Raw genomic sequence first — 114,978 nt, 5'->3', positions numbered from 1 at the left:
GTCGAGGACGACGGCGGGCTGTGGACGACCTCGGGCACCGTGCCGGTGCTCGACGACGTCGCCCGGGACGCGTTCGTCGAGACCGTGGCGGCCGAGGCCGGGCGGGTGGCGGCCCTCATGGCCGGCGACCTGCCGCACACGCTGGTCGAGCACGCGGAGGACGCCGGTGTCGAGCTGCTGCCCTACGGCGGCGAGCTCGGCGCGACATGCACCTGCGAGGGCTGGACCGACCCGTGCGTGCACGCGCTGGCGGTGCTCACCCAGCTCGGGTGGCTGGTCGACGGCGACCCGTTCGTGCTGCTGCAGCTGCGCGGGCTGCCCCGCGAGGACCTGCTCGCGCGGCTGCACACCCGCGCCGGCCCGACCGACGACGATCCGGTCGCCACCGACGACGACACGGCGTACGACGCGGCCCTGCGCGCCGCGCGGGCGCTGGACCTGCTCGCGGACGGCCAGCCGATCGACCACCTGCTCTGAGCGATCCGAGCCGGTCAGAAGTCGTAGGAGCCGCAGGCCCGGTCCCGCACCGCCCGCCACGACGCCTCGTCGACCGGGCTGCCCGGCTCGATGTCGTGGAAGTCCTGCAGCGGCGCCATCCGCGCGACCGTCGCCTCGTCGTAGCGGCCGGTGACGCGCTCCTCCGGGAAGCGCGCCGGGTCGATGTCGACGAGCATCCCCTGCAGCGCGCGGACCCAGATGCCGAGCTCCTGGTCGACCGGCATCCCCAGGCGCAGCTCGGGCATGTCGGCGGTCGGCAGCACGCAGACGCAGCGCACCAGGTCCGTGGTCCCGGCGGTCAGCACGGTGAGGACGTCGCCCTTGTGCGCGCTGGTCATCCGGTCGGCGCAGGGCTCGACGAGGTCGTCGTGCGGGCCGAGGTACGCCGCCCAGGTCGGCGTCGCGCGGTCCTCGTCCTGGGCCCAGCGGGTGTCGCAGGAGTCGGCGGTGCGGAGGTAGCGGACCGCGTCGCCGTGGTCGGCCACCGCCCCCCGCAGCGCGGTGGGCGTGTCACCGGTCGCGACGACGAGGACGGCCTGGCCGGTGCAGCCGAGGTCGACGTGCTCGACGCCGAGCCGGAGCGGGTCGTCGGCCACCCGGGTCTGCCCGCGGTCCGGGTCGTCACCACCGTCGAGCAGCCCGGCCGCCACCCCGCCGCCGGTCCCCAGGACCGCGGCGAGCACCAAGACGACGAGCCGGCTGCGCACGAGCCGAGACTAGGGCCGGGGCACGCCCAGCGCGGCCAGCGCCATGTCGACCAGCAGCGCGTGCATCGGCTCGTCGGGCAGCAGCCCGCTGTGCGGGGTGGAGTTGAGCAGCCCGAACGTCGCGTGCGCCATCGCCCGCGCGCGGTCCAGCACCAGCCCGGCGTGCACCAGCCGCAGCTGCTCGGCCCACAGGTCGACGTACTCCCGCTGCAGCGTGCGGACCCGCTCGCGGGCCGCCGCCGGCAGCGACTCCCAGTCGCGGTCCTGCACCACGATGAGCGAGCGCTGACCCAGCGCGAACGACGCGTGCCAGTCGACCAGCGCCGCCAGCGCCGCCGCCGGGCCGTCCGCCTCGGCCACCCGCCGCCGCCCGACCGCGAGCAGCTCCTCGCTGATCGAGACCAGCATCTCGGCGAGCATCGCGTCCTTGGACGGGAAGTGCTTGTAGAGCGCCGGCCCGCTGATCCCGCACGCCGCCCCCAGGTCGGCCACCGACACCCCGTGGAACCCTCGCGCCGCGAACAGCTGCGCCGCCGTCACGAGGATCTGCGCGCGCCGGGTCACGGCCGTCAGGTTAGCGGTTGTTAACCGGGTGCAGGCGTACCGCGGCGTCAGCATCCCAAGTGAACCTGGGAAACCGACGCTTCTCGGCCATTGCCATGGCAGGGAACCTCCAGCATCCCAAGTCAACTTGGGATGCTCGCACTTCCCTGCCTTTCCTACGCCCGAGCGAGGCCTCAGTCGACCAGGAACGCCCGCAGCCGGTCGTGGTAGCCGGGCGGCTCGAGGAGGAACGAGTCGTGCCCCCAGGGCGAGGGCAGCTCGAGGCAGTCGACGTCGACGCCGCAGGCGACGAGCTCGCGGGCCATCCGCTCGGACTGGCCGGTGTCGAAGCGCCAGTCGGAGTCGAAGGAGGTGACCTGGAAGCGGGTGGCGGTGGCGCGGAGCCGGTCGGCGGTCCAGGGGTCGGCGAAGGGGTCGAAGTAGTCGAGCAACCGGGTCAGGTAGAGGTAGGACAGCGCGTCGAAGCGGTCGAGGAACACCTCGCCCTGGTGCTGCAGGTAGTGCTCGACCTCGAAGTCGGGCCCCATCCGCCAGTCGTCACCGGTGCCGGTGCGGCGGTGGCCGAACTTCGCCTCGAGCGAGGCCGCGGAGACGTAGGTGATGTGGGCCATCATCCGCGCGACCTTCTGGCCGAGCCGCGGCTGGACGCCCTTCTCGGCGTACCGCCCGTCGTGGAAGTCCGGGTCGCTCATGATCGCCTCGCGCGCCACGGAGGAGAACGCGATGTTCTCGGGCGTCAGCCGCGAGGAGGCGGCGACGACGACGGCGCGGTCGATCTCGTCGGGAGCGTCGATGACCCACTGGAGCACCTGCATCCCGCCGAGCGACCCGCCGACGGCGGCGTGCAGCCGGGACACCCCCAGGGAGCGCAGCAGCCGCCGGTGCACGGCGACCAGGTCGCTCATGTGCAGCATCGGGAAGTCCAGGCCGTACGCCGCGCCGGTGGCGGGGTCCGTCGAGAGCGGCCCGGTGGTTCCCGAGCAACCGCCGAGCAGGTTGGCCGAGACGACGAAGAACCGGTCGGTGTCGACCGGCTTGCCCGGGCCGATCAGGTTGTCCCACCAGCCGCGCTTCTTGGCGCCGAGGTGGAGCCCCGCGGCGTGGGCGTCGCCGGTGAGCGCGTGGCAGACGAACACCGCGTTGTCGCGGGCGGGGGAGAGCTCGCCGTACGTCTCGTAGGCGACCTCGACGTGGTCGAGCCGGCCGCCGCCACGCAGGACCAGCGGGTCGTCCTCGGTGAAGAGGACGACCCGCTGCGTCTCGACGTACCCGAGCGGACCGCTCATGGGTTGGTGCTCGAGGGCGTCACTTGGTGGCGGTCAGCGCCTGCTCGAGGTCGGCGATGATGTCGTCCACGTGCTCGATGCCGATCGAGAGCCGCACCATGTCCTCGGGGACACCGGCCGCCTCGAGCTCCTCGGGCGTGAGCTGGGAGTGCGTGGTCGTGGCGTTGTGGATCGCCAGCGACTTCGCGTCGCCGATGTTCGCGAGGTGGCTGAACAGCTGCAGCGACTCGATGAACGTCCGACCACCGTCGCGGCCGGCCTTGAGGCCGAAGCTGACGAGGCCGCCGTACCCCTTGCCGGTGAAGGTGCGGTCCGCGACCTCCTTGTACGCGCTCGACTCCAGGCCGGGGTAGCTCACCCACGACACGGCGTCGTGGCCCTCGAGGTACTTCGCGACCGCCAGCGCGTTCTCGCTGTGCCGCTCCATCCGCAGGTGCAGCGTCTCGAGGCCCTGGAGGAAGAGCCAGGAGTTCATCGGCGTAATGGCGGCGCCCGTGTTGCGGAGCAGGACGGTGCGGGCGCGGATGATGTACGCCGCCGGGCCGGCGGCCTCGGTCCACACCGCGCCGTGGTAGGCCGGGTCGGGCTTGGTCAGGCCGGGGAAGCGGTCGGAGTGCGCGGCCCAGTCGAACTTCCCGGAGTCGACGATCACGCCGCCGATCGACGTGCCGTGGCCGCCGATGTACTTGGTCGCGGCGTGCACGACGACGTCGGCGCCCTGCTCGATCGCGCGCACGAGGTACGGCGACGGCGTGGTGTTGTCGATGACCAGCGGGAGGCCCTGGGCGTGCGCGGCCTCGGACCAGGCGGGGATGTCGATGACGTTGATCCGCGGGTTGCCCACGGTCTCGCCGAAGACCATCTTGGTCTTCTCGTCGACGTGCTGGGCCAGCTCCTCGGGCTTCTCGGGGTCGACGAAGCGGACCTCGATGCCGAACTGCGGCAGCGTGTGGGCGAACAGCGCGTAGGTGCCGCCGTAGAGCGTGGAGAGAGCGACGATGTTGTCGCCGGCGTAGCAGAGGTTGAGCACGGCGTACGTCGTGGCGGCCGAGCCGCTCGCGGTCGCCAGGGCGCCGACGCCGCCCTCGAGCTGGTTGATCCGGTCCTCGAACACCGACTGGGTCGGGTTCATGATCCGCGTGTAGATGTTGCCGGGCTCGGCCAGCGCGAAGAGGTTCGCGGCGTGCTCGGTGTCGTTGAAGACGTACGACGTCGTCTGGTAGATCGGGACCGCCCGCGCGTTGGTGGCGGGGTCGGCCTGCTCCTGGCCGGCGTGGACGGCGAGGGTCTCGGGGCTGTGCGACACGTGTTCCTCCTGGTGGGGTGGGCGCGGTCAGCGTGAAGTCATGTGGGTCACTGGACCGTGACGGTCCGCGGGGCGGACGCGCCCGTCGCTCGACGCTACCGGTTAACGATCGCTAACCTGCCCGGGTGACCCAGGACCTGAGATCGCTCGTCGAGGACCTGCGCGAGCGCCTCGCCGTCGCCCGGCTCGGCGGCTCGGCGGCGGCCCGCGAGAAGCACACCGCCCGCGGCAAGATGCTCGTCCGCGATCGCGTCGACCGGCTGCTCGACCCGGGCAGCGCGTTCCTCGAGCTGAGCCCGCTCGCGGCGACGGGGATGTACGGCGCTCCCGGCGAGACGCCGGTGCCGTCGGCCGGCATCGTCACCGGCATCGGTCGGATCAGCGGCCGCGAGTGCGTGGTCGTCGCCAACGACGCGACCGTCAAGGGCGGCACGTACTACCCGGTCACCGTCAAGAAGCACCTGCGCGCCCAGCAGGTCGCGGCGGACAACTCCCTCCCGTGCGTCTACCTCGTCGACTCCGGCGGCGCGTTCCTGCCGCTGCAGGACGAGGTCTTCCCCGACCGCGAGCACTTCGGCCGGATCTTCTTCAACCAGGCCAACCTGTCGGCCCGAGGCATCCCGCAGGTCGCCTCGGTCATGGGCTCCTGCACCGCCGGCGGCGCCTACGTCCCGGCGATGTCGGACGAGACCGTCATCGTCAAGGAGCAGGGCACGATCTTCCTCGGCGGTCCGCCGCTGGTGAAGGCCGCCACCGGTGAGGTCGTGACCGCCGAGGAGCTCGGCGGCGGCGACGTCCACGCGCGCACCTCCGGCGTCGTCGACCACCTCGCCGAGGACGACGCCCACGCGCTCGCGATCGTGCGGTCGATCGTCTCCACGTTCGAGCGGCCGCCGCACCGGGCCACCGGGTCCACGCCCTGGGAGGTCCGCGAGGTCGAGGAGCCGGCCGAGGACCCGGAGACGTTGTACGACGTGGTCCCCGCCGACACGCGCACGCCGTACGACGTGCGCGAGGTCATCCGCCGCGTCGTCGACGGCAGCCGGTTCCAGGAGTTCAAGAAGCTCTACGGCGAGACGCTGGTGACCGGGTTCGCGCACATCTGGGGCCATCCGGTCGGGATCGTCGCGAACAACGGGATCCTGTTCAGCGAGTCGGCGCTCAAGGGCGCGCACTTCATCGAGCTGTGCAACCAGCGCGGGATCCCGCTGGTCTTCCTGCAGAACATCTCGGGCTTCATGGTCGGCCGGGAGTACGAGAACAAGGGCATCGCGCGCGACGGCGCCAAGCTGGTCACCGCGGTCGCCTGCTCGGTGGTCCCGAAGTTCACCGTCGTCATCGGCGGCTCCTTCGGGGCCGGCAACTACGGCATGTGCGGGCGCGCCTACGACCCGCGCTTCCTGTGGATGTGGCCCAACGCCCGGATCTCGGTGATGGGCGGCGAACAGGCCGCCTCGGTGCTGGCCACGGTCGCCGGGAGGCCCGAGGACGAGGACCTCAAGGCCCCGATCCGCGAGCAGTACGAGACCCAGGGCTCGCCCTACTACGCCACCGCCCGGCTCTGGGACGACGGCGTCATCGACCCGGCCGACACCCGCCGCGTGCTCGGCATGGGCCTCGCGGCCGCCGCCCACGCCCCGATCCCCGCGCCGTCCTACGGCGTCTTCCGAATGTGAGCCGGACGATGCGGACCCCGCTGCCCTTCCGAACCCTCCTGGTCGCCAACCGGGGCGAGATCGCGCTGCGCGTCTTCCGGACGGCCGCCCGCCTCGGCGTCCGCACCGTGGCGATCCACACGGATCTCGACGCGACCGCGCCGCACGTGCGCGCGGCCGACGACGCGGTCCGGGTGGGCAGCTACCTCGACGTCGACGAGGTGGTCGCAGCCGCGGTGGCGGTCGGTGCCGACGCGGTCCACCCCGGCTACGGCTTCCTGTCGGAGCGGTCGGCCTTCGCGTCCGCGCTGGAGGCGGCCGGGGTCACGCTGGTCGGCCCGTCCGCGCAGGTCATGGAGCAGATGGGCCGCAAGGACCTCGCGCGCGACGTCGCGGTGGCCGCCGGCGTGCCCGTCGTGCCGTCGTACGCCCTCGACGACGACCCGGCCACGTTCGCCTATCCGGTGCTGGTCAAGGCCGCGGCCGGTGGCGGCGGCAAGGGCATGCGCGTGGTCCGCTCGGCCGCGGAGCTGCCCGAGGCCCGGGCGGCGGCGGCACGTGAGGCGGCGAGCGCCTTCGGCGACGACACGCTGCTGGTCGAGAAGTACGTCGAGCGCGGCCGCCACCTCGAGGTGCAGGTCGTCGGTGACGCCCACGGCACGGTGCTGGCCTTCGGGGAGCGGGACTGCTCGACCCAGCGCCGCCACCAGAAGGTCCTCGAGGAGGCGCCTGCGCCCACGATCGACGAGGCCACCCGCGCCGAGATCGCCCGCGCGGCGGTGGCGCTCGCGTCGCGGGTCGGCTACGTCGGTGCCGGCACGGTCGAGCTCCTCCTCGACGACGCGACCGGCGAGTTCTACTTCCTGGAGATGAACACCCGGCTCCAGGTCGAGCACCCCGTCACCGAGCTCGTGCACGGTGTGGACCTGGTCGAGCTCCAGCTGCACGTCGCGAGCGGCGGCCGCCTCGACGGGCCCATCGACGGCCACGGCCCGTCCACGCCGTCCGGCCACGCCATCGAGGCCCGGGTGTACGCCGAGGACGCGTTCGGCGGGTTCCTGCCACAGGCCGGGCGGGCCGACCTCGTCCGGTGGCCGAGCGGTCCGGGCATCCGGGTCGACCACGCGCTGGAGAGCGGCCAGGTCGTGTCCACCTCCTACGACCCGATGCTCGGCAAGGTCATCGCCCACGGTCCCGACCGCGAGTCCGCGCGGCAGGCGCTGCTGCGCGCGCTCGAGGGCACCGCGGTCACCGGGCTGACCACCAACACCGGTTTCCTCCGCGCGCTGGTGGCGAGCGACGAGTTCCGCGACGCGGCGATCGACACCGCCTGGCTGGACCGTCACGAGCTCGCCCCGCCCACCGCCGACGAGGCGCGGCTCTTCGCGGCCTGGACCTCGGCGTACGCCGTGTCCCCGGCTGCCGGCGCCGGCGGGGACAGGGCGTCGCACCCGTTCCAGGCCGACGGCTGGCGCCTCGCCGGGCCGTCCGCACCCGTCGTCGTCGAGCTCGACCGCCCCGTGACCGTCGAGCACGCCCGGCTCGGCGTGCCCGGCACCGTCGACGACGTGCGCGTGACCGCCGTGGCCGTGGACGAGCTCCGTCCCGGGCACGAGGTCGTGCTGGAGGTCGACGGCCGGCGCCGCCGCGCGGTCGTCGACGTCCGAGCCCACACCGTCGAGGTGGTGCTCGACGGCCAGCGCCACGTCTTCACCCGGCCCGACGTCACCGCGGACTCCGGACCCGCCGCCGGCGACGGCTCCGTCGTGGCGCCGATGCCCGGCACGGTGCTCGACGTCCGCGTCGCCGAGGGGCAGCAGGTCACGGCCGGGGAGCTGCTCGGGGTGATGGAGGCGATGAAGATGGAGTTCGCGCTCACGGCGCCGTACGACGGCGTGGTCACCGCCGTGGACGCGGTGGCGGGCAAGCAGGTGGCGCTGGGGGCGCGCCTGTTCGAGGTGACGGGTACCGACCAGGCATGACGACCGCTCCCGCACCGACGCTCCCGACCAGCGTCACCGTCTACGAGGTCGGCCCCCGCGACGGCCTGCAGAACGAGGCCGGCCAGGTGCCGACCGAGGTCAAGGCCGCGTTCGTCGAGCGGCTGCTGGCCGCCGGACTCCCGATCGTGGAGGCGACGAGCTTCGTCCACCCCAGGTGGGTGCCGCAGCTCGCCGATGCCGCGGAGATGCTGGCGCTGCTCGAGGAGCGGATCGGCGACCGCGCGCGCGACCTGCCGGTGCTCGTCCCCAACGACCGCGGTCTCGACCGCGCGCTGGAGCTCGGCTGCCGGCACGTCGCGGTCTTCGGCTCCGCGACCGAGACCTTCGCGCAGCGCAACCTCAACCGCTCCTACGACGAGCAGTTCGCGATGTTCGAGCCGACCGTCCGGCGCGCACGGGACGCCGGGATGCAGGTCCGCGCCTACCTCTCGATGTGCTTCGGCGACCCGTGGGAGGGCGCCGTCCCGGTCGAGCAGGTCGTGGCCGCCGGCCGCCGGCTGCTCGACCTCGGCGCGAGCGCGCTCAGCCTCGGCGACACGATCGGCGTCGGCACGGCCGGCCAGGTGGGCGAGCTGGTCGCCGCCTTCGGCGAGGCCGGGATCGGGCCGGAGCGGCTCGCGATGCACTTCCACGACACCTACGGCCAGGCGCTGGCCAACACCTACGCCGCCCTGCAGGCGGGCATCACGACGTTCGACGCCAGCGCCGGCGGGCTGGGCGGCTGCCCGTACGCGAAGAGCGCCACCGGCAACCTCGCGACCGAGGACCTGCTGTGGATGCTGCGCGGGCTGGGCATCTCGACGGGTGCCGACCTGGACGCCGTCGTCGCCACCAGCGCCTGGATGGCGCGGCAGCTCGGGCGGCCCAGTCCGTCGGCGGTCGTCCGCGCCCTGGCAGGATCCGGGTCGTGACCACCCGCCGCGTCTTCCTCCACGTCGGGGCGCCCAAGACGGGCACGACGTACGTCCAGGACCGGCTGACCCGCAACGCCCGGTCGCTCGCGCGGCACGGCGTGCACGTGCCGACCGGGTCGCCGCTGGTGACCCCGGCGCTCTTCCACTTCCGGGCGGCGCTGGACCTGCTCGGCCAGGACTGGGGCGGCGCGCCCGGCCACGCCGAGGGTGCCTGGGACGCCCTCGTGCGCAAGGTCCACAAGCTGTCGGGGACGGTCGTGGTCAGCCACGAGATCCTCGCCCCGGCGACGCCCGCCCAGATCGCCCGCGCCAAGCGCGACCTCGGCGGCGAGGGCGTCGAGCTGCACGTCGTCTACAGCGCCCGCGACCTCGCGCGGCAGGTGCCGGCGGCGTGGCAGGAGAGCATCAAGCAGGGCCGCAAGTGGAGCTACCGGCGCTACCTCGCCCGCACCCGCGAGGGCCGGCCGTGGTTCTCCCGCGCCTTCGACCTGCCGACCGTGCTCGACCGCTGGGGCGCGGACCTGCCGCCCGAGCACGTCCACCTGGTCACCGTGCCCCCGCGCCGCGTCGTCGCGCAGCGCAGCGACGAGCTGTGGCTGCGCTTCTGCACGGCGCTCGGCATCGACCCGGGCTGGGCGCCGCGCGACAGCGACCGCGCCAACCAGTCGCTCGGCATCGTCGAGACCCAGGTCGTGCGCCGGCTGAACCGCCGGATGGACCGCGCCACCCGCCGCGAGGCGTCCTACGACGAGCTGATCCGGGAGATGCTCGCCCAGGAGGCGCTCGTCGGGCGACGGTCGACGCCGGTGCTGCTGCCGCCGGACATGTACCCCTGGGCCGAGGAGCAGGCCGAGCGCTGGATCTCCTGGGTGCGCGGGTCCGGCATCCACGTCGTCGGCGATCTCGAGGAGCTCCGCCCGGGGACCCCGCCCGAGGAGTGGCGCGATCCCGACCGCGTCCCGCCCAAGCAGCAGGTCAACGTCGCGCTCGACGCGCTCGCGGCGATGACCCGCGAGGCCGCGCGCCGCGACGACCCCGATCAGGCGCTCTGGCGCCGCGCGCGCACGCACCTCGAGCGGCTGCGCAAGCCGTGACCTCGGCCGGGACGCCGGGCGGGACATCGGGCGAGCGGCGGGCCTGGGGCTGGGTCACCTCGCTCCGCAAGGGCGGCACCACGCCCTGGGCCGCGTGGACCGGCGAGGCCGAGGCCCGCGGCCGGGTCCTGCCCGGAGCCCAGCAGCTCGAGCTGCTGCGGCGGCTCAACGAGGCGGGCCGTCCCGAGCCTCAGCTGGTACGCCGCGTGCTGGAGGCGAGCGCGCCCGGCCGGGGCCGCCCCGACCTGGAGCTCGTGGGGGCCGTCGACCCCGGCCCGTTCGGCCCGCGTCCGGTCGACCCGGCCGACCTGCCCGACGACGAGCTGGTCCGCGTGGCCACCTCGGTCCTCGCCGAGGACCTCGCCGCCACCGCGCTGCCCGACCACGCCGACCCAGCCCGCCGCGGGCCCGGCCGGCCGCCCTGGCGCCGCCGGTTCCGCCTGGTGGGCGACCCGTGGCTCGCCGACGCGGCCCGACACGCGCTCGCCGAGCGGGGGCGCCACCCGGGCGGGCGCGGCGCCACCGTGCTCGTCCTCGCCGACGACCTCGCCACGATGCTCACCGACGCCTGGCGCTCCCGCGTCCTCGGCGAGGGCGCGCCGCCCTGGCGCGACTGGCTCGACGACGCCGTCTCCCGCGACCGGGTGCCGCCCCGGGTCGACGTGCTCCGCGCGCTGCGCACCTGGTCCGACCGGGTCGGCTGCGACCGGGTCCGGCTCGTGCTGGACCCCGCCGCGCTGCCCCGGCTGGCCGGCACCCGGCGGCCGCTGCCCCCGGCCCCGGCCCTCCCCGCCGATGGTGCCGAGCTGGCGCGACGGACCGCCCCGGTGCTCGGCCTGCTCGCGCTGCCCGAGCGGCGCGCCCGGCTGCTCCGCGAGGCGCTCCTGCCCCGGCTGGTCGCCGCCGGCGGCCCGCCCCTCGGCGTACCTGCGGAGCTGGAGGGGTGGGTCCACGACCGCGCGGAGTGGGTCCGACGCGAGGTGCTCGCCGCTGGCTACCCTGTCGTCGGCGACGTCGACCGGCTGCTGCCACGGGTCCGCGAGGGCGCCCGGGAGCCCTCGGACGCCGGCGTGCTCGACCTCGCCGTCCGCCTGCTGCTGGCGGGCGCGAGCCAGGACCACCAGAGGGGGAGCGAGGACCGATGAGCGCCAAGGTGCTCCTCCACGTCGGCACCCCGAAGACCGGCACGTCGTACGTCCAGGACGTGCTCTTCCGCAACCAGCGGCTGCTCGCCGAGCACGGCATCCTCTACCCGGCCGACCGCTTCGACGCCCACTTCCTCGCCGCCCTCGACCTGATGCGGCTGCCGTGGGGCGGGCTGGAGACCGAGGCCGTCGGCGCCTGGGACCGGCTCGCCGAGCGCGTCCGCGAGCACCGCGGGACGGCGATCGTCAGCCACGAGATCCTGGCCACCGCGTCCCGCTCGCAGGTCGGCCGTGCGCTCGAGTCGCTCGGCCACGGGTCCGGCACCGAGGTGCACCTGGTGCTGTCCGTGCGCGACCTGGTCCGCCAGATCCCGGCGGAGTGGCAGGAGAACGTCAAGCACCGGAGCACGCTCAGCTACGCGGCGTTCCTCGAGCAGGTCCGCGACCCCGCACGGGAGAGCCGGATCGCCACGTGGTTCTGGGGCGTGCAGGAGATCCCCGACATCCTCGACCGGTGGGGCCACGACCTGCCGCCGGAGCGGGTGCACCTGGTGACCGTGCCGCCGCCGGGCGGGGCGCCCGAGCTGCTGTGGCAGCGGTTCAGCCGGGTCTTCGGCCTCGGCGACGTCGACCTCGACCTCCACGCCGAGCGGGCCAACCCCTCCCTCGGCGTGCCGGAGACGGCCCTGCTGCGGCGGGTCAACCGGGCCGCCAACAAGGTCGTCGAGCCCGCGCACTACCGCCCGCTGGTCCGCGAGCTGCTCGCCCACCAGACGCTCTCGCGGCGCATCCGGTCGCCGCGGCTCGCGCTGCCGCCGGCGGTCCACCCCTGGGCCCAGCAGCTGGCGGCCGCCTGGTCCGAGGAGGTCGCCCGACGCGGGTACGACGTCGTCGGCGACCTCGCCGACCTGGCCGGCGCCCCGCCGCTCTCGCGGTGGTCCGACCCCGACCGGCCGGCCGAGAAGCAGGTCGCCGGCGCCGCGGTCGACGCGATCAAGGCGCTGCTGCTGGAGAACGTCCGGCTGCGCGAGGAGGAGGCCCGCCTGCACGGCGAGCTGGACGAGGCGCGCCGGGCGCTCGACCGGTCCTACCTGCGGCCGTCGTACCGGCTGCGCGAGAAGCTCGTCCGCCGGCTCCAGGGCGGCCGGGCCGGGCGCGGCGCGCTCGCGGTCTACCGCCGGTTGCGGGGCAGGAGCTCGCGGTCGGCGTAGCGGCCGACCCGCCAGGTCGCGTAGCCATCAGCACCCATGCCGACCAGCCCGCCGACCACCGGCACCCGCCGGCCGACGGTCGTCGCGATCCGCTTGCCGGCGACCTTGGTGATCAGCTCGGTGGCCACCTCGGCGGACACGATCGCGTCGAGGTCGGGGTCGTGGGCCGGCGCGGTGGCCAGCGCCATCGGGGGAGCGGGGAGCTTGCGCTGCTTGACCAGCTCGTCGACCTTGTCCTCCCCGAGCAGGGTCACCAGCACCGCGTTGCGCACCCGCGGGTCGTCGAGGTCGTAGCCGCGCAGGTGCGCGATGCCCGCGATCATCCGGCACTGGATGAGCGCCTGGCCGGTGATGTTGGCCGGGATCGTCAGCGCCGCGGTCACCATGCCGCCGACGTTGGTGGTGAAGCCGCTGGCGCCGGAGTAGCGCACGTGGTTCTCGATCACCTCGTGCACGGCCTTCTCGACGTCGCCCTTCTGCTCGGCGAGCTGCTTGTCCGCGGCCGCGGCGGCGGGCGGGAGCGGGCCCACGCCCTGGATCGCGCGCTGCAGCGCTTCGCGGACGAACGACGTCGTCAGCCCCGGCGCGAGCTGCGCGAACTTCGGGGCGAGCTGACGCCCCAGGTGGCCGGTGACGGTGCCAGCGATGCCGCGCTTGCCGCTCATGGCCCCATCGTAGGGAGCGGTCGCTAACGTCGGCCCGTGCCCGACCCCCAGCCCGACGAGCCGCCGGAGCCCGTGGAGCCGCCGCCGTCGGCGTGGGCCTTCGGCGACCCCACCGCGTACGACGCGCTCGACGACCTGGTCGCGATCGGCGCCGACCTCGAGCCCGGCACGCTGCTGGCCGCCTACCGCCACGGGCTCTTCCCGATGCCGTCGGGCACGCCCGGCGACCCGATGTACTGGTTCAGCCCGGTCCGCCGCGGCGTGCTGCCGCTCGACGGGCTCGTGGTCTCGCGGTCGCTGCGGCGCTCGTGCCGGGACCACGAGGTCCGAGTCGACACGGCGTTCGCCGACGTGCTCTCCGCCTGCGGCGACCCGAGCCGGCCGCAGGGCTGGATCGACGACGACGTCCGCGCGGCGTACCTCCGCCTCCACGAGCTGGGCTGGGCGCACTCGGTCGAGACCTGGCGCGACGGGGAGCTGGTGGGCGGGTTGTACGGCGTGGCGATCGGCGGGTTGTTTGCGGGGGAGTCGATGTTCCACCGGGCGCGGGACGCCTCGAAGGTCGCGCTCGTCGGTCTGGTCGACCGGCTGCGCGACGAGCACGCCGCCGACCGGTTGCTCGACGTGCAGTGGTCGACGCCCCACCTGGCCTCCCTCGGCGTGGTGGAGGTGCCGCGGGCGACGTACCTCGCCCGGCTGCGGCGGGCGCTGCCGCTGCCCCGACCCGCCCGGCTGGTCCGGACCCCGGCGGAGGTGCGGGAGTGAACCGTGCCAGTCTGGGCAGGGTGAGCCGGCGTGGACGGCCGCCCCGGACCGCCGCCGCACCCGTTCCCGAACCGTGAGGACCCCGATGACCCAGCCGCTGACCCGCACGCGCACCCTGCGCCGCGCCGTCGCCACCACGTCGCTCCTGCTGCTCGCCCCCTTCGCCGCCGCGTGCGGGGGCGGGGACGACGACGAGGCCGGCTCGGCGCCGCAGGACGCCTCGTCGGAGGACTTTTGCGAGGCCTACACGAGCATCTTCGACTCGCTGCTCGCCGCGCCCACCGACTCCGGCCAGGGCGAGCAGGAGGAGGCCGCGGTCGACGCGCTCAAGAAGTGGAGCGAGCGGATGCGCGACGTCGGCACGCCCGAGGACCTGCCCGAGGACGCCCGCAAGGGCTTCGAGCTCGTCCTCGACGAGGCCTCCGACATCGATGACGTCAGCGACCTCGACGACCTCGAGGACTCCCAGGACTACTCCGACGCCGAGCAGGAGCAGGCCCAGGCGCTGAACACCTGGATCACCGAGAACTGTGCCGACTCCATGCCCGGGCTGCCCTCGGGCGACCCGAGCGCGGACCCCTCTGATGCGCTGCCCTCGGAGCCCAGCAGCACCGAGACGACCGAGTAGCCGCTCGGTCGGGGGGTCAGACGACCTGGGGCGGCTGGCCGGTCTCGCTGACCATCGGCCGGCCGGCCGCCTGCCAGTCGAGCATCCCGCCGTCGAGGTTGACCACGTCGAACCCCTGCTGCGCCAGGTAGCCCACCGCCTGCGCCGAGCGCCCGCCGACCTTGCACACCACCAGCGTCTGCCCCGTCGGCAGGTCGGCCAGCCGCTGCGGCAGGTCCATCAGCGGCACGTGCACCGCGCCCTCGATGTGGCCGTGCTGCCACTCGACCGGCTCGCGGACGTCGAGCACCGCTAGCCCCTCCGGGAGCGGGTCCGGCACGCCGTCGATGGTCACCGTCGGGATTCCGTTCATGGGTCCAGTGTGGCGACTACTTGAGCAGCTTCGACATCCGCCGGTCGGCGAGCGGCTTGCCGCCGGTCTGGCAGGCGGGGCAGTACTGCAGGCTCGAGTCGGCGAAGGACACCTCGCGGACGGTGTCGCCGCAGACCGGGCACGGCTGGCCGGTGCGGCCGTGGACGGCGAGGTGCGACTTCTTCTCGCCCTTCAGCTCGCTCGCCGCGAGGCCGCGCGAGCGGTCGACCGCGTCGCCGATGGTGGTGCGCAACGCGGCGTACAGGCTCTGCAGCTCCTCGCCCTCGATCGAGCTCGCCGGCTTGTACGGCGACATCCGCGCCGCGTGCAGGATCTCGTCGGAGTAGGCGTTGCCGATCCCCGCGATCGTGCCCTGGTGGCGCAGCACGCCCTTGATCTGCTTGCGCCCCTCGCGCTGGAGGATCTCGCCGAGCCGCTCGGCGGTGAAGTCGTCGGTCAGCGGGTCGGGGCCGAGGGTGGCGATGCCGGGCACGTCGTGGGGGTCGCGCACGACGTACATCGCCAGGCTCTTGCGCGTGCCCGCCTCGGTGACGTCGAGCCCGGAGCCGTCGTCGAGCACGATCCGCACCGCCAGCGTCGACTTGTTGCTGGGCTTCGGCGGGATCGTCGGCACCTCGTCGCGCCACCGCACCCAGCCGGCGCGGGCCAGGTGCAGCACCAGGTGGGTGCCGGAGCAGTCGAGGTCGAGGAACTTGCCGTGCCGCGTCACGTCGTCGACCAGCGTGCCCTCGAGCGCCGACAGCGGCGGGTCGAAGGTCTTCAGCGCACTGAACGCCGCGATGTGCACCTTGACGATCGCGCGTCCGTCGAGCCGGCCCTTGAGGTCGAGGGCCAGCGCTTCCACCTCGGGCAGCTCGGGCACGTCGCGAGCCTAGCCATCCCCGTCCAGCAGCGGGTCCGGCTCAGGCGTCGTACTTCTCGCGGTGCTCCTGGCGGAGCCGGCGGTACGTCGCGTCGCCGGCCGCCGCGTCCCACGCGGCCTTGAACACCGCCGCAGCCTGCGCCTTGACCTGCGCCTTCTCGCCCTCCTGCCGGTTGGCGTACCGGCGGGCGCGGGTGTAGCCCATCTGGAGGTACTTGCGCGCCAGGTCCGCCCCGACGAAGTCGCCGTCCGCGAGGTAGCCCCGGAACCGCTCGGTGATCGCCGCGCTCGACCGCTCCGCCTTCTCCACCGTCGCGAACTCCCACAGCGGCAGCAGCTCGGACTTGTAGGGCTCGACGTGGAACACGCCCTGCTCGCCGCGACCCACGGCGTACAGCTCCGGGTGCTCGCGCAGGTCGAGCGAGGCGTAGTCGAGGGAGTAGTCGAAGCCGCGCACGACGTCGCGGTACCCCTTGGCCCGACCCCGTGACAGGGACCACTCCTCGGGGGCACCATGGGTCGATGACCGCCGCGCGCCCGCTCCCGGTCTCGGGCTCCATCCACCTCGACGCCCGAGGTGGCGACCGCGCGCTGCGGGTCTCGTGGCACCACGAGTCCGGCCTGGTCGTGCTGTCGCTGTGGCACGGCAACGTCTGCTCCGGGTCCTTCCGGCTCCCCGTCGACGAGGTCCCCGCTCTCGTCGAGGCGCTGCGCACCGGTCTCGACCAGCAGTACGACGTCGCCCTCGGCCGCCGGCTCGACTCCGCCGGCTGACGCGTCTGCACCCGCCCGCGGCGCCGCTGTCGCTGTCGCTGTCGACACGCGTCTAGCGGATCCCCTAGACATCGGGATATCGCCGATACCGTCGAGCCATGGACCCGATCCGCAACCCGTACGCGCCGGGCGCCGGCCAGCGCCCGCCGGAGCTGGCGGGGCGCGACCGCGAGCTGGAGCAGTTCGACATCACCCTGGAGCGGGTGGCGGCGGGGCGGCCGGAGCGGAGCATGGTGCTCTCCGGTCTCCGCGGCGTCGGGAAGACCGTGCTGCTCAACGCGCTGCGCAGCCAGGCGGTGAAGCGGGCGTGGGGGACCGGCAAGATCGAGGCGCGGCCCGACCGCAGCATCCGGGTGCCGGTGGCGCAGGCGGTCCACGCCGCGGTGCGGGAGGTCGCCCACCGCCACCGCGACCCCGACCGCGTCGATCAGGTGGCCGGCGTGCTCAAGGCGTACGCGCTGCGCACGACCCTCGCCGACCGCAAGGGCCTCGGCTGGGTGCCTCCGCTCGACGTGCCGGCCACCAAGGGCCGCGCGGACTCCGGCGACCTGGAGCTGGACCTGCTCGAGCTGTTCACCGACGTCGCGAGCCTGGCCGGCGACCTCGGCGTCGGGATCGCGGTCTTCGTCGACGAGATGCAGGACATCGAGGCCGGCGAGCTGGCCGCGCTGTGCGGTGCGTGCCACGAGATCAGCCAGCAGGGCGCGCCGCTGGTCGTGGTCGGTGCGGGCCTGCCGCACCTGCCGGTGGCGCTGGCGGCGTCGCGGTCCTACTCCGAGCGCCTCTTCCGCTACGTCTCCGTCGACCGGCTGCCGCGCGAGATGGCCGACCGGGCCTGGCGGGTGCCGGCGGCCGACGAAGGCGTGGAGTTCGAGCAGGAGGCGCTCGACGAGCTCTACCGCCTCACCGACGGCTACCCCTACTTCGTGCAGGCCTACGGCAAGGTCGTCTGGGACGCCGCGGTCGGCTCGCCGATCGGTGTCGACGACGTCGCCGAGGCCGCGCCGCTGGCCGAGGCGGAGCTGGCGATCGGCTTCTTCGGGGCGCGCTACGAGCGGGCGACGCCGGCCGAGCGCGACTACATGACCGCGATGGCCGACCTGGGGGCGGACGGCGCCACGGGCGACGGCCCGGTGGCCACCGCCGAGGTGGCCCGCCACCTCGACCGCAAGCCGCAGTCGCTCTCCCCGGCGCGCGACGGGCTGATCAAGAAGGGCCTGGTCTACTCCGGCGAGCGGGGCTCGGTCGCGTTCACCGTGCCCCACTTCGGCCGCTTCCTGCGCGCCCGCTGAGCCGGTGGGGGACGATGGACCGGTGCGTCCCGACCCCGTCCCGGCGAGCCGTCCGCAGGTCGTCGCCCACCGCGGCGCCAGCGAGGAGCGGGCCGAGCACACGCTCGGGGCGTACGTCGCCGCGCTGGACGCCGGCGCCGACGCACTCGAGTGCGACGTCCGGCTGACCGCAGACGGCCACCTGGTCTGCGTGCACGACCGCAACGTCAAGCGGACCGCCACCCGTCGCGGCGTGGTCTCGACGATGGAGCTCGCCGAGCTGGCCGAGCTCGACTTCGCCTCCTGGAAGAACCCCTGGGCCGACCTCGACGACGAGGCGCCGGAGCGCGACGAGGAGCACGACCGCGTGCTCACGCTGCGCAAGCTGTGCGAGGTCGCCGCCGACTACGACCGCCGCATCGAGGTGGCGATCGAGACCAAGCACCCGACGCGGTACAGCGGGTTGGTGGAGAAGCGGGTCGTCGAGCTGCTGCGCGACTTCGGCTGGGACCGGGCCGGCACGCCCGCCCGGGTGATGAGCTTCAGCTTCACCGCGCTGCAGCGGGTCGAGCGCCTCGCGCCGGAGGTGCCCCTGGTGATGCTGATGGAGCGCGCGCAGTACTGGCCGGCGCTGCGCCGGGTCATCGGCAAGGACTGGCTGGTCGGTCCGGGCGTCGAGGAGCTCGCCGACCACCGGTGGCTCGGCCCGCGCATCACCCGCGCCGGGCACGACATGCACGTGTGGACGGTCAACAGCCGCGACCACCTCGACCTGTGCCTGGAGCTGGGCGTCAAGGCGGTCATCACCGACCGCCCGGCGTACGTCCTCGACCAGCTCGGCGCCTGACTTCTCGGTACACCTAGTCTTCGCCCATGGCGAAGAAGTCCCGCACCAAGTCCCGTACGACGGCCGGCGCCGCTCCCGCCGAGGGCGCGGTCGGCCCGCGCCAGCCCTGCCCGTGCGGCTCGGGCAAGCGCTACAAGGCGTGCCACGGCGCGCCGGGCGGCGCGGTCGCGGCGTACGTCGCCCGCCCCTTCGAGGGCCTGCCCTCGGAGTGCGACATCGTCGCGATGCGCGAGCTCGTGCCCGCCGCGACCGCGCCGCTGACGCTCAAGGACGACCCGGAGCGGACCGTGCTGCTCGCCTCGCTGCTGCCGATGGCGGCCCCCGCGATGGCGCGCGAGAGCGGCCAGACCTGGCTCGGCCTCCAGGTCCAGCACGCCTTCGGCGACCCGTCGCGCGACCTCGCCGCGGCGCTCCAGGCCGCCCTCGCGGCCGACGAGCCGGGCATCGTCAGCATGGTGGAGCCGCCCGTCGAGGGCCCGCGCCTGCAGGACCTGGTGACGGGCGACAAGCTCGACGTCACCGTGCACGAGGGCTTCGAGTTCTGGATCGCCGACCTCGAGGACACCACCGGGATGGAGGCCGCCCTCGAGCAGGCCAACGGCGCCGCGACCCCGACGGCCCGCCTGACCGGCGTCGAGGCGGCGTACTGGACCAACGTCGGCACCAAGGAGCACCTGCGCTGGGTGATGCCCGAGCCCGAGGACGAGCTGCTCACCGCGCTCGCGCGGCTGCACGTCGCAGGCCGCGACGTGCTGGTGCCGGACTCGCGCTTCGTCGGGATGTTCCGCGCGCACGGCCTGCTCGCCCCGGTCTGGGACCTGCCGCTCGGCACGGGCGCGGAGGCACTGGAGGAGCCGGCAGACCGGTTCGCCCAGGACCTCGCCGAGGCGCTGGCCGATACCTCCGACCTCACCTCCGAGGAGCGCTCCGCCCGGTCCGGCCTCGCCGGCCGTCAGGTGACGATCCGCTGACCGATGGCGAGAGGGGCACGGTCCGTGCCCCTCTCGCCAGCACGCCTCACCCCGCCGCTCGGCGCAGCACCCACGGCTGGAGCCGCGAGTAGCCCTTGACCGACGTGCGCCGCACCCGGCGGAAGCGGTACGGCCGGTCGTCGGTGCCCGGGCGCGGGTCGCCGACGCCGTCGTCCTCGTCGGCCTCGGTCCCGGCCTCGTCGTCGGTGCGGCCGGAGAGCGCCTCGTAGGCTCCGCGATCGACCAGCACCGTGCCCGGCCGGGCGACCGAGGTCAGCCGCGCCGCGATGTTGACCGTCGGGCCGAACACGTCGCCGAGCCGGCTGACCACCTCGCCGTACGCCATGCCGGCGCGCACCTGCGGGAACGGGTCGTCCTCGTCCGCCCCGCGCTCGACCATCGCCAGCGCCGCCGCCGCCGCGGCGGCCGGGTCGTCGGCGACCAGCAGGACCTCGTCGCCGATGTTCTTGATGACGCGTCCGCCGTGCTCGACGGCGATGTCGGTGCAGACCGACTCGAAGCCCTCGAGCCAGCCGACCAGGCCGGCCTCGTCGAGGGACTTGCTGCGCGAGGTGTAGCCGACGATGTCGACGAAGACGACGGCCAGCGGGGCGGCGGGCGATCCGGGGGTGTCGACCGCCAGCAGCCGTCCGGCGGCGCTGACCAGGTGGCGGCGCCACACGTAGGCCTGCAGCGCCTCCACCCGGGGGAGCACCTCCTCGGCCAGCTCAGCGACCCGGGCCACCGGGTCGCCCACGCCCTCCTCGAGCGCGACGTCGGCCAGCAGCGTGGTCTGCCACTCGGCCAGCCGGGCGAAGCTGCGGCCCCACGTGCGCACCAGCGCGGCCTGCCGGTCCTCGGTGAGGACGCCGAGCTCGACCAGCTCGACGGCCTGCCGCAGCGACGCGACGTCGAGCGGGGTGAACGCGACGTCGTCGTGGTCGGCCTGGGGGAACCCCAGCCACCGCCACAGCTCCTCGGCGACCTCCTCGTCGACGCCGGACTGCTCCAGCACCTGGTCGCGGGTGAGGCTAGGCGTCCCCTCGAGGAGGAACCGCTCGACCGCGTCGACGGCGCCGGTCAGGTCGAGCCGGTCGCCCCCGGCGCCGTCGGCCACGGCTAGCGGGACTGGACCACGGCGTTCAACGCCTCGCGGAACGACGGCATCTCGTCGCACAGCTTCTCGACGGCCTCGGCCGTGAGGTGGATGAGGTCCAGCGGGGTCAGCGCGACGATCGAGGCGGTGCGCAGCGAGTGCCCGACGATGGCCTTCTCGCCCATGATGTCGCCCGGCCCGAGCTGCGCGATCTCCTCCTTGCCCCGACGGACCGACACGCGCCCCTCGAGCAGGATGTACGCCTTGTCGGCAGGGGTCCGCTCCGAGATCGGCGACCAGCCCTCGGGCAGGTGCACCCGGGTGCCGGCGGCACTGATCCGGGCGACCTCCTGCGGGGTGAAGCTCTCGAAGAACGAGACGCTCATGTGCGTTCCTTCCTCACCGCGAACGGTGCGACGGCGGGTCCCCTCCCGACGCCGATCCTCGCAGACCGCCCCTGACCTGGAAAGGAGACAGCCGACACACCCCCCGCAGGCGCGAGCGGGAACGCGACCTCAGGCAGGCAGCGGGTCGCGCGCGACCGGGCAGCTCATGCAGCGCGGGCCGCCGCGTCCGGAGCCCAGCTCGGAGCCGGCGATCCGCACGACCTCGATGCCGGCCGCCTCGAGGCGGTCGTTGGTCTCGACGTTGCGCTCGTAGGCCACCGCCACCCGCGGGGCGAGCGCGAGGGTGTTGTTGCCGTCGTCCCACTGCTCGCGCTCGGCGGTCACGGGGTCCAGGCCGGTGTCGATCTGGTGGAGCGCGTCGATGCCCATCGCCCGCGCGGCCGCCACCAGGAACGGTTCGGCGCGAGCCACCTCGAGCACCTGCGCGCCGGCGTCGTCGGCCGGCTCGGCCAGCGTGACGGCGTACGCCGTGAGGGAGTCGGCGATGTTGGGGTACATCACGATCTTGTCGACGTCGACCATCGTGCAGACCGTGTCGAGGTGCATGGTGGCCCGCTCCTGGGCGATGGGCACCGCGAGCACCGTGTGGGCCAGGTCGGCGTGGAAGACCTGCCGGGCGAGCCGCTCGACGCCCGCGGGCGTCGTCCGCTCGCCGACGCCGACCGCGATCACGCCAGGTGCGAGCAGCAGCACGTCGCCGCCCTCGACGTGCTCGTTGTGCCAGCCGTGCAGGCGACGCGTCCCGCGGAAGCGCGGGTGCTCGGTGTAGATGAGCTCGGTCAGCTGGGTCTCGCGCTTCCGGGCCGGCATCGACAGCGACGTGATCGCGACCCGGTCGCGGACCCAGACGCTCGAGTCGCGGGTGAACAGCAGGTTCGGCAGCGGGTCGACGAGGAAGTCGTCGCGGGCGAGCAGCGAGGTCACCAGGCCGAAGCCGCCGCGGACCTCGTCGTTGCGGATGCCGGCGGTGAGGTACTCCGTCAGCTCCGCCGGCGAGGCGTCGCGCAGGAACCCGGCGAGGTAGCCGCGCATCGTGTCGCCGAGGTGCAGCCCGGTCAGCGCCGAGGTGATCGCGTGGTTCCGTGCCGACTCCTGCTCGAGGGTCTCGGTCAGCAGCTCGGTCAGGTAGAGCACCTCGACGTCGCGGCCGCGCAGCGCCTCCGCGAAGGCGTCGTGCTCCTCCTGGGCGCGGGCCACCCACGGGATGCCGTCGAAGAGCAGCTTGTCGTTGTTGCGCGGGGTCAGCCGCTTGAGCTCCGGGCCCGGGCGGTGCAGCACGACCGTCCGCAGGCGACCGACCTCGCTGTCCGCCCCGTGCGGGACGGCGTTCCGGGCAGCGTCGGTGCTCGCGGGCTCGCTCATGGCCGGAACTGTAGGCCGCTCAGCGCACGAGCTCCCAGATCAGGAACGCCTCCAGCACCAGGCAGACCGCGGCGCCGGCGTAGAAGAGCACGTGCATCGGCACCCACCGCATGAGTGCGCGCCCGACGACCACCGCGAGGCCACTGACCGCGAGCAGCGCGCCGAGGGCACCGAGGAAGACCTCGAGCGGCGCCTCGTAGCGAGCCACCAGCGAGATCGTCAGCAGCTGGCTCAGGTCGCCCCACTCGGCGGCGAGCAGCACCAGGAACGACGCCAGCACCGCGCGCCAGCCGGTCGCCGGCCTGGCCTTCTCGGCGAACTCGTCGCCCTCGTCGGCGGCGGCCTCCCGCTGGTGCGCCCGCGCCTCGCGCAGCAGCACGAACGCGCCGACGAGGAACAGCACGGCGGCGGCGATCTTCACCACCTCCTCGGGCAGGAACGACGCCGCGTGGCCCAGCAGCACGGCGATCGTCGTCTGCACCGCGAAGGCCAGCCCGACCCCCAGCCACACCAGCAGCGGGCGGTACCGCGTCGAGAGGACGAGCGTGGCCAGGAACGTCTTGTCCGGCAGCTCGACCACGAAGATGGTGCCGAAGGCGATCGCCGCGACGGCGAGATCCATGGAGTGCAGCTTTCAGTAGCGGAAGGGGTCGGCGGGGTAGACGCCGAGGACCTTGACGTCGGTGGTGAAGAACGCCAGCTCCTCGAGCGCCCGGGCCAGGCCCGGGTCGTCGGGGTGGCCGTCGACCTCGCAGAGGAACTGGGTCGCGGTGAACTCCCCGCCGACCATGTAGCTCTCCAGCTTGGTCATGTTCACGCCGTTGGTGGCGAACCCGCCGAGCGCCTTGTAGAGCGCGGCCGGCAGGTTGCGGACGTTGAAGATAAAGCTGGTGACGACCGGCCGGTCACCGCGCTCGGCGTGGAACGGCTCGGGGGACAGCACCACGAACCGGGTGGTGTTGTGGTCCTCGTCCTCGACGTCCTCGGCCAGCACCTCGAGGCCGTAGATGTCGGCGGCCAGCGGCGGCGAGATCGCCGCCTGCGTCGGGTCGCCCGCCTCGGCGACCTCGCGGGCGGCGCCGGCGGTGTCGCCGGAGATCACCGGGGTCAGCCCGTGCTCGCGGATGACGCGCCGGCACTGGCCGAGCGCGTGCACGTGGCTGTGGACGGTGCGGATCGAGTCCAGCGAGGCGCCGGGGACGCCCATCAGGTGGAAGCGGATCCGCAGGAAGTGCTCGCCGATGATGTGCAGCCCCGAGCCGGGCAGGAAGTGGTGGATGTCGGCCACCCGCCCGGCGATGGAGTTGTCGATCGGGATCATCGCCAGGTCCGCGCTGGGTTCTGTTCCTGGGGCGGCCGCGACGGCGGCGAAGACGTCCTCGAACGACGCGCACGGCACGGCCTCCCAGTCCGGGTAGTGCTGGGCGCACACGATGTGCGAGTTGGCTCCGGGTTCGCCCTGGTAGGCGATGCGGCGGGCGTCGGGCACGGCCGCAGTCTAGGGTCGGCGCCGTGGACGTCCTCGCGGTGCTCTCCCTGCTGGTCGCCCTGGTGGCGGTCATGTTCGCGGTGCTCGCGCTGCGGCGCACCGCCTCGGCCCCGCGCTCCGTGCCGGTCGACGCCCTCCCCGAGGACGTGCACGGCCTGCGCCAGGAGGTCGCCGCGCTGCGGGCCGAGACCCGCGACGCGCTCCGCCACCTCGCGGTCGTGCGCTACGACGCGTTCGGCGACATGGGCGGGCACCTCTCGTGGTCGCTCGCGCTGCTCGACGACGGCGGGAACGGTGTCGTGCTCACCTCGATCCACGGGCGCAGCGACTCGCGCACCTACGCCAAGAACGTCGCCGGCTGGACCTGCGAGCAGCAGCTCTCCCCCGAGGAGGAGGAGGCGATCGGGGCGGCCCGCCCCACCGCTGGTTGAGCTTGAGGCCAGAGCAGCGACCGCGGTGATCAACCAGCGGTCGGGGTGGTGACGGGCTCCACGACGTAGTCCGCGAGGTCCACGTCGCGGGTGAGGGTCCAGTAGTCGATGATCCGCCAGGGAAGGACGGAGACGACGCGGCCATCGGCGTTGCGGTACCAGTTGTCCATCGCCGGGTGGGTCCAGACCATCTGGGCGTGGGCATCGTCGACGCGACGGTTGTAGTCCTCGCAGACGCCCGCGCGGCACTCCAGCGCCCCGGCGCCCTCGCGCACCATCGCCGCGAGCGCGGCCATGATGTAGCGCACCTGGCACTCCAGGATCGTGATGTAGCTGCCGCCGTGGCCGAGCGCGGTGTTGGGCCCGGTCATCACGAAGAAGTTGGGGAACTCCGGGATCGTGATGCCGAGGTAGGCCCGGGCGTCGTGGTCGCCCCACACGTCGCGGGTGCTGCGGCCGGTCCGGCCGACGACGTCCATCGGGTAGAGCATCCGGTCCGCGTGGAAGCCGGTCGCGAGCACGACGACGTCGTACTCCCGCTCGACGCCGGCGGAGTCCACCAGCCCGGTCGGGGTCACCGCGGTGACCGACTCGGTGACCAGCTCGACGTGCGGCTGGCGCAGCATCCGGAACCACCCGTTGTCGAGCAGCATCCGCTTGCCGAAGGGCGGGTAGTCCGGGAGCGACTTGGCGACGAGGTCCTCGCGGTCGCCGAGCTCGGCGCGCAAGTAGCGCTCGTAGAAGCCGCGGTGGCCGTGGTTGGCGGCGTTGATCGAGGCGCGCTCCTCGGGCCACTCGGGGTCCACCTGCAGGGTCGGGTGGACCTTGTCGTTGAAGATCCAGGAGAGGCGGGCGCGGTACCAGCCGCGGTAGTACGGCACGTGCGACATCACCCAGTGCACGTCGTCGCCGACAGGCTCGAAGTAGAGATCGTTGGGCGCGACCCACTGTGGCGAGCGCTGGAAGACGCTCAGCGAGCCGACGGTGTCGACGATTGCGGGGCCGACCTGCATCGCGCTGGCGCCGGTGCCGACGATCGCCACGCGCTTGCCGGCGAGCCCGGAGACGGGGAGGTCCTCGGGCCACTCCGCGGTGTGGAAGAGCGGCCCCTCGAAGGAGTCGATCCCGGGCAGGGCGGGCACCTTCGGGCGGTTGAGCAGGCCGACGGCGCTGATGAGCACCGGCGCGGCGAGCTCGGTCTCGGTGCCGTCCGCGGCGCGGGCGCGGACCCGCCAGCGCTGGGCGGAGGCGTCGTACGACGCGTGCGTGACCTCGGTGCGAAAGCGGATCCGCTCGCGCAGCCCGTGGGCGTCGGCGAACGCGTCGAGGTAGGCCTGCACCTCGTCGCGCTTGCCGAAGTGGGTGGACCAGTCGTGGTCGAAGAAGGAGTACGAGTAGAGGTAGCTGGGGGTGTCGACGCCGGCGCCGGGGTAGCGGTTCTCGTACCACCCGCCGCCCACGCCGTCGTTCTTCTCCAGCACCACGTGCGGGACACCGGCCTCGGCCAGGCGGACGGAGGCGAGCATGCCGGCGATGCCGGCGCCGACGACGATCGCCTCGAGGCCGTGCCCGGCGCGAAGGGGCGCAACGGCGGGAGTCGGGGTGCCGCGGACGATCTCGGCCATCATCGGCGCGAACTCGTGGGGCACCTCCTCGCCAGCGGTGAAGTCCAGCAGCTGCACCACGTCGTCGTCGGACGGCGCCGGCAGCGCGGGCGCGCGCCCGGCCCAGTGCTCGCGGACCGCCTCGGCCACCGCAGCGCGGATCTCGGCCTGCACGTCGTCGGGCAGCCCACCGCTGCGGTTGTCGTCCATGCCGCGCGGGCGGGTGGGCCGGTAGTGGTCGGTCAGCCACCGCTGGTCCCCGGTGAGCTGGACGAGCACCGCGAGGAGCGTCGGCACGTTCGCCGCCTCGAGGGCGGTCTCGAGACGGTCGGCGTCCGCCGGACGGTGGGTAGTCGGCTCCGCAGTCTGGGTCACGCCGTAAAACTAACAGCCGGTAGTCCGTGCTGCCAAGGAGTGTCTCGAGGACGTCTCGCGTGGCGGCGGTGCGGGCTCCCGGTTCGTAACAGTCGCGTTCGCAAAAGTTGGCGGCACGGGGTTGACGTCTAACTGGCAGCCGTTAGTCTCTGCGACAGCGATCACACTAACGGTGGTCAGTCAGTGAGAGGAAGATCCATGGAGCTCAGCGAGGCGATGCGGTCCACCGGGACCTGCCGGTACTACACCGACGAGCAGGTGCCGGACGAGGTGCTCTACCGCGCCTTCGACGACGCCCGCTTCGGTCCGCAGGGCGGCAACCGCCAGCCCGTGCGCTGGATCGTCGTGCAGGACCCGGCGAAGAAGCAGGCGCTGGCCGACCTGTACCTGCCGTACTGGGAGGGCTACTACGCCGCGATCGTCGAGGGCACGAAGGCCGTCGGCGCCGTCCCGAAGACGGTCGAGAGCGCCAACCACTTCGCCCACCACCTCGCGGAGGTGCCGACCCTCGTCGTCGTCTGCGCCGAGCTCGAGGGCCTCCACCCCACCGACCACGAGCTGGGGCGCCTCAGCGTCGTCGGCGGGGCGTCGATCTACCCGACCGTGCAGAACCTCACGCTCGCGCTGCGCCAGGAGGGTGTGGCCTCCGCGCTGACCACCCTGCTGTGCGCCGAGGAGCCGAAGGTCAAGGAGCTGCTCGGCATCCCGGACGAGTTCCTCACCGCGGCGCTGCTGGGCGTCGGCTACCCCGCGAAGGGCTTCCCGAAGAAGCTCACCCGCACCCCCGTCGAGGAGATCGCCTTCCGCGACCACTTCTCGACCCCGATGTACGCCTGAGCCCCACTCGCGAGCACCGCGACGACCCGTGACCACCACGAACGAGGCCACACGATGACTGAGCTGACCGACATCCAACGCTCCCCGCTCGGGCGCGCCACCTTGGGCGACCAGCTGCGCCGCCACGGCCGGACGCTGCGCGACAAGCCGGCGGTCGTCGCCCACGACGCCGACGGCGGCCGCGCGGTGACGACGTACGCCGAGCTCGACGCCCGCGCCAACCGCTTCGCGCACGCGCTCCTCGGCCTCGGCGTCACCCGGGGCGACCGGGTCGCGGTGATGGCCCGCAACCGGGTGGAGACGCTGGTGGCCTACTACGGCGCGCTGAAGGTCGGCGCGGCGTACTCCGGCGTCAGCCCGCTCTTCGGTGCCCGCGAGGTGGGCCAGCAGCTGGCCCACCTCGAGCCGGCCGCGGTCGTGGTCGCCGACGAGTTCGTCCCGGTCGTCGACGCCGCGCTCGAGGGCGGCCCGGCCACCCAGCGGGTCGTCCTCGGCGAGGAGTCCGGCAGCGGCAAGACGACGTGGCGCTCCTTCGACGCGCTGTGCGCGGAGTCGCCGGACACCGAGCCGGACGGCGAGGTCGACGAGCACGACCTCGCCCAGGTCGTCTACACCTCGGGCACGGAGGCCGCGCCGAAGGGCGTGATGATCCCGCACCGCAACTACCTGGTCTCCACGACGCCGGCCTACACCTGGGGACTGCGGTGCCTGCCCGACGACGTGTGGCTCTACGTCATGCCGTTCCACACGATCGCGGGCATCGGCTCGGCCACGTCGCTGCTCACCCTCGGCGCGACGCTGGTGCTGCCGGCGACGGTCGAGGCCGGCTCCGCCCTGCGGCTCATCCGCGACGAGGGCATCTCGGTGATCGCCCAGACCCCGACGTTCTTCATCTCCCTGGCCAACCACGCCGACTTCGGCCCGGAGACGGTGGGCACGGTCGAGCGCTGCCTGACGTACGGCGGGCAGGTCTCCCCGCACGCGATCAACGCGTGGGCGGAGGCGGCGCCGAGCGCGATCTGGGGCACCTACTGGGGCCAGTCCGAGCTCACCCAGCTCGGCTCGGTCGGGTGGTTCAAGCGGCTGGAGGACATCCCCGACCAGGATCCGACGTGGATCGGCAAGCCGGTCGGCCACCTCGAGGTGCGCGTCGTCGACCCGCTGGGCAACGACGCCGACACCGGCGAGATGTGGTGCCGCAGCCCCTCGGTGATGGCCGGCTACTTTCGCGACCCCGAGCGCACCGCACAGGTGCTCGCCGACGGCTGGGTGCACACCGGCGACATCGTGCGCCGCGACGCCGAGGGCAACCTCTTCTTCCTCGACCGCAGCAAGGACATGATCAAGTCCGGCGGGCTCAACGTCTCCTCCCAGGAGGTCGAGCGCGTCCTGCAGGCCCACCCCGACGTCGAGCGGGCCGCGGTCGTCGGCCTGCCCGACGACTACTGGTCGGAGGTCGTGACCGCGTTCGTCGTGCTCCGCGCAGGGTCGACCACCGCCGGTGAGGACCTCCGGCAGCACTGCCGTGGTGAGATGGCGTCCTACAAGGTGCCGAAGGCCGTGCACGTCATGTCGGAGCTGCCGACCGACCCGCAGGGCAAGCTGCTCAAGCGCGAGCTGCGGCGCACGCACGGGGAAGGGGCGCAGTAGTCCTGGCAGAGCGATCGGTGCGCGCCTCGGCGCCGGAGCAGTCGGACGGGGAGACCCCCGCACCCGTCGTACGGCCGGCGACCCTCCGTCGCCGGGAGGAGATCGTCGTCGCGGCCGCGGGCTGCTTCGCCGAGCAGGGCTACCACAGCGTCGGGATGCGGGAGATCGCCGAGGCGGTCGGCATCAGGGGCGCGAGCCTCTACAACCACTTTGGCTCCAAGGAGGAGATCCTCCACGCGATCGCGCTGCGGATGACGCGGGACTGGGACGAGCGGCACCTGCCGGTCCTCGAGACCGAGGGTCCGCCTGACCATCGGCTCGCCGCGCTGGTGCGCGCGCACGTGCTCAGCCTCGCCGAGCACCGGGTCGAGCACCTGGTCAGCCTGCGTGAGCTCGGTGCGTTGACGCCCGAGCACCGCGCGGAGGTCGTGGACTACCGCCGCTACTACCAGCGGCGGGTCCGCGACGTCATCGCCGCCGGCGTCCGCACCGGCGTCCTGCAGGTCGAGGACCCCACCCGCGCCGCCATCGCCGTCCTCGACATGCTCAACGGCATCGTGTGGTGGCTGCGCGAGGACCACGACGTCGAGGCGCTCGCCGAGGCGTACGTCGGGTTCGCGGTCGACGGCGTGCTCGGCCGCCGCCCCGGCGCAGGCCGGGCCGGCGCGGGGGCGGACGCGTGAACGCCCCGCTCGCCGGGATCCGCGTCGTCGAGCTGGCCGGCCTCGGGCCGGTGCCCCACGCCTGCATGGTGCTCGCCGACCTGGGCGCCGACGTCGTACAGGTCCGTCGGACCAGCCAGCCCGGGCCCGACGGCGTGGCCGATGCCGACGCCGGCATGTGGCGTGGCCGCCGGCTCGTCGAGGCCGACCTCAAGGACGCCGCCGACCTCTCGCTCGTCCGCGACCTCGTGGACCGGGCCGACGTGCTCGTCGAGGGCTACCGGCCCGGCACGACCGAGCGGCTCGGTCTCGGGCCGGAGGACTGCCTGGCCCGCAACCCGCGTCTGGTCTACGCCCGGATGACCGGCTGGGGGCAGGACGGCCCGCTCGCCCGGGCCGCCGGCCACGACATCAACTACCTCGCCACGACCGGCCTGCTGGGGCTGATGGGCCCCGCCGACGGCCCGCCCTTGCCGCCGCTCAGCCTGGTCGCCGACTTCGGCGGCGGGTCGATGCTGCTCGTCGCCGGCGTGCTGGCCGCGCTGCTGGAGCGGTCCACCTCCGGTCGGGGGCAGGTCGTCGACGCCGCGATGGTCGACGGCGCCAACCTGCTCGGGCAGCTCCAGTGGTCCTGGCTCGCGGCCGGTCGCAGCAGCGGGGACCGCGCGAGCGACCTGCTCAACGGCAGCGCGCCCTGCTACACGACGTACACCTGCGCGGACGGGCGTCACGTCGCTGTCGGCGCTCTCGAGGAACCGTTCTGGCGAACGCTGCTGGAGCTGCTCGAGCTCGACCCCGCGCACGTGGGCGACCGCTGGGACGCGACCCGGTGGCCGCGGCAACGCGCGCTGCTCGGCGGGCGGTTCGTCACCCGGGCCCGCGACGAGTGGGCGGCCGTCTTCGACGGCACCGACGCCTGCGTCACTCCCGTGCTCGACCACGCCGAGGCGCCCCAGCACCCGCACGCCGTGGCGCGCGGGGCGTACGTCGAGGTCGGCGGTCACCTCCAGGCCGCCCCCGCCCCGCGGTTCTCCCGCAGCCCCATCCGCCATCCCGCCGCCGCCTCCGTCGTCCCCGGCGACGACGTCCGCACCGACTGGTCCTGAGGCTCCCGCCCCCGGGTGGGTCAGCGAGGCACGCGCACGAGCAGCCGCCCGTGGATGCACTCCATCTGCAGCTCGCGGCCGGGGCCGATCGAGTCGCCGTCGAGCTGGCGGGGGGTGTCCTTCTCGGCGCGGACCACCACGGTGGCGCCGGTCTTGCGGTCGACGAGCTCGTCGGTGTGCGGCCGCTTGAGCATGACCCGCCAGGCGAGCGGGATCCAGGCGAGGAAGTTCCGCGGGTGCAGGATCACCACGTCGAGCGTGCCGTCGTCGATCGCGGCGTCGGGCAGCAGCGGCATGCCGGCCTGGAGGAAGCCGACGTTGCCGACGACGACGGTCCGCGCCCGGTGCTTGGTGAACTCCCCGCCGTCGACGGAGATCTCGACCTTGACCGCCGGGAACATCAGCGACTTGAGTCCGGAGACGACGTACGCGACCCAGCCGACCTTCTTCTTCAGGTCCTCGTTGACGCCCTCCATGATCGCGGCGTCGAAGCCCATGCCGGCCATCACCATGAAGTGGGTGTCGCGCTCGACCCCGTCGCCCGAGACCTTGACCAGGTCGATCGCGCGGTCCTGGCCGTTGAGGCCAACGTCGATGGCTGAGCGCAGGTAGAGCGGGATGCCGAGGTTGCGGGCGAGCAGGTTGCCGGTGCCGGCGGGGATGATCCCGACAGGGATGCCGGTGCCGGCCAGCTCGGCGCAGACCTCGCGCACGGTGCCGTCGCCGCCGCAGACGAGCACGAGGTCGGACCCGTCGACCGAGGCCCGCTCGGCCATGCCGGTGCCCGGGTCCTCGATGGTCGTGTAGTGCCAGGTCGGCTCGGACCAGCCGGCCTCGAGGGCCATGGTCGTGACGGTCGCGCGGAACGCGTCGAGGTCCTCGACCTTGATCGGGTTGACGATCACCGCGAGCCGGTGCGCGGAGGTGAAGACCTCCGGCAGCGGCTCGGAGCGGACCGCGATGCTCCGCGGCAGCGGGTTGAGCACCGCGAGCACCAGCAGCACGACCCCGGCGCCGAGCAGCACGCCGCCGACCACGTCGGAGGGGAAGTGTCGCCCCAGGAGCACGCGGTCCAGGCAGACGAGCACCACGAGCAGCCCGATGCCGGCGTACGCCGTGCGCCGTGCGCTCGAGCGGCGCACGAGCATCGCGACCACCACCACCAGGACGCCGCCGAACGCCGCGATCGAGGAAGCGTGTCCCGACGGGAACGACTTGGTGCTCAGCAGCGCCTCGCTGAGCTGCCACTCGGGCCGCTCGCGGCCGACCCAGAGCTTGATCCCGGTGGTGGCGAGCGAGGTGAGGACCATGACCGCGACGACGTACGCCGCCGCGCGGACGTGGTTCTTGAGGAAGAGCCCCGCGGCCAGCACGACCGTCAGCACGGTCATGCCGACCGTCGCGAAGGCGACCTCCACCCACCGCAGCGGGCCGCCGAGCCAGCCGGCGTCGACCGCCCAGTCCTGGGCCGGGTCGCCGCGGCCGTCGAAGGTGGCCAGCGGTCCCCAGCCCTGCACCACGCCCACGCCGAGGAGCGCGAGGAGGACGAGGCAGACGGCGGCCCAGCTCAGCGGGGCGACGCGGGGGCGGTCCAGCACCTCGACAGTATGACGGCCGGTCGGCGAGCGCCCGGAACTCGCGGTGAGGAGCGCGCAGAGCCCCGGATAGCCTTGCCGACATGATCGACCCCCGCATCCTCCGTGACGACCCCGACCGCGTGCGCGCCGCCCAGGCCAAGCGGGGCCTGTCCGACGAGGTGGTCGACCGCGCGCTGTCCGCCGACGCCGCCCGCCGGGCCGCGATCGCGACGTTCGAGTCGCGGCGCGCCGAGCAGAAGCAGCTCGGCAAGCAGGTGGCGAAGGCGCAGGGCGACGAGAAGGCCGAGCTGCTGGCGCGGACCAAGGCGCTCGCCGCCGAGGTTAAGGAGGCCGACGCGTCCCGCGAGGCCGCGGAGGAGGAGTGGCAGGCGGCGCTGATGTCGCTGCCGAACCTCGCCGCGCCGGAGGCCCCCGAGGGCGGCGAGGACGACTTCGTCGTGCTCGAGGAGGTCGGCACGCCGCGCGACTTCGCCGCGGAGGGCTTCGAGCCGCGCGACCACGTCGAGCTGGGCCGGATGCTCGGCGCGATCGACCTCGAGCGAGGCGCGAAGGTGTCCGGCTCGCGCTTCTACTTCCTGACCGGTGTGGGCGCCCAGCTGGAGCTGGCACTGGTCAACCTCGCGATGGAGCAGGCCCGGGAGGCCGGTTTCACCCAGGTCGTCGCGCCCTCGCTGGTCCGCCCGCGGGCGATGGAGGGCACCGGCTTCCTCGGGCAGGCCGCCGACGACGTCTACCGGATCGAGGGCGAGGACCTCTACCTGGTGGGCACCTCCGAGGTGCCGATGGCGGCGTACCACTCCGACGAGATCCTTGACGGTGCGTCGCTGCCGCTGCGGTACGCCGCGTTCAGCCCGTGCTTCCGCAAGGAGGCCGGCTCGCACGGCAAGGACACCAAGGGCATCATCCGCGTCCACTGGTTCGACAAGGTCGAGATGTTCGTCTACTCGACGCTGGAGGAGTCCTACGCCGAGCACGAGCGGCTGCTGGGCTGGGAGAAGCAGTTCCTCGACAAGCTGGAGCTGGCCTACCGCGTCATCGACGTGGCAACCGGCGACCTCGGGCTCTCGGCGATCCGCAAGTTCGACTGCGAGGCGTGGATCCCGACGCAGGGGAAGTACCGCGAGCTCACCTCGACCTCCAACTGCACCGAGTTCCAGTCGCGCCGGCTCGACATCCGCGTCCGCGAGGGCGGCGAGGTGAGGCCGGCGGCGACCCTCAACGGCACGCTCACCGCGATCCCGCGCACGATCGTCGCGATCCTCGAGACCCACCAGCAGGCCGACGGGTCCGTCCGGGTGCCGAAGGCGCTGCAGCCCTACCTGGGTGGCCGCGAGGTCCTCGAGCCGGTGCAGCCGTGAGCTGGGTCCCGAAGGTCGTCGCGCTCGACATCGACGGCACGCTGCTGAAGTGGGTCGAGGGCGCGGGATCCACCCACGAGGAGGTCTCGCCGGCGGTGTACGACGCCGTGCGCCGCGCCCGCGAGGCCGGCGCGCACGTGGTGCTCGCCTCGGGCCGGTCGCCGCACGGCATGACCGGCGTCGCGGACCTGCTCGACCTGCACCCGGGTGAGCCGACCGACGGCTCGCGCGCGGACGACCAGCTCTGGGTCGTGGCGTCGAACGGCGCGGTGGTCTTCCGCTACCCGCCGCTGGAGGTCGTCCACGAGGAGCTGTTCGACGCCGGGCCGGCGGTCAAGGCGGTCCTCGAGCGGCACCCGAACGCGCTGGTGGCCGTCGAGGAGCGCGGCGTCGGCTACCGCGTCACCTCGCACTTCCCCGAGGGCGAGCTGTCCGGCGACATGATCGTGACCGAGCTGGACGAGCTGGTGGCCGGGCCGGTCAGCCGCGTGATCATCCGCGACCCCGAAGCGACCGCTGACGAGTTCGTCGCGCTGGCCGAGGAGCTGGGCCTGCACGGCACCAACTACATCGTCGGCTGGACCGCCTGGCTCGACATCGCGCCGATCGGCGTCTCGAAGGCCTCCGGCCTCGAGCGGGTCTGCGCCGAGCTGGGTTGCACCGCGGCTGACGTGCTGGCGATCGGCGACGGCCGCAACGACATCGAGATGCTCGAGTGGGCCGGCCGCGGCGTCGCGATGGGCCAGGCGATCCAGCTCGTGCGCGACGTCGCCGACGACGTCACGGCCGACGTCTACGAGGACGGGGCGGCGCAGGAGATCTCGCGCTGGTTCCCGGAGCGCTGAGCGTGGTCCCGCCGCTGCCGGCGGTCATCGCCTCCGAGCGGCTCCGGCTGCCGCTGTGGACGGCCGAGGACGTCGCCGACATCCGCGCCGGACGTCGCCGTCCCGGCTGGCACCCGGACTTCCCGCGCCGCGACGACGCGGACGCCGCGACCCTGTGGGTCGAGAGCGACACCTGGGGCCCGCGGTCGATCGTCCGGGGCACGACGGTGCTCGGCTCGATCGGCTTCTTCGGGCCGCCGGACGGCGATCCGCTCGAGGCGCAGGTCGGCTACGGCCTGGTGCCCGAGGCGCGGGGATGGGGCTTCGCGACCGAGGCGCTGCGCGCCGTGCTCACGGCCACCGACGGCGTGGGGGTCGCGGTCCGCGCGGCCGTCGCGCCTGACAACCGCGCGAGCATCCGGGTGCTGGCCAAGGCCGGCTTCACCGGCCTGCGCGGCTCCGACGAGGACGGCAACCTCGTGATGGCGAGGCCGCTGCCGTGAGCCTCCCGAAGCTGGTCGCCACCGACCTCGACGGCACCCTCGTCCGCTCCGACGGCACGGTCTCCGACTACACCGCGGACGTCCTGGCCAAGGTCGAGGCGCTCGGCGTCCCGGTCGTCTTCGTCACCGGCCGCCCGCTGCGCTGGGCCGAGGACGTCTTCGAGCACGTCGGCCAGCACGGGCTGGCGATCATCTCCAACGGGGCGCTCGTCTGGGACGTCGCCGGCAGCCGCGTCCACCTCGAGCGGCCGATCCCCACCCGGCTCGCGCTGGAGGTCTGCCGCGACCTGCGCGCGGCCGTGCCCGGCACGGCGTACGCCGTGGAGGACCTCGACGGTATCGGGCTCGAGCCGGCCTTCGTGGAGCGCTACCCGATGCCCGACGGCGCGCGCCGGGCGCCGGTCGAGGACCTGCTCGCGCGGCCGCCGCTCAAGCTGCTGGTGCGGCACGAGGAGCTGGGGCCGCAGGACTTCTGGGACCGGGCCGAGGAGGTCAACGCCGGGCGGCTGACCTTCACCTGGTCCTCCTCGACGACCCTGCTCGAGGTGAGCGGACCCGGCGTCACCAAGGCCTCCACGCTCGAGCTGCTGGCCCGCGACCTCGGCGTCGAGGCGCCGGACGTCATCGCCTTCGGCGACATGCCCAACGACCTCCCCATGCTGACCTGGGCCGGCACGGCGTACGCCATGGCCGACGCGCACCCCACCGTCACCGCCGCCGCGGCCCACGTCGCGCCCGGCCACGACGAGGACGGCGTCGCCCGCGTCCTGGCTGGTGTCTTCGGGCTCTGATCTGTTCTGATGCTCCCCGTGCCAGGCCTCCGACGAACGCTCGTGACCGCTGCGGTCCTGGGCACGTACGTCGTCGCGCCGGTCGTCCTCGCGCCGACCGCGGCCGTCGCCGCACCTCCCGGCTGCCCGACCATCACGGTCCAGGACGCCACCCGGCAGGCCGACGGCGTCTTCCGCGGCACCGTCGAGGACGTGCGGCCCGTGACGGGGACCAGCGCCCCGGGCTCGCCGGACCGCTACGAGCACCAGGTCACGGTCGGCCGCGTCTGGAAGGGCGGCCTCTCCACGCAGCGGGTCCTCGTCCGCACCGAGGCCGGGTCGCGGCCGAGCGAGCAACCGGGGGAGCAGCCCGGCCCCCGGGCCTGCCCGGACGGCCTCGGGCAGCTCGAGACCGGCGAGGAGTACCTGTTCTTCGTCGACCGCCGCGCCTCCGGCTGGCTCGCCGAGCCCACCAGCCGCACCGCGCCGCTCGACGACCGCCTGCTCGGCCAGGTCACGCGGCTGCTCGGTTCCGGCCGCGCGCCGGTGCCCGTGGCGCCCGAGACCGCGCAGTTCACCCGCGTCGCGGACGGCGAGCCGGCCTCCCTCACCCGCACCGCCGCTCCGGGGCTGGCCATGGTCATCGTCGGCCTGCTCGGCCTCGCCGTCGTCCGCGGCCTCGGCCGCCGCTGATCCAGTCGCGCCGGCGCCCGGCCTCGGGCCCCGACATCTCAGGGGAGTCCTGCACATACCAGGGGAGATCTGCCCCGATATGTGCAGGAGTCACCGGTTAACCGGTGACCCCTGCAGCCGCCCAGCTTTCGCCGCAGAGCGCCGGTGAGGAGCGGCTAGAGGTACATGCCCCCGGAGTCGCCGGGGGTCGGACCGGGGTCCTGCCGCGGCTGCTGGCCCATCGGGGGCATGCCGCCCTGGGCGCCGGGGACGGCGCCGGGCGGGAGCGCGCGGCGAATCTGCTCGAGCTGGGCGCGGGCGGAGATCTGCTGGGCGTAGATCGCGGTCTGGATGCCGTGGAAGAGCCCCTCGAGCCAGCCGACGAGCTGCGCCTGCGCGATCCGGAGCTCGCCCTCCGACGGGGTGACGTCCTCGGTGAAGGGCAGCGCGAGCCGGCCCAGCTCCTCGACCAGCTCGGGCGCGAGGCCAGCCTCGAGCTCCTTGATCGAGGAGGCGTGGATCTCCTTGAGGCGGTTGCGGCTCGCCTCGTCGAGCGGGGCGGCCTTCACCTCCTCGAGGAGCTGACGGATCATCCCGCCGATGCGCATCACCTTGGCCGGCTGCTCGACCAGGTCGGTCACCGAGCGCTGCGTCTCGTCGTCGTCACCCTCGGCGTCTCCTGCGCCCTCGGCCTGCTGCTGCAGCGCCGACGCGGGCACCGACCCCATCGGCTGCCCGTCGGGGCCGATGACGACGATGTGCTGCTCCTGCTCCTCCGGACCGGTCATGCACCAGAACATATCCACCCCGTCGCAACCTCAGAGGGTGAGGACGACCTTCCCGCTGTGCTCGCCGGAGGTCATCAGCTCGTGGGCGCGCACGACGTCCTCGAGCGGCATCGTGTCGTGCACGACGACCCGGACGGAGCCGTCCGCGAGCAGCGGCCAGACGTGCTCGACGACCGAGGCGCAGATGGCGGACTTGCCCTCGACCGGGCGGGCGCGCAGCGAGGTCGCGATGACCGCCCCGCGCTTGCCGAGCAGCTTCGCGATGTCGAGCTCGGCCTTGGTGCCGCCCTGCATGCCGATGATCACCAGCCGGCCCTCGGGCGCGAGGGCGTCGACGTTGCGGGCGAGGTACTTCGCACCCATGTTGTCCAGCACCACGTCGGCGCCGACGCCGTCGGTCGCGGCCCGGACGGCCTCGACGAAGTCCTCGTCGCGATAGCTGATCGCCACGTCCGCGCCGAGCTCCCGGCAGTACGCCAGCTTCTCGGCCGTGCCGCTGGTCGTCAGCACCCGGGCGCCGGTCGCCTTGGCGAGCTGGATCGCGAACGTCCCGATGCCGCCGGCCCCGCCGTGCACCAGCAGCGTCTCGTCGGGCCGCAGGCCGGCGACCATGAACAGGTTCGACCACACGGTGCAGGCGACCTCCGGCACCGCCGCCGCCGTGACCAGGTCGAGCCCGTCGGGGACCGGCATCACCTGGCCGGCGGGGACGACGACGCGGGACGCGTAGCCGCCGCCGGCGAGCAGCGCGCAGACCTCGTCGCCGACCGACCACTGGTCGACGCCCTCGCCGACCGCCGCCACCGTGCCGCTGCACTCCAGGCCGATGACCTCCGAGGCGCCCTTCGGGGGTGGGTAGAACCCCTGCCGCTGCAGCAGGTCCGCCCGGTTGACCGCGGTCGCCGCGACCGCGATCGCGACCTCCCCGGGGCCCGGCTCGACGTCGGGCACCTCCTGCACGCTGAGGACCTCCGGCCCACCGGCCCCGTCGGCGATCACGGCTCGCATGCGCCCCACCCTAGGAGGGCCGGGCCGGGGTCAGTCGAGCGTGTCGCCGCTGTGGTCGACGCCGCGGTCGTCCGGGACGGGGTCGTCGACGTCGTCGGGGTCCGGCGCGTCCGCCGGCTTGTCCCACGCCTCCGCGAGCCGCTGGGCCCGCGCGGCCAGCCGCTCGACCTCCTCCGCGTTCGCGCCGGCCGCGCCGGCGGCGTACCCCAGGAGGTACGACGTCACGGGCGCCGCGGGCCGCTCCACCGCGTGCGCCACGACGCGCGCCAGGTCGAGGACGAGCCCCTCGTCCATCTCGTCCTCGACGCCGAGGACGTCGCTGAGCTCGTCGATCCAGTCGTGGAGGTTCACGCCTCCCACGATGACCGAGGCCCGACGCGACCCGCAAGGATCGCCGGCCCGATCCGGTCCGGTCACAGGTCGCGCAGGTCCGCCCAGGTGTCCAGGTCGCGGTGCTCGCGCCCCTCGGCGACGACCGCGGCGAGGTCGAGCGGGGCGAGCAGCCGGTGCAGGGCGGCGCCGTGCTGCTGCTCGTGGTCGGGGCGCACGGCGTCGAGCCGGGCCAGGTCGAGCACCATCGCCAGCTGCCGACGGCCGTCGGGGTCGTGCAGGGCCGCCCCGTCGCGACCGGCGGCGGCCTCGTGCAGCCGGCGGATCGTCCACGGCGTGACGTGCGGCATGTCGACGGCCAGCACCGCGAGCGTCGGCGTACGCCGCAGCAGCGCGTCGCGCCCGGTCAGCAGCGCCGCCACCGGTCCGCCGTGACGCGGGTCCTCGCGCACGAACGTCACCGGTCGCTCGGTCGGGACCGGGTCGCCGACCACGACGACCTCGGCGGCGTCGAGGACCGCGTCGAGCGCGTGCGCGAGCAGGGTCCGGCCACCGACCTCGACCGAGGCCTTGTCGACCCCGCCGAGCCGCGCGGCGCGGCCGCCGGCCAGCACGACCGCGCAGAAGCTCTCGAGCACCCGCCCATCCTCCCGCACCCGTCCCCGCGCCCGTGCCCCCGCACGGCCGGGACAGTGGCACGCTGGGCCTCGTGCAGTCCTCCCTGCGTGTGGCCCTCGTCCAGGAGGCCTCGGGCCTCGACCCCGCCGCCAACCGCGCCCGCCTCGACGCGCTCGTGCCCGACGGCGCGGACCTCGTCGTGCTGCCCGAGGCGTTCGCCCGTGACTTCGGCGAGGCCGGCTCCGACGTGAGCGGCTACGCCGAGCCCGTCGACGGCCCCTTCGCCACCGAGCTCGAGCGGGTCGCGGCCGCGCGCGGCACGACCGCCGTGGCCGGGATGTTCGAGGCCGGCCCGGACACCGCGCGGCCCTACAACACGCTCGTGGTCCGCGGCGGTGCGCACGCGGCGTACCGCAAGGTGCACCTCTACGACTCCTTCGGCTACCGCGAGTCCGACCGGCTCACCGCCGGCGACCCCGAGCCGCTGGTCGTGGAGGTCGCCGGGACCCGGGTCGGGCTGATGACCTGCTACGACCTGCGCTTCCCCGAGCTGGCCCGGCTGCTGGTCGACCGCGGCGCCGAGGTGCTGGTGGTCCCCGCCGCGTGGGTCGCGGGCGAGCGCAAGGTGGACCACTGGCGCACGCTCGTGCGGGCGCGCGCGATCGAGAACACCGTCTTCGTCGTCGCCTGTGGCCAGCCCGGCCCGCGCTACAGCGGTCACTCGCTGGTCGTCGACCCGCTCGGCGACGTGCTGGCGGAGGCCGGCGACGACGCGGCGGTGCTGACCGCGGAGCTGTGCCCCGAGGCGCTCGAGCAGGCCCGCCGCACCAACCCCTCCCTGGCCAACCGGCGTCTGTAACGTTGCGCGCCGTGTCCCGCACCGCCCCCCGCCGCCGCGCCGACCCGCCGCCGCGTCCGGAGCGGCGGCCCGAGCGCCGGTCCGAGCGCCGGCCCGAGCGGCGACCGCGGGACGAGGCCGGGACCGCCCCGCGGCTGCGGCTGCCGGACCCCGGCGGGCGCACGAAGGTCTCGATCGCCTGGGGCGTCGTGGTGCTGGCGCTCGGCGCGCTGGTCGCCGGCATCGTCCCGGTCGGGCCCGGCTGGCTCCCCGGTGTCGGCGCAGTCGCGGTCGCGACGACGTACACCTGGGCGCTCGCCGCCCGCACCGGCGGCCGCCCCCAGGTCTTCGCGGCCCTTGCCCTCCTGCTCGGCGTCCTGGCGCTCGCGCTCGACGACGATGCGCTGCGCACGGGCGCCGCGGTGCTGACCTGCGTGGGCAGCGCGGTGCTGGGGGTGATGGCTACGGTGCCGGCCCGGCGGTTCGGCGAGGCGGCGCGCGAGTGCGGGCTCGCGCTCGTCATCGCAGCGGTCGGTGCCCTGGCGACCGTCGGCTTCGAGCCGCGCGTCGCCGTCGTGCGGTTCGAGTACGTCACGCTCGGGCTCGCCCTGCTCGCCGCCTTCCTCCTCGTCCACCGGCTCGGCGCCGGCCTCCACGGCCTCGGCCGTCGCGGGCTCGTCGCCGTGCTCGTCGGCACCGCCCTGCTCGCGGTGACGCTGGCGTACGCCGAGCTGCTGCGCCGCTACGGCACCGCCGGCCTGGTCACCTCACTGCTCGACGCCGTGCGGTGGAGCCGGGACACCCTCGGCGCGTTCCCCCGGCCGATCGAGGCCGTCCTCGGCGTGCCCGCCCTGGTGTGGGGCTGCCACATGCGCGCCCGCCGCCGCCAGGGCTGGTGGGTCTGCGCCTTCGGCGTCTGCGCGACGGCGCCGGTCGCCAACAGCCTGGCCAACCCGTCGATCTCGCTGCTGGAGTGCGCGCTGTCGGTGCTGTACGGCGCGGCCGTCGGCCTGCTCCTGGGGTACGCCGTCATCCGCGCCGACCTCGCGCTGACCGGCCCGCGCGGCCGCCGGTCGCGGCGGGCCGAGGAGGCCGCGGCCGGGCGTCCGGAGCCGCGCCGCGCAGAGGCCCTGCTGTAGCGGACCGTCCGGGACGCTAGTGGACGAGCTCGACCAGCACGTCGCCCTCCTGGACGACGTCGCCCGGCGCGACCTTGACCGCGCGGACCGTCCCGGCGAGCTCGACGACGACGGGGATCTCCATCTTCATCGACTCCAGGAGGGCGACGGTGTCCCCGGGGGCGACGGGCGCGCCCGGCTCCACGGTCACCGCCACGACGTTGGCGACCATCTCTGCGACGACCTCGCTGACCTGCTCCCGGGGCATGCTCGCGACGCTAGCCGTTACCGCGGGGTACCCCGCCATCCCGCAGGCGGGCCGCTGAGCAGAGGGGGCGGGATTCGAACCCGCGGTAGGTCTCCCTACGACCGCTTTCAAGGCGGTTCCGATCGGCCACTCCGGCACCCCTCCGAGCCGGCCGGCGCTCGCGCCCCGGCTGACGGGAGGAGTCTAGGAGACGGCCGCTCCGCATCGCCCAGCCCGACCGGAGCGCCGACCCGTCCCCGGACCTCCGGCGGGGCTGGGGGAGAATCGACGCATGTCCGACGCAGCACCTGGCCCCGCCGACCACCGCTTCGCCCGGGCGGTCGTGGTCCGTTCCGCCGGGGTCGCGACCGTCGCGCTGGCCGTGCTCGTGCTTGTCGCCACCGTCGCCGCGGCCACGTCCGACCTGCCGGCCGGCGTGGTCGTCGTGCTGGCGGGACTCGGGGTGCTCGCGGTGCTAGCCCTCACCTGGTGGTTGCGGACCGTTTCCGTGGTCCACCTCGACGACGAGGGCTACCGCGTCCGCGGGGTGCGCGGCGTCGGCACCGGGCAGGCCCGCTGGAGCGAGGTCCAGGAGGCCGCGACGGCGTCCCCGCGCGGCATCCGCTGCGTGGTGCTGCGCCTGGTCGACGGCCGCACCACCACCATCCCCGTCGACGTCCTCGCGGTCGGCGGCGACGAGCTGGTCCGCGAGCTGCAGGTGCGCCTGCGCCGCGGCGAGGGTCTCCGCCCGCTCTGACCGCTCTGACCCACCTGACCGCCGCCGGCCGCGCCGCGCGCGGCGGCCCTGATTGGCCGCACCGGTGCGGCGCCTTGTAGCCTGTGCGCGCTGTCGAGGAGGCGTCGCCTAGTCCGGTCTATGGCGCCCGCCTGCTAAGCGGGTTTGGGGCTACAACCCCATCGAGGGTTCAAATCCCTCCGCCTCCGCCAGCCCGGCCCCCGTGCGGATCTCCGCACGGGGGCCGCTTGCACGTTCGTGCAATGCAACTTTCTGAGCCATCCATCCTGGCCTGACCACGGTCGTCGCAGGTCAGACTAGGAGTCCGGCGTCGGCACGGACGCGGGGGCACGGACACGACACAGCACGACCGACTCAGAGGTGGGACTCATGAACATCGCTCGCAAGGTGGGCATCACGATCGCAGCCGCTGCCGTCAGCGTCGGCCTCCTGGGCATCTCGGCCCCGGCCGCGCACGCGGACACCAGCTGGGGCTACCGGATCGCTCCGTCCTCGGGCAGGTAGCCCACACCAGACCGCTCGGGTCCCGCTGCCCCCTCCCCCCGGTGGCAGCACCGGTCGCCCAGCCCCCCACGACAGGCGGCCCCCGAGCCGCTCGAGGCCAGCGACGTCCCCCACGTCGCTGGCCTCGAGCGTCTTCACTCCTCGCCGGAGATCCCCTGCTGCCCGATCGTGTAGCCGAGCTGGAAGCGGGTCTCGGCCTCGAACTCGTTCTTCAGGTCGGCCACGTAACCGGCGTACGTCCGTGGGCTGACGCCGAGCCGCTTGGCCGAGACCGGGTCGGGGTGCCCCTCGATGAGCATTCGCAGCGTCATCGCCCGCTGCTCGGCGGCGATGTCCTTGAGCATCGTGGCGCTGCGGCTGGTGAACGGCCGGCCCCGCTCCCAGGAGCGCTCGAAGACGTCGACGAGGTACGCCACGACGGACGGCTCGCGCACGGCGAGCGCCACGCTGAGGTCGTCGCCGCTGGGGATGACGGCGACCTGGCGGTCGATGACGATCATCCGGTTGAAGAACTCGTCGAGCGTCCGGACCTCCGCGCCGCGGGCGGTCACTGCGGCGACGTACTCGCGGGTGGCGCTGCTGCGCCGCGCGCTGTGCTGGTAGAGCGTGCGGATCCGGGCCCCGCGCTCGAGCAGGGCGGTGTCGCGCTGGACGACGTCGGCCAATGCGAGGCTGCGGCCGGTCTGCGGCTGCGCGGTGAGCGCCTCCTCCTGGCACTCCGCGACGAGCGTGGCCAGGAAGGGCTCGATGGCCTCGGCGCGCAGGTAGGTGAACGGGCCGGCCTCGGCGGCCTGCGGCGTACGTCGCCAGGCCTGCCCGAGCGCGGACAGGGACGTCGACCAGGCGGCCGACTCCTCGAGCAGCCGGGCGCCCTCGCGGCCCAGCGGCGACACGACGCGGGAGGTCGCACCGGCGGGGTCCTCGGGCAGCCAGCGGCCGGTCTCGGCGTCGAGGCGCACCAGCCCGAGGTCCAGCAGCAGGTCGAGGGCGCGGCGCACGGCGTCCTCGCCGGTCCGGGGATCGTCGGCGGCCAGGCCGGACTCCGCCAGCAGGTCCTCGTAGAGCGGGGCGGCCACCTGCTCGAAGAGCCGCCGGTCGTGCAGGTCGTGCTCGGCCACGGACCTCCCCTTGCTTCGCTCTGCCCGGCCCCCGAGACCGGGCCCATGCTCCCACACACGCCGAAGGCCCCGTCCAGGTGAGGACGGGGCCTTCGGGCTGCTCCACGTTGTTCCGGGCCGCCGCCCGGGCGGGTCAGACGCCGAGACGCGCCTTCAGGCCGTCGAGCTCGGTCCAGAGGACGGCCGGCAGGTCGTCGCCGAACTTCTCGAACCACTCCTGGATCTGGGGGATCTCGGCCTTCCACTCCTCCGGGTCGACCGCGAGCGCGGCGCGCAGCGCCTCCTCGGACATGTCGAGCCCGTCGACGTCGAGCGCGCCCGGCGCGGGCACGTGGCCGATCGCGGTCTCCTCGGCGGCCGCCTGGCCGTCGATGCGCTCGACGACCCACTTCAGCACGCGGCTGTTCTCGCCGAAGCCCGGCCACAGGAAGCCGCCCTCGTCGTCGCGGCGGAACCAGTTGACGTAGAAGATCTTCGGCAGCTTCGCCGCGTCGTTGTCCTTGCCGACGGTGATCCAGTGGTTGAAGTAGTCACCGGCGTTGTAGCCGATGAACGGCAGCATCGCCATCGGGTCGCGACGCACGACGCCGACCGCGCCGACCGCGGCGGCGGTGGTCTCCGAGGAGAGCGTCGCGCCGAGGAAGGTGCCGTGGGTCCAGTCGCGGGCCTCGAAGACCAGCGGGACGGTCGTCTTGCGGCGGCCGCCGAAGAGGATCGCGTCGATCGGGACTCCGCGCGGGTCGTCGTACTCATCCGCGAGGATGTCGCACTGCTTGATCGGCGTGCAGTAGCGGCTGTTCGGGTGGCTGGAGAGCTCCTCGGACTCCGGGGTCCACGGCTCGCCCTTCCAGGACGTCGCCTTGGCCGGCGGGTTCTCCAGGCCCTCCCACCAGACGTCGCCGTCCTCGGTGAGCGCGACGTTGGTGAAGACCGAGTTGCCCTTCTCGATGGTCTTCATCGCGTTCGGGTTGGTGTGGTAGTTCGTGCCCGGCGCGACGCCGAAGAAGCCGTACTCGGGGTTGACTGCCCACAGCCGGCCGTCCTCGCCGACCCGCATCCAGGCGATGTCGTCGCCGAGGGTCTCGACCTTCCAGCCGGGGATGGTCGGCTCGAGCATGGCGAGGTTGGTCTTGCCGCAGGCGCTGGGGAAGGCCGCGGCGATGTACTTCACGACGCCCTCGGGGCTGGTGAGCTTCAGGATCAGCATGTGCTCGGCGAGCCAGCCCTCGTCGCGGGCCATGACGCTCGCGATGCGCAGGGCGTAGCACTTCTTGCCGAGCAGCGCGTTGCCGCCGTACCCGGAGCCGAAGGACCAGATCGCGCGCTCCTCGGGGAACTGCACGATGTACTTGGTCTCGTTGCACGGCCAGGCGACGTCGCTCTCGCCCTCGGCGAGCGGGTGGCCGACGGAGTGGACGGCCTCGACGAAGTCGGCGTCGAGCTCCTCCATCCTGCGCAGCACGTTGGTGCCCATGCGGGCCATGACGCGCATCGAGGCGGTGACGTACGCCGAGTCGGTGATCTCGATCCCGAACATCGGGCGCTCGGACTCGAGGTGGCCCATGACGAAGGGGATGACGTACATGGTGCGGCCCCTCATGCAGCCCTCGTAGAGGCCGTTCATGAGGGACTTCATGTCGTCGGGCGCCATCCAGTTGTTGGTGGGCCCGGCGTCCTTCTCGTCGACGGAGCAGATGTAGGTGCGGTCCTCGACGCGCGCGACGTCGATCGGGTCGGAGGCGGCGTAGAAGGAGTTCGGCTTGAGCTGCGGGTTGAGCCGCGTGAAGGTGCCCGTGGACTCGAGCGCTCGGGTCAGCTCGTCCCACTCCTGGTCGTCACCGGTGCACCAGTGGATGCTGTCTGGCTGCATGATGGCGGCCCACTTCTCGACGAAGTCGGCGATGCCTCGGTGGGTGGTCGGTGCCTGCGTCTCGGCGGTCATGCCTGAAGTTCCGTTCCCTCTCGCGCATTCGCGGTGGTCGCCTCGGGTCGTCCTCGGCGCCGCCGGCCGTCGAGCGTATCGACGGTGTGTCGTGGAGCTGATGTGGATCGCGCGGCCTCGTTGTCGGCGACTTTTGTGAGTGGTCCGGTGGGCGGCAGAATGGCGCCGCGACCCCCGGGTCCGCCGAATGTACCCCCGCCCTCCGGGGGCGGGTATTGGATCGTTCAACGCTTCGTGGGCCAGGTCACACCGCGGCTTCCCGGCGGCTGTCGGCGCAGGGTGGGTACCCGCGAGGCATGAGGTCCGAGGTCCTGCACCAGGCCGAGGTGCTAGTGGTCCTGGTCGCCCTGCTGGGCACCGTCGTCGCAGCCCTGTCGACGAGGCTGCGCCAGCTGCCGGTCTCGGAGCCGCTGCTCGCGCTGGCACTGGGCGTGCTGGCCGGCCCGGTCGCCGCGGACTGGCTCGACGTGCCCACCCTCACCGACGGGGGTGGCCGGGCGCTCCACGAGGTGTCGTCGGTGCTGCTGGCGCTCTCGGTGATGGCGGTCGCCCTCCGCTTCCCGTTCGACCGGGGTCGCCGCGAGTGGCGGCCGTTGGTGCTGCTCCTCGCGGTGGTGATGCCGCTGATGGCCCTCGCCACCGGGGTCCTCGCCTGGGCGGTCCTCGGGACGTCGGTCGCGGCCGCGGCGGTCCTCGGTGCCGCGCTGTGCCCCACGGACCCGGTGCTGGCCTCCAGCGTGGTCACCGGCGACCCCGCGGAGCGGGACCTGCCGCGGCGTACCCGCCTGCTCCTGTCGTGGGAGTCGGGCGCCAACGACGGACTCGCGCTGCCGCTGGTCGTGGTGGCGCTGTCGTTCCTGACGCTGCTCACGCCGGGCGCCGCGACCGAGGAGGTCGTCCGCGGGGTGGTCGGCGGGGTGGTGCTCGGTGTCGTGGCCGGGGAGGTCGCCTCACGCGCGATCAACGCGGGCGAGGAGCACGGTGCGACCAAGGAGGCGCCGATCGTCGTCTTCACACTCGTCCTCGCGGTCGGGGTGCTCGCGGCGGCGCGCCAGCTCGAGGTGGGAGGCGTGCTCGCCGTCTTCGTGACCGGGCTGGTGCTCAACGCCCGCACGCCGGGGGACGACCGGGTCCGTGCCCTCACCTTCGACGAGGCGCTGAACCGGTTCGCGGTGCTGCCGCTCTTCGTGCTGCTGGGTGCGGCGCTGCCGTGGGCCGACTGGCGGGCGCTGGGGTGGCCGCTCCTCGTCCTCGTCGTGGCCGTCCTGCTGTTGCGCCGACCACCGTGGCTGCTGCTCCTGCGGCGACCGCTCGACCTGCCGAGGTCCGACGCCCTCTTCCTCGGCTGGTTCGGCCCGGTCGGCGTCTCGGCGGTCTTCTACCTGACCGAGGCGTCCGCCCGCGGCGCCGGCACCGACGTCGTCGCGGCCGGCGCTGCCGTCGTCGCGGCGAGCACTCTCCTGCACGGCCTCACCGCCACCCCCGGCCGCCGCCTGTACGCCGCGCGAACGGCCTCGACGCCCGACTGATTTCGGCTTCGCCGCCCCGTCGGCTAAGGTCTTTCCTTGTCCGCCGCGAGGTGGACGGGCGCCTGTAGCTCAACGGATAGAGCATCTGACTACGGATCAGAAGGTTTGGGGTTCGAATCCCTACAGGCGCGCAAGGTGTGTGAGTTGGAGGAAACGCCCCTGACCTGCGGAAACGCGAGTCGGGGGCGTTTTCCATGCCGCGGGGGCACGTCGGGCGGTACACACAAGAGCCGGTCACAGATACACACGGTGCGGAACTGGTGCATCCGCGTCGTCATCAAGGGGGGCGGGTCCTCCGCCAGACGTGTGCGGCGTAGCGCCCGGGCGAAGCGCGCTCGGACGCCGGCGATACCTTGAGTAGCCGCGCCGCGCCGGGTGGTGGCGCAAAGCCGGACGCGACTCGAGTCGGTGCCTGCGACCGACCCACCTTTCGATCACGGCCTGCTGGGGATGTGGTCGGCAGGCGGCGAGCACGCTTGGCCGATCAACTGTCGTCAGTCCCGAACTGACCACCACGCTGTCGATACTGACTGACTCCGTCGACGACCTGCCGAGGCGAGCGACCATGGACTGGCGGCGTTCCCTTGCGCGTCACACTGCGATTGATCCGCGCCGTCCAAGGCGGAGTATGAGGCCCCCTGCCGACGCGACTACACGAGCAACGCCAGGTCGCTTATGCGACGACACTCGCCGCGAGGCGCAGTGATCGAGCGCGGCCTCCGCTCGGCAGTTGGGCGGGTGCAAGCACGGCCAGCACCTGCCCGCAGTGGGACGAGCGGGGCCGCCCGCACTAGTTCTGCTCCGGGCCTCGTGCGGAGTCGGCAGGCACGGCTGCTCTGGCTGCGGTAGTTCGTCAGGTGCCGTAACGGGCGCCGAACCAGCGTCGCCGTGCCACGGCGGCGTGAAGTCGTCCAGGGTCTAGGCCTCGAACAGGGCACGCACGCGGGAGGAAAGCGTCATCTCTGCGAGTCGAGCCGCGCTCCCGTGATCCTCAACGGGCTCGGTTCGCAGGACCGCTACGCCTCCAAAACGGACCTCCCCGTGCCACCGCTCAGGACGGACCTCGTCGCAGACCGAGACGACCTGGAAGCTCACGGGTCGAGGCGGACCCTGAGATACCACAGCGCCCGGCACGACCTCGACCTGCCCGATCCATTTACGGCTCTCGCTGAACATGAGCCGAACCGTACCTTCGGCCACGCCAGCGATCGGCCAGCTCACAGTGGCGATTACGACGGACGGCGTCGACACGCGCACGCTGAGTTCGATCACGAGCCGGACACACTGGCCTCACTCGAACCAGCCGTCGGGCAGCCGGCACTGACCGGTGCGGGACGGACTGCGTACGCCGGCCGACCGGACCACACCAGTCGCGATCGGCCGCGTTCAAGCTCGCCTGTCGTCGCCACACGTCGAGCTCGAGCCGTGGTCGACGCATGCAAGGCTACGACGCCAGCACGACCCCGCTCACGGCGACGGCTGCGACCCAGTCGACGGCAACGCAGAACGGCGGCCACCACCGGGTCCCATTGACGAAGTGGGTGCGGTGCTGCCACAGGTCCTTGCAGCCATGGGCGACCAGGCCGCCGACCAAGAACCAAGTGGCGCCGGCGAGGTCGGAGAGCGCGGCTGCTGCAAGGACCACGAAGGCGAGCGCGACGGCCGACTCGACCGCGACCACCTTGGCGCGGCCGTCCGCGACCGCGAAGCCGACGTAGATCGAGGCGATCACCGCCAGCATCACGGCGTACACCGTGTTGCTGGGCAGCCACCAGAACAGCAGTGGGAACACGGGAGTCGCGGCACCGACCAAGACCCCCAGCGCACCGCGGCCCCGGTCCGAGAGGCGCTGTGCCCCGACAGGGAAGTCGACCACTGCAGGGCTGAGTCGTCGTTGTCGGGCCTTCTCATGCCGCGGATCGTGTCATGCGGTCCCGATGCCACCCGGGCCGAAGGTGAACGGCCAGCACCAAGAGCGGAACCAGGACCTGGGTCGCAAGGGCCGCTGCCTGGGCGGCAGCGTCTACCGGCTCGTACGGTGCGAGATGCGTGAGGTGGTAGCCGAGGTGCGGGAAACCATAGACGAGCCAGCAGCCGGCTGCCAGCGGCGCCAGACCCGAAGCGCGCAGACCGACCGCGGCCATGGTGAGGAGGGCAAGGCTGAGGTTCAAGCCGCCGATATCGCGGATGAGGTGCTCGTTGTAGGGCCCGTCGAGGGAGACCCAGAACCGCCGGACGCCCGGGAAGTCGTCGTAGAACGACCTCGGCGCTAGCTGCGCCCAGAGGCCGACGGTGACCGCTGAACCGGCCAGGTAGAGCAGCCCGGCCGCAACGGCGCGGCTCAGCGGCCGGCTCGGCGGCCGCTCAACCGCAGCCGGGCCGGCGCCGACGTCGGTAGCCGACCTCCTCATGCCCGGACACCTCCGAGCCGCTCGTCGGCGAGCCATTCGTCGAAGGTCTGCGTGCCGTACCGCGCGCCGGTGCCGGGCAGCAGTCCGCCGGTGGCCATGGCGCGGCCGCCTTCGCCGGGCAGTCGCACGCCGATGATCGGACGGCGCCGCCCGTGCCGCGCCGAGACCTTCCGGGCGAGGTCGACCAACTGGTGCTTCTCGGGTCCGGCGAGTTCATCGGCCAGACCGCGGGGCTCGGCGAGTGCGGTGGTCACGAGCTCGGCGGCGACCTCGGCGGCGGCGACCGGGCGGATGAGCTGACGCGGCAGGAACGCGACGGGGCCCGGGACGCGGTCGAGCAGCTGGCCGGCGAACTCGTGGAACTGGGTCGCTCGGAGCACGGTCGCCGGGACGGCCCCGTCGAGGGCGAGCCGCTCCTGCCGCAGCTTGCCCTCGTAGTAGCCGAACCGCACCCGATCGACGCCCACGATCGACAGCACGACGTGGTGCCGGACCCCGGCGTCGCGGGCCCGCGCAAGGAGGTTCGTGGTCGCGGTCTCAAAGAACCCGACCGACGCCCGCCGGCCGGTGGTGACGATGTTGCTGACGTCGATGACCGCCTCCACGCCCTCGAGCGCCTCCGCAAGACCGGTGCCCGTGAGCAGGTCGACTCCCCGAGCACGCGCCAGGACGACCGGGACGTGACCTCTCTTCGACAGCCCTCCCACCACGTGACTTCCGACCAGGCCAGTGCCCCCGGCTACCGCAACTCGCATGACGCCTCTTTCAAGTGGTGCTTCGGTGTGCCCAAAAGACACCGGTGGTCGGAGTGGTGTGACAGGTATCGAACCTGACTGGTCCACCTAGAAGTCCCTGTCGGTGACCACCCGCACTGGTCTGGGAACGCCAGCAGGGCTGGCGCAACGTGGCTACCCCGCGTCTCGGGCTCACGAGTCATCTGTGCGCGAGGCGCTGCGAGCCATTCTCGGCATGGATGACCCCCAGTACGAGGGCGCTGGGCCGACTCCATCGACCGCGGCGGGGAGCAGGCCGAGATGACCTGAAGAAAGTCGAAACTGAGCGAGCGGATGCGCCTGCGGGAGGACGAGATCGCTGCTGTCCCCCACTGGCTCACCGACATCAACGTCAGCGAGTACTAGGTCAGGGCGACCGACCGCTACGTCAGGGTCGTGGGCCGGTTAGGGGCCACCCCGGGGACAGGCGGCAGACACGCTGAAGCGAAGCCAGGGCGCTGTGGCCTGGAACACCACAATGTTGAACCAGGGGTGCCGGCGCTGTCGAAGACGGCGCACCAGGTGGTGCGCGGGACCGGGTACACAATGAAGCTCGTTCCCGGTGACTTCAAGGACTATCGGCGGCCGAGTTCAGACGTATGCACTGTGGCGCGTGATGCACGAGCTCCCGAGCAGCCGACGACCTAGCCCGGCCGGCCCGTCGCGCGACTGCTGGCCGGCGGGCCCGGGCAACACGCGACGCGGTCCGAGCGACTCAGCCCGAGCGGGGACGCTCGGGCCGGGCACGAGTCGCAGTGCCTTTACTGGAATCTCCGCTGCTACGGATGTCCGAATTGGACCCGAAGCGTCCGGAATGGACTCGAAGACACCCCGACCCAACTCCGCACTGAGTGCGACCGGCGTGGCCGCCGGATCGCGGTGCATGGGCTGGTGCGCCGAGACCTAGACGAGGGACTCGACCGTTCGGGGACGACCGGTAGCCATCAGTCAGTTATCCCGCTCCGTCGTGCGTTTGCTCGACTGGGTCGGAAGTCCTACGCCCAAGAGGATGATGATCAGCCCGAGCACCAGCCCAGAGGTAACAGGTTCGCTCAGCCACAGCACGCCCAACCCTGCTCCCGCCAGGGGCACGAGGAAGGTTACCGTCGATGCAGCGAACGGTCCTGCGGTCCGAATGATCCAGAAGTACAGAAGGTAACCGCCCGCTGTGGCGCCTACGCCGACGATCAGAACTGCTAGCACGGTCTCCCTAGTGACGGGGGCCGAGGGCCGTGAAAGCCCGATTGTGACGATGGTGACTGGAATCATCATCACCGTGGCTGCGACCAGTTGGCCCAGCGCCACCGTCAGCGGCGCTTCCTCAGGAAACGCCCGACGGGCGTACACGCCACCCAGTGCGTACAGCACGGCTGCGGCGAGCGACGCGGCTGTTGACATCAGGCCGCGTCCGTCCAGGCCGACTGGCGCACCACCGAGGAGGACGACGACTCCTGCGACGCCCAGCGCGACACCAAGAGCGTGCCGCCAAGAGATGCGGTGCCCGAGCCAGATCGCCGCCACCACTACCGTGAACAGCGGGGTCGTGGCATTGAGGATGGCAGCCATGGAGGCATTGAGGCCGACGATGGCTACCGCAACCAGCGTAAGCGGCCCGGCGACGTTGAGCGCGGCCAACACGAGGAAGGCCGCGAAGCGACGACCGACTATCTGCCACATCCTCCGACTGGTCAACGTCAGCAGGGTAAGGACCATCGCCCCCACGGCAAGCCGGGCGTGCGTGACACCCACCGGCCCGAGCGCAGGGGCCGCCGTCTTGATCAGCGGGAACGAACCGCCCCACAAGCTGCCAAGCAGTAGCAACGCGCCCAGCACCTTCCACCTCGGTACTGCTTCAGGCTCGTTCGGGGCGTTCGGCACAGGTGATGGGGCTTCGCTTCGACCTTCAACCGATGCAGACACGGTGCCCCACTTCACGACACGAAAAATCTGTCGTTCCCTCGGACACCGAGCTTGGCGAGTCGTCGCGGCTCACCCCGGCAGTGTGGTCACTTACCGCGGTTCGAGAAAGCAAACTGTCGAGCTCGTCGGGCGAGCCGCCGTATTCGAAGACGCGATCTCCAAGTCGCGAGTCCTTCCCGGGAGGTTCACTGCCTTCCTCCGGGTCACGTCTTCCCAGTCCTGCCATGAGCCCACTCCCGGACTCGTGCGCGTCGCCGAACCCATGCGGGTTCGAGGTCGCCACCGAAGTGGTGTCGAGACGGTTCACCCGAGACTCTCCTTCGTTTGTCGGGTGTTTCGTTAGACCCGCCAGTTCGGGCGCAACGGGAAGCCGCTTGCCCCCCGGTCGTCGTTGCGGGTCGCGAGCACCTGGTGCAACTCGATTTCGTCTCGTTCGAACGCGATGCGTGAGCCAGCCATGTAGACCCCCCAAACCCGGGACGTGCCCACGCCGACTTCGGCGACACACTCCTCCCAATTCGTTGCGAGGTTCCGACTCCAAGCGGCCAGCGTCCGGGCATAGTGTGGGCGCAGGTTCTCGGTGTGTTGCACCTCGAGACCGGCGTCCTGAGCCGCGCCGACGACGGTCCCGGACCCGGCCAGTTCGCCGTCGGGAAAGACGTAGCGGTCGATGAACGCACCCGTCCGCGTGGGCCGGTTGTGGCTGCGGGTAATGCAGTGGTTCAGCAGACGGCCTCCCGGCACGAGCTTGTCGCGCAAGAACGAGAAGTACGTCGGATAGTTCCGCACGCCCACGTGTTCCATCATCCCGATCGAACTGACAGCGTCGAAGTCGCTGTCCATCACGGTCCGATAGTCGAGGTGTCGGACCTCGGCCAGGTCGCTGAGGCCGTCGCGGTCAAGTGCCTCCTTCGCCCAGTGCGCCTGCTCCAAGGAAAGGGTGACGCCGAGGGCACGTACCCCGTACTCGGTCGCCGCGTGGCGCACCAACCCTCCCCATCCGCATCCGACGTCGAGGAGACGCTGCCCCGGCCGGAGGTCCAACTTGCGGCAAATCAGGTCGAACTTCTCGGTTTGGGCTTCCTCCAGTGACTTGCTGTCGTCCGCGAAGACGGCACACGTGTAGGCCATCGAAGGACCGAGTACAAGCTCATAGAAGCGGTTGGAAACGTCGTAGTGATGCTGGATCGCGCCTGCGTCTCGCGACATCGACGCTCGCAGCCCTTCCACGGCTCGACGCCAGCGAGGCAACTGCTCCTGGGGAGGGGGCGGGGGCGGCTTGAGGTGAGAAACGCCGAGTGCGCGCACGATGCGAGCAGCCTCGACGACGCCCGGGCGCCGGAACTCGAGGTTGCTCATCAGCAGCGACATGACGGCGTAGGGGTCGCCCGGATGCGCCCCGGTGAGCGTGAGGTCGCCGGACACGTAGGCTCGAGCGAACCCCAGATCTCCGGGAGCGGTCATGAGGTAGGCCAGACCGCGCCCGTTGCGTAGGTGCAGGCCGTAGTGGGCGTTGCGGGGTCCTGCAGCGCTTCCGTCGTAGGCCGTGAGACGCACCGGTAAGTCTGCCGTCATGAGGGACTCGATGATGCTGCAGATTGAAGTGTCTTCCTGGGCGTCCACTTGAGCCTCACCGTCTTGGCGTAAAGATTTGTCAGCCTGTTGTCGGGGTCATATCGACGCTCTACGGCGTCAAGCGAGCCCGTTGTAGAGCGAGTCGAAGGTGGCTCGGTCGTCGAAGCCGTCGAGCCACCGGAACTTGTCCGCCGAGGTTGTGCGCGACCCATCGCTAACGCCAGCCACCCCTGCTCTGGGCGCTTGCTGCCACCACTCCGGGTGTCCGAGATGCGACCTGCCGCGCATACCCCAGTGGGGTACGTTCCGTTGCGAACACTATTCCCCCCTGGGGTATGACACAAGTCCTTACCCCATCGACGGTGGAGGGCCTACGGAGATCGCGACTGCTGCTCCATGAGGCGGCGGAGGTCCCGCAATTTCCGCGGGGTCGTACCCATCGCAGACGCGGAGGCGTCGTGCGCGCGTAGAACAGGAAGAGTGCGTAGGCGGGGGCCGGGTCACCGTCGCGACTCACGCGGTCGGATGGTCGGTCACTGTCCGGTAACCGTGACGGCCCGTGAGCGCGAGAAGCTGGAGGCAGCTGATGCCACCGCGTGTCGGCCCTACCGTTCGACTACCGGTGGTTCGGGTAGCCCCGTCAGTCGTCGAGTCTCCGCGCGCGCACCACGGAAGCCACGTGGGCAGCGCGAGCAACGCCAGTCAGCTGGGCATACGCGGGTCCGCGCTCGCCCTCACTGTCACCGAACACCCCGAGCGGGGGAAGTGACGTCGGCGACAGTTGCGTGCAGGACGCGAATGAGGTCGTCGGCGTCGATGAGGGCGCTGACGTTGTACGCGCCCGCGCCGATGAAGACGGGACCGTCGACGGTGGTGTCGACGATGGCCGGCAATGGGCGCAGTGAACCGAACGGGGTGATGGTGCCGCGCACGAACCCGGTGACGCCGTAGGCGGTGCCTGCGTCTGGCATGGACATGCGCGCTACGCCGAGGTGGGCGCGGAGTTTGGGCCAGGAGATCTCTCGGCCGCCAGGTACAAGGATGAACAGGTAGTCGTCGTCGCCGCGTCGTACGACAAGGGTCTTCAGGATCTGGCTGAGAGTGGCGCCACGCGCCTCGGCTGCCTCCTCGAGGGAGGGTACGGGGCCGTGTCGGACAATGCGGTAGTCGAGACCGGCCGCGTCGAGTGCGGTGATGGCCCGGTCTTCGTTCACGGTGTCATCGGCTCCGGTGCTGGGCTTGTTCACCTACGGGGTTCCTGTCTGGGATCTGGTGGCGGCTCGGAGTGCCTGGGGGGTGCGGGTCCGGTGGGTTCTTCGCGGACTGGAGCAGGCGTCCGCCCAGGTCGGACCTCAGCGGCCGCGGGCCGTCCTCTTCGATGATCGGCGGCCGGTGGTGTACTGGTCTGCCGGTTGTCACGCGAGGGTCAGACGACTTGTCCGCAGCTGCACTGGCACACCATGAGGGTTCCTTCCGCGCTGCGGCTTTCGATTGCAACGCCCGATGCGGCGGCCGGCGCCCGAGGTACGGGTGCGGTCGTAGAGGCAGCAGCAGCACTCGTGCGCCCAGCCATGGCTTCGGTGTCGAGTGCGGATGTAGGTGCGGGCTCGGTGATGGACCTGCTTACGGGTTCGGGCGCGCGCTCGGAGGTGGACGGGGAGGTGGTCTCGGGCGGCCACAGGAATCGAGCGGCGACGGCACCGATGACGGCACCAGCGAGCAGGGTGACCCAGGTCGGCGTCAGTCCGGCGCTCGTTCCCATCCAACCGGCGATGGGGTATGTGATCAGCCAGGCCATGTGCGAGAGGGAGAACTGGGCGGCGAACGCCTGCGGAAGCGAATCGGGTGGGACGGAGCGCCGGATGACGCGCCCGGTCGGGGTGACAACCATCGCCATGCCAGCTCCCAGAAGCACCCATACGACGGCGGTGAGTGCGTACGAGGCCGTCTCGGTGGCCACCAGGGCGACGGCGGCAATCACCCCGAGCGCAATGAGTCCGGCGCCGGCATTCATGACCGTGCGTTCAGGGGTGCGGTCGAGGAGCCGCGGGAGCGCGAGCGCAGCCAGCAGGGTGCCGCCACCGGAGGCGGCGAGCATCCAAGCAACTTCGGAGGCGCTGCCGCCAAGAACATCTCGGACGTAGTTGACGGTGTTGACGACCACGATGGCGCCACCGGTGGCGACCACGAGGTTGAACGCCATCAGCCCGCGCAAGCGGGGTGTCACGACGAACAACTTCATTCCCGACGACACACGCTTGAGTACGTTCGTCTGCGCCCCGGGACGGGCGTTGGGGATGGTCGTGGACAGCACGAGGACGGCAGAGGCGAAGAACCCGACCGAAGTGCCGAGGAAGAGCCGGTCGAACGATATGAACGCGAGGGCGACGGCCGCGAGGACGGGGCTGAGCAAGCTCTCCATGGTGTAAGCGACCTGGGAGGCCGACAGCGCTCGTGTGTAGTCGTTCTCGTTGGTGACGATGTCGGGGATGACGGCCTGAAAGGTCGGGGTGAACGCGGCCGAGGCGGCTTGAAGCAGCGCGATCAACACGTAGATGTGCCAGACCTCGCTCACGAACGGCAGGGCAAGCACGACGACTGCGCGGATGGCGTCGAGGACGGCGAGGAACGCACGTCGGGGTAGTCGGTCGACGAAGGCGGCGGCGAGGGGTGCGATGACGACGTACAACACCATCTTGATGGTCAAAGCGGTGCCGAGGACGGCGGCGGCGTTGGGGCCGGCTAACTCGTAGGCGAGAAGACCGAGAGCGACCGTAGCGAGACCCGTGCCGAAGAGGGCGATGACTTGGGCGGTGAAGAGTCGACGGTAGTCGCGGATGGCGAACACGCTCATGGTTGGGCGTCCTTGGAGTGGTGGGTTGCCGTGAAGAGATCGCTGAGCTGAGTCCTTTCTCAAACCGCCGTCTCAGGTGCGCCGCTCAGTCGGTCGAACGCCCGTCATTCAGCGTCTGGGGTCGCGCTGGCTCGAGAAGTGGCAGTGGCAGAGTTTGGAACGAACTAGGCGGGCGATGGCGTCCGAGGCTTCCTTCAGCTTCGCCTCGGCTACGTCTGCGCCCTGCATGGCCGCGTCGATGACGCAGTGGCGCAGGTGGTCGTCAAGCAGGCCGAGGGCGACGCCCTCTAGGGCTCTAGTGAGAGCGCTGACCTGCGTGAGGATGTCGACGCAGTACTGCTCCTCCTCGACCATGCGTTGAATGCCGCGGGCCTGACCCTCAATTCTCCGGAGGCGTGCGAGGTAGCGGGCTTTGTCCGAGATGTAGCCCTGCTTGTCGTCACATGCGGCGCCAGCGACAGCGGCGGTGCCTGTGGTGCTCGGAGTGCTCGTCATGGCGATGAATGTCCTTCACAAGACGCGTGCGGGGTCCAGGTCCGCATGAGGCATACCCGCGGGGGGTACCGGTGGAACAGTCTACCCCTGAGGGGTATTCCGACAAGCGCCCGATCCCGGCCGAGTTCAACGGCCGAACCGCCGCCAGGCCAGTGTGCGCGGCGCTTCACCACTCGGCCCATGAGCGCGCGACCGTGCTTCGGCGACTCCAGCCGACCGGCCACGAACGTTCCCAGGCCGGCCTTGCGCACCGGCTCTGCCGCCCTCGCCGGCGAAGCTCGTAGCGCTGGGGTGGCGGCCTGGAGTGGGGACCGGTCAGCCCTGGAGGCAGTGCTGCTGCGGCAACGGCGCGTGGCCGCGCAGCAGGCTGCGGTTGCCGCGAGCGAGCCGGCCGGTTTGTGATTCTTGCTCCCGCGGCAAGGACTGGCGGCTGGGCTGTGATCGATCCTGGACACGACAGGTCCCGGGTGTGTGGTGTGATGGTGAAACAATGTGTTGCCAGATACGGTTATCGGGATACGGTTTGTTTCATCAGTGAGGAGTGAGACCGTGGAGACCTTGAGAGCGAAGGACGCTCCGCAGCAGGGCTTGTCGCGCGCCACGTTGCACCGACGCACACAGGACGGCGAGTACGAGCGGATCGCCAGGGGTCTCTACCGGAGCGCGTCCGCGGCGCCGGCCGACCACGACCTGATCGAGGCAGCGGCAAGGCGTCCCGACGCCGTCTTGTGTCTGACCTCGGCGCTCGCTCACTACGAACTCATCGACGACATCCCTGACGCTCACGACTTGGCGATTCCGCGGACCAGCCGTCCGCCTGCGACACAGGGAGCCATCCGGTGGCACCGTTTCGACCCTGAGACCTTCGATCTTGGGCGTGAGGACTACCAGATCGCAGGGACCGACATGGTCATCGGCATTTACACCCCTGAGCGGTGCATCGCTGACGCCTTCCGGCTCCGTGGCGCCATCGGGTACGAGACGGGGAGAGACGCTCTGCGCGCCTGGCTTGCCGGCGGTGGGCAGCCGGCCAAGTTGGCTCGTCTCGCTCGGCAGCTGCCTAGGGCGACGACACCGCTGATGCGTGCACTAGACATGCTCACATGAACGCCATCCAGCAGGCCGCGGCCAACGACCCTCGCGCTGCGGGGGTCTTCCGTGAACTTCAGTCGGCCGCGAAGGCTGCTACCCGCGACGGAGGCCGCCCGGTCGGTACGCAGGAGTACCTGGTTCGGCATGCGCTGGAGTCGTTCCTCGACCGCCTGAGCCAGACTCCGCACGGCGATGACTTCGTCCTGAAGGGCGGCATCTTGTTGGCCGCGTACGGGATCCGACGTCCCACGAAGGACGTCGACGCCGAGGCAATCTCCACGGAGTTGTCGGCAGCGAACTTGACGCGCGTGGTGACCGACGTCGCCGCGGTGCAAGCGGCCGATGGTGTCGCCTTCGACCTCGAGAGCATCACTGTCGATGAGATCCGGGAGGACGCTGAGTACACCGGCCTTCGCCTGAAGGTGGTCACGTACGTCGCGACCGCGAAGGTGGTGGTGGCGTGGGATGTCTCTGCCGGCGACCCGATCGTGCCCGAGGCCCGCATGCTCAAGGTTCCCAGGATTCTGGGGAGCCCTGTGGAGCTGTACGGGTACGCGCCGGAGACCATCGTCGCGGAGAAGGGCGTCACCATCCTGCAGCGCGGCACGACCAGCACGAGGTGGCGCGACTACGTGGACATCGTCCAGGTGGCCCGGCAATACGACCTGGACCATGACAGGCTGGTCGAGTCGGTACGGGCGGTGGCGAAGTTCCGCGGCGTCGACCTGGAACCCGCTGCCCCGTTGGTGGTGGGATACGGCGATCTCAGTCAGGCGAAATGGCAGGCGTGGCGGAGCAAGGCGGGGGTCGAGGCGATGTCCGAGACGTCGTTGGACGACCAAATGCGTGAGGTCTGTGTCGTGATTGACCCCGTGTTCTTGGCCGCGGCCGGCACCTGAGTCAGGATGGCCGGGTCGGCGTCCTGCTGCCGGTCAGCGGCGGTGCAAGACGCCGGGGATGATGTCGAAGAGCCGTACATCGGTTCGTGGCCGAGGCAGCCTGCGAGACGCCGGCTGGTGTGTAGGCGCGCGGTCGCGGGCCGCAACTCGTCTGCGACGGTGACCGCGTTCCTCTGGACTCTGGCGACGGAGCCGAGCTGGACGGGAGTGTCGCGACTGGACGCGATGACACTCTCCGGCGGACTCCGTAGTTGCCCGACATCGGCGCTCGTGAAGGACCCTCCGGCCGCTGATATAGCAATCTTGAGCGCTCATAGCACGCTATAGCACCGTGTCGGGAGGCGCGGAAACGAGGAAGAGCATTCGGGAGCCCGTCGTCAACCCGGCTCTTTCACCGCTGCTCAGCAACCACTAACTGTCCACGGTAGCGACGGGTAGCGGGTGCGTGGTAGACGGTGTGCGCCAGTCGGAGTCCGTCGGCGCGCTGTCTCTCGCGCCGGGGCGCCGGACTGCAGCGACGAACAGGAGAATGATGTCCGACCACCCCGCACGACGCGCCAGCATGAGAATGGTCAGCGCCGGGCTGAGTGCCGGGCTCACGATCGGCCTGCTCGCCGCCGCGATGCCTGCGGCCTCGGCTGATGCTGACCTTGCCGCAGGTGACGCGAAGAAGGATGCCCACCCGGCGCTCGACATCACCCGCGTCGAGGTGTTCCACAGCCGACAAGCAGTCAAGGTCCTCGTGCGGGTTCGTGACTACGCCGGTATGGACTCGGGAGCGAAGGTTGCGACCGCGCTCGGCGTTCACTTCGACACAAGAGGAAACGGCAAGCCCGAGCACCTCATCAAGATCGACGGTATGCATATCGCGGCCGGCTCGACCAGCGACTGGAACAGGATGCGGCCCAACGGCATCGACCCCTGGGGCGACTGGACGGACTGCTACCCCGACGGGTGGGACAAGCCCCTCATCCGCTCCAAGCCCCAGAAGGACAAAGTCGTGTTCCTCGCGCCCCGTACCTGCCTCGGTGACCCCAACTCTGTGCGGGTAGCGGTTCAGTCCTACAAGCCTTACCGGTCCAAGACGAAGGCCGACTGGGCCCGAGGCGTTCGGAGATACATCGGGTCCGTCGAACTGATCTGAACTGACCTGAGCCGCCCCTTTCCTTGCGCCGCTTAGGCCCAGGGTGGACCCGAGGAGGTCCGGTTGTGACCCTGCCGTACGAAGGGGCGGGCAGCCGTTGGGCCGGCTGCTCGTCCCGACCCGCCTCGCGGTCGTGTCCGACCCAACTGGTCCTCAGTCGCTGGACGGGCTGCCGGTGACGCGGGCGACTCGAGGTCCGGCCGTGCGGGCCGGCCGGACCTCGAGTCATCGGCACCTTTTCCTGCGCTGGTGGCGGGCGTCGAGGTCGGGCGGCGGTCAAAGGAGGAAGGAGACCCAGTAGTCCCAGAACCGGTGGGCGACAAGCGCCAGCACGAGGGTGCAGACGGCGGTGAGGAGGACACCGTGGTTGGCGAGCACGACCCGCCCGGGGACGCAGTCACGAGCCCAGGCACCGAGGTGTCCGCGATCGACGTTCGTCAAGGTGACGTACCAGAACAGCGGCACGGTGACGGCCCACACGACCATGCAGTACGGGCACAGCGCGCCGATGCGGTACAGCGACTGGAAGACCAACCAGCCGACGAGCACGACCGCAAAGGTGACACCGGCCTGTAGCCCCAGCCAGTACCACCGTGCGAGCCTGGCCCCGGCGAGCAGCGCGGCTCCCGTGGCAGCAACGACCGGGAAAGCCGCCAGGCCCATTAGCGGGTTGGGGAACCCGAAGAGCTCGGCCTGGTCGGTGCGCATGATCGAGCCGCAGTTCAAGACCGGGTTGATGCTGCATGTCGGAAGGTAGTTCTCATCGGCCAGGAGCGCTAGCTTCTCGACGGTCAGCACGAACGCCGCCAATGCGCCGAGGGTGCCGCCGAGCAGGAGCAGCCACGGCAGCGTCCTCGCGAACTGCGCTGGTGCAGGGGCGGCGGGCAGGCCACGGGTCGAGATCGGGACGTCAGAGCGGACGGCCGCCTGGTCGGGTTCCCGGCGGGGTCCGCGCGTCGCCCGCGGCATGGGTGGAGGCATCGTCAGTCCGCGAGTGCTGCGTCGAGTGCATCGGCGAAGTCGCCGTAGATGCGGGGTTCGAGTCGTTTGCCGTCGATGAAGAACGTCGGTGTGCCTTGCACTCCGAGTGCGATGCCGTCTTCAACGTCCTTCGCGACCCGCTCTGACGTGGCCCGGGAGGCATACGCTGCGTCCCACGCGGCCATGTCGAGGTTCAGGTCCTCGGCGAAGGAGCGGAACAGGTCATCGAGCGGGACCCGCTGCCCGCCCCATTGCTCCTGGGTCTCGTACATCCGCTGGTACATCGCCTCGAACGCTCCCTGCCGGGCCGAGGCCTCCACCGCGCGAGCCGCGCGGTCGGCATTGAAGTGGCCGGGCATCGGGAAGTAGCGCGCCACGAACGTGACTCGACCCTCGTACTCGGCGCGCAGCTCTTCGACGAAGGGGTACGCGGACCGGCACGCCTCGCACTCGAAGTCGAGGAACTCCACGAACGTCACCGAGTCTCCGACGGCTTCGACCGCGTCCGCTGGTTCTGCTTCTTCACGTGGTGAGCTCGGGGTCGCGCCGGCAGGCGTGCCGAGGATGTGGCTGTCGGAGCGGACCAAGCGTGACTCGCCGGTGGTGGTCAGGTTGCCGTCGTCGGTGACGTTACCGTCGGTGGAGTTGTCGCTGCGCAGCGCCGCGGCGGTCAGGAGTGTGACGACGAGGATGGCGAACGCGCCGGCCAGGGTCAGGGAGAGCTTGAGTTGTTTCGTCATGAGGTGGGGTCCTTGCTCGCGCGCCGGTAGGCGCAGATCATGGGTGAAGAAGCAGCAGCTGCACCGGCTGGACGGCCGGCATGCGTCCCCGGATCGCGTGACGCGTACCGGCGCGCAGGGTGGTGCGCGGGGTGGGTCATCAGATGGCCACGTAGAACGAGGCGGACCAGGACCGGAGTGAGCTGACCCACAGGTCCCAGTAACCGGTGATGAGCAGGACGCCGACCGCGATCATCATCAGGCCGCCGGCGCGAGTCACCCAGCGTTGGTGGCGCCGGACGAACCCGATGACACCGAGCATCCGACGGAACGCGAGGCCGGCGACGATGAACGGCATCCCGAGTCCCAGGGCGTACGCCAGCGACAGCAGAGCCCCGCGGCCGGCGGTTGCCTGGTTGAGGGAGAGCGACATGACGGCGGTCAGGGTGGGTCCGATGCAGGGGGTCCAGCCCAGCCCGAACAGAGCGCCGAGCATGGGAGCTGCGGCGAGCCCGACAGCGGGGACTTTGTGAACGCGTACGTCGCGCTGCAGCCACGGCAACATGCCAAGGAAGGCGAGTCCGACCAGCACGGTGACGGAGCCAAGGGCGATGTTGATGGTGCTCGCGTGCTCGACCAGCAGGGATCCGAGCTGGCCGAACAGCGCCCCGAACGCGACGAACACCGCCGCGAAGCCGGAGACGAACAGCAACCCGCCGAGTGCCATTCGTCCCCGGCGGGCGTGCTCAAGATCCGCGCCGGAGAGCCCGGTCGCGTAGGCGACGTAGCCGGGTAGGAGCGGCACGACGCATGGGGAGAAGAAGGAAACCAGCCCGGCGATCGTGGCGATTGGGACGGCTAGGAGCAGGGCGCCGTCGAAGGCGGTCGCCTGGAACCAGTCGCCGACGCTCAGCGGCGCCGACCCGCTGGCCATGATGCCAATCGTCCTGGTGGTCATGAGCTTCGCTCCGCATCTGGCCGGCCGCCCGCCTGGACCTCGTCGACGACACCGACCAGGGTGGCCTTCGTGGTCTCACCGATGATGCTGGCCGCGACCCGGCCCTGGTCGTCGATGACGACGGTCGACGGGATCGCATTTGCGGGCAGCGTGTCACTGAACGCGAGAAGGACCTCGCCTTCGTCGACGATCGACGGGTAGGCGATGCCGAACTCCCGGACGAACGCCTCCGCGGCCGCGATACTGGGATCGCGGACGTTGATGCCGAGGAACGCAACGGCGTTCTCGCCGTTGTCGGGAAGCTCGGCGTCGGCTTCGACGAGGTCGTCCGCCTCGGCTCGGCACGGTCCGCACCACGAGCCCCAGACGTTGATCACGACGGTCTTGCCGGCGCCGTACTCGGCGAGCGCCAGTGCCTGGCCGTCGAGGGTACGCCCGGCCAAGTCCGGCACGGGTTCGCGTTCGGCGACGGGCAGGACGGTGACGATGCCGTCGCCTGAGATGAAGCCCTTCTCGCCAGTTCCCTCGGTCTGGGTGCAACCGGCGAGCACGAGTCCAGCGAAAACGGCGACGGCGGCGACGAACGTGCCTTCGGTTCTAGATCGCGTGCGGAAGGGTGCCGACGCGGCGGTGATGGCGGGGGTGGGTGTCGAAGGGTGGCAAGGATCGAGCTTGAACGGGCGCATGCGGCTCTCTTGAGTCGTCGGACTGGGACCCACTGGCGTACGTGTCCACGTGCCAGGTCCTCGCCTTCGGCCCGGATCGGGCCGCAGAGCGCGCCTACGTTTGGCCGGGCCGAGCTCAACAGGGTCGTTGCGAGCGGGCCCAGTACGCACGAGCGGGTCAGGATGACGGTGCGATGGGTGCGCTGCTCAGCAGCGGAAGACGCACAGGGACGCAGAGGTCGGCCCGGCGGGAACCCGGACGGAGGCCCCAAGTTCGGCAACGATCGCCGACAGCGCTGCGAACTGGCGGCGCGTCAGGCGCCACCAGCGCCGCCAGAAGGTCACCCCCACCAGCAGCGCCGCGAAGGCGGCGGCAAGAACTGCCAAGCACAACCCGGCCAGCCCGTTGTCGGGACCGTCGCTGCCGGCGACGGACGACAGGTCGACCGCGGCGGCCAGCAGAGCTCCGAGTGCTTGCGCCGCCTCCTCAGACGTTCCCTGCGCCACCCCATGAGCCGTCGCGGCCGGGGCGATGGCGGGCGCAGGAAGATCGAAGCTCGATGCAAGGACAGCCGCCAGCGCGGAAGCTACCGCCGGCGCGTCCGGGTCCCCATCGACATGACCAGCACTCGACCCGATAACGGGCGACGTCGTAATCAAAGCCGCAGGCGAGGCGCAGTGCCCCACCCCGAGCGCGTGGTCGGAGAGTCCGTGCATGGCGAGCAGCCCGGCAAGCGCCGCGACGAGGACGAGGCCCCGGCCGGCCAAGGCGAAGGTCCATGGCCGCCGGCGAGCGGGGCTCACGGCGGGTGTCATCGCCGTGCAGTGTACCGAGCGGTCACTGCAAGCATTCGCGGTACCTGCTGCTCACATCGCTTCCGCGCGAACCCCGCAACCCGTCAGCGGGAGGAGCCTTGCGGGTCCCTCCCGGACAGCGCCCCTGGGGCGACCAAGCTGCGCCGGTTGATGTCAATCCGGGAGCAAGTGCTGTGACGCCGTCGGTCTGAGGTCGGGATGGTGATTGCGCTGGTCACGAACGAACGCACGGTGTGCGTCATGACAACGACGTCGACGACGAGCAGTCAGCGCGAGTGAGAGTGACGCCCCTGTCCAGCGGTCGGGCGTGAGCTGCCGGAAATCCGACCCTGGTCCCGACACCTCACGGCAGGCCCCCAATCAAGTGTCGAGATGTGCCTTCGTTGCCGAGCCCGACGTCGTCGCCCGGCATGCGATGTGACGGCGCCGTCCATGACGCGCACCACGTATGGAGCCGCAGCCGGCTCAACCCGCAACTTGGTCCAACTAGACCCGGGCAGCGCAATCGCGTCGAGCGGCTCTTGGCTCATGCCGTCCCGTACCTCGACGACGGCCACGGGGACGTCGATCGGAACCGGGTCGGCGTAGACCGTAGAGACCACCGGTACGCCAGCAAGCGTGGCGAGTTCTCGTGCCAACTCCATGCGTCCGGAAGACCAAGTGCCCTCGACGACCAACGATCCCTCGCTCAGCAGCGACACGAGGGTCGCGACCTCGCCAGAAGTGACGGGCAGTCCCGCGGAGGCCAGAACTTCGACGGTTCGATTGAGGGCAGCAGCTGGCAGCATGTCCCCAGTGTCGGAACGAAGGGGATCACTTGAGTAAGTACGCCGACGTCGAAGCTCTGTTGCGTGACCTCGAGACGGCGTTGTCCGAGATGGTCAGCAGAGACCCCCGACTCGTGGGTCTGGCCGAGGACGTGCGCGCCGAGATCCGGCAACTGGAGAACAACCTCGCAGGGGCCACGGATGCGCCGCTGTCCCGCTACGACGTCGCCTTGACCGAATCGGCGTTGGAGGGGCTCCGCCCACTCTTGGGAGAGATTCAACTCGCTGTCGTGCCGCCGGACCGGACCGGAGTAGGAGCGGACCAGTCCTACGATTTACTGCGAAGGTTTCGCCCACACATCCGCAACCTTCTCGAAGTCCTTCGCCGCTGAGCTGGCATGCACGACGGATGAACCGTCGTAGCCGTGCCACTGCGCCACGCGCTGACGGCACGACTTCGGTAGCGAACCGAAGGACCTCCGCGACGCCCGCACGTGTCTTTCGAGGCGGTCGAAGGCGAGGCGATCAACCGGCGCGACGTCCCGGATCGGATCGGCAGCGCCTTGCTGATAGCCATCCTGACGATGAGTACGCGCCGGGTAGCAACCCGCATGGATCCCCGCCCGGCGCAGTCCTTGCGCCGCCAGGCCCGGGGGCGTGCCGGTGAGCGGGCTAGCGCCTCGTTCACCGGGCAGCGGAGTCCGGGCAGGGCTCGAAACCGCTCAGAACCGGCTGTGGCGTCGTCGCACCGCGGCGGTGGCTAGCATGCGAGACACCGTCTCGCGGTCCGTCCCCGACATCGCGCATGTCACGAGGGAACGGATTGCACCTGCTCGATGGACCGACCGGTGCTGCGCGAGTTGCAAGGGCGAGCGCGGCGGATATTCGGCGCGCGGCGTTGCCCCCGATTGTCTCGCTGTAGTCCTCGTCGGGTCCGTCTACGTGCGGAGCACAGACGCCGCTCGGTCAGTCAGAGCCAGGTTGGGCGGCACCGAGCGCGTCCTCGATAGCCGCGAGCACCTCGCGGACCGTGCCGAGTTTCTTGTGGGCATCCAGGTACTCCTCGTAGGACTGCTTCGCGTCCTTGATGAGCTTGTCGTACTTGACGACTCGTGCGTTGATCGCCGCCAGTTGCTGCCGCGACGCTTCGCGTCCGCCTTCGTGTTTCCAGTCGGACAGATCCTCGCCGACGAGGCAGACGGTCTGTAGTTCGACGTCGGTGCCTTCGGTGTCCTTGAGGAACCCCAAGATGGGGTAGCGGTACTTGTTGATCTGTTCGATCAGGGCAGCCGTCGAGACCTTCCGGTTCGACCGCTTCAGTTCGACGACGACATGGTTGGTGCCCGAGACGCGGTACTTGATGTCGAACCTGTCCTTGGGCACACCCTGCTTCTGAATCAACTTGGATACGGCCTGTTCCATGACTGGGACGGTCGCCTTGTCCCAGCCGGGGTCCAGCAGCCAGAGGTGCTCGAAGATGTACTTCTGCAGCACCGCTTCCTTGTTGTCGCCTGCCACGAGAGTCTCGAACTTGTCGATGACCTGCAGGCGCCCCTTGACGAGGTCGTAGTAGATCCGATGGGAGTCGTGTCGGCCGAGGCTCGCGTCCTCGGAAAGGCCTACTACAAACAGATTGACGTACTCATCGCTCAGCGGGCCCGCGGTCCAGAGTTGATGGTCTCCACGAAGCGCCTCGGTTCGTCGCTGGCCAACAACGCCTTGAACCGGGTCGAGGAGTCTTACGGCGACGCGCACAACCTGCGTGGACGTCACCCACTCGCCGCGATCGGATACGTCTTGGTCATCCGCAAACAAGCGATGGACAAGTCGCCCCGGTCGGCTGATCGGCTCCTAGACCTCGTGACGAAACTGGGATCGGACCCGGCGGGGTACGACGCCTCGGCGGTGGTCGTGGTCGACTGGGACGAGGAGCGAGGGCGCAACGGTGACTGCCGCCTACGACTCGAGAAGGAAACCGCCGGGGAACTGGCCGTCGGCCCATTCCTCGGCCGCCTGGTGAAGGCCGTGTTGGATCGCACCCCGATCGAGGCTCACGCCCGAGCACGCGAGCTCTACGCCCACGCCTCGGCCGGAGGCCGAGGCCGCTGCGACGACGACCGGGCCACGGTCCGGTCGGTACGCGAGTAAGCCACCCTCAGGCGCTGCGGTCCAGGAGGCCGAGGAGGTCCCAGCGCCGGGGCGGATCGGGGATGCGGCGTGTCCGCTGGCGCCACCACCAGGACGAACAGGACGGAAAGAGCGCACGGTCCGCCGGACTGAAGACTGCGCTGCCGAATCCTAGCGGTCACGAACCTCGTCGACGATGCCGACGAGTGTACTCCGACTGACTTCGCCCAACACTCGGGCGGCAACCAACCCTTCCTCGTCGACGACCACCGTAGTAGGCACCGACTGGACCGGCAAGGTGCCCGCGAACGCGAGCAGGGTGTCACCGTCGTTGACGATGCTCGGATACGGGATGGAGAACTCGCGCGCGAAAGCTCGCGCGTTCTCGACGCTGCTTTCGCGCAGGTTCACGCCGAGGAACCGGACGTCGTCCTCTGCGAGGTCTGCCGCGGCATCCGCCAATGCCGGCGCCTCGGCCCGGCAGGGTCCGCACCACGATCCCCACACGTTGACGACGACGATCTTGCCCGCAAAGTCGGACAGTGCCAGTTCATCGCCGTCCAAGGTATCTCCAGAGAGCTCACCAGGACGCTCGCGGTCCTCCTTCGGCAACACCTGCACCACGCCGTCGCCGGCAATGAAGCCCTTGTCGCCGGTCCCAGACACCGTTCCGAAGCCCCCGCACGCCGTGAGGGTGACAGAAGTCAGAAGCAATAGGGCTGCTTGAAGTGCCCGAGGACGCATGCGCGGAGTCTAACCATCACCCCCCTCCGCCGGCTGGCCCTCCGCTGCCAAGGGACTATTCGAAGTCAGAGTCGACGGGCTCTTTCCCGCCGAGTAAAGACGTGGTACTAACTACGGGTCTAGTCACCTGCCCAATCTCGGAGGGAAACTCTTGAGGCATCTACTGCGTGTTTCTGTTTTGGTCGTGGCGCTGATCGCCGGCGTACTCCTCGTTCCCCCGGCGGGGGCCGCTCCCCAGGGATTCGACTTCTCCGTCGTCGGCCCAAACGGAGGCGGGGGCCGCGCCTACGGGAACGTGGACTTCACCGGAAAGCGATCGTTCACGTTCGATCTCCGCGTCGTCGACCAGTGCAACAGCGCCGGGAACGGTGACGGTCTCGAAGTGGAGGTCTACTTCGCGATGACGACTCCCAGCAACGCCACGCGCGTGACGGAAATCAAGGGTTGGGACCGCAGCGGATGCGGCGACGGGATCCCAGGTCCGTTCAGCGGCACGGTGAGCCGCGACCACGACATCAAGGACCTGCGGGTCGTAATCCAGCTGGTTCATCCGAGCGGGGCCGCGGCTGGGTACTCGACGCCGTCCGGGTTCAAGAACAACCCGTTCGTCTGATCCTCCCCACCGAGAGCTGCCGACGGACTCTGCGCCGGTCAGCCGCCGGCTGTGCCGGGGTAGGGCACGTGCCCTACCCCGGCACGGTTCCAGTTGCAGAACGTCGGCTTCGCGACTCACAGCGATGGACCTCGCACACGGAGCCGGCACCTTGCGAGCGGAGGTCAGACGGACCGCGGCCGGGATCGGGTCCAGCGGAGCGACAACTCCCGCGGTCGCCGCAAACCAGCGGTGGTGACCCCGCGGCAGCGACGTGTCAGCGCTCCGTCTGGCCGGCATGCCGAAGAACTCGTCGGCAGATGCGCACACCGGCGTACTCGGCGCCGAGGAGGCGAAACCGGACGCGTGTTGCCCGTGACACGGTTTCGACGAGGCCGGGCTGGTCTCGGGTGCCCGAGTGCTCCGACATGCGACGCTGCCCGGCGGTCGAAGGAACGCCGCCGATCCGCCGCCTGTGAACGCTCCGCCGGATGCGCCAAGGCTGCGCGTTCGCGGCGCACCGGGCTGATGGTTCGACGGCTCTTCCTGCTGCCGCGTCGTCGTCCCGTCGTACGGGGCTCGCGACTGACCGCTCGACAGGCACCCATTGAGCGCATTCCCGGGGCAGCGGGACCCCGACCGGGGTGTACCCGGTGCTAGCGCCCCAAGCATGGAGGGGCTCGTTGCGGCCGGCCCGGGGGCGCTTGCACCTCCAAGAGCCGGATCCGCTGACCCCGGCGCCTTCGCTCAAGCAGCGTATGCGTTCGAATTCTCAATCTCGCACTATGTCCGCGAGTGCTGCAGAGTCACTACGCGGCAAGCGCTGCCTGAAACGAAAAGTCTGACCGGACTCCCGCTCCGTTCTCGCTCCACACTGTGCGCCGGAATCTGCGGGATCAATCGGTGGCGTGGACAAGGGATGCAGAAGCCTAAAACGGTAGGGCCTAAAGACGGGTGATGAAGAGTGGTCTAGCTCACGCGCCCCAGCCGCTCGTGTAGGTGACAGCGTGCCGCCTACAACGTCTCGTGGAGGTATTCGAAGTGAAGATGCGTGCATTGACCCCGTTCGCTCTCGTGTCCGTACTGGCTGTGCCGAGCGTCGTCGGCCTTTCCGTCCAAGGCCCCGCGTCGTCGGCTCCGAAAGCGGCGGCCGCAGGGTGCCAGTGGCAGGTGATTGAACACGCCGACGGCAGTGTCTCTGTTGCGCGTGGTAACGGAAAGGCCACTCGTCTGGAGCAGAAGTCGACCGACCGAGCCCGTCCCACGTTCGTGGGCGAAGCCGACACTCAGCCGGTCAGCGTGACGTTGTGGAAGGGAACTCCGCGCGCCGAAGTGGACGCAGTCGTCGAGGCGGGCGCAGCTCAGCAGGACGAGCTACTGGCCGCCAGCCTCGCCGGCGCGAAGGAAGGTGCCACCGACCATCGCGCCTCGCAAACCTTCACTACCGACGACAATGTTCCGGTGGGCCCGCTCGAGACGGTTGCGTACCGAGTAGAGGTCGGCGAGTCGGTGGAGACCGGCACTCCCGAACGGGCCTCGCAGGTCAAGATGAACAGGGGCCGCGTCGCCAAGGACTGTGTGCGCACGGCATCCGGTGCACCCCGCGGTGCCACCACCATCGACAGCGCCACCGGACGCGTAGTCATCGCGTCTGTGGACGACAACGACGGCGAGAACGGCCTCGTCGCGAAGCCGACGTACCCGAGCACCACCACGGTCGTCCGGTACCGGACGTTCATCCCAGCCGCCAAGACCCCGCCTACGCCGTGCGGAACCTTCTCCGGAGACAACCGGACGTTCAGCAGCCACTACGACCGTAGGAACAGGACAAGGGCGAGCATCTTCTTCAACTGGCCGACCCGCACGATGGACGCCACTCGACGAGTGGGCGCAACAAAGAAGTTGAACTCAAGCGGCGCTGTCATCGAGTCGAAGACGGCAAGCGTGGCCGGAATCAACATCCACACGCCCACCATGGGAGGGACCTTCGGTCGGGTCTCAATCACCCACTCCGTTGGCAACCCGCTGTGCAGCGTGGCGGGCGCTATCGCCTACAACGTCGTTGTGGAAGCATGGAGCGACGGCAGTGCGCGAATCGCCGGCACGCGCGTGGAGGTCCCAAACCACGAGGCTTACGTGTACCCCACCAGTGGAACCTACGGAAAGACGATCTTCACTCGCTCGTCGAACTCGTTCATCTGCCTGAGTGTCAACTGTGGACAGGAGAGCCTGTGGGAGACCTATCCGTAGATTCGTCTTCGGTCCAGATCGCTTGCGTCTTCGGTGTGACCGGACTGGGGTGTCTCGCGGCTGTTCTGGTCGTCATCCGTGACTTGGACGCGTCTCCGCTGCTCGTCGGCCTTGCCCTCGGATACGTCGCATTGGTGACGATCGCCCTTGCCGCGCGCGGTGTTTCGAAGGTTCCCAGAACCCTGGCCGCCTCCTGGGTCGTAGCCGTTGCTCTCATGGCGGTATATCTCGAGCAGGCCGATAACGGCGCTTCGATCGGTGCAACGATTTTCGGTGCCACTTTGATCGGTACGGCCTGCTTCGCGATATGGGTGGCCGCTGCGTCAACGGTCCTCGCACTTTTCAGACGAGTTCCGCACTGAGGTCGCCGTCCTCTGCCACGGGTTGTCGTCCGCGTGTTGCGCTTGTCGATGCCGCCGGGTTCCCGGTGGCGCCGGTCTCGGGGACGACGCGGTGCAGGAGTCGCTCGGCGATGAGCCCGTCCGCGAAGGGCGAGAGTGTGGCTCTCGGGGCGACGAGGGGACGCCACACCGGGCCCGGGTGAGCGCGACGTAGAACAGGCGACGCCCTCGGCGTGCTCGTACGCGTCAGGGGCAGCCATCGCCGGGTTGAGGACGGGGTGTCTGTGGTCTGGCTGGGAAGCCGAAGATGCCACTGGTGCTGGTGCTGGTGCTGGTGCCGCCCTCACCGTCCTGACCGACTTTCACGACTTCTTCGGTCCAGGCCCCAGCCTCCTGCTCACCCCCACGTTCCGCCGCTAGGAGGCCGTTGCCACCACTGCAACGATGCTCGTCACCAAGAACCCATCACAGGGCCGCGTTCTGCCGTCCACCTGCGCTTTGCAGAGGCCCGCGCCGCCATACGAGACAGGTTGCCGCATTCCTGGCCGCTCGCGCCGCAGCACGCACCGGCACCAGCGAAACGGTCGAACCGTTGACGTCCTACGCCGCCGCCTCGACGTCGAGCGCCAGCTGGCCCCGCACCGGACCTTTCGCGACCTGCGCGCCTCATTCCGCACCGTCCATTCAGCCAAGGGCCTCGTGGCCGGCTACGTGGTCGACGTCTGAGGCAGGGACCGCGGAGGCGGCCCCGTCGGCCACTTGCTCTGGAGCGAGGGCTCGTGTTAGCGCGTCGAGCTGCGGGACCCGATAGTGACGACCTTCTGCTCATTAGCCGTGCCCGGAGCGGCGATCGCCGCTGTGGCGGTGGCCTCGCGCGCCCCGGCGCCCTCCGACAATGCAGCGGCGCGAACGATCGCGAGTGAGAATCCGTAGGTCGCTACGACAACGTGTACCCGACGCGTGCGGCCGACCAGCCTGCGTGGTGTCTGGCTGCTGTTCCTCATCTTGGCGTTCGTGGGCGGCGGCATCGGGGACGCTCACCCGATGGACGGCCACACCGCACTGCTGAGGCTCGGACTAGGAGCCGTCGCAGGTGTGCTTCGGCAGCTGCTGAACCGTCGTGACGTCGCGGACAGACTCACGTTTTGCTCGCGTGCGGCATCGTCGTGGGGGCACTGTTCCTAGCGTTCGCGCAGTCGGGTTACCTCTTGGCGAACGCCGGCCCAGCACACGCTCTCGCCGGCACTCTCGCAGGGGTCGTGCTCACCGAGCAGTGGCTACGGCACCGGCCGTGACCACAGGCCACGAACGAGGTGACGGCTCGCCGACAAGCGCTCCGAATCCGCAGGCGCCAGCGCCTGCCGCGCCCAGACTGACCCGTCCCGATCGACTGTGTCACTCAGTCGTTGTGAACTAGCCGCCCGGGCGCGGTCTAGCTGTGATGTCCAGGGACGTTGTCCGACCTGGCATCGGTAAGCCTGGCTGACAGACGAAGGCCTCCGGTTGTGAAGTGGAGCTGTCTAGTTCACCGCTTCACTGGCCGGAGGCCTTCGTGTCCCACGCTAACGCTGCCCCGACCCCGCGCCCGTCTACGTCTCGCCGAGCTCATCGTCGAGGGCGTGCGGCAGACCCGGGCGATGATTGCCGAACATCGAGGGCATCGACAGCCCCGGGTGGCTGATCGCTCGCCTAGACGGACTCGGTCTGTCCCAATCGGCGTCGTCGCCAGATTGTGCCGACCGCGACGACTCCGGAGGTCTCAGTTCACGTCTGAAGCTGACGAGTTGCTAACTGTGTGCGTGTGCTGCGAAACGCCGGTCCGGCGACCAGCCTGTGCGTTCGGGTGATGAGGGGCTGTGGGAAGTCCACCCCCCATCGTTGGTGCCCGCACACAAGCGGCCGCCGGTGGCGAGCTACCTCGCGAGATTCCGGGCGCGCACGACGTCGGCCGAGGGAACCACGAGGGTGGGGCGCGTGGCGTGGTGCAGCACGCTCGTCGAAGTGCTACCGAGGAGGGTTGCGGCGATACCGCGACGCCCTCGGGAGCCCAGGATGACCAGGCGGGCATCGAGGTCGCGGGCGGCGGAGAGGATCGCCTCGGAGGGAGCACTAACGGTCGAGGCGATTTCGGCCTCGGCGGCCAGGCCGCGGTCGCTTGCGTACTCGGCGCCCTCAGATGCAACGCGAGCGGACGCATCGAGTGTGGCGGTGTCGAGGTTGCGCAGCTCCTCGAGTGCGACGTGGCCCTCGAGGTGCGCGGCAACGCTCTCGAGCGGCTGTCGAACGTGGAGGACGATTGCCCTGGCGCCCGGGAAGAGTTCGGCTGCGTAGTCGATTGCTGCGCGGGCGTCGGCTGATCCGTCGTAGGCGATGAGGATGGGCTGGTCGTTCATGGTGACTCTCTCTTTCTCGAATGGTTCTGCTGTCCCGACGGCGGGATGCCGGGGTCGATGGGGCCGAGGCCGGGTGACGTGTGAGGTGGTCCTGAACCTGCGCCGCGCCGCGGTGCGGTGCGGTGCGGCGCGACCCAGGGGCCAGGCGTGCGTTCGCGCGGCAGAGAATGACCGCGGGAGTCGGAGCCGATGGACGGGCAGTTCACGGTCGTTCCCTGTGGGGCCTCGCCGCTCGTGTTGCCGGACTTGGGGGGTCGACGACATGCCCTACTGCGCGTGTGACCGGCGACGTCGGAGGCGCACCGCGTACGCGTGCGTGGAGCGACGACTCGGTCAGGCGTCGGGCTGTTCGGCTGCCCGCTCTGTCGATTCGAATCCGACGCGGGCGTGTGACCCGTCGCAGAACGGCCGTGTAGCGGAATGTCCGCATCGACAGAGGAAGAGCGTGCGCCGCCCGTTCGTCGGGTACGGGCGGCCATCGTGGTCAAGAAGCTCGATGGGGCCTTTGACCTGGAGTGGTCCGCTGTCGACGATCTTGATCTTGACGGCGGCGGGGGGCTCGCCTGGTTCATTGGGTGCGGGCATTGCGGCTCCTTAGGTCGTGCGGTCTGGGCTACTGCGTTGCGGCGTGATCACGCCGGGTGTCCTCGGGGCGCTGAATCGCAGGTGGCCAGGGGCCGCCGCGTGTGATGTGGCGCTTCCATGTGGCTAGGGGGCCCGGCTGGTCGACAGCGACGGCGCCGACCATCTGCATCCCTCGCCCGAAGCCGACGACTAGGCGGCCCGACGGGGCGTCGCCGTCCAGCAGGGTCTGGGTGGTCCCCAGGTGCGGCAGGCCGACCGACAGCAGTTTCGAGTCGTACTGGTCGGACCAGAACGTGGGGACGATGGCGCATGCGTCCGCGGGTGCGTGCGAACGTCCCGCAAGCTCATTTAGAAGGGTGCGGGCTGCGATGGGCGCTTGAAGGGCGGCGTTGCTCCAATGCTCGACCCTCACGAGGCTGTCGTCGTAGAGGCGATGCGGCCAGCGCACGACGTCTCCGGCTGCGACAACACCAGACACGGGCGTGCCGTCGTTCCAGAGCGCCCTCAGCCAACGGTCTGCCCTCACACCGTCTTGGAGTAAGAGTCCCGAGCCGCTGAGCCAGTCGGTGCATGGCGTCGTTCCCAGACCTAGCACTACCAGGTCTGCATCAATGGCCACACCGTCGGCTAGTCGCACTGCGGCAACCGTGCCGCAGACCGTCTCGAGTTCCTCGACCGGCACACCCATGCGAAGGTCTACGCCGTTGGTGCGGTGGAGTCTTGCGACGTGGTCTGCGACCTGGGTACCGACCGCTCGCGCGAGCGGCGCTTCGTCTGGGCCGATGAGTGTGACCGCGAGGCCTAGCGACCGGACCGACGCTGCGACCTCGGTGCCGATGAAGCCCGCTCCTACAACAGCTACCCGGCGCGGCCCGCGGCGCAACGCTTCGCGTAGGGCGATTGCGTCGTCCAATGTGCGGACCAGGTGGACACCGTTTGCAGTTGGTGGACGCGAATCGGGGCGACCTGCGCTTGTGAGCGTTCGCGCCGCTGACCCGGTTGCGATGACGAGGCCATCGAACGGGATGGATTCGCCCGTGTGTAGGAGTACTCGACGGGAGTCCAAGTCGAGCTGCTCGGCGCGCTTCTCGAGAAGCCAATGCACGTCGGGTTGTGCGCGAGTGAGGGCGGGGAATGTGTTGTGGCCGTCGGCAGAGGTAAGGAACCCCTTTGTGAGGGGCGGCCGGTCGTAAGGGCTGTGGGGTTCCTCGCCAATGATCGTGAGTCGCCCGGCGTACCCGGCCGACCGAAGCGCCTCTGCGGTGCGGATGCCCGCTAGTGAAGCGCCGACCACCACGATGCGCTGCCCTTGGCCGCCGACCCCGGCTTGGCGGTCAGGCATGGCCGCTGGCGCTGGCCGGGGGAGTAGTGATGTCGAGGAGGGCGATGGCGCCGGCTGGGCAGCTGGCGACCGCATCCTCGACATCTGGCCGTAGTTCCTCGTCCGGTTCCTCGATGAAGCGCAGCCCCCCGGAATCGAGTTGAAAGACCTCCGGCGCCGCCATGACGCACAACCCATTCCGGTCGCAGCGGGCGAGATCGACGCTGACGCGCAAAGTTCCTCCTTTGGTTGCGACAGGCAGACCTGACGCGTGGGGGCCTACCGTACGGGGGTATGGTGTAACCGTGCAAGTACCGCGCCGGGGTAATCGAAGGGGGTCCCTATCCGGGAGCGAGTAGCGGGAGCAGCTCGTCGCCCTTGGACTGCAAGCACGCCGCATACGGCTCGTTAGGTCTCGACGACTTGACCGTCGTCCCGCTTGCGGCTCGCTCGATGTCGCAGGCGCCTGAGGGTCCGATCGCGAATGTTCGGGGTCGTTGCGTAGCCGGTCTCCGTCGATGTCCCGCTGCTCTCCCCGCGCGAGTGGCCGGCCGGTGGCTCCGGGCTCAGCTCCACACAACGCGGGTCGCGGGGAGGTTGCGCGGGCCCGCTGCCTCGGAGTCCCGGCGTCACAACGAGCAGCGCAGGACCACACCACCAGGGAGGAAAGAGATGGGCAGCCTGAGTTTCGACGCAAGCACCGGGCCCGAACCGCTCCGCGACCTCATTGATCAGGCGGATCCCGTGCGCCCGTGCGTGGGTCGCCAGCCGTGGTCAGAGATCGAGAGTGAAGCGTCCTTCGATCAGGCCATCGCCACCGGCGACCGCCCCATCGTCGTTGCGTTCGAGGATCACCAGTGCGGCCACTGCCGGTCTTACCGCCACGTCTTGCAGATCGCGTGGCGTCAACTTGGTTGGGCCGTTGATACCGCAAGAGTCGATGCCTCGGAACTCCCCTGCGTGGCTGATCGGTTCCAGATCGTTGGGTTTCCAACGCTTCTGGTCTTCAGTAGGGGCGACGTCATCTTGCGGTCAGCCGGGATCCGCGCGCCTCGAGACTTCACAACTCGGATGGCCAGTCTCTTGGCGGGCTGACGCGTTCGAGCGTGACCTGCGCAGGTTCCTGCAGGCGAGTAACGCCGTCTCGCTGTTGTCCTGTGCGTTCTATTCGCAGTTCATCGTCTGTACAGGAAGTGACCCATGCCGCATGTGGTGACCCGGGCGAGTCGACTCAAGCCCGGACAGGTCGCGGCACTGCTTGCCTTGGTGCATGCAGCCAATGATTCGCTCACCGCCATCCTCGGGCCGTTATTGCCAACGATGCGGGACCGGCTGGACCTCGGGCCCACTGCACTCGCATTGCTGGTGACCATCTTCACGGTCAGCTCGTCGGCAACCCAGCCCACCCTTGGGGCCATGGCGGACACCTTCGGCCTTCGGAAGTTCGCCGCCGCGGGAGTCGCGATTGCGGCGGTCACGCTCAGTCTGGTGGGCTCGGCGGCGTCATTTGGTGTTTTGTTCATGCTGTTGACACTTGGGGGCCTCGGGTCGGCTGCTTTTCACCCCATTTCAACCAGCATCGTCGGAGGACCCTCGAGCAAGAACCCAGCCTTGGCGGTCGGCGTCTTCACGGCCGGCGGGATGGTTGGTTTCGCTCTCGGGCCGATAGTGATCCTGATGGTCCTGGTGAACTACGGCCCCGCAGGAACTGCGTGGTTGATGGTCCCGGGGTTACTGCTCGCCGGCATCTTGTGGTGGGTCCTGCCCGAGTACGAACCTCATGGAACGGGCAGGGCGCTGCGGATTCTCGATCGGGGGGCGCTCAACCGTCAAACGATCGCTCTTACGGCAGTGACGGCTCTGACTGCCTTGAGCTTCCTCAGCTTTACCAGCACCATCCCGCTGTGGCTCGTGGATCATCACGACGTTGCATCTGACTCGCCGTTCCTGGGTTGGACGGTCGCGACGTTTGCTGTGTCAGCCGGTCTTGGCGCAGTCGTTGGCGGGTTCTTGGCGCCGCGGTTCGGGTATCCGGCAACTGGGGGAGTATCCCTGGTCGCGACCGGCGCCGCCCTGGTCTCGGTGTTGTACGCACCGCTGGGTGCGCCACTGTTGGTCGCTGGTTCGTTGATGGGATTTCTGTCTTACATCAGTCAGCCCCTCACGATCGTTGCGGCCCAGGCCGCGGCGCCCTCCGCTCCTACCGCGGCTGCCGGGCTGGTGTTCGGCGGGGGAAGTGGCCTCGCCGGGTTGCTGTACCTGGGTTCTGGACTCATCCAAGCCGAGTTCGGATTGGAAGTGGCCATCGCTACAAGCGCTGCCCTCCTCGTTCCGGCGGCGATGCTGGCGGCGTATGTTCTGCAGGCCGTGCCTCTGGCCAGTCCAGGTGCGTTAGCGCCCTCCGCAGTTCCCTCGGCGGAGGACGCTTCGGGCCGGCCTAGGTCGGCCGCCTGATTCCAGCGCCGCCTGGGGCCACTGACGCCGAGAAGCGGGACGTCACAGGCATTGACAGCGGAGCGAATCGGTGCGGCCCCACCCTGGGGGATGTCAGGTGCAGAGTCGGGTTTCCGAGTGCGGCGGCATGGCTAGGGAGTCGTGTCCGTCCTGCGCACAACGGTCAAACGAGTCCGAGTCCTACCGACGGGGGGTATGCTGTGCGCAGCAGTCGGGAGGACGCATGGACAGCACGGCAGGGCGAGGCGCGGACGGGGCCACCGTCGCGGCAACGGAATCTGATGACGGTCATCGGCACGGCTACATCGACAACCGGGAAGCGCACCTCAAGAGGCTGCGGCGGATCGAGGGCCAAGCTCGTGGCTTGCAGCGGATGGTGGAGGAGGAGAAGTACTGCATCGACATCCTCACCCAGGTCTCCGCGATGACGCGCGCGCTCCAGTCGGTAGCCATCGCGCTTATGGACGAGCACTTGAGCCACTGCGTGCTGGACGCGGCTAAGGCCGGCGGCGTCGAGGCGGACATGAAACTGAAGGAAGCCAGCGACGCCATCGCGCGTCTGGTGCGGTCCTGAGGTCTGGCCAATCCCGGTCCTGCGCCCTGGCATAGGTGACGCCCGGCCAGCTCGGAACTGGCCGCGGGATGGGGAAACCTGCACGGACGTGCCTAGCCCGGATCTCCGCGAGCTACGCGAGCGCCCTCGCCTAGTCACTCTCGCTCAAGACAGGCCCGGGGTCCGCAGGCGACGGTCACACTGTGCTGATGGCGGCAAGTGGGCAGTACGAGCCGCCGACGTCGACCTCTTCCCTCGGCGAGCCCGCAGACCGCTGCGATTCGGGCCGTTGACAGTCCCCGCGCGCCAGTCCGCCGCGACCCGGCCTAGTGGACCGCCGCACCCCCTTAGGTGTGGGCAGCGTGTCTCTAGGTAAGTCCGGCGATCCGCGACGACGACGGCCGCGACAATCGTCCCCGCAACGGCAACAGTCGTGATCCTGGTCGTGCCGAGCCGAGGCCATACGTGCCGACAACGCCGCCTGACGCCCGCAAGCGGCTCGACCCCGCCCGGATCCGCGCTTGGGCAGTCACATCGGGCATGTCAGCCATGATCACCGCATCCAGCGCAACGCTGTTGTCTATCGACAGCCTGGGTGCGCCGGTTTCGATCACAAGCCAGTTCGATGGCGCTGCGAGCGGGGTCGAGTAGGCGGCTCGGCATCGAACGGTGCATCACCGCGCCAGGTACAACAGGCACCGCGGACGACGGGAATGAGCGCGCTCTCGCGGGAAGTGGAGCCATACCCTTCCTCGCTGTCGAGCTGCCTCAACGAAGCGATCGCCAAGGTCGGGTAGCGCCCGACCATGGTGCACCCGCTTCTGCGGTAGGTCGGGCTACGCCGGGTCGGAGCGCTATCGGAACGCGCGTGCTCTCGCCGGGCGATTGATGCCAGAGACGACTCGCGACCCCTGCCGGTCCTTGGCTCTGTGAGCACCGACACTCTGGCGATCGGAAGGTACCCCGGGGGAGTACTTGCAAGCATCGCAATGTTGTGCGTACCGTACCCGTCTACGGTATCCGGCAAGCGCCGGATCATGGTCAATGGAGCTCGAAAATGACAACCACAACTCCGCCAGCAACCTCACGTCGCTGGCTCGGTCTCGGCGTGATCGCCGGCGCCCAGTTCATGGTCATCATGGACACCTCGATCATCGGCGTGGCATTGCCGAAGATGCAGGCAGACCTCGGGTTCGCGCCCGAGAACCTGTCGTGGGTCTTCAACGCGTACGTGATCGCTTTCGGCGGCCTGCTTCTGCTCGGCGGCAAGCTGTCCGACGTCTTCGGCGCGCGGAAGATCTTCTCGATCGGATGGGTCGTTCTGCTTGCCGGTTCGCTCCTGGCAGGCCTGGCGACCAACGTCGAAGCTGAGTTGGCAGGTCGTGCACTGCAGGGCGCGGGCTCGGCCCTGATCGCACCGGCAGCCCTGACGCTGCTCTTCATGCTTTTCGGGTCGACTCCCCAGGAGCTCACGAAGGCCCTTGCCCTCTACGGCGCTGCGGCGCCGGCCGGCGGTACCGCTGGCGTCTTCCTCGGCGGCGTCATCACCGAGTACGTGTCCTGGCCGTGGGTCTTCTTCATCAACGTCCCGATCGCGCTCATCATCCTGGCCCTCGTGCCGGGCACCATGCCCGCCGGCGGGCCCGCAGCGAGGTCCCGAATCGACCTCCTCGGCGCGATCACCGTCACCGGCGGCCTCGCTGCTGCGGTCTACGCGGTCGTGAAGGCGCCCGAGGTGGGCTGGGACGCCGGTCAGACGTGGGGCGTGCTCATCGCGGCAGTCGTACTGCTCGCGATCTTCGTCGGGCTTCAGGCCAAGGGTCGCGACCCGCTGGTTCGCCTCGGCATCTTCCGCGCGCCCAACCTCGCGGCCGCCAACATCGCGCAGGTCCTGCTCGGAGCCGCGTGGATCCCGATGTGGTTCTTCCTCAACCTGTACCTGCAGCAGGTTCTGGGTTACACCGCCTTCCCCTCCGGCGCGGCTCTGCTCCCGATGACTGCACTCATCATGCTCGGCATGATCGTCCTCGCCCCCAAGGTCATGGCCGTGTTCGGTCTGAAGGGTGCGACCGTCGGCGGTCTCGTCTTGCTTGCCGCGGGTCTCGTGTGGCTTTCGTTCATCAATCCGGCCGGGTCCTACGCCGTCGATGTTCTGCCCGCATCTCTGCTTGCCGCGCTTGGAATGTCACTTGCATTCATCCCGACTCTTGGCACCGCGATCTCTGCGGCCCGTCCCGAAGAAGGCGGACTGGCATCCGGCATCGTGAACACCAGCTATCAGGTCGGCTCTGCTCTCGGCCTGGCCGTGATGACCGCCGTCGCCGCCCTCAACGGCGCCGACAAGCTTGGCGACCCCTCGGCCCTCACCGACGGCTACTCCGCAGCATTCATCGGTGCGGCCATCATCGCCGCGGCTGGCGCGCTCATTGCAGCCGCCACCCTCCGCGCCCCCCGTTCAACGAACTGAACCGAACAGGCCAGATCGCGCAGGTCTGAGTTCCGCCCACGCCCGTCGGTAATCCCGACGCGGCGCAGCAACGGCGACGCGCGCGGCGTCCGCACAGACGTCACGTCCTGCCGAGAGCGCCATACAAACCCACCCATGCGACACGAGTCGCCCTCCGAGAGGAAAGCAACACATGAGCACGACCGGCACCAATTCGACCCCCGAGACTCTCGACTTCGCCGTCGAAGGCATGACCTGCGGCAGCTGCGCAGGCAAGGTCATCGGCGCTGTCGAAGGACTCAAGGGCGTCGTCGACCTTGACGTCGACCTGGCCACCGGCAAGCTGACCGTCACGGCCGGCTCTGACGCCAACAGTGAGGCCCTCCGTACGCGAGTCACCTCGGCCATCAACGCCGTCGGCTACCGCGTCGCCTGACCCGCGAGCCGGCCTGAGGAGGCCCGGCGTAGTGGCGAGTCGGCACACCTCTCTGATGCCGGGCGCTCCGCGCAGCGGCGGACCCGGCCGGGCCTCTCGGGCCCGGCCGGTGCCCGAACCCAAAACAGATCTGCCGGTCCGAAGGCGTGTCCTCGTGCTTCCGCGCTCGACCGCCGACGCCGCCAGCGACAGTCAGAACAGCCGACGGGTCCGCGCTGCAACCCGACAACCAAGACCCCAGGAGAACAAATGCGCCTCAGCGTTCGGAGCTTCCTTCCGACGGAGAACCCCTTCGGAATAACCCTGTGCGGCCGCTCGAGGCACCGGTCCTCGCGTCGCCTCCTTGGCGCCGGTGCTGTCGCTCTGGTGTTGACAGCCACGCTGGCCGCATGCGGCGACGAGGCGGACGACGCGAAGAGCAACGGGGGTGGAATCTCGACCCAGGAATCATCGACCGATGCGGAGTTCAACAGCGCCGACGTCGACTTCGCAACCCAGATGATCCCGCATCACGCCCAGGCTGTAGAGATGGCAGAGATGACCGAAGGTCGTGACCTGTCCCCGGCGGTCGAGGAGCTCGCCGCGAACATCAAGGACGCTCAGGTGCCGGAGGTCGAGGTTATGACTGGCTGGCTCGAGGCTTGGGGCGAGCAGATTCCGGATACCTCGATGGACCACGCAGACACCGGTCACGACACGCCTGGAGAGCAGTCTCCGCATGGCATGGACGGCATGGACGACATGGACGGCATGGCGGGGATGATGTCGTCAGAAGACATGACCGCCTTGAAGCAAGCACCGGACGCAGAGTTCGAGGACATGTGGCTCGCGATGATGATCGAGCATCACAAGGGCGCGCTAAAGATGGCGGAGGCCGAGCAGCGGCTCGGTCGGTACCCCGACGCGGTCGCGCTCGCTGAAGCCATTGTGGCGAACCAGCAGTCGGAGATCGCCCACATGGTAAGCCTGCTCGACTGACTCACAGGCGACGCAACCGGCGTCGCAGGCCGGGTTGACCGACGCAACATCGTGCGGGGCGCTTGCCGCTACGCACCATAGCCACGCTCAACCCGGCCACCAGGTGAAGCGCGCCAGCCCGTGAGCGCCGGCTCCGGTGTCGTTTGCACAGCATCGGCGACGTCGCCCTCCGCGACGTGGTGCTTGCAGCGGCCGGCGAACACGACACCGAGATCGACTGCTCCCGCGCTGCAGCCTCATCTCGTGTGTGTCGTCACGCCACGAACAGCTCGTCCCACTCCCGCCTCCGAGGCGCTGTCCGAGGTGCGGCGGCGCGTCGGCCGCAGACAGCACATCCAACGGATAAGTAGAGAACTGAGGTAGAGGACGTGGGAGCAGGTCACAATCACGGTCACCACGACCATGGGTCGCAACCCGCCGCGGACTTCCGCGGCAGGCTGTGGATGGCTTTCGCAGTCACAACACTGATTGTGGTCGCGCAGGCCGCGGGAGCTGTGTTGACCGGAAGTCTGGCCCTGCTTACCGACACCGCTCACGCTCTTACGGATGGAACCGGACTCCTCGTTGCACTCGTCGCAGCCACGTTGATGCTCCGCCCGGCCGACAGTCGGCGAACGTGGGGGTTCCGCCGGATCGAAGTCATCGCCGCCCTCGGCCAGGCCACTCTGTTGCTCGGCGTAGGCATGTACACCGCGATTGAGGGAGTACAACGTCTCTTCGACCCGCCCGATGTGTCCGGCCATCATCTACTGGCCTTCGGAATCGCCGGTCTGGCAGCAAACCTGCTGGCGATAGCAATTCTGACCTCTGCCCGCTCGGCCAACTTCAACATGCGGGCTGCGTTCCTTGAAGTTCTCAACGACGCGCTCGGATCGGTCGGCGTCATCGTGGCAGCGATCGTCATCGCGACTACGGGTTTCGACCGGGCCGACACCATCGCCGGCCTGTTCATCACGGCACTGATTGTTCCGCGAGCGGTCATCTTGATGCGCGAGACCCTCAGAGTGCTGATGGAGTTCACCCCGCCCGGTTTGGATCTTGAGGCCGTGCGTGAACACATCCTGTCCCAGGAGCACGTTCGTGACGTCCATGATCTGCATGCTTCGATGGTTGCAACCGGGTTGCCGACGCTCACCGCGCACGTCGTCGTCGACGAGGTGTGCTTCACGGACGGGCACGCGGCCGAGGTGCTCGAGCGGATCAAGCGATGCGTCGCGGAGCATTTCGAGGTAGCCGTGCATCACTGCACATTCCAGATCGAGACCGCAGCAATCAGCATGCGTGAGCTTGCCACCCTCAAACACGCCTGATTGCCCGGCCCGATGCGGGAGACTCGTGGACTCGGTCGACGACAGTGTCTCCGGCGGCCGTACCTCGCCCTGCCTCTGAGGCTGGGCCACGTCCTCGTATGCGGTCTCGGCTGCCGTGGCCCTGCCGCGGCCAGCGAGCTTCCTTGCGCCCCTGCCGCGACTAGTCAGCTCGGTCTGACAGCAAGACCGGAGCGGTTGTGCCCTCGGCGCGGCCACAAGGGCGTCATATCCCTTGGCGTGGGGCGGGCCGGGCGCATCAGGGTGCACGCCGCGACCTGCGGGGAGCGACCGGTCTTCGAGCGAGGGGGGCGCTTGCGGAATACCTAAGGGGGGTATAGTGTTCCCGTACCGGTACCCGCTAGGGGTACGCCCGAGCATTGAGTTGTCGTGAAGGAGCCAATGATGAGCATCAGCGAATACCAGGTCACCGGCATGACGTGCGGCCACTGCGAGATGTCGATCCGCGAGGAGGTCGAGACGCTGCCTGGCGTGCAGGACATCGACGTCAGTGCGGCCACCGGAAAGCTGGTCGTCACCTCCACCGACCCGATCGAGGACGCAGCCGTCATTGCGGCCGTCGAGGAAGCCGGCTACCAGGCGGTGCGAGCTTCGTGAACACCGCAACCCGACTGGGCGTTTACGGCGCTGGGCTGGTGGTGGTCTTCGGCGGTGCCTACGTCGCTGCCGACGCCGCCGTCCCGCAGAGCGTCGTCACCAGCTGGACCCGAGAAGCACAGTCACACGGATCAGAAGGGCACGAGATGAGCTCCGGCACCAGCGGTCACGGCAGCGCCGCACCCACAGCTGCGACACAGCACGCGGTCCCCGGCGTCACCAGCGCCCAGGGCGACTACCTGCTCGCCCCGGTGACCGCGCCCGGGCGGGGCGCCGAAGCCGGCACGCTTTCGTTCCAGGTCCTGGACGGGACCGGTGACCCGGTCACCGAGTACGCCACCCAGCACGACAAGGACCTTCACCTCATCGTGGTCCGCACCGACGGCGCGCAGTTCCGCCACGTCCACCCGAGGATGGCGTCCGACGGCACCTGGTCACTGCCGTGGGAATGGGCGGCGGCCGGCACCTACCGCATCTACGCCGACTTCGTCCCCGCCGCAGGGGAGGGAGCCACGATCACTCTGACCCGCACCGTCGAGGTGGCCGGTGAGCTCGAGCCAGTGGTCGCGTCCCCGTCCGCCACCGCGACGGTGAAGGGGTACACCGTGACTCTGGGCGGCGAGCTGACCGCGGGCCAGGCCACCGACCTGACGCTGACGGTCACCAAGGACGGCGAGCCGGTCACCAGCCTGGAGCCTTACCTCGGTGCCTTCGGACACCTGGTTGCCCTGCGCGAAGGCGATCTCGCTTACCTGCACGTCCACCCCGAGGGCGACGAGCCCACCGACGGAGAGCTCTCCGGACCTGACGTGGGGTTCATGGCCGAGGCCCCGACCCCTGGCCGGTACTTCCTCTACTTCGACTTCCAGATCGATGGCGAGGTGCTCTCCGCTCCGTTCGTCGTCGACGCCGCGCCCGGCTCGAGCGCCGCAGCTCGACACGACGACTCCGCTTCCGACACCGACCACGCTGGAACCGACGGCCAGTCGGACGCCGGCCACGGCCACTAACCCCAATGACTTCGCATCAGCGAGGGAGGAAACCATGACTGCATCCCCGGCCCAGACCGCGGGTCACGGCATTGAGCTTGAGATCGGCGGGATGACCTGCGCCTCCTGCGCGATGCGGATCGAGAAGAAGCTCAACAAGCTCGACGGCGTCACCGCGACGGTCAACTACGCGACCGAGAAGGCTCAGATCCAGGCCCCCGACGGGATGGACACCGACGCACTGATCGCCGAGGTCTCCAAGGCCGGCTACACCGCCGCCCTGCCCCGCAAGGCCGACGCGGACGAAGCGCCCGCCGACGGCGAGGAGCGGCCCGACATCGAACTGATGACGTTGCGCAACCGCGTCATCGGGTCGGTGTCTCTCGCCGTGCCCGTCATCGTGCTGGCGATGGTCCCCGCGTTCCAGTTCGACTACTGGCAGTGGGCCTCGCTGACGCTGGCCGCCCCGGTCGTCCTCTGGGCCGCCTGGCCCTTCCACAAGGCCGCCTGGACCAACCTGCGTCACGGCGCCGCGACCATGGACACCCTCGTGTCCCTGGGCACGCTCTCGGCCCTGCTGTGGTCGCTGTACGCGCTCTTCCTCGGCACCGCCGGGACGTCCGGCATGACGCACCCCTTCGAGCTGACAGTGGCCCCCACCGACGGCGCCGCGAACATCTACCTCGAGGTCGCGGCCGGCGTGACCATGTTCCTGCTCGCAGGCCGCTACTTCGAGAAGCGGTCCAAGCGGCAGGCAGGAGCCGCTCTCCGCGCCCTGCTCGAGCTGGGCGCCAAGGACGTCGCGGTGCTGCGCGGCGGGGTGGAGACCCGCATCCCCATCGGCGAGCTCGCCGTCGGCGACGAGTTCGTCGTCCGTCCCGGCGAGAAGATCGCCACCGACGGCGTCATCGTCTCCGGCACGTCGGCCGTCGATGCCTCCATGCTCACCGGTGAGTCCGTGCCGGTCGAGGTCGGCGAGGGTGACGCCGTCACCGGCGCCACCGTCAACGCCGGCGGCCGCCTGGTGGTCCGCGCCACCCGGGTCGGCTCCGACACCCAGCTGGCGCACATGGCGAAGCTGGTCGAGGACGCCCAGTCCGGCAAGGCACAGGTCCAGCGCCTGGCCGACCAGGTGTCCGGGATCTTCGTCCCCATCGTCATCGCGATCGCGGTCGCCACCCTCGCCGCCTGGCTGGGAGCCGGGTTCCCGGTCACCGCCGCCTTCACCGCCGCCGTCGCTGTGCTCATCATCGCCTGCCCCTGCGCGCTGGGTCTGGCCACGCCGACCGCACTGCTCGTCGGCACCGGCCGCGGCGCCCAGATGGGCGTGCTCATCAAGGGCCCCGAGGTGCTGGAGTCCACCCGCAAGGTCGACACCATCGTGCTCGACAAGACCGGCACCGTCACCACCGGCAAGATGACCCTCGCCGACGTCGTCACCGCACCCGGCGTCTCGCGCGAGGAGCTGCTCCGGCTGGCTGGCGCGCTCGAGGACGCCTCCGAGCACCCGATCGCCCAGGCGATTGCGAAGGGTGCGAACGCCGAGGTGGGAGGCCTCCCGGTGCCCGAGGACTTCGTGAATGTCGAGGGCAAGGGCGTCCAGGGAATAGTCGAGGGTCACGCCGTCCTCGTGGGCCGGGAATCCTTGCTCGCGGACTGGTCACAGCACCTCGACGTCGACCTCGCCCGGGCCAAGTCCGAAGCTGAAGCGCAGGGCAAGACCGCCGTCGCGGTCGGCTGGGACGGCGCCGCCCGCGGGATCATCACGGTCGCCGACCAGGCGAAGCCCACGAGCAAGGACGCCATCGGCCAGCTGCGGTCGCTCGGACTCACGCCGGTGCTCCTCACTGGCGACAACAAGACTGTCGCTGAACAGATCGCCGCTGAGGTCGGCATCGACCAGGTCATCGCCGAGGTCATGCCTCAGGACAAGGTCGACGTCGTGGCCCGTCTGCAGGCCGAGGGCAAGTCCGTCGCAATGGTCGGTGACGGCGTCAACGACGCTGCCGCGCTCGCCAAGGCCGACCTCGGCCTTGCGATGGGCACCGGCACCGACGTCGCGATCGAGGCCGCCGACATCACGCTGGTCCGCGGAGATCTGCGCAGCGCCGCCGACGCCATCCGCTTGTCCCGCAAGACGCTCGGCACGATCAAGACGAACCTGTTCTGGGCGTTCGGCTACAACGTCGCCGCGATCCCGCTCGCCGCACTCGGCCTGCTCAACCCCATGCTCGCCGGCGCAGCAATGGCATTCTCCAGCGTCTTCGTCGTCGGCAACAGCCTGCGCCTGCGCTCGTTCAAGAGCGGCGCCGGTGACGCGCCGACCGCCCCCACCCCTCAGACGACTCAGGCCCGTACCAGCGAGCCGGTCGGATCCTGACACCAGGCCGGAGGACGAACTGATCATGTGCTGAAGAAGTCACACGGCGTAGTCACCGACGCGGCTGCCGCTTCCTGACGCAGACGCCGCCGAACACACAACCGTCCACAACCACGCAAGCCCGGTGACCTGCCACGACGTCTGGCGGGTCACCGGGCAAGCCGCGTATCTCCACCCGAACCTCCCGTCCATCCGTACCGAAAGCTGACCGCCATGACCGTTACGAGCACCGTCGCCGGATCTCAGGCGTCTACAGAGCGACCTCCGGCTCTGGGGTCTCTCACCCCGGCCCACTCCGCCAAACCCGGCGAGACCGCTGCCACGGCACACAGCCACCACGGCTACATCTCCGACAAGGAGCGCTACCTGGCTCGACTCAAGCGCATCGAGGGCCAAGCTCGCGGCATCCACCAAATGGTGCAGGAACAGGTTTACTGCGTCGACATCCTCACTCAGGTCAGCGCGCTCACCAAGGCATTGGAGGCGGTGGCCCTCGGTTTGGTCGATGACCATCTGCGGCACTGCGTCATGGACGCCGCAGCCGAAGGCGGCGCCACCGCCGATGCCAGGCTCAAGGAGGCCGCCGATGCGATCGCTCGCCTCGTTCGTTCCTAGCCAGTCATCGCTCCCGCCGATGGATCTCGTTCCCGCCTTCTCCGGCCGCACACTCGCTCGCAGCGCTCTCCGATGGGCCGGTGCCTGCCTACTCCGGTGCGCCGCCGCGCGCCTCACCGATCCCAGCTCGGTGCCGACGACCGGGCCGCTACATCGCTCGAGCGGCTCCTGCGGGTCGCTCAAGCGCGATTGCCGGTGACCGCCCCGTCCTATCGCCCGACCAACGGAAGGAATGTCATGACTGAGCACGATCCGGGTCGTCCGCGCCATCACGGGCATCAGGGCCACGAACAACTGGATCAGCTAGGCGCCGATGACACGACGTTCGCGCAGTCCGGTGAGCCCTCGGACGTCGAGCATGCGCACGGCCCAGAGTCAGGCGCGGACGCCTCCCGCGGCGCCCGTTCCGATAACTCGCACGGCGGGCACGAGCACGACGCAATCGGCCGCGGTCATGGCGGTCATGGCGGTCATGGCATGAGCGGCATAAACACGATGGCGGTCAGTGCCACTTTGCACTGCCTCACCGGTTGCGCCATCGGCGAAATCCTCGGCCTGATGCTCGGCACAGCTGTGGGCTTGAGCAACGGCTGGACCATCATGTTGGCCGTGACCCTGGCATTCCTCTTTGGCTATGCCCTATCCACCTTGCCGCTACTGAAGACCGGGCTGGGGCTGGGGGCCGCGCTCAGCGTCGTGCTAGCCGCAGACACCCTGTCCATCGCCACCATGGAACTCGTCGACAATCTCGTGATGGCGGTGATCCCCGGCGCCATGGACGCCGGGCTGGTCAACAGCATCTTCTGGATCGGCATGATGATCGCCCTGACCGCGGCGTTCTTCGCTGCCTACCCAGTGAATCGCTACCTCCTTCAGCGCGGCAAGGGTCATGCACTCACCCATGAGTACCACCAGAGCTCTGCTCCCGCCGACGGCATGCGTCGCTTCATCCCGTCCCTAGCCACCCCCACACTCGTGGCCGCGATCACCGCCTTCATGCTCGGCGGTCTCGTCGTGTCCGTCGCCGACGAACTGACGTCCGACGACCGGTCTGAAACGGGTTCCGGGCACGCGGCCAGTCAGCTCCTGCCGCCCCCATAGGCGCTCTGGCACGCTCAGTGACGACGCGGGTGGGCGGTCCAAGGGGCCGTAGGTGGCTTGCTGGTGACCGGTCGAGCGGTTGAGTTGTCTAAGATCGGGCGGAGGCCCGCAACCGGTATCGGACCCGGAGTCGTCCACTCGGAGCGAACGACGCGCATCGGGGTGGTGACGGTTCGGTCGCTGCCGCAGAGGCACGCTTCACTGCCTAGACCGGTAACTGCGCCCCGACGATGATCGTGCGTAGTCGTCGGACAACGAGCGGAGCAATCCGCCACAGCTGCCTCAACAAGGGTCTTAGCAGGGGCACCTCCCTTGTACGTCGGTGGTTGGCGCCTCCGCATCGACCGGAACTACTCCACTGAGACCTGGACGTCGAGACCAACCGCTCGTGTGCGGAGGCGCAATGGCGGAATGGATTCGAGGTTCGCCTCGAAGGCGCACGGGATCGCCTTTCGGGTATGCCCTGGTAGGAGGTCGGCAGGCGTTGACCTTCAGCAGCGGGGGGTTGATTCCGCGTCAGTGATGGTCTGATTGTCCGGGTTCGCGGGCCTGGCCAGTGAGCAACGCACGACGCTGCGGCTCATCTGCCACGGACCGCGCTCGTAGAAGCGGAGCGCGACGACGTCGCGCTGTCCCGACGGCACGGTAGCCGACACCGTCGACACGGCGGCATGACCGGGATGGGATGGGCGCCGCGCGTTCTTATGCCCGCTTCGTGGGCGGAGCCTGCGCCGCTACGCGACCAGGCCCCCACAGCTGCGAACCGCGGGGGTGGAGGTCCAGTACGAGCCCCCGCCGGCTTAGCTCGGACTGGCCAGGTGCATGTCGCGCCGGAGTTCCGGCGGCAACGCGAACGTTAGCGACTCCTCGGCCGAGTGAACGGCACGTGCGTTGGGAAAGCCTCGCTCGGCCAGGAACTTGAGCACGCCTTCGACTAAGTCCTCAGGGACGGAGGCACCGGAGGTCACAGACACCAACCGGACGCCATCGAGCCAAGCCTCCTCGATCTCAGTGAGGTCATCGACGAGGTAGGCCGCTCCGGCGCCGGTCTCCAGCGCCACCTCGACGAGGCGGACGGAATTGGAGGAGTTACGCGACCCGACCACGAGCACCAGATCGGCGGGCGGCGAGATCTCCTTGACCGCGAGCTGACGGTTTTGGGTGGCGTAGCAGATGTCGTCACTGGGCGGGTCAGTCAGCAACGGGAAACGCTTGCGGATGGCCGCGACGATCTCGAGGGTCTCGTCCACCGACAGTGTGGTCTGTGAAAGCCACGCCACCTTGGCGGGATCTCGCACCTCGACGTGGGCCACGTCGTCGGGGCTTTGCACGAGCTGAATGTGGTCGGGGGCCTCACCGGCGGTTCCCTCCACTTCCTCATGCCCAGCGTGCCCGATGAGCAAGATGTCGTAGTCGTCGCTGGCGAAGCGCCTGGCTTCGTAGTGCACCTTGGTCACTAGCGGGCAGGTGGCGTCGATGGTCTTCAGGCTCCGCTGAGCGGCTTCGAGGTGTACGGCGGGTGAGACCCCGTGGGCGGAGAAGACGACCGTCTCGCCTTGGGGCACCTCGTGGAGCTCCTCCACGAAAATCGCGCCCCGCGACTCGAGATTGGCCACCACATGCGTGTTGTGGACGATCTGCTTGCGCACGTAGACGGGAGGGCCGTAGAGGTCCAACGCCTTTTCGACCGTGATGACCGCTCGATCCACGCCGGCGCAGTAACCGCGGGGTGCTGCCAGCAGCACCTCTCGAGCCGATGCAGGGTCGAGGACGGTGGGATGGCCGAGGTCGGTGGTCATGAGTGTGACTCTAGTTGTGCACGAGCAGCGCGAATGTCCGCGAGCGGCGCCCAGGGGGTGAACGAAGTCCGGGGCCGCTCGGCGGAATCTGGGGCTACCAAGTTGCACACCTCGAGAGCCGCGCCCGCCCGGGGAATCTGAGTGATGGCCCCATTGCCGTGAAGGATAAGGGGCGGCCTCTGGTCACTGGCTCTGACACCGGGGGACGCGGATCAAGTGATGTCGCACGCCCGAAGGTGCGGAGCTGCGACGCCCTAGGCAACACCTCGGGTCCGGTTCGTTGAGGTGCCTGATCAAGCCAGCGGCCGCGCGACTCCGTATGCAGCACACGTCAGCGCCTGACCATGCTTTGCGCCGAGCGGTTTGACGAACTTGAGCGCGGGTGAGACGCCGCCTCGGTACCTGGCCGGCGGGCAACGGAGCGTCGCGCCGCGGTGATAGCGACTGCCAAGAAGCCAGCTAAGGCTTCCATGGCGAGCGCCATGGGAACGTCCGTGTCGACGGCGGCCAGCCCGCCTAGGACGCGTCGTGAAGCGCGGGCAACTCGCTGACTGCCCGTACTCTCAAGGACGCGTCCCGGCGTCCAGAGCAGCTGCGATGACCGGGTTCACGTGGATGCCGGCGGTGGCGTAGGCGAGGAGTCATCGATCAACCCGACCGTATGCAGAGCGTTGACGGGGCATCGCGGAAGGTCCGGGCGCTCCGCGACGCGAGGTCGTCGCGGTGCAGCGTTCAGCGAACCTCCTTTCGTTGACGGCCCCGATGCGCCGTTGTATGCGAGCCAGGTCCTCCTTCGAAATCGGCCGAAATGTGCCGGCTGCCTTCCTGGATGCGGTCGACACGGCGATGAGCCGCGACGGCAATGCGGCCTCATTGGCTAGGCTTTCACGTACCTATGCGGACTGCACGCGGGACTACTTCGAACGCCTAGGGGCAGAGTTGGAAGAGTTACGGTCGATCGAGACTGAGCGTCAACGCGACCTATTGACGGCCTTCGCAACCGAGCTGTCGCGGCGGGCTTCAGGCCGTAGCCTGGCGAGCAGTCCATGTTCATGGCGCTGCCCAGCTCTCGGCGACGCCACGCGGCGGACGTCAGGCGCCGGAGCGGCGACAACTCGGGACGGCACCGGTAATCCAACCCACTCGGTTTGGCGTCGGTTACGGGGGCAGAAGCGGTCGCCTGGCGCGGCACATGCTTACGGGCTGTCGTCTCGCTCAGTCGAAGCAGAGGTCACCGGGTCAGAGAAGCCGGAGCCCCTTACCGGCCCGTGTAGTGGGTAGAAGACGCCGCTTCTCAGCGGTCGAGCTACCAGGCGGCACTGGTGCGAGTTGGGCGAGCGAGTTCAGCACGACCGAGCAGCCGACCAGGCAGGACTAGGTCCACCGCGAGCGGGCGCGGCGCACCGACGCCAAGACGGCGAAAGAGGCGGGATCCGAGGCGGCCGGGACGGGCAACGCGCCAGGGCCTTCTCCGTGAATGTCCGGAACCGAGCGCAGCATCGTCAGCGCAGGTATCGACACCCTTGTCGTACTTCCTTCGGCCCGGAATCGCTTCGGCAGCGTGGAGGAGGACTTGCGCGTCTGGCAGTCGTGCAAACGCCTTGCGCGAGGGACTAGGGCACAACTCGAACCGGGGCGAGATACACACAAGCGAGCTCAGGCATGACACACAACCCGCCGACGCCACTCTGAGCTTCAGCGAGCGACCGAGGCGGCCCGGGCATCCGGAAGCGCAGCGTCGGCCCAGGTCAGGGCGGTGATTGACGGACCGTCAACCCCGCGGACAGTGACTCCCATGCCCGCCACCAACCCCGTCCCCGCCCGGGACCAGTGCGCGTCACTCTGACTACGGATCAGAAGGTTTGGGGTTCGAATCCCTACAGGCGCGCAGGACGTAGGCGGCCCCCACCGGCGGTGGGGGCCGCTTCGTCGTTCACCGGGGTCGATCGGTCGCCCTCCCTGCGCGTGCCGTCGGGGGTCGCTGGGCTGCTCGGTTACCTCGAACGAGGGACGTGGGGGCTCGCTCGCGTACGAGGGTCGGGACGGCTGCGGCGCGGTCCGTCGGCCGCGCGAAGGGTGCAGCGATGGCAGGCCGCCGACCCGGCCGACGAGCCCGACGACGTACGCCGAACTTCGCCGCCGGCGTGGCGGTGCTGGCCGCGCTCGCTGGCACGGCCGGGGCGGCACCGTCTCCGGATCCGCCGGCGGCGGCCGCCGTGCCGACGGCATCGGCCACCGCCGCCGGTACGCGTGCCCGACCTGCGGGCGAGTCGTCGTCGAGGTGCTCGACGACCCGTCGCCCGACCCCGGCGCAGGCGACCTCGAGGTGTCCGTCGACGTCCGCATGACCCGCGAGGCGAGCCGGCGGACGATGAACGTCGTGCAGAAGGGCTACTCCAACGGGACCGGCGGCGTGGTCCGCGTCCGCGGCCTGGCCGCGGCCGGCGTGCTCGCCAACGCCGCGCCCCTGCGGATCGGCGGCAGGAACGCCACCTCCACCAGCAACGACCAGTTCCGCGCCGAGCTCGACGAGGTCACGATCCGCACCGGCGTCGCGGCGTGCGCCGCGGGGTCGTGTGCTTCGGGACTCGCCAGGACACGTCGTCGGGCACACGACCCCGCGGAGCGGTGCGGTCAGAGCCCGAACTGCGCCAGCCAGTCCTGGACCACCGCGATGTCGACCCGCTGGTAGCCGTCGATGTAGCGACAGTTCGAGGTGTACCCGTAGCTGGTGACGCCGACGATCTCACCGTCGAGCAGCAGCGGGCCGCCGGAGTCGCCGAAGCACGTGCCACCGGTGCCGGCGTTGTCCTTCTCGTTGCCGTTGGTCTGCAGGACCTGCGGGGTGAGCTTCTGGCCGGGCATGTCGACGTAGCGTCGGACGATCGGGTAGCTCATCGGTGTGGGGGTCTGCGGGCCGGAGTCGGCCTTGCGGACCTCGGTGCCGTAGCCGACCGCGCGGAACAGCGTCGAGCGCAGGTCGCGGCGCGGGATCGCGTCCAGCGTGCCCACGGTCGCGATGGGCGTGATGTCGACGCCGGTCACCGGCTCGTCCAGGACGACGACGCCCACGTCGTTCCAGTTGTCCAGGTCGGTGAAGTCGGAGTACGCCGGGTGGGTCTCGCCCTCGCCGGGGAGGAAGCCCGCGGCGGTGATGTCGGCGGCGGTGTACCCGGCGGTCGGGTCCGATGCGACCGGCAGGTCGGCCGGGGGTGCGTCGTCGACGAGAGGCTCGAACGTCACCGCGGTCAGCCCCTCCACGCCGTCGGTGCAGTGCGCGGCGGTGAGCAGGACGGTCGGGCTGACGAGCGTGGCCGAGCACCGGTAGCGGACGCCGTCGTCGTAGAACGCGATGAGGGCGACGCCGGAGTAGCGGTTGGCGGTGTCGACGGTGCCACCGGTGCTCGCGGAGGCGGCGCCGGAGGGTGCGACCAGGGCGAGGGCGGTCGCGGCCGTGAGGAGCAGGGCAGGGAGACGGGAACGCATGAGGACCTCCGGGGGACGAGGAACGGGAGCCCAGTGCAGCACGCGCGCGGCGGCCGGCGAATACCCGATTTCGGGGTCGCGCGCCCGTGGGTCGTGTGCTTCGGGAGCGCGCCCGGCCGCATCGTGGGGTGCAGGACGGCGGTGAACGGTGGAGGCGCCCGAGAGGGGGTGCGGGGGCAAGCACCTGGTCACCGAACAGAAGGTCTGGCGGTTCACATCGCTACAGGCGCACGACCAGAGGGCTCCCGCCGGCGGCGCGAGCCGCTCGGTCGTTCCGGGCGGGCGCGGTCCTGCGGGGATGGCGCCGCCTCCGGTCGGCTACCGGCGCCCCGTGCCTGACGTCGTGCTGATCGTCCTCGGCGCCGTGCTGGTCGCTGCGGTGGCCGTCGACGCGCTCGCGACCACCCTCTCGGTCTCCAGCGGCGCCGGACCGCTGACGACCCGCCTGCTCGCATGGTGCTGGCGGCTCGCGCTGGCGGCGCACCGCACGGGGAAGGAAGGGTCGTTCCTGACCGCGGTCGGTGCCGTCCTGCTCACCACGACGGTGCTCGCGTGGGTCGCGGTCCTGTGGGCGGGATGGGCGCTGGTGTTCGCGGGGTCCGGAGCCGTCGTGGACTCGCAGAGCGGCGCACCTGTCGGTCCGGGCGACGTCGTCTACTACGCGGGGATGACGGTCTTCACCCTCGGCACCGGTGACGTGGTCTCCGCCGACGGCTCGTGGCGTGTCGTCATGGCCGCCGCCAGCTTCTCCGGGCTGTTCCTGGTCACGCTCGCGATCACCTACCTCATCTCCGTCATCGCGGCGGTCGTCACCCGCCGTGCCCTGGCCGTCTCCATCCACGCCCTCGGGGGGTCGAGCACCGCGATCGTCGAGCGCGGCTGGACCGGCGAGGGGTTCAGCCAGATGTTCGAGCAGCAGCTGATCGACCTGCGGTCGGAGGTGGCGGCCTCGGCGGAGCAGCACCTGGCCTATCCCGTGCTGCGCTACTTCCACTCGCCGCAGCCCCACCTGGCCGCGCCGCTCGCGGTCGCGCGGCTGGACGAGGCGCTCCTGGTCCTCGCCGAGGGGGTGCAGGAGTCGGTGCGTCCGGACCGGAGCGCGACCGAGCCCTTGCGGTACGCGGTGGCGCGATTCGTGGCCACGGCGCGCCAGGGCTCCGGCAGCCGCGCCGGGGGGCCGCCGCCACCGATGTCGCTGACCCCCTTGCGGCGCGCCGGCGTGCCCACGGTCGCCGAGGCGGACTTCGACGCGGCCAACCGTCGCCACGCGGACCGACGTACCGACCTGCACCGTCTCGTCGCCGACGCCGGGTGGTCCTGGCCGTCCTCCTGACGACGGTCCGGATCCGGAGCGGCAGGCCTGTCGCGAGCTGCTCCCACGGCCTAGCGTCAGACCATGACGTACCCGGACCCCTGGCGCGCCCCGGCGACCTACCCTCCAGAGCTGTACGTCGCGGACGTGCCCGAGGCCGCGGCCCGCCTCCGCCGGTCCGACGCGCCGGCTGACCTCGACACCCTGGGCGGGTTCGCCCACTACCTGGCGACCGGTGCCACGACCGACGGGCGCTACGGGCTCTACCGCTGGGACATGGGTCCCCAGCCGGGTGGTCCCGCCCCGCACTTCCACCGCACCATGTCCGAGGCGTTCTTCGTGCTGTCCGGGACCGTCCGCCTGCACGACGGACGCGACTGGTCCGACGCCGGGCCGGGGGACTTCTGCCACGTGCCGGAGGGATCGGTCCACGCGTTCCGCAACGAGTCCGGCGAGCCGGCGTCGATGCTGATCCTCTTCACCCCCGGCGCCCCCCGCGAGGCGTACTTCGAGGGCCTGGTGGAGATGTTCACGTCCGGTCGTGAGGTCAGCCAGGAGGAGTACGTCGCGTTCTGCACGCGCCACGACAACCACCTGGTGTGACGGGCGGTAACCCGCCGCGAGACCCCTCGTTGGTCCGGCCGTGCGACGTACCCGGACCGCCCGTGCCCTGGCCCTGCTGACGACCGTGCTGCTGGGCGCGACGGTCGCCTCCGCGCCACCGGGTGCCGCGGACCGCGGCGGCGACGGGCCGGTCGTGCACTCGCCGGCGTACGTCGCGCGGGACCTGCAGAACATCGCCGACGCCTACGGCCGGATCACCGGGCCGGGCGGGCAGCTGCGCGACCCGGCGTACTTGCCGGCGCTGGTGCAGCAGGCGAGCGCGACGTCGGTGGCCCAGCTCCTCGCGCAGGTCGCGAGCCCGACCCGGCTCGCGCTGACAGCCGGCCAGGTCGTGCCCGGCTGGAACGTCGGCAACCCGCTGCGGGCCGGGTGGGGCGGCACCCGCGGGCGGATGCGCGACGTGTCGTTCACGAACCGCTACGGCGCGCTGCTGCGCGGCACGGTGTACCGCCCGCTGCCGGGCGCCAAGGACCCCTACACCGGCACGCGGCTGCGCGGACCGTTCCCGGGCGTCGTGATCACGCCGGGGTCGGTGCAGGGTTCGGAGGGGATGTACCGCTGGCTGGCGCAGGACCTCGCCGAGCGCGGGTACGTCGTGCTGACCTACGACGTGCAGGGCCAGGGCCGCAGCGAGACGCTGCCCCACGAGCCACTGCCGGTGCCGGGCGAGCAGCTGGACGCGCTGCCGTTCTGCAACCCCTTCGCGCCGCCGCGGGACCGGGAGCTGCTCGGCTGCCCAGGCGTGCCGTTCCAGCAGGTCTCGAACTTCGTCGTCGGCACCGAGGACGCCATCGACTTCTTCGTCTCGACCCCCGCGAAGCCCTACGCCAACCCGGCGTCGGCGGGCGCGAGCCCGGACCGGTTCAACCCGTTCTGGCGGCGCTTCGACCGCAGCCCCGACCGGCGTACGGCGACGCCGGGCCGGACCACGCGGCTCGCGATCATCGGCCACTCGATGGGGGCCCGGGCGGTCTCGGAGGTCCAGGGCACCGACCCGCGGGTCGCGACCGTCGTCGCGCTGGACAAGCTGTTCGCCGGCAAGGACGGCGGCACCATCCCGTCGGTGCCGGTCAACGAGACGGTGCCGCGGGTGCCTGCGCTGGCGGTGCAGTCGGAGTACGGCTTCACGGTGGCGCCGTACCTCCTCGCCGCCGGCTCCTCCCTCGTCCCCGCGCCCACGCCGGACGGCCCGGACCCGAGGCGCGAGCGGCAGGCCGGCTACGACCGCTGGGCCAAGAGCCGGCACGACGCGATGCTGGTCGTGCCGCGCGCCTCGACCCACCTGGACTACACCGACATCCCGCTGGTGCTCCCGGCCAGCCGGCACGGCCAGGCGCTGACCAGCGTCTACGTGCAGCGGTGGCTCGACCGCTACCTCAAGCACCGCGGCGGCCCGCAGGCGCTGCTGAAGCGGTCCTTCCGCTACCTCGAGCCCACGGCCGACAACGGCCGTCGGGCAATCCGGCTGCAGCGCGACCCGCTGCTGAGCTTCTACTACTGCTCGGCCTACGACCTCGGTCGCGGGAGCGAGCGCCGCTCCGACGGCGACGTCACCGGCGTCGGCTGCTAAGCCTCCTCAACTGCCGTCGCGCCGGCCCGCCCGCTCCTCGAGGGCGGACCGCAGGCCGGGCGCGGCGTCGAGCACGAGCACGTCCGAACCGGTGCGGACGCCGGCCTCGGCGAGGTCCTCCAGCACCGCGAGGACGACCCGGTGCTGGGCGACCCGCGTCTCCATCTGGCGGGCGCCGGACCAGAACCGCAGGTCCATCCGGACCGTCGCCGAGCCCACCTCCGCCAGGAGCGCCTGGGGTGCCGGGTCCTCCACGACGTCCGGCACGCGGGCCATCGCGGCCTCCGCCACGCGGACCGCGAGCTCGAGGTCGGCGGCGTCGTCGATGTCCAGGGCGACCGTCGACCGGACCTGTCCGTAGCCGGTCTGCACCGACACGATCTCGGAGTGGAGCACCGAGTTCGGGACGAGCAGCAGCCGGCCGTCGAACGACTTGATCCGGGTGGCCGTCAACGAGATGTCCACCACGGTCCCCGCGACGTCCCCCACGGCGATCTGGTCGCCGACGCGGAACTTGTCCCGGGCCAGGATGACGATCCCGGCGAACATGTTGCCCAGCACCGTCTGGAAGGCGATGCCGGCGGCGATCGAGATGATCCCGATCCCGCCGAGCGCGTTGACCGGCCGCACGCTCGGGAACACCACCGTGACGGCCGCGACCAGCGCGAGCAGCGAGACGGCCCAGCCGGTGAGGTCGGCGAAGAGGGCGCTCGCGCTCGGGGAGCGCCCGCGCCAGCCCAGCACCCGGCGGACCACCGCCCGCAGGACGCGACCCGCCAGCACGCCCACGACCAGGACGAGCAGGCCGATCGTGGCGCCCTCCCAGGTGACGTCGGGCAGCTGGAGGGCGGACTCGGGTTCGGCGGTCGGCACGAGGAGCATCGAGGAGGCGGTACCCACCCCGGGCAGGGGAAGATTGTTACCGAGCCGTAACCCATTCTTGGACCTCGCGACGATCGCCGCTAGGTTGCCGGGGCGGCTCGAGACCGCGGGGTGTTCGGGCGCCCTGCCTTCGTAGCCCGCGATCCGCCCCGGACGTCGCTGTGACGACGTCCGCGTGGTGTCGTGGTGTGCGTCGTCCGGCCGCAGGTGAGCGGTGCCGACGACAGGTCGGCGCCCACGGTGGAGGAGCAGCACCAGGTGCCAGTCATCGAGGCGCACGACGTCTTCAAGGTCTTCGGACGCCGTCCCGAACGTGCCGTCGACCGGCTGCGGGCCGGCGCGACCCGCGAGGACCTGCGGGCGGAGGGCTGGACGGCGGCCGTCATCGACGCGTCGTTCGAGGTCTCCGAGGGCGAGATCTTCGTGGTCATGGGGCTCTCGGGCTCCGGCAAGTCCACGCTGATCCGGACCGTCAACGGGCTGCTGCCCCCGACCTCCGGCACGATCCGGGTGGGCGGGGAGGACCTCACCTCGCTCGACGCCCGCGGCATGCGCCGCGTCCGGCGCGAGCGGGTCAGCATGGTCTTCCAGCACTTCGCCCTGCTGCCGCACCGCACCGTCGGCCAGAACGCGGCGTACGGCCTCAAGGTCCGCGGCGTGAACCGCGCCGACCGCGAGCGCCGCGCCGAGCGCGCCCTGGACCTGGTCGGCCTCGGCGGCTGGGGCGGCTCGCTGCCGGGCGAGCTCTCCGGCGGCATGCGGCAGCGGGTGGGCCTCGCCCGCGCGCTCGCGGCCGAGACCGACGTGATGCTCATGGACGAGGCGTTCAGCGCGCTCGACCCGCTCATCCGCCGCGAGATGCAGGACCAGCTCGTCGAGCTCCAGCACGAGCTGGGCAAGACGATCCTCTTCATCACCCACGACCTCAACGAGGCCATGCGGCTCGGTGACCGGATCGCAATGATGCGCGACGGCCGGATCGTCCAGCAGGGCACCGCCGAGCAGATCCTCAACGACCCCGCGAACGACTACGTCGCCCAGTTCGTCCAGGACGTCGACCGCACGCGCGTGCTCACCGCCTCGTCGGTGATGGAGCCGCCGGTCGCCGTCATCGGCGCGAGCCAGGGCCCCCGCGCCGCGCACAAGCTGATCCGGGAGCACCAGCTCGCCGCCGTCATGGTCGTCGACCGGGACCGTCGCCTCCGTGGCGTCGTGACCGAGGCCGCCGCCGCGGAGGCCGTGCGCGCCGGCCGCGACGACCTCACGGGCGTGATGGAGGCCGCGATCTCCGTCGGTCCTGACACCGCGGTCGCCGACCTCTTCGGCGCCTCGGCCGACAGCGCCACGGCCCTCGCCGTGATCGACGAGCGCGGTCGCCTGCTCGGGGTGATCCCGCGGGTCACCCTGCTCGCCGCGCTGGGCAGCGGCGCCGGGCCGGAGGCGGCCGACGCCGCCCACCCGGTGCTCATCGAGGAAGGAGTCCGGGCATGAGCGTCACCGACCAGGCGGTCCTCCCCATGGCGGCCGACGACTGGGAGCGCGTGGACGGGGTGCCCCGGATCCCGCTCGGGGACTGGATCCTCGACGGCTTCGAGTGGGTCCAGGACCACCTCGGCGGCGTCCTCGACGCGGTCGCCGACCTCACCGAGACGACCGTCGACGGCCTCACCGACCTCCTCGACGGCCCCGCCCCGCTGGTGACGGCCGCCGTGCTGGCGCTGATCGCCTGGCTGGCCAAGGACTGGAAGCTCGCCCTCGGCTCGTTCGTCGGGCTGGCCGGCATCGTCGGCGTCGAGCAGTGGACGAACGCGATGGCGACGCTGTCCCTCGTCCTGGTCGCGACGCTGGTCGCGCTGGTGATCGGCATCCCGCTCGGCGTGCTCGCCGCCCGCTCCGATCGGTTCAGCCGCGTCGTGCGGCCGGTGATGGACCTGATGCAGACCATGCCGGCGTTCGTCTGGCTCGTGCCGGTCGTGATGCTCTTCAGCATCGGGTCGCCCCCGGCGCTCGTCGCGACGGTCATCTTCGCGCTGCCACCGGCGGTGCGGCTCACCGAGCTCGGCATCCGCCAGGTCGACGCCGAGGTCGTTGAGGCCGGGCACGCCTTCGGTGCGACGCCGCGCCAGATCCTGCGCGAGACCCAGCTGCCCCTGGCGCTGCCCACGGTGATGGCGGGCGTCAACCAGGTGATCATGCTGGCGCTGTCGATGGCGGTCATCGCGGGCCTCGTCGGCGGCGGCGGCCTCGGCGGCGCCGTGACCAGCTCGATCTCCCGGCTCGACATCGGCCTGGGCTTCGAGGCCGGTCTCTCCGTCGTGGTCCTCGCGGTCTACCTGGACCGGGTCACCGCCTCGGCCGGACGGCGTACGCCGGGACAGCGCGGGCGCGCCCGCGCCCTGCTCGCCCGACGCCGCGCCACCGCGGACGCCGCCGGCCGCACGCCGGCGCCCGCCGCCGACGGCCCGGCGGCCCCTGCCGCGGCGGAGCCGGAGGACGCCCGGGCCTGACCCGACCCACCACCAAGCCACCCGGCGCGGACCGCACAGCCCGCCGGAGTCTCGGGGCCCGGTCCGCCGGGCAGACACGTGCACGACGAGAGGAACGACGAATGAACAGCAAGCGGGCACTGCGCCGGGCCGTCGCGACGGCCAGCCTCCTCACCCTGGGGGCGACGGCGGCCGCGTGCGGCTCCGACGACGCATCCGACGACGACACCACCGCCGGGAGCGGCGGCGGGGACAAGACGATCAACCTGGGGATCATCCCTTCCTGGACCGACGGGCTGAGCACCGCCCACCTGTGGAAGAACGTGCTCGAGGACGAGGGCTACGAGGTCGAGATCACCGAGATCTCCGAGGCCGCGCCGCTCTACACCGGCGTCGCCAACGGCGACATCGACGTCTACCCCTCGGCCTGGCCCCAGGTCACGCACGAGGCCTACATGGAGCAGTTCGGCGAGGACCTCGAGGACCTCGGCGCCTACTACGAGGGCGCGAAGCTGACCTTCGCGGTGCCGGAGTACAGCGACCTCACCTCGATCGCCGACCTGAAGGGCAAGGCGGGCGAGTACGACGGCGAGATCATCGGCATCGAGCCGGGCGCCGGGCTGACCAAGGTCACCAAGGAGTCGGTCATGCCGACGTACGGCCTGGACGAGGAGTTCGAGCTCGTCGAGTCCTCCACCACGGCGATGCTCGCCGAGCTGCGCAAGGCGACCGACGCCGAGGAGCCGATCGTCGTCACCCTGTGGAAGCCGTTCTGGGCGAACTCCGAGTTCCCGGTCAAGGACCTCGAGGACCCCGAGGGCGCGCTGGGTGAGGCCGAGACGCTGAACGCGATCGCCACCGCCGGCTTCTCCGAGGAGCACCCGGAGGTCGCCGAGATGATGGGCAACCTGACCCTCGACGACGACCAGTACGGCTCGCTGGAGAACCTGGTCGTCAACGAGTACGGCGAGGGCCGCGAGGACGAGGCCGTCGAGGCCTGGCTCGAGGAGAACCCCGACGTGCTGGAGGCGCTCCAGGGCTGACCACCCGACGTACGCCACGGGCCTCGCCGATCCTCGGCGGGGCCCGTGCTGCGTCCGGGGGTCCGGGCGCGCGTCCCTCAGCCGAGCACGGCCGGCAGCGTGTGGAAGCCGCGCAGGATCCGGGTGTCGCGACGGGTGGCGCCGGGGACCAGCCGCAGGTGGGGGAACCGCTCGGTCACCCGCTGGAGCCCGACCTGGCCCTCCATCCGCGCCAGTGCGGCGCCGAGGCAGAAGTGCCGGCCGGCGGAGAACGACACGTGGTCGGCGGCGTTCTCCCGGGTGACGTCGAAGCGGTGCGGGTCGGCGAAGACCTCGGGGTCGCGGTTGGCGCCGGCCAGCAGGGTGGTGACCACGGCGCCCCGCGGGACGCGCGTGCCGGCGATCTCGGTGTCGCGGACGACCGTGCGGCCGGTGAGCAGGACCGGCGGGTCGTGGCGCAGCACCTCCTCGACGGCGTTCGGCCAGCGGTCGGGGTCGGCGGCGAGGAGGGCCCGCTGCTCGGGGTGCTCGTGGAGGAGCGCGATGCCGTTGGAGAGCAGGTTGACGGTCGTCTCGAAGCCGGCCGCCAGCACCAGCCCGGCGGTGGCGATCAGCTCCTTGTCGGTCAGCGCGACGCCGTCGTCGTCGCGGGCGGCGACCATCTGGCTGAGCAGGTCGTCGCCCGGGTCGCGGCGCTTGGCCTCGATGTGGTCGACGAGCCAGCGCTCGAAGGACGACAGCGCGCGCTCGACGGTGCGGAACCGGCCCCAGGACAGCCCGAGGTCGAGGCTCGGCGCCGCCGCGGTGCCGAACTCCAGGACCGTGTGCCGCTCGGAGTCCGGGACGCCGAGGATCTCGGCGATGACGGTGACCGGCAGCAGGGCGCAGTAGGCCTCGACCAGGTCGACCGGCCGGCCGTCGCGGGCCTGCTGCTCCAGCGAGGTCAGCAGGTCGTCGGCGATCTCCTCGGTCCGGTCGCGCAGCCGCTGGACGGCCTTGACCGAGAAGACCCGGGTGACGAGCTTGCGCATCCGCGTGTGGTCCGGCGGCTCGGTGACCAGCAGCGACGGCGGCGTCAGCGGGCCCATCGGGGTCGTCCGGTGGGCCCACGTGCCGAGCCGGCCCAGCGGCCCGGCGCCGGTGCCGAGGTCGACGCCGGCGCGCACGTCGGGGTTGGCGAGGACCTCGCGGACGACGGGGAGGGTCGCGGTGACGTAGGCGTAGCGGGAGCGGTGGATCGGCCCCTGGGCGCGGATCGCGTCGAAGAGCTCGATCGGCGCGTCCGCGCTGGTACTGGAGGCGACGAGGAGCTGCCCGTGCAGGTCGCCGCGGCGCGCCGCCGACCCCATGACGGTCCGGGGCAGCGCGTGGCCCAGCCCCCAGCGGACGGCCGGGCGGGCGGCGGAGCGCAGGGCCTCGGTCGTGCGCGCGACCGGCCGGGGCGTGGTGCGGAGCAGCACGGGGTCCTCCTGGAGGGACGAGATCGGATACCGAGCGGTATCCGATACCTTCGAGTATCGTCCCGCGTCATGTCAACGGGACCGACGCCGCTGCCGGCGGCGGGACGACGCCGCCCGCCGCGGGACGAGGTACGCCGCGCGCTGCTCGACGCGGCGGCCCGGACGTTCGCCCGCCAGGGGATCGACGGGGCCAGCCTCGACGACGTGGCGGCCGCCGCGGGGTTCACCAAAGGCGCGGTCTACTCCAACTTCGGCAGCAAGGAGGGCCTGGTCGCGGCGCTCGTCGACGACCGCGTCTCGGCGTACCTCGACCTCGGCCTCGCCGCCGTCGACGACCCCGCCGCGACGCTCCCGGAGCGCGCACGGGCGCTCGGCGACCGGCTGACCGCCGCGAGCGACGAGCAGCACGACTGGCACCTGCTCTTCCTCCAGCTGTGGCAGCGCGCGGTGCGCACCGGCCCGGCCGACGACTCCTTCGTCCGACGCCACGGCGAGCTCCGCGCCGCCGTCGCCGAGGCGGTCGCCAACCACGCCGAGCAGGCCGGGACCGAGCTGCCCCTGCCCGCCGCATCGGTCGCGACGCTCCTGCTGGCGCTCTCCAACGGGCTGGCGATCGAGCGGATGACCGACCCCGCCGCGGTGCCCGACGACCTCATGGGCCGGGTGCTCGCGCTGCTCGTCGGCGGTGGCACGACCGGCACGACGGGCGGCACGACGGGCGGGACCGGACCGGACCAGCGCTGACCTGGGGGTTTGTGCGGCCCGGGGGTCGGGCACCAGCCCGTCACCCCCGAGAAAGGTGAACCATGAACACTCGCACCATCGCCGTCATCGCCCTGATCATCGCCGTCATCGTCCTGGCCCTGCTCGTCCTCTGACCGCCTCGCTGACGGCCGTCCGCCTGGGCGGCCGACCCGATCACCCCCTGCTGGTCCTGGGCCCGTCGCTCGGCACGTCGGCGACCTCGCTGTGGAGCGAGTGCGCCCGTCACCTCGCCCGCGACTTCCAGGTCGTGGCCTGGGACCTGCCGGGGCACGGCACCAACCGCGCCGCCGTCGGGGAGCCGCTCACCGTGGCGGACCTCGCCGGCGGCGTGCTCGACCTCGTCGACACGATGTCGCAGGGGCTGCACGCCCCCTCGTTCCACTACGCCGGCGACTCCGTCGGCGGGGCCGTCGGGCTGCAGCTGCTGCTCGACGCGCCGCACCGGGTCGAGTCCGCGACCCTGCTGTGCACCGGCGCGCGGCTCGGCGAGCCGGCGCTGTGGGGGGAGCGCGCGGCGATGGTCCGCGAGCGCGGCACCGAGGCGCTGGTCGAGGCCTCGACCCGCCGCTGGTTCGGCCCCGGCTTCGTCGAGGGCGAGCCCGACCGGGCCGCCGCGCTGCTCCGGGCGCTGACCGAGGCCGACGACGAGGCGTACGCCGTGGTGTGCGGCGCGCTGGACGGCTTCGACGTCCGCGACCGGCTGCGCGCCGCGGAGGTCGCCGTCCCGGTGCTGGCGGTGGCCGGCTCGCACGACGTACCCACGCCGCCCGGGCTGCTGCGCGAGCTCGCCGCCCTGACCGGGGGTGCCTTCGTCGAGCTCGACGGCGTCGGCCACCTCGCCCCCGCCGAGGCGCCCCAGGAGGTCGCCCGGCTCGTCCGCGAGCACGCGCTCGGCCCCGAGGAGGACGCCCCGCCGCCGGAGGTCGACGACCTCGTCGCGGCCGTGCGGGCTGCCCGGTCGGCGGGTGTGACGGCCGCGGACGTCGAGGCGCTCGTCCGGCGGGTGCTGGCGGAGTAGTCCGCCTGCCACACTCGGCACCATGACCGAGGACCGCCCGATCGAGTACTGGCTGACCGACATGGACGGCGTCCTCGTGCACGAGGAGGAGCCGATCCCGGGCGCGGGCGACTTCCTGGAGGCGCTCAAGGCGTCGGGCCGGAAGTTCCTCGTCCTCACCAACAACTCGATCTACACCCCGCGCGACCTGCGCTCGCGGCTGCTCGCCAGCGGCATCGACGTGCCCGAGGAGTCGATCTGGACCTCGGCGCTGGCCACCGCGCAGTTCCTCGCCGACCAGCGCCCGGCCGGCCGGGCCTACGTCGTCGGCGAGGCCGGGCTGACGACCGCGCTGCACGACATCGGCTACGTGCTGACCGACCACGACCCCGACTACGTGGTGCTCGGCGAGACCCGCACCTACTCCTTCGAGGCGATCACCCGGGCGATCCGGCTCATCGACGCGGGCGCGCGCTTCATCGCGACCAACCCCGACCCGAGCGGGCCCAGCCAGCAGGGCAAGCTGCCCGCGACCGGCTCGGTCGCGGCGCTGATCAGCACCGCGACCGGGCGGACGCCGTACTTCGTCGGCAAGCCGAACCCGCTGATGATGCGCTCGGCGCTCAACCGGCTCGACGCGCACTCGGAGTCGGCGGTGATGATCGGCGACCGGATGGACACCGACGTCGTCAGCGGCCTCGAGGCGGGCCTGCGGACCGTGCTCGTGCTGACCGGGTCGACCCGGCCCGAGCAGGTCGAGACCTTCCCCTACCGCCCGACCCGGGTGGTCGACTCGATCGCTGACCTCGTCGACCTGGCCCGGGGGCAGACCCTGCCGCCGCCGACGGACTGACGACTGGCGGGCTGGCGACTGACGGCTGACGGCTGACGGGCTGACGGACGCGGCGACGGGCTAGACCGCGGCGGCCGCGGCCCGTCCGGCGACGCGGCCGGAGAAGAGGCACCCGCCGAGGAACGTCCCCTCGAGCGCGTTGTAGCCCATCATCCCGCCGCCGCCGAAGCCGGCGACCTCGCCCGCGGCGTACAGGCCGGGGAACGGCGTGCCGTCCGCGCGCAGGCAGCGACTGTCGAGGTCGGTCTCGAGGCCGCCGAGCGTCTTGCGGGAGAGGATGTTGAGCCGCACGGCGATCAGCGGGCCGGCGGCGCGGTCGAGCAGCTTGTGCGGTCGGGCGACGCGGATGAGCTTGTCGCCGAGGAAGGTCCGGGCGCCGTGGATCGCCGTGACCTGCGCGTCCTTGCTGAAGGCGTTGTCCATCTCCCGGTCGCGCGCCTCGACGATGCCGCGGACGCGGGCGGGGTCGATCGGCGGCACGTCGTCGTCGCCGATCCGGTTCATGCCGGCGACGAGCTCCTCGAGGGTGTCGGCGACGACGAAGTCCTCGCCGTGCTGCTTGAACGCCTCGACCGGCCCCGCCGCTCCCTTCTTCACGCGCGAGAGGAGCAGCCTGACGTCCTTGCCGGTGAGGTCGGGGTTCTGCTCGGAGCCCGACAGCGCGAACTCCTTCTCGATGATCCGCTGGGTCAGGACGAACCACGAGTAGTCGTGGCCGGTCGCGCGGAGGTGGCGCAGCGTGCCCAGCGTGTCGAACCCGGGAAAGCACGGCGCCGGCAGCCGGTTGCCCTCGGCGTCGAGCCACAGGGACGAGGGGCCGGGCAGGATCCGGATGCCGTGGTTGTCCCAGATCGGGTCCCAGTTGCGCAGGCCCTCGACGTAGTGCCACATCCGGTCGGGGTTGACGACGGTCGCGCCGGCGTCCTGGGTGATCTGCAGCATCCGCCCGTCGACGTGCGCGGGCACGCCTGCCACCATCCGCCTCGGCGGGGTGCCCAGCCGGGCGGGCCAGTTTCGGCGCACGAGGTCGTGGTCGCCGCCGATGCCGCCGCTGGTGACCACGACGGCCGTCCCGCGGGCCTCGAACTCGCCGACCACCGTGCGGCTGCTGGGCCGGCCGCGGTCGACGTCGGTGGGCGCCAGCAGGGAGCCGCGTACGCCGACGCACGTGCCGCCCTCGACGAGGAGCCCGTCGACGCGGTGGCGGAACGCGAGCCGGACGTGGCCGGCGGCGACGTGCTCGCGCACCCGCCGCTCGAACGGCCCGACGACGCCCGGGCCGGTGCCCCAGGTGATGTGGAAGCGGGGGACCGAGTTGCCGTGGCCGCCCGCGGTGCCGTCGCCGCGCTCGGCCCAGCCGACCACCGGGAAGACCCGGTGGCCCATCCGCCGCAGCCAGGAGCGCTTCTCGCCGGCGGCGAACTGGAGGTAGGCCTCCGCCCACGCGCGCGGCCAGCGGTCCTCGGGCCGGTCGAACTGCGCACTGCCGAACCAGTCCTGCCGGGCGAGCTCGAGGCTGTCCTTGACCCCCATCCGGCGCTGCTCGGGGCTGTCGACGAGGAAGAGCCCGCCGAGGCTCCAGAACGCCTGGCCGCCGAGGCTCTGCTCGCCCTCCTGGTCCAGCAGCAGCACGCTGCGTCCGGCGTCCGCGGCCTCGGCCGCCGCCGTCAGGCCGGCGAGGCCGGCTCCCACGACGACGAGGTCGGCCTTCAGGTCCGTGGTCGGCTCGGTCACGGCGTCATGCTCGCCGATGCCGCCGACGGTGGGGTGCGCGGGTGGCAGCGGTGGTGGTGAGCGGGTCGGGGTCAGGGGTGGCCGGAATCGTCCGATCCGTGCCCTCCTCGCCGCGACCAGCAGCAGCGTCGAAAGGGAGCCCCTGGCCCGTTCGGACCATGTCGACGAGGTTCCGAGTAGTCCGTCCTGACCAGGCAGAACTCGTTGCGCTGACCTGTTCGGGAAAGGTCGGGAACGACTTCTCCCTCCGTTCACCGCGGACGCCGCATCCGTTCGGCAGTGGTCCCGACCATCAGGGCGCACGGACACCTCGTCCGCGCGCCCGACCAGAGCAGGACCACCGTGACCACCCTCCCGTTGCCCGGCGCCGACGACGACGTCCGTCCCCGCCGGATCTCGCGCCGCGCCACCGGCGCAGACGCCGTCTTCGAGCACGCGAGCCGGGCCGTCGGCGCCTCGGTCCTCGTCGTCACCGGAGGGGTCGGCCTGTTCCTGGCCTGGCAGGCCTACCCGACGCTCGAGCGCTACGGCTGGTCGTTCTTCACCGAGGTGCAGTGGCAACCGGAGGCGGACGTCGTCGGGATCGCGGCGGTGCTCACCGGCACCGCCGCGGTCGCGCTCGTCGCGATGGTCTTCGCCTTCCCGCTCGCCCTGCTGACCGCGCTCTACATCAGCGAGTACGCCCCGGCGGGGATCCGCTCCACCCTGGTCTCGCTCGTCGACCTGATGGCCGCGATCCCCTCGATCGTCTACGGCCTCTGGGGCTTCTCCCTGGTGATGCCGCACGCGGCCGAGCTCGCGCTCTGGCTGCACCGCAACCTGGGCTGGATCCCGATCTTCGACGTCCGCGGCTCCGACCCGGACGCCGCGGTCTGGGACGCCAGCCGCTACACCGCCAGCGCCTTCTGCGCCGGCATCGCCGTGGCGGCCATGGTGATGCCGATGTCCTGCGCGGTGATGCGCCAGGTGTTCTCCCAGACCCCGCAGGGCGAGAAGGAGGCCGCGCTCGCGCTGGGCTCGACGCGCTGGGGCATGATCCGCACCGTCGTGCTGCCCTTCGGCCGCGGCGGCATCATCGGCGGCACGATGCTCGGCCTGGGCCGCGCGCTGGGCGAGACCATCGCGGTCTTCCTCATCGTCTCCCCGGCCTTCGAGCTGAAGTGGAACGTCCTGGAGATCGGCACGAGCACCGTCAGCGCGCTCATCGCCGGTCGCTTCGGCGAGGCGAGCGATGCCCAGCTCTCCGCGCTCCTGGCCGCCGGGTTCGTGCTGTTCCTCATCACGCTGGTGGTCAACACGCTCGCGGCGGTCATCGTCGGCCGCAGCCGCTCCGGCGCCGGGACCGACGCATGACCGCGACCGTCCCGCCCGAGGACCTCACGCTCGCCGGCGCCACGCACCTGCCGACGTACGACGACGACGCCGCGCCGGCGGTCCCGCGGGCCAGCCTCGGCCGGCTCAGCCCCGACGAGCGGTTCGCCCGCATCGGCCCGTGGGTCGCCGCGCTCGGCCTGGCCTGGCTGATCACCCAGCGGCTGCTGCCGTTGGGGGGCCTGCCCTGGTTCCTCGTCGTCTGGTTCGGCCTGGGACTGGCGCTGACCGCGACGACCGCCGCGATGACCGGCGGATCGACCGAGGTCCGCGACCGGGTCGCGGAGGCCGTCGTCGCCGCTGGCGCCGTCGTCGTCGCCATGGTGCTGGTCACCACCGTCTACGACGTCGTCTCGCAGGGCTGGCGCCCGCTGACCCACCTGAACTTCTTCGTCGACGACATGTCGGGCGTGGGACCCAAGGACCCGTTCACCTCGGGTGGCGTCGCCCACGCGGTCGCCGGATCGCTGATCCAGCTCGGCATCGCGCTGGTCATCACCCTCCCGCTGGGGATCGGCACCGCCGTCTTCATGACCGAGGTCGGCGGCCGGTTCGCACGCCTGGTCCGCACGGTCGTCGAGGCGATGACCGCCCTGCCCTCGATCGTCGCCGGCCTCTTCATCTACACCGTGCTCATCCGGGCGCTGGGCTACCCGCGGTCGGGGCTCGCCGCCGCGCTCGCCATCGCGGTCATGATGCTGCCGATCATCGCCCGCGCGGCCGACGTCGTGCTCCGCGTCGTGCCCTCCGGCCTGCGCGAGGCCAGTCTGGCCCTGGGCGCGAGCCGGTGGCGAACCGTGTGGTGCGTCGTGCTGCCGACCGCCCGCCCGGGCCTCGCGACCGCGGTCATCCTCGGGGTGGCACGCGGCATCGGCGAGACCAGCCCGGTGCTGCTCACCTCCGGTGCGGCGGCGTTCATGGTCACCGACCCGACCGAGGGCGCGATGAACTCGCTGCCGCTCTACATCTTCTCGCTGGTCCGCTCCGGGGAGCCCACCGCGATCACCCGGGCCTACGGCGCCGCCACCGTGCTGCTCGCGCTCGTCCTGGTCCTCTTCGTGGTCGCCCGCCTCCTGGCCCGCCCGCGCGGCGCCAAGGCGTCCCTGGGTGCTCGGCTCGTCACGCGCCTGGGCCAGGCGCCGTCCGTCCGCCGCCGCGAGAGCGGCACCCGACCGGGTCCGGCCACCGCCCCGACCCACGTCCCGACCACGGGGGAGAACCGTTGAGCACCGCCCACCGCACGATCCGCACCTGGATCGTCTTCCTGCTCGCCCTCGGGTGCGTGGCGACCCTGCCGGGCTCCGCGCACGCCGCGGCGTACGCCCAGATCGAGGGCACGGGCTCCACCTGGTCGGAGCTGATCGTCCAGCAGTGGATCTCCGACGTCGACGCCAACGGCATGAAGGTCGTCTACACCGGCGGCGGCTCGTCGAAGGGCCGCAAGGACTTCTCCCAGAGCAGCACCGACTTCGCGATCTCCGAGATCCCCTACCAGGGCGTCGACGAGGCCGGGAACGCCGACACCAGCGGTGGGCGGGACTTCGCCTACCTGCCGATCGTCGCCGGCGGCACGGCTTTCACCTACCAGCTGAAGATCGGCAACGAGCTGGTCCGCAACCTGCGGCTCTCGGGGGAGACCATCGCCAAGATCTTCACCAACCAGATCACCAACTGGAACGACCCGGCGATCGCCAAGGACAACAACGGCCGGTCCTTCCCCTCGCTGCCGATCACCCCGGTCGTCCGGTCCGACGGCTCGGGCACGACCGCGCAGCTGACCACCTGGATGGACGACCAGTACCCGTCGATCTGGCGGCCCTTCTTCGGCCGCTCGGGCCTCACGTCGTACTACCCGCGCAAGGGCCGGGCCGTCGGCCAGGCCGGCTCGGACCAGGTGATGAACACGATCGCGGGCTTCGCCGGCAACGGGACCATCGGCTACGTCGAGTACTCCTACCCGGTCAACAAGGACTACCCGGTCGTCAAGGTCCTCAACAAGGGGGGCTACTACGTCGAGCCGACGCAGTACAACGTGGCGGTCGCGCTGACCAAGGCCCGCATCAACCAGGACAAGAGCTCTCCGCTGTACCTCACCCAGGTGCTCGACGGGGTGTACGCCGCGACCGACCCGCGGGCCTACCCGCTGTCGTCGTACAGCTACATGATCATCCCGACCGGCAAGAGCGACCCGCGCATGTCGACGGCGAAGCGGCAGACGCTGGCCGACTTCATGTACTACTCGCTGTGCGCCGGCCAGAGCAAGGCCGGTCCCTACGGCTACTCGCCGCTGCCGCTGAACCTCGTCCAGGCCGGATTCCAGCAGATCGCGAAGCTCAAGCAGGCCGATCCTGCGGTCGACCTCACCGACCGCGACGTCACCCAGTGCAACAACCCGACGTTCGACGGCAAGAACCTCTCCGGCAACAAGCTGGCCCAGATCGCCCCGCAGCCCGCGGCGTGCGACAAGGTCGGCGCCGGACCCTGCGGCACGGCGACGGGTACCAACACCCCGTCGACCGACGACGGCTCCGGTGCGGCGGGCGGTGGGTCGGGCGGTGGCGCGGCCGGCGCGGGCGGCGCCGCCGGCGGCACGACCGGAGGTGGCGGCGCTGCCGGCGGGGACACCGCCGGGGTGCCCGGCGGGGGCGCTGCTCCGGTGATCGACCCGGAGACCGGTGCGGCCGTGGGCGGCGACGTCGTGACCACCGGCGGCGAGGCGATCTACGCCGCCCCGACGGAGCTCGCGGCGAACCGCGCTGCCGACACCCGCACCTTCGGGTGGCTGGCGGCCGCCGAGCTGATCGCCCTCGTCCTGCTGCCGGGTCTCTACGTCGCCTCCCTGCGGCGCCGCCGGAGCGCCCGGTGAGCGCGCGGTCGACGCGCCGGGCCGCGACCGCGCTGCTCGTCCTCGTCGTGGTCGCCCTCGGCCTGGCCGTCCCCGGCGAGGTGGGCACGCCCGCCCGCGCCGCTGCCCCCGTGGCGTCCGTGGCCAAGGCCGCGAAGGGCGGCGAGGGCTACCGGAGGACCAAGGACCTGACCCGCGTGTTCACCAACGCCGACGGCTCGACGTACGCCTTCCCGACCTACAAGGTCACCGTCACCGCCGACAAGACCCGCAACCTCCGGGGTCGTCAGCGCATCCGGATCAGCTGGAAGGGCGCGCAGCCCAGCGGCGGCCGCGCGAGCAACCCCTACGGCGAGAACGGGCTGGCCCAGGAGTACCCGGTCGTCATCCTCCAGTGCCGCGGCGTCGACGGCGCGGACGTGCCGAAGGCTGACCGGCTGCGGCCGGAGACCTGCTGGACCGCCTCGGTGGCGCAGCGCTCGCAGATCAGCCGGTCCGACAGCGAGGCCACCTGGCGCCACGACCTGTACGCCGACGAGTCGGCGAAGGCCCGCACGTCCGGCGTCGCGCCGTTCCCGAGCGCCGACGAGTGCCCGACCGCCGACATCGAGCCGTACTCCACCCACCTGACGCCCTTCGTGCCCCGTCGCGGCAAGCAGCACCTCGCCTGCGACGCCGAGCACATGGCGCCCGAGGCCGCCGTCGGCGCTGCGTTCCCGGCCGCGGAGATCGCCGCCTTCACCGAGCCCGACGGCACCGGCACGGTCCAGCTCGAGGTCCGCAGCGACGTGGAGAACGAGTCGCTCGGCTGCAACGACCGGGTCGCCTGCTCGGTCGTGGTCATCCCGATCGTCGGCCTCAGCTGCGACCAGCCCTCCGCGCCGCCGACGGCCGGGGACCAGGCGTGCCGCAAGGGCGGCCGGTTCGCCCCGGGCTCCAGCAACTACAGCAACGAGGGTGTCGACCAGGCGGTCGGCCCCGCCCTGTGGTGGGCGGCCTCGAACTGGCGCAACCGCTTCTCGATCCCGATCACCTTCGGCCTGCCGCCGGACACCTGCGACATCCGCGACCCCCGCCCCCCGACGGGCTTCTACGGCTCCGAGCTGCTGGCGCAGGCAGCGACGCAGTGGTCGCCCGCGTACTGCCTGGCCGAGGACCGGTTCAAGTTCCAGCTCAACCAGATGTCCGACGAGGCCGGCTGGAACCTGATGGAGAGCGGCGGCGGCGCCGCGGCCGCGGTCTCCTCCGAGCACGAGCGCCGGGGCATCGACCCGGTCGGCTACGCCCCCACGGCGGTCACCGGCTTCTCGGTGGGCTACGCGATCGACGAGCCCGACAACGGTGGCGAGTACGACGGCCTCAAGCTCAACGCGCGCCTGCTGGCCAAGCTGCTCACCCAGAGCTACCTCGGCTCGGACCTCGGCCGCGGGCACCCGGGCATCGGCAAGAACCCGCTGGCCATCATGAACGACCCGGAGTTCCAGGAGCTCAACCCCGGGCTCAGCACCACCACGCAGGAGGCCGGCGCGACGCTGCTGTCGCTCTCGGAGTCCTCCGACGTCGTCGAGCAGCTGACGGCCTACATCGCCGAGGACGAGGACGCCGCGGCGTTCGTCGCCGGCAAGGTCGACCCCTGGGGCATGAAGGTCAACCCCGAGTACGAGGACATCGACCTGCCGCGCTCGGAGTGGCCGCTGCTGGACACCTACGTGCCGGAGACCGCGAACACCTGCCGCCAGGAGAACCCGGCGGTCTACTTCAGCCAGCTCGCGGCGCCCGTGACGACGATGCGCAAGATCTCCGAGGCGCTGCTCGACGCTTGGCCGAACGTGCAGACCCGCTGCGACTTCGACCAGTCCACCCAGCAGTACAAGCTGGGCCGTGTCGACCGGCAGTCCTTCGGCTCCCGCTTCGTGCTCGGCCTCACCAGCCTCGGGGACGCGGCCCGCTACGGGCTGCGGTCCGCGGCGCTGGAGACCAAGCCCGGCCGGTACGTCCGGCCGACCTCCGCCTCCCTGGCCGCCGCCGTGCGCCTGGCGGAGCAGGCTGAGCCGATGGCGCCGTTCGTGCTCGACCAGGTCGACGTCCGACGGTCGGGCGCGGCCTACCCGGGCACGATGGTCGTCTACACGGCCGCCCGGCTGCGCAACCTGCCGAAGGACGACGCGCGCAAGGTCGCGCAGTTCATCCGGATCGCGACGACCGAGGGCCAGCGGCCCGGCAGCGGCAACGGGCAGCTGCCCGAGGGTTTCCTGCCGATCCGGCGCACAGGCGTCACCGCCCCGCTGTTCCGCTCCGCCCAGGCCGTCGCCGACGCGGTCGCCGCCCAGCGCCGGCCCGGCGCCGGGGGCGGCGGCGGTGGCGACACCGCCGGCGAGGGCGGCGGCGGCACC

The 114,978-nt window shown here is 71.1% G+C and carries 109 protein-coding genes and 4 tRNA genes (1 of these 113 only partly in view); 66 read left to right on the top strand and 47 right to left on the bottom strand.

Translation table 11 applies throughout. From position 1 onward, the window contains the following. A protein-coding gene (locus H7344_RS03965; RefSeq protein WP_186344731.1) for an SWIM zinc finger family protein crosses the window boundary here: on the top strand, positions 1-477 show its 3' portion. Its footprint begins 207 nt before the window's first position; only the last 477 of its 684 coding nucleotides appear in the window; its start codon lies off the left edge, out of view; it ends in the stop codon at positions 475-477. 14 nt (positions 478-491) lie between these two features. Here H7344_RS03965 and H7344_RS03960 read toward each other — a convergent pair whose 3' ends face one another. The 4 genes from H7344_RS03960 to H7344_RS03945 all read right to left on the bottom strand — a co-directional run bounded on the left by H7344_RS03960 (position 492) and on the right by H7344_RS03945 (position 4,361). Next, positions 492-1,205, bottom strand: a complete 714-nt coding sequence (locus H7344_RS03960) for a hypothetical protein (protein WP_186344730.1) — start codon at positions 1,203-1,205, stop codon at positions 492-494. A 9-nt stretch (positions 1,206-1,214) separates the two neighbouring features. Next, entirely contained in the window at positions 1,215-1,769 is a 555-nt protein-coding gene (locus tag H7344_RS03955; RefSeq protein WP_229707000.1) for an SACE_7040 family transcriptional regulator, read from the bottom strand. 173 nt (positions 1,770-1,942) lie between these two features. Continuing rightward, positions 1,943-3,055 (bottom strand): homoserine O-acetyltransferase MetX, encoded by a 1,113-nt coding sequence (metX, locus tag H7344_RS03950; protein ID WP_186344728.1) that lies wholly within the window; start codon positions 3,053-3,055, stop codon positions 1,943-1,945. A 19-nt stretch (positions 3,056-3,074) separates the two neighbouring features. Continuing rightward, positions 3,075-4,361, bottom strand: a complete 1,287-nt coding sequence (locus H7344_RS03945) for an O-acetylhomoserine aminocarboxypropyltransferase/cysteine synthase family protein (protein WP_186344727.1) — start codon at positions 4,359-4,361, stop codon at positions 3,075-3,077. Between the two features lie 125 nt (positions 4,362-4,486). Between H7344_RS03945 and H7344_RS03940 the strand changes: the two genes are divergently transcribed. From H7344_RS03940 to H7344_RS03915, 6 genes are read left to right on the top strand one after another with little or no spacing between them, the layout of a single operon-like run. Further along, positions 4,487-6,037, top strand: a complete 1,551-nt coding sequence (locus H7344_RS03940) for a carboxyl transferase domain-containing protein (RefSeq protein WP_308423342.1) — start codon at positions 4,487-4,489, stop codon at positions 6,035-6,037. After that, a complete protein-coding gene (locus tag H7344_RS03935; RefSeq protein ID WP_229706999.1) occupies positions 6,034-7,998 on the top strand; it encodes an ATP-binding protein in 1,965 nt (654 codons plus the stop codon). Before H7344_RS03940 ends, H7344_RS03935 begins: the two co-directional genes overlap by 4 nt. Continuing rightward, the gene (locus H7344_RS03930) at positions 7,995-8,930 is read left to right on the top strand and encodes a hydroxymethylglutaryl-CoA lyase (RefSeq protein ID WP_186344726.1); all 936 of its coding nucleotides are present in this window, start codon (positions 7,995-7,997) and stop codon (positions 8,928-8,930) included. The genes H7344_RS03935 and H7344_RS03930 overlap by 4 nt, the downstream gene beginning before the upstream one ends. Beyond that, positions 8,927-10,027, top strand: a complete 1,101-nt coding sequence (locus H7344_RS03925) for a hypothetical protein (protein ID WP_186344725.1) — start codon at positions 8,927-8,929, stop codon at positions 10,025-10,027. Before H7344_RS03930 ends, H7344_RS03925 begins: the two co-directional genes overlap by 4 nt. Further along, positions 10,024-11,172, top strand: a complete 1,149-nt coding sequence (locus tag H7344_RS03920; protein WP_186344724.1) for a hypothetical protein — start codon at positions 10,024-10,026, stop codon at positions 11,170-11,172. The genes H7344_RS03925 and H7344_RS03920 overlap by 4 nt, the downstream gene beginning before the upstream one ends. Then, the gene (locus tag H7344_RS03915; protein WP_186344723.1) at positions 11,169-12,383 is read left to right on the top strand and encodes a hypothetical protein; all 1,215 of its coding nucleotides are present in this window, start codon (positions 11,169-11,171) and stop codon (positions 12,381-12,383) included. The genes H7344_RS03920 and H7344_RS03915 overlap by 4 nt, the downstream gene beginning before the upstream one ends. Here the strand turns inward: H7344_RS03915 and H7344_RS03910 are convergent. After that, on the bottom strand, positions 12,344-13,048 hold the full coding sequence (locus H7344_RS03910; RefSeq protein ID WP_186344722.1) for an EcsC family protein: 705 nt from the start codon (positions 13,046-13,048) through the stop codon (positions 12,344-12,346). The two genes, H7344_RS03915 and H7344_RS03910, sit on opposite strands and share 40 nt — an antisense overlap. 36 nt (positions 13,049-13,084) lie before the next feature. On the opposite strand from H7344_RS03910, the gene aat reads away from it, so the two are divergent. Further along, positions 13,085-13,813 carry a leucyl/phenylalanyl-tRNA--protein transferase gene (aat, locus tag H7344_RS03905; protein ID WP_186344721.1) on the top strand — a complete coding sequence of 243 codons (729 nt, stop codon included), beginning with the start codon at positions 13,085-13,087 and terminating at the stop codon, positions 13,811-13,813. Positions 13,814-13,898: 85 nt separating this feature from the next. Then, positions 13,899-14,441, top strand: coding sequence for a hypothetical protein (locus tag H7344_RS03900; RefSeq protein ID WP_186344720.1), 543 nt, complete (start codon positions 13,899-13,901; stop codon positions 14,439-14,441). Between the two features lie 16 nt (positions 14,442-14,457). Here the strand turns inward: H7344_RS03900 and H7344_RS03895 are convergent, their stop codons facing one another. The 3 genes from H7344_RS03895 to H7344_RS03885 are packed head-to-tail and all read right to left on the bottom strand — an operon-like array spanning position 14,458 to position 16,133. After that, complete coding sequence (locus H7344_RS03895; protein ID WP_166191712.1) at positions 14,458-14,793, bottom strand: rhodanese-like domain-containing protein; 336 nt, start codon at positions 14,791-14,793, stop codon at positions 14,458-14,460. Between the two features lie 16 nt (positions 14,794-14,809). Beyond that, positions 14,810-15,676, bottom strand: coding sequence for an Fpg/Nei family DNA glycosylase (locus tag H7344_RS03890; protein ID WP_186344719.1), 867 nt, complete (start codon positions 15,674-15,676; stop codon positions 14,810-14,812). 40 nt (positions 15,677-15,716) lie between these two features. Then, positions 15,717-16,133 carry a DUF4385 family protein gene (locus H7344_RS03885; RefSeq protein WP_186344718.1) on the bottom strand — a complete coding sequence of 139 codons (417 nt, stop codon included), beginning with the start codon at positions 16,131-16,133 and terminating at the stop codon, positions 15,717-15,719. A 65-nt stretch (positions 16,134-16,198) separates the two neighbouring features. On the opposite strand from H7344_RS03885, the gene H7344_RS03880 reads away from it, so the two are divergent. From H7344_RS03880 to H7344_RS03865, 4 genes are all read left to right on the top strand, one after another. Further along, positions 16,199-16,450, top strand: a complete 252-nt coding sequence (locus tag H7344_RS03880; protein ID WP_166191721.1) for a hypothetical protein — start codon at positions 16,199-16,201, stop codon at positions 16,448-16,450. A gap of 98 nt (positions 16,451-16,548) precedes the next feature. Beyond that, a complete protein-coding gene (locus tag H7344_RS03875) occupies positions 16,549-17,742 on the top strand; it encodes an ATP-binding protein (protein ID WP_186344717.1) in 1,194 nt (397 codons plus the stop codon). A 22-nt stretch (positions 17,743-17,764) separates the two neighbouring features. Further along, on the top strand, positions 17,765-18,568 hold the full coding sequence (locus H7344_RS03870; protein WP_186344716.1) for a glycerophosphodiester phosphodiesterase family protein: 804 nt from the start codon (positions 17,765-17,767) through the stop codon (positions 18,566-18,568). Between the two features lie 26 nt (positions 18,569-18,594). After that, positions 18,595-19,539 (top strand): DUF5926 family protein, encoded by a 945-nt coding sequence (locus H7344_RS03865; RefSeq protein ID WP_186344715.1) that lies wholly within the window; start codon positions 18,595-18,597, stop codon positions 19,537-19,539. A gap of 46 nt (positions 19,540-19,585) precedes the next feature. Here H7344_RS03865 and H7344_RS03860 read toward each other — a convergent pair whose 3' ends face one another. The 5 genes from H7344_RS03860 to H7344_RS03840 all read right to left on the bottom strand — a co-directional run bounded on the left by H7344_RS03860 (position 19,586) and on the right by H7344_RS03840 (position 23,893). Beyond that, positions 19,586-20,656 carry an adenylate/guanylate cyclase domain-containing protein gene (locus H7344_RS03860; RefSeq protein WP_229706998.1) on the bottom strand — a complete coding sequence of 357 codons (1,071 nt, stop codon included), beginning with the start codon at positions 20,654-20,656 and terminating at the stop codon, positions 19,586-19,588. A gap of 2 nt (positions 20,657-20,658) precedes the next feature. Then, complete coding sequence (locus tag H7344_RS03855; RefSeq protein ID WP_186344714.1) at positions 20,659-21,021, bottom strand: Crp/Fnr family transcriptional regulator; 363 nt, start codon at positions 21,019-21,021, stop codon at positions 20,659-20,661. Positions 21,022-21,150: 129 nt separating this feature from the next. Then, positions 21,151-22,404, bottom strand: a complete 1,254-nt coding sequence (locus H7344_RS03850; RefSeq protein WP_186344713.1) for an arginine deiminase — start codon at positions 22,402-22,404, stop codon at positions 21,151-21,153. A 19-nt stretch (positions 22,405-22,423) separates the two neighbouring features. Further along, on the bottom strand, positions 22,424-23,026 hold the full coding sequence (locus H7344_RS03845; protein WP_186344712.1) for a TMEM165/GDT1 family protein: 603 nt from the start codon (positions 23,024-23,026) through the stop codon (positions 22,424-22,426). A 12-nt stretch (positions 23,027-23,038) separates the two neighbouring features. Next, positions 23,039-23,893 (bottom strand): prephenate dehydratase, encoded by an 855-nt coding sequence (locus H7344_RS03840; protein WP_186344711.1) that lies wholly within the window; start codon positions 23,891-23,893, stop codon positions 23,039-23,041. Between the two features lie 23 nt (positions 23,894-23,916). On the opposite strand from H7344_RS03840, the gene H7344_RS03835 reads away from it, so the two are divergent. After that, the gene (locus H7344_RS03835; RefSeq protein ID WP_229706997.1) at positions 23,917-24,324 is read left to right on the top strand and encodes a DUF4446 family protein; all 408 of its coding nucleotides are present in this window, start codon (positions 23,917-23,919) and stop codon (positions 24,322-24,324) included. A gap of 29 nt (positions 24,325-24,353) precedes the next feature. Here the strand turns inward: H7344_RS03835 and H7344_RS03830 are convergent, their stop codons facing one another. Further along, on the bottom strand, positions 24,354-26,303 hold the full coding sequence (locus H7344_RS03830; RefSeq protein WP_186344710.1) for a flavin-containing monooxygenase: 1,950 nt from the start codon (positions 26,301-26,303) through the stop codon (positions 24,354-24,356). Between the two features lie 198 nt (positions 26,304-26,501). On the opposite strand from H7344_RS03830, the gene H7344_RS03825 reads away from it, so the two are divergent. Genes H7344_RS03825 through H7344_RS03810 form a run of 4 tightly spaced genes read left to right on the top strand, consistent with a single transcriptional unit; the run spans position 26,502 to position 30,558 of the window. Continuing rightward, complete coding sequence (locus H7344_RS03825; protein ID WP_186344709.1) at positions 26,502-27,140, top strand: nitroreductase family protein; 639 nt, start codon at positions 26,502-26,504, stop codon at positions 27,138-27,140. 54 nt (positions 27,141-27,194) lie between these two features. After that, positions 27,195-28,790, top strand: coding sequence for a class I adenylate-forming enzyme family protein (locus tag H7344_RS03820; RefSeq protein ID WP_186344708.1), 1,596 nt, complete (start codon positions 27,195-27,197; stop codon positions 28,788-28,790). A gap of 17 nt (positions 28,791-28,807) precedes the next feature. Next, on the top strand, positions 28,808-29,473 hold the full coding sequence (locus tag H7344_RS03815) for a TetR/AcrR family transcriptional regulator (RefSeq protein ID WP_222130246.1): 666 nt from the start codon (positions 28,808-28,810) through the stop codon (positions 29,471-29,473). After that, the gene (locus tag H7344_RS03810) at positions 29,470-30,558 is read left to right on the top strand and encodes a CaiB/BaiF CoA transferase family protein (RefSeq protein ID WP_186344707.1); all 1,089 of its coding nucleotides are present in this window, start codon (positions 29,470-29,472) and stop codon (positions 30,556-30,558) included. Before H7344_RS03815 ends, H7344_RS03810 begins: the two co-directional genes overlap by 4 nt. A 20-nt stretch (positions 30,559-30,578) precedes the next feature. Here H7344_RS03810 and H7344_RS03805 read toward each other — a convergent pair whose 3' ends face one another. Further along, positions 30,579-32,156 (bottom strand): YegS/Rv2252/BmrU family lipid kinase, encoded by a 1,578-nt coding sequence (locus H7344_RS03805; RefSeq protein WP_186344706.1) that lies wholly within the window; start codon positions 32,154-32,156, stop codon positions 30,579-30,581. An 80-nt stretch (positions 32,157-32,236) separates the two neighbouring features. Between H7344_RS03805 and serS the strand changes: the two genes are divergently transcribed. From serS to H7344_RS03780, 5 genes are read left to right on the top strand one after another with little or no spacing between them, the layout of a single operon-like run. Then, positions 32,237-33,514: a serine--tRNA ligase gene (gene serS / locus H7344_RS03800; RefSeq protein WP_186344705.1), complete on the top strand. Its 1,278-nt coding sequence runs from the start codon at positions 32,237-32,239 to the stop codon at positions 33,512-33,514. Then, a complete protein-coding gene (locus H7344_RS03795) occupies positions 33,511-34,359 on the top strand; it encodes an HAD family hydrolase (protein ID WP_186344704.1) in 849 nt (282 codons plus the stop codon). The genes serS and H7344_RS03795 overlap by 4 nt, the downstream gene beginning before the upstream one ends. A 2-nt stretch (positions 34,360-34,361) precedes the next feature. Further along, on the top strand, positions 34,362-34,841 hold the full coding sequence (locus tag H7344_RS03790) for a GNAT family N-acetyltransferase (RefSeq protein WP_186344703.1): 480 nt from the start codon (positions 34,362-34,364) through the stop codon (positions 34,839-34,841). Then, the gene (locus tag H7344_RS03785) at positions 34,838-35,632 is read left to right on the top strand and encodes an HAD family hydrolase (RefSeq protein ID WP_186344702.1); all 795 of its coding nucleotides are present in this window, start codon (positions 34,838-34,840) and stop codon (positions 35,630-35,632) included. The genes H7344_RS03790 and H7344_RS03785 overlap by 4 nt, the downstream gene beginning before the upstream one ends. 42 nt (positions 35,633-35,674) lie before the next feature. Then, entirely contained in the window at positions 35,675-36,304 is a 630-nt protein-coding gene (locus H7344_RS03780) for a hypothetical protein (RefSeq protein ID WP_186344701.1), read from the top strand. Between the two features lie 155 nt (positions 36,305-36,459). Here the strand turns inward: H7344_RS03780 and H7344_RS03775 are convergent, their stop codons facing one another. From H7344_RS03775 to mobA, 4 genes are all read right to left on the bottom strand, one after another. Then, positions 36,460-37,071: a bacterial proteasome activator family protein gene (locus tag H7344_RS03775; RefSeq protein ID WP_186344700.1), complete on the bottom strand. Its 612-nt coding sequence runs from the start codon at positions 37,069-37,071 to the stop codon at positions 36,460-36,462. A 30-nt stretch (positions 37,072-37,101) separates the two neighbouring features. Continuing rightward, positions 37,102-38,079, bottom strand: coding sequence for an NAD(P)H-quinone oxidoreductase (locus H7344_RS03770; RefSeq protein WP_186344699.1), 978 nt, complete (start codon positions 38,077-38,079; stop codon positions 37,102-37,104). 30 nt (positions 38,080-38,109) lie between these two features. Next, positions 38,110-38,430: a DUF6457 domain-containing protein gene (locus H7344_RS03765; RefSeq protein ID WP_166191770.1), complete on the bottom strand. Its 321-nt coding sequence runs from the start codon at positions 38,428-38,430 to the stop codon at positions 38,110-38,112. A 62-nt stretch (positions 38,431-38,492) separates the two neighbouring features. Continuing rightward, positions 38,493-39,047 carry a molybdenum cofactor guanylyltransferase gene (gene mobA / locus H7344_RS03760; RefSeq protein WP_229706996.1) on the bottom strand — a complete coding sequence of 185 codons (555 nt, stop codon included), beginning with the start codon at positions 39,045-39,047 and terminating at the stop codon, positions 38,493-38,495. Between the two features lie 71 nt (positions 39,048-39,118). On the opposite strand from mobA, the gene H7344_RS03755 reads away from it, so the two are divergent. Together H7344_RS03755 and H7344_RS03750 are read left to right on the top strand one after the other, a co-directional pair. After that, positions 39,119-39,886 carry a carbon-nitrogen hydrolase family protein gene (locus H7344_RS03755; RefSeq protein WP_229706995.1) on the top strand — a complete coding sequence of 256 codons (768 nt, stop codon included), beginning with the start codon at positions 39,119-39,121 and terminating at the stop codon, positions 39,884-39,886. 11 nt (positions 39,887-39,897) lie between these two features. Continuing rightward, positions 39,898-41,004 (top strand): hypothetical protein, encoded by a 1,107-nt coding sequence (locus H7344_RS03750; RefSeq protein ID WP_186344697.1) that lies wholly within the window; start codon positions 39,898-39,900, stop codon positions 41,002-41,004. A 16-nt stretch (positions 41,005-41,020) separates the two neighbouring features. On the opposite strand, the gene H7344_RS03745 is transcribed toward H7344_RS03750, so the two are convergent. Further along, positions 41,021-41,251: a biotin/lipoyl-binding carrier protein gene (locus tag H7344_RS03745; RefSeq protein WP_186344696.1), complete on the bottom strand. Its 231-nt coding sequence runs from the start codon at positions 41,249-41,251 to the stop codon at positions 41,021-41,023. A 59-nt stretch (positions 41,252-41,310) separates the two neighbouring features. Then, positions 41,311-41,395, bottom strand: a tRNA-Ser gene (locus H7344_RS03740). Between the two features lie 127 nt (positions 41,396-41,522). Between H7344_RS03740 and H7344_RS03735 the strand changes: the two genes are divergently transcribed. The 3 genes from H7344_RS03735 (at position 41,523) to H7344_RS20415 (ending at position 42,491) form a co-directional block, all read left to right on the top strand. Beyond that, the gene (locus H7344_RS03735; protein WP_186344695.1) at positions 41,523-41,987 is read left to right on the top strand and encodes a hypothetical protein; all 465 of its coding nucleotides are present in this window, start codon (positions 41,523-41,525) and stop codon (positions 41,985-41,987) included. A gap of 97 nt (positions 41,988-42,084) precedes the next feature. Then, positions 42,085-42,178: transfer RNA gene (locus tag H7344_RS03730), tRNA-Ser, on the top strand. Positions 42,179-42,356: 178 nt separating this feature from the next. Then, positions 42,357-42,491: a hypothetical protein gene (locus tag H7344_RS20415; protein WP_260989234.1), complete on the top strand. Its 135-nt coding sequence runs from the start codon at positions 42,357-42,359 to the stop codon at positions 42,489-42,491. Between the two features lie 134 nt (positions 42,492-42,625). On the opposite strand, the gene H7344_RS03725 is transcribed toward H7344_RS20415, so the two are convergent. Together H7344_RS03725 and H7344_RS03720 are read right to left on the bottom strand one after the other, a co-directional pair. Next, positions 42,626-43,609 (bottom strand): phospholipase D-like domain-containing protein, encoded by a 984-nt coding sequence (locus H7344_RS03725; protein WP_229706994.1) that lies wholly within the window; start codon positions 43,607-43,609, stop codon positions 42,626-42,628. A gap of 133 nt (positions 43,610-43,742) precedes the next feature. Next, positions 43,743-45,551, bottom strand: coding sequence for a phosphoenolpyruvate carboxykinase (GTP) (locus tag H7344_RS03720; protein ID WP_186344694.1), 1,809 nt, complete (start codon positions 45,549-45,551; stop codon positions 43,743-43,745). Positions 45,552-45,847: 296 nt separating this feature from the next. Here H7344_RS03720 and H7344_RS03715 point away from each other — a divergent pair, with 296 nt between their 5' ends. Both H7344_RS03715 and H7344_RS03710 read left to right on the top strand, forming a co-directional pair. After that, positions 45,848-47,080, top strand: a complete 1,233-nt coding sequence (locus tag H7344_RS03715) for a cation:proton antiporter domain-containing protein (protein ID WP_186344693.1) — start codon at positions 45,848-45,850, stop codon at positions 47,078-47,080. A gap of 58 nt (positions 47,081-47,138) precedes the next feature. After that, a tRNA-Arg gene (locus H7344_RS03710) sits at positions 47,139-47,211 on the top strand. Between the two features lie 1,313 nt (positions 47,212-48,524). Here H7344_RS03710 and H7344_RS03705 read toward each other — a convergent pair. From H7344_RS03705 to H7344_RS03670, 8 genes are all read right to left on the bottom strand, one after another. Beyond that, positions 48,525-48,872 (bottom strand): hypothetical protein, encoded by a 348-nt coding sequence (locus H7344_RS03705; protein WP_186344692.1) that lies wholly within the window; start codon positions 48,870-48,872, stop codon positions 48,525-48,527. 115 nt (positions 48,873-48,987) lie between these two features. Beyond that, positions 48,988-49,491, bottom strand: coding sequence for a hypothetical protein (locus tag H7344_RS03700; protein ID WP_186344691.1), 504 nt, complete (start codon positions 49,489-49,491; stop codon positions 48,988-48,990). Next, entirely contained in the window at positions 49,488-50,201 is a 714-nt protein-coding gene (locus H7344_RS03695; protein WP_229706993.1) for an SDR family oxidoreductase, read from the bottom strand. Before H7344_RS03695 ends, H7344_RS03700 begins: the two co-directional genes overlap by 4 nt. Before the next feature lie 1,011 nt (positions 50,202-51,212). Beyond that, on the bottom strand, positions 51,213-52,199 hold the full coding sequence (locus H7344_RS03690; RefSeq protein ID WP_222130245.1) for a DMT family transporter: 987 nt from the start codon (positions 52,197-52,199) through the stop codon (positions 51,213-51,215). A gap of 324 nt (positions 52,200-52,523) precedes the next feature. Beyond that, complete coding sequence (locus H7344_RS03685; RefSeq protein ID WP_308423340.1) at positions 52,524-53,807, bottom strand: SAM-dependent methyltransferase; 1,284 nt, start codon at positions 53,805-53,807, stop codon at positions 52,524-52,526. Between the two features lie 692 nt (positions 53,808-54,499). Further along, complete coding sequence (locus H7344_RS03680) at positions 54,500-55,006, bottom strand: aminoacyl-tRNA deacylase (protein ID WP_229706992.1); 507 nt, start codon at positions 55,004-55,006, stop codon at positions 54,500-54,502. Positions 55,007-55,185: 179 nt separating this feature from the next. Continuing rightward, positions 55,186-56,613: an MFS transporter gene (locus H7344_RS03675; protein WP_186344689.1), complete on the bottom strand. Its 1,428-nt coding sequence runs from the start codon at positions 56,611-56,613 to the stop codon at positions 55,186-55,188. Between the two features lie 108 nt (positions 56,614-56,721). Continuing rightward, positions 56,722-57,108, bottom strand: a complete 387-nt coding sequence (locus tag H7344_RS03670; RefSeq protein WP_186344688.1) for a metal-sensitive transcriptional regulator — start codon at positions 57,106-57,108, stop codon at positions 56,722-56,724. Between the two features lie 549 nt (positions 57,109-57,657). On the opposite strand from H7344_RS03670, the gene H7344_RS03665 reads away from it, so the two are divergent. The 3 genes from H7344_RS03665 (at position 57,658) to H7344_RS03655 (ending at position 60,243) form a co-directional block, all read left to right on the top strand. Next, positions 57,658-58,215 (top strand): type IV toxin-antitoxin system AbiEi family antitoxin domain-containing protein, encoded by a 558-nt coding sequence (locus H7344_RS03665; protein ID WP_186344687.1) that lies wholly within the window; start codon positions 57,658-57,660, stop codon positions 58,213-58,215. Next, positions 58,212-59,099: a nucleotidyl transferase AbiEii/AbiGii toxin family protein gene (locus H7344_RS03660; RefSeq protein ID WP_186344686.1), complete on the top strand. Its 888-nt coding sequence runs from the start codon at positions 58,212-58,214 to the stop codon at positions 59,097-59,099. Before H7344_RS03665 ends, H7344_RS03660 begins: the two co-directional genes overlap by 4 nt. Before the next feature lie 532 nt (positions 59,100-59,631). Continuing rightward, positions 59,632-60,243 carry a hypothetical protein gene (locus H7344_RS03655; protein WP_186344685.1) on the top strand — a complete coding sequence of 204 codons (612 nt, stop codon included), beginning with the start codon at positions 59,632-59,634 and terminating at the stop codon, positions 60,241-60,243. A 276-nt stretch (positions 60,244-60,519) separates the two neighbouring features. Here H7344_RS03655 and H7344_RS03650 read toward each other — a convergent pair whose 3' ends face one another. The 5 genes from H7344_RS03650 to H7344_RS03630 form a co-directional block, all read right to left on the bottom strand. Further along, the gene (locus H7344_RS03650) at positions 60,520-61,212 is read right to left on the bottom strand and encodes a vitamin K epoxide reductase family protein (protein ID WP_186344684.1); all 693 of its coding nucleotides are present in this window, start codon (positions 61,210-61,212) and stop codon (positions 60,520-60,522) included. Positions 61,213-61,226: 14 nt separating this feature from the next. Beyond that, entirely contained in the window at positions 61,227-61,964 is a 738-nt protein-coding gene (locus H7344_RS03645) for a DsbA family protein (RefSeq protein WP_186344683.1), read from the bottom strand. A gap of 139 nt (positions 61,965-62,103) precedes the next feature. Next, on the bottom strand, positions 62,104-62,901 hold the full coding sequence (locus tag H7344_RS03640) for a cytochrome c biogenesis CcdA family protein (protein WP_229706991.1): 798 nt from the start codon (positions 62,899-62,901) through the stop codon (positions 62,104-62,106). Then, on the bottom strand, positions 62,898-63,587 hold the full coding sequence (locus tag H7344_RS03635; RefSeq protein ID WP_186344682.1) for a TlpA family protein disulfide reductase: 690 nt from the start codon (positions 63,585-63,587) through the stop codon (positions 62,898-62,900). The genes H7344_RS03640 and H7344_RS03635 overlap by 4 nt, the downstream gene beginning before the upstream one ends. Positions 63,588-63,773: 186 nt before the next feature. Beyond that, a complete protein-coding gene (locus tag H7344_RS03630) occupies positions 63,774-64,382 on the bottom strand; it encodes a hypothetical protein (RefSeq protein ID WP_186344681.1) in 609 nt (202 codons plus the stop codon). Positions 64,383-65,199: 817 nt separating this feature from the next. Between H7344_RS03630 and H7344_RS03625 the strand changes: the two genes are divergently transcribed. Then, complete coding sequence (locus H7344_RS03625; protein WP_186344680.1) at positions 65,200-65,541, top strand: hypothetical protein; 342 nt, start codon at positions 65,200-65,202, stop codon at positions 65,539-65,541. 574 nt (positions 65,542-66,115) lie between these two features. On the opposite strand, the gene H7344_RS03620 is transcribed toward H7344_RS03625, so the two are convergent. Next, positions 66,116-66,667, bottom strand: a complete 552-nt coding sequence (locus H7344_RS03620; protein WP_186344679.1) for a hypothetical protein — start codon at positions 66,665-66,667, stop codon at positions 66,116-66,118. Between the two features lie 69 nt (positions 66,668-66,736). On the opposite strand from H7344_RS03620, the gene H7344_RS03615 reads away from it, so the two are divergent. Then, positions 66,737-67,297 carry a hypothetical protein gene (locus H7344_RS03615; protein ID WP_222130244.1) on the top strand — a complete coding sequence of 187 codons (561 nt, stop codon included), beginning with the start codon at positions 66,737-66,739 and terminating at the stop codon, positions 67,295-67,297. A gap of 150 nt (positions 67,298-67,447) precedes the next feature. On the opposite strand, the gene H7344_RS03610 is transcribed toward H7344_RS03615, so the two are convergent. Next, positions 67,448-68,020 carry a TlpA family protein disulfide reductase gene (locus tag H7344_RS03610; protein ID WP_186344677.1) on the bottom strand — a complete coding sequence of 191 codons (573 nt, stop codon included), beginning with the start codon at positions 68,018-68,020 and terminating at the stop codon, positions 67,448-67,450. A 184-nt stretch (positions 68,021-68,204) separates the two neighbouring features. Between H7344_RS03610 and H7344_RS03605 the strand changes: the two genes are divergently transcribed. The 4 genes from H7344_RS03605 (at position 68,205) to H7344_RS03590 (ending at position 71,929) form a co-directional block, all read left to right on the top strand. Next, positions 68,205-68,633 carry a hypothetical protein gene (locus H7344_RS03605; protein WP_186344676.1) on the top strand — a complete coding sequence of 143 codons (429 nt, stop codon included), beginning with the start codon at positions 68,205-68,207 and terminating at the stop codon, positions 68,631-68,633. A 1,005-nt stretch (positions 68,634-69,638) separates the two neighbouring features. Beyond that, positions 69,639-70,862, top strand: a complete 1,224-nt coding sequence (locus H7344_RS03600; protein WP_186344675.1) for a hypothetical protein — start codon at positions 69,639-69,641, stop codon at positions 70,860-70,862. A 35-nt stretch (positions 70,863-70,897) separates the two neighbouring features. Then, positions 70,898-71,224 carry a hypothetical protein gene (locus tag H7344_RS03595; RefSeq protein WP_186344674.1) on the top strand — a complete coding sequence of 109 codons (327 nt, stop codon included), beginning with the start codon at positions 70,898-70,900 and terminating at the stop codon, positions 71,222-71,224. Between the two features lie 423 nt (positions 71,225-71,647). Continuing rightward, the gene (locus H7344_RS03590) at positions 71,648-71,929 is read left to right on the top strand and encodes a hypothetical protein (protein ID WP_186344673.1); all 282 of its coding nucleotides are present in this window, start codon (positions 71,648-71,650) and stop codon (positions 71,927-71,929) included. 1,187 nt (positions 71,930-73,116) lie between these two features. Here H7344_RS03590 and H7344_RS03585 read toward each other — a convergent pair. From H7344_RS03585 to H7344_RS20410, 4 genes are all read right to left on the bottom strand, one after another. After that, positions 73,117-73,596 carry a universal stress protein gene (locus H7344_RS03585; RefSeq protein ID WP_186344672.1) on the bottom strand — a complete coding sequence of 160 codons (480 nt, stop codon included), beginning with the start codon at positions 73,594-73,596 and terminating at the stop codon, positions 73,117-73,119. A gap of 333 nt (positions 73,597-73,929) precedes the next feature. After that, complete coding sequence (locus tag H7344_RS03580) at positions 73,930-74,181, bottom strand: CDGSH iron-sulfur domain-containing protein (RefSeq protein ID WP_186344671.1); 252 nt, start codon at positions 74,179-74,181, stop codon at positions 73,930-73,932. 28 nt (positions 74,182-74,209) lie between these two features. Next, entirely contained in the window at positions 74,210-75,478 is a 1,269-nt protein-coding gene (locus tag H7344_RS03575) for an NAD(P)/FAD-dependent oxidoreductase (protein ID WP_222130243.1), read from the bottom strand. 37 nt (positions 75,479-75,515) lie between these two features. Continuing rightward, on the bottom strand, positions 75,516-75,737 hold the full coding sequence (locus H7344_RS20410) for a ferredoxin (RefSeq protein ID WP_186344669.1): 222 nt from the start codon (positions 75,735-75,737) through the stop codon (positions 75,516-75,518). Positions 75,738-76,333: 596 nt separating this feature from the next. Here H7344_RS20410 and H7344_RS21355 point away from each other — a divergent pair. From H7344_RS21355 to H7344_RS03510, 12 genes are all read left to right on the top strand, one after another. Beyond that, positions 76,334-76,597 carry a thioredoxin family protein gene (locus tag H7344_RS21355; RefSeq protein WP_373286518.1) on the top strand — a complete coding sequence of 88 codons (264 nt, stop codon included), beginning with the start codon at positions 76,334-76,336 and terminating at the stop codon, positions 76,595-76,597. Positions 76,598-76,702: 105 nt separating this feature from the next. Then, on the top strand, positions 76,703-77,956 hold the full coding sequence (locus H7344_RS03560; protein ID WP_186344667.1) for an MFS transporter: 1,254 nt from the start codon (positions 76,703-76,705) through the stop codon (positions 77,954-77,956). A 223-nt stretch (positions 77,957-78,179) separates the two neighbouring features. Next, positions 78,180-78,530: a metal-sensitive transcriptional regulator gene (locus H7344_RS03555; protein WP_186344666.1), complete on the top strand. Its 351-nt coding sequence runs from the start codon at positions 78,180-78,182 to the stop codon at positions 78,528-78,530. A gap of 1,087 nt (positions 78,531-79,617) precedes the next feature. Continuing rightward, positions 79,618-80,976, top strand: a complete 1,359-nt coding sequence (locus H7344_RS03550) for an MFS transporter (protein ID WP_229706990.1) — start codon at positions 79,618-79,620, stop codon at positions 80,974-80,976. Between the two features lie 172 nt (positions 80,977-81,148). Next, positions 81,149-81,391: a heavy-metal-associated domain-containing protein gene (locus H7344_RS03545; protein ID WP_186344664.1), complete on the top strand. Its 243-nt coding sequence runs from the start codon at positions 81,149-81,151 to the stop codon at positions 81,389-81,391. Positions 81,392-81,757: 366 nt separating this feature from the next. Beyond that, positions 81,758-82,369, top strand: a complete 612-nt coding sequence (locus H7344_RS03540) for a DUF305 domain-containing protein (RefSeq protein WP_229706989.1) — start codon at positions 81,758-81,760, stop codon at positions 82,367-82,369. A 443-nt stretch (positions 82,370-82,812) separates the two neighbouring features. Beyond that, positions 82,813-83,679, top strand: a complete 867-nt coding sequence (locus tag H7344_RS03535; protein ID WP_186344662.1) for a cation diffusion facilitator family transporter — start codon at positions 82,813-82,815, stop codon at positions 83,677-83,679. A gap of 402 nt (positions 83,680-84,081) precedes the next feature. Next, entirely contained in the window at positions 84,082-84,294 is a 213-nt protein-coding gene (locus H7344_RS03530) for a heavy-metal-associated domain-containing protein (RefSeq protein WP_186344661.1), read from the top strand. Between the two features lie 146 nt (positions 84,295-84,440). Further along, the gene (locus tag H7344_RS03525; RefSeq protein WP_222130241.1) at positions 84,441-85,304 is read left to right on the top strand and encodes a heavy-metal-associated domain-containing protein; all 864 of its coding nucleotides are present in this window, start codon (positions 84,441-84,443) and stop codon (positions 85,302-85,304) included. Between the two features lie 34 nt (positions 85,305-85,338). Then, positions 85,339-87,663, top strand: a complete 2,325-nt coding sequence (locus H7344_RS03520) for a heavy metal translocating P-type ATPase (protein WP_186344659.1) — start codon at positions 85,339-85,341, stop codon at positions 87,661-87,663. A 213-nt stretch (positions 87,664-87,876) separates the two neighbouring features. Next, complete coding sequence (locus H7344_RS03515) at positions 87,877-88,278, top strand: metal-sensitive transcriptional regulator (protein WP_186344658.1); 402 nt, start codon at positions 87,877-87,879, stop codon at positions 88,276-88,278. Positions 88,279-88,515: 237 nt separating this feature from the next. Beyond that, positions 88,516-89,379 carry a DUF4396 domain-containing protein gene (locus H7344_RS03510; RefSeq protein ID WP_229706988.1) on the top strand — a complete coding sequence of 288 codons (864 nt, stop codon included), beginning with the start codon at positions 88,516-88,518 and terminating at the stop codon, positions 89,377-89,379. An 800-nt stretch (positions 89,380-90,179) separates the two neighbouring features. Here H7344_RS03510 and H7344_RS03505 read toward each other — a convergent pair. Beyond that, positions 90,180-91,178 carry a 4-hydroxy-3-methylbut-2-enyl diphosphate reductase gene (locus H7344_RS03505; protein WP_186344657.1) on the bottom strand — a complete coding sequence of 333 codons (999 nt, stop codon included), beginning with the start codon at positions 91,176-91,178 and terminating at the stop codon, positions 90,180-90,182. 1,818 nt (positions 91,179-92,996) lie between these two features. Here H7344_RS03505 and H7344_RS03500 point away from each other — a divergent pair. Together H7344_RS03500 and H7344_RS03495 are read left to right on the top strand one after the other, a co-directional pair. After that, positions 92,997-93,066: transfer RNA gene (locus tag H7344_RS03500), tRNA-Ser, on the top strand. A 393-nt stretch (positions 93,067-93,459) separates the two neighbouring features. Beyond that, positions 93,460-93,870 (top strand): hypothetical protein, encoded by a 411-nt coding sequence (locus H7344_RS03495; RefSeq protein ID WP_186344656.1) that lies wholly within the window; start codon positions 93,460-93,462, stop codon positions 93,868-93,870. Here the strand turns inward: H7344_RS03495 and H7344_RS03490 are convergent. Then, positions 93,813-94,664, bottom strand: coding sequence for a S1 family peptidase (locus tag H7344_RS03490; protein WP_186344655.1), 852 nt, complete (start codon positions 94,662-94,664; stop codon positions 93,813-93,815). The two genes, H7344_RS03495 and H7344_RS03490, sit on opposite strands and share 58 nt — an antisense overlap. A 331-nt stretch (positions 94,665-94,995) precedes the next feature. Here H7344_RS03490 and H7344_RS03485 point away from each other — a divergent pair, with 331 nt between their 5' ends. From H7344_RS03485 to H7344_RS03475, 3 genes are all read left to right on the top strand, one after another. Further along, the gene (locus H7344_RS03485) at positions 94,996-95,997 is read left to right on the top strand and encodes a two pore domain potassium channel family protein (RefSeq protein ID WP_186344654.1); all 1,002 of its coding nucleotides are present in this window, start codon (positions 94,996-94,998) and stop codon (positions 95,995-95,997) included. Between the two features lie 63 nt (positions 95,998-96,060). Continuing rightward, positions 96,061-96,579, top strand: a complete 519-nt coding sequence (locus tag H7344_RS03480; protein WP_186344653.1) for a cupin domain-containing protein — start codon at positions 96,061-96,063, stop codon at positions 96,577-96,579. A 40-nt stretch (positions 96,580-96,619) separates the two neighbouring features. Continuing rightward, on the top strand, positions 96,620-98,170 hold the full coding sequence (locus H7344_RS03475; RefSeq protein WP_229706987.1) for an alpha/beta fold hydrolase: 1,551 nt from the start codon (positions 96,620-96,622) through the stop codon (positions 98,168-98,170). A 6-nt stretch (positions 98,171-98,176) separates the two neighbouring features. Here the strand turns inward: H7344_RS03475 and H7344_RS03470 are convergent, their stop codons facing one another. After that, positions 98,177-99,070, bottom strand: a complete 894-nt coding sequence (locus H7344_RS03470; RefSeq protein WP_222130240.1) for a mechanosensitive ion channel family protein — start codon at positions 99,068-99,070, stop codon at positions 98,177-98,179. 222 nt (positions 99,071-99,292) lie between these two features. Here H7344_RS03470 and H7344_RS03465 point away from each other — a divergent pair, with 222 nt between their 5' ends. From H7344_RS03465 to H7344_RS03455, 3 genes are all read left to right on the top strand, one after another. Continuing rightward, positions 99,293-100,543, top strand: coding sequence for a quaternary amine ABC transporter ATP-binding protein (locus H7344_RS03465; RefSeq protein WP_229706986.1), 1,251 nt, complete (start codon positions 99,293-99,295; stop codon positions 100,541-100,543). Between the two features lie 26 nt (positions 100,544-100,569). Beyond that, positions 100,570-101,559 carry an ABC transporter permease gene (locus H7344_RS03460; protein ID WP_186345013.1) on the top strand — a complete coding sequence of 330 codons (990 nt, stop codon included), beginning with the start codon at positions 100,570-100,572 and terminating at the stop codon, positions 101,557-101,559. Between the two features lie 101 nt (positions 101,560-101,660). Continuing rightward, the gene (locus H7344_RS03455) at positions 101,661-102,581 is read left to right on the top strand and encodes a glycine betaine ABC transporter substrate-binding protein (protein WP_186344651.1); all 921 of its coding nucleotides are present in this window, start codon (positions 101,661-101,663) and stop codon (positions 102,579-102,581) included. Between the two features lie 77 nt (positions 102,582-102,658). Here H7344_RS03455 and H7344_RS03450 read toward each other — a convergent pair whose 3' ends face one another. Then, positions 102,659-104,020, bottom strand: coding sequence for a cytochrome P450 (locus H7344_RS03450; protein WP_229706985.1), 1,362 nt, complete (start codon positions 104,018-104,020; stop codon positions 102,659-102,661). 69 nt (positions 104,021-104,089) lie between these two features. Here H7344_RS03450 and H7344_RS03445 point away from each other — a divergent pair, with 69 nt between their 5' ends. Genes H7344_RS03445 through H7344_RS03435 form a run of 3 tightly spaced genes read left to right on the top strand, consistent with a single transcriptional unit; the run spans position 104,090 to position 106,635 of the window. Next, a complete protein-coding gene (locus tag H7344_RS03445; protein WP_186344650.1) occupies positions 104,090-104,764 on the top strand; it encodes a TetR/AcrR family transcriptional regulator in 675 nt (224 codons plus the stop codon). Next, a complete protein-coding gene (locus H7344_RS03440; protein WP_308423337.1) occupies positions 104,706-105,803 on the top strand; it encodes an alpha/beta fold hydrolase in 1,098 nt (365 codons plus the stop codon). The genes H7344_RS03445 and H7344_RS03440 overlap by 59 nt, the downstream gene beginning before the upstream one ends. A gap of 22 nt (positions 105,804-105,825) precedes the next feature. Continuing rightward, positions 105,826-106,635, top strand: a complete 810-nt coding sequence (locus tag H7344_RS03435; protein WP_186344649.1) for an HAD-IIA family hydrolase — start codon at positions 105,826-105,828, stop codon at positions 106,633-106,635. A gap of 60 nt (positions 106,636-106,695) precedes the next feature. On the opposite strand, the gene H7344_RS03430 is transcribed toward H7344_RS03435, so the two are convergent. Then, a complete protein-coding gene (locus H7344_RS03430; RefSeq protein ID WP_229706983.1) occupies positions 106,696-108,369 on the bottom strand; it encodes an FAD-binding dehydrogenase in 1,674 nt (557 codons plus the stop codon). Between the two features lie 342 nt (positions 108,370-108,711). On the opposite strand from H7344_RS03430, the gene pstC reads away from it, so the two are divergent. From pstC to H7344_RS03410, 4 genes are all read left to right on the top strand, one after another. Further along, entirely contained in the window at positions 108,712-109,722 is a 1,011-nt protein-coding gene (gene pstC / locus H7344_RS03425) for a phosphate ABC transporter permease subunit PstC (RefSeq protein WP_229706982.1), read from the top strand. Continuing rightward, positions 109,719-110,966: a phosphate ABC transporter permease PstA gene (pstA, locus tag H7344_RS03420; protein WP_186344648.1), complete on the top strand. Its 1,248-nt coding sequence runs from the start codon at positions 109,719-109,721 to the stop codon at positions 110,964-110,966. Before pstC ends, pstA begins: the two co-directional genes overlap by 4 nt. After that, complete coding sequence (locus H7344_RS03415; RefSeq protein ID WP_222130239.1) at positions 110,963-112,606, top strand: phosphate ABC transporter substrate-binding protein PstS; 1,644 nt, start codon at positions 110,963-110,965, stop codon at positions 112,604-112,606. Before pstA ends, H7344_RS03415 begins: the two co-directional genes overlap by 4 nt. After that, a partial coding sequence (locus tag H7344_RS03410; RefSeq protein ID WP_186344647.1) for a hypothetical protein occupies positions 112,603-114,978 on the top strand: 2,376 nt, incomplete at its 3' end. The genes H7344_RS03415 and H7344_RS03410, both read left to right, overlap by 4 nt.

Source organism: Nocardioides deserti, from assembly GCF_014266025.1.
GTDB classification, from domain to species: domain Bacteria; phylum Actinomycetota; class Actinomycetes; order Propionibacteriales; family Nocardioidaceae; genus Nocardioides; species Nocardioides deserti.
The sequence above is the reverse complement of the archived record's forward strand: the minus strand, read 5'-3'. Positions and strand labels throughout refer to the sequence as shown.

Bases quoted from the DNA above. Each gene is read 5' to 3' on its own strand.
- H7344_RS03525 (WP_222130241.1), top strand. From the start codon at position 84,441: ATGAGCTCCGGCACCAGCGGTCACGGCAGCGCCGCACCCACAGCTGCG.
- H7344_RS03445 (WP_186344650.1), top strand. From the start codon at position 104,090: ATGTCAACGGGACCGACGCCGCTGCCGGCGGCGGGACGACGCCGCCCG.
- H7344_RS03535 (WP_186344662.1), top strand. From the start codon at position 82,813: ATGGCTTTCGCAGTCACAACACTGATTGTGGTCGCGCAGGCCGCGGGA.
- H7344_RS03900 (WP_186344720.1), top strand. From the start codon at position 13,899: ATGACCCAGCCGCTGACCCGCACGCGCACCCTGCGCCGCGCCGTCGCC.
- metX (WP_186344728.1), bottom strand. From the start codon at position 3,055: ATGAGCGGTCCGCTCGGGTACGTCGAGACGCAGCGGGTCGTCCTCTTC.
- H7344_RS03855 (WP_186344714.1), bottom strand. From the start codon at position 21,021: ATGAGCGTCTCGTTCTTCGAGAGCTTCACCCCGCAGGAGGTCGCCCGG.
- H7344_RS03545 (WP_186344664.1), top strand. From the start codon at position 81,149: ATGAGCACGACCGGCACCAATTCGACCCCCGAGACTCTCGACTTCGCC.
- pstA (WP_186344648.1), top strand. From the start codon at position 109,719: ATGACCGCGACCGTCCCGCCCGAGGACCTCACGCTCGCCGGCGCCACG.
- H7344_RS03735 (WP_186344695.1), top strand. From the start codon at position 41,523: ATGTCCGACGCAGCACCTGGCCCCGCCGACCACCGCTTCGCCCGGGCG.
- H7344_RS03645 (WP_186344683.1), bottom strand. From the start codon at position 61,964: ATGACGAAACAACTCAAGCTCTCCCTGACCCTGGCCGGCGCGTTCGCC.
- H7344_RS03635 (WP_186344682.1), bottom strand. From the start codon at position 63,587: ATGCGCCCGTTCAAGCTCGATCCTTGCCACCCTTCGACACCCACCCCC.
- H7344_RS03490 (WP_186344655.1), bottom strand. From the start codon at position 94,664: ATGCGTTCCCGTCTCCCTGCCCTGCTCCTCACGGCCGCGACCGCCCTC.
- H7344_RS03655 (WP_186344685.1), top strand. From the start codon at position 59,632: ATGTCCGACCACCCCGCACGACGCGCCAGCATGAGAATGGTCAGCGCC.
- H7344_RS20415 (WP_260989234.1), top strand. From the start codon at position 42,357: ATGAACATCGCTCGCAAGGTGGGCATCACGATCGCAGCCGCTGCCGTC.
- H7344_RS03775 (WP_186344700.1), bottom strand. From the start codon at position 37,071: ATGACCGGTCCGGAGGAGCAGGAGCAGCACATCGTCGTCATCGGCCCC.
- H7344_RS03650 (WP_186344684.1), bottom strand. From the start codon at position 61,212: ATGCCGCGGGCGACGCGCGGACCCCGCCGGGAACCCGACCAGGCGGCC.
- H7344_RS03555 (WP_186344666.1), top strand. From the start codon at position 78,180: ATGGACAGCACGGCAGGGCGAGGCGCGGACGGGGCCACCGTCGCGGCA.
- H7344_RS03845 (WP_186344712.1), bottom strand. From the start codon at position 23,026: ATGGATCTCGCCGTCGCGGCGATCGCCTTCGGCACCATCTTCGTGGTC.
- H7344_RS03630 (WP_186344681.1), bottom strand. From the start codon at position 64,382: ATGACACCCGCCGTGAGCCCCGCTCGCCGGCGGCCATGGACCTTCGCC.
- H7344_RS03460 (WP_186345013.1), top strand. From the start codon at position 100,570: ATGGCGGCCGACGACTGGGAGCGCGTGGACGGGGTGCCCCGGATCCCG.
- H7344_RS03865 (WP_186344715.1), top strand. From the start codon at position 18,595: ATGGCGAAGAAGTCCCGCACCAAGTCCCGTACGACGGCCGGCGCCGCT.
- H7344_RS03515 (WP_186344658.1), top strand. From the start codon at position 87,877: ATGACCGTTACGAGCACCGTCGCCGGATCTCAGGCGTCTACAGAGCGA.
- H7344_RS03560 (WP_186344667.1), top strand. From the start codon at position 76,703: ATGCCGCATGTGGTGACCCGGGCGAGTCGACTCAAGCCCGGACAGGTC.
- H7344_RS03530 (WP_186344661.1), top strand. From the start codon at position 84,082: ATGAGCATCAGCGAATACCAGGTCACCGGCATGACGTGCGGCCACTGC.
- H7344_RS03670 (WP_186344688.1), bottom strand. From the start codon at position 57,108: ATGACGAGCACTCCGAGCACCACAGGCACCGCCGCTGTCGCTGGCGCC.
- H7344_RS03520 (WP_186344659.1), top strand. From the start codon at position 85,339: ATGACTGCATCCCCGGCCCAGACCGCGGGTCACGGCATTGAGCTTGAG.
- H7344_RS03700 (WP_186344691.1), bottom strand. From the start codon at position 49,491: ATGAGGAGGTCGGCTACCGACGTCGGCGCCGGCCCGGCTGCGGTTGAG.
- H7344_RS03505 (WP_186344657.1), bottom strand. From the start codon at position 91,178: ATGACCACCGACCTCGGCCATCCCACCGTCCTCGACCCTGCATCGGCT.
- H7344_RS03455 (WP_186344651.1), top strand. From the start codon at position 101,661: ATGAACAGCAAGCGGGCACTGCGCCGGGCCGTCGCGACGGCCAGCCTC.
- H7344_RS03435 (WP_186344649.1), top strand. From the start codon at position 105,826: ATGACCGAGGACCGCCCGATCGAGTACTGGCTGACCGACATGGACGGC.
- H7344_RS03580 (WP_186344671.1), bottom strand. From the start codon at position 74,181: ATGCCCGCACCCAATGAACCAGGCGAGCCCCCCGCCGCCGTCAAGATC.
- H7344_RS03590 (WP_186344673.1), top strand. From the start codon at position 71,648: ATGCTCGTCACCAAGAACCCATCACAGGGCCGCGTTCTGCCGTCCACC.
- serS (WP_186344705.1), top strand. From the start codon at position 32,237: ATGATCGACCCCCGCATCCTCCGTGACGACCCCGACCGCGTGCGCGCC.
- H7344_RS03850 (WP_186344713.1), bottom strand. From the start codon at position 22,404: ATGAGCGAGCCCGCGAGCACCGACGCTGCCCGGAACGCCGTCCCGCAC.
- H7344_RS03745 (WP_186344696.1), bottom strand. From the start codon at position 41,251: ATGCCCCGGGAGCAGGTCAGCGAGGTCGTCGCAGAGATGGTCGCCAAC.
- H7344_RS03610 (WP_186344677.1), bottom strand. From the start codon at position 68,020: ATGCGTCCTCGGGCACTTCAAGCAGCCCTATTGCTTCTGACTTCTGTC.
- H7344_RS03510 (WP_229706988.1), top strand. From the start codon at position 88,516: ATGACTGAGCACGATCCGGGTCGTCCGCGCCATCACGGGCATCAGGGC.
- H7344_RS03880 (WP_166191721.1), top strand. From the start codon at position 16,199: ATGACCGCCGCGCGCCCGCTCCCGGTCTCGGGCTCCATCCACCTCGAC.
- H7344_RS03825 (WP_186344709.1), top strand. From the start codon at position 26,502: ATGGAGCTCAGCGAGGCGATGCGGTCCACCGGGACCTGCCGGTACTAC.
- H7344_RS03480 (WP_186344653.1), top strand. From the start codon at position 96,061: ATGACGTACCCGGACCCCTGGCGCGCCCCGGCGACCTACCCTCCAGAG.
- H7344_RS03770 (WP_186344699.1), bottom strand. From the start codon at position 38,079: ATGCGAGCCGTGATCGCCGACGGGGCCGGTGGGCCGGAGGTCCTCAGC.
- H7344_RS03910 (WP_186344722.1), bottom strand. From the start codon at position 13,048: ATGAGCGGCAAGCGCGGCATCGCTGGCACCGTCACCGGCCACCTGGGG.
- H7344_RS03715 (WP_186344693.1), top strand. From the start codon at position 45,848: ATGAGGTCCGAGGTCCTGCACCAGGCCGAGGTGCTAGTGGTCCTGGTC.
- H7344_RS03720 (WP_186344694.1), bottom strand. From the start codon at position 45,551: ATGACCGCCGAGACGCAGGCACCGACCACCCACCGAGGCATCGCCGAC.
- H7344_RS03585 (WP_186344672.1), bottom strand. From the start codon at position 73,596: ATGAACGACCAGCCCATCCTCATCGCCTACGACGGATCAGCCGACGCC.
- H7344_RS03660 (WP_186344686.1), top strand. From the start codon at position 58,212: ATGAACGCCATCCAGCAGGCCGCGGCCAACGACCCTCGCGCTGCGGGG.
- H7344_RS03640 (WP_229706991.1), bottom strand. From the start codon at position 62,901: ATGACCACCAGGACGATTGGCATCATGGCCAGCGGGTCGGCGCCGCTG.
- H7344_RS03895 (WP_166191712.1), bottom strand. From the start codon at position 14,793: ATGAACGGAATCCCGACGGTGACCATCGACGGCGTGCCGGACCCGCTC.
- H7344_RS03915 (WP_186344723.1), top strand. From the start codon at position 11,169: ATGAGCGCCAAGGTGCTCCTCCACGTCGGCACCCCGAAGACCGGCACG.
- H7344_RS03820 (WP_186344708.1), top strand. From the start codon at position 27,195: ATGACTGAGCTGACCGACATCCAACGCTCCCCGCTCGGGCGCGCCACC.
- H7344_RS03930 (WP_186344726.1), top strand. From the start codon at position 7,995: ATGACGACCGCTCCCGCACCGACGCTCCCGACCAGCGTCACCGTCTAC.
- H7344_RS03875 (WP_186344717.1), top strand. From the start codon at position 16,549: ATGGACCCGATCCGCAACCCGTACGCGCCGGGCGCCGGCCAGCGCCCG.
- H7344_RS03675 (WP_186344689.1), bottom strand. From the start codon at position 56,613: ATGAGCGTGTTCGCCATCCGCGACTACCGTCGACTCTTCACCGCCCAA.